Source organism: Pedobacter sp. A2324 (assembly GCF_059693705.1).
Genome location: NZ_JCASSK010000006.1, coordinates 173,014 through 288,356, shown reverse-complemented (window position 1 = coordinate 288,356; position 115,343 = coordinate 173,014). Strand labels below are relative to the sequence as shown.

Genomic DNA, 115,343 nt, shown 5'->3' with positions numbered 1-115,343 from the left:
GAAGAATATACACCCAGCCTTGAGGAGATTAAAGCTCCAAAAGAACCATACGTTAGGTCCTTACTTGAGCTTAACAATATTGAAAAGCTGAAAAAGTATTATGGCGGGCATCAATACAAATTGGGGCATTATTTCAGGCACATATTCCAAACTGTAAAATATATTGATGAGAAGGATGTTCTTAGCTATGAAGAAAAGTATGATTATATCAAAACACTTAGAGCGCAGCTTTCTACGATAGAGCAGTATCTGTTCTTCCTCAATTCAGTATCGTTTATGGGGAGGGCCTGGGAATTTGATAGGATAATTGATGGTGCAGATAACGACAAGAATAGTGTAGATAAATGGCTTGTATCTAAATACAATATGATAAAAAACATCCCTGATTTGTATCCATTTGAAGATGTTTTATTAATAAACAATTATTATCCCGAGATAGATTTTGAGTTTGAAAAACCTTCAAAAGCAAGAGAAAAGGTATCAAAACAATATTGGGAAAAATAGATAACGCTGTGGAACTATAAAACGCTCAGAAAATTATTATAGGTTAATGTCTCAAAATGAATAGATTAATAATAGTTGGAAACGGTTTCGACTTGGCACATGGCTTAAATACCAGTTATAAGGATTTCATCATTTGGTACTTAGCGGAATGCCTCGGTCAAGCAGGTTACCTTCCTAAAACGTATGAAGATGAGCTATTAAAAATTGAATTTTCTCATTATAATGATTTTATTAGCGCAATACATACGCACAAGCCAGGTAATTTATATCTTAAGGTTACTGAAGAAGATTTGTCGCACTTTATTGTTAATTGTTTTGAGCATGGCACAATAAAAGATGTCATGAACATCGGCGAGCGGTATGGCTATGAGCTTATCACCTCAAATAGTTTTAATATTCACGATTCAGATGACTACCGTCCGGAACCATTTAAATTTCGAGTTTTGTCTGATTTACTCAGACGCTTAATTATCAATTGCCACGATTGCAACTGGGTGGATATTGAAAATGAATATTTTGATCAACTTAAAGCTTGTAAAAGCAGTGATGGCGCGTTTGATAATGAGCAAATAAAGAGGTTGAACAGAGAATTTGGTTACTTAAAGCAAAAATTAGCTGAATATCTGACGTTACAAGAAGAGCTGGCAGATATAAAATTAATTCCTGAATTGTTAAAGGCAATAGCCAGTAAGTTTGAAATTTCTGATTTTGAACCATTGATGGGATATGATAATGCAAGGGCAAGCTTAGGTTATGATAAAACAATTGTCCCGGAGATTAAACATCATTTATATTTCCTGAACTTTAACTACACCAATGTTTTAAAGAGTTATGGTGATAAATTGAAAGAGCAGTTGAGACATTTTTCTAGCTGCCAGATAAATTACATTCATGGGGAGTTAAATCAGGCGAATAACCCAATCATTTTTGGTTTTGGTGATGAGTATGATAAAAAATATCTGGAATTTGAGGAGCAAAGAAACAACGAACTGTTTGATCATATTAAATCATATCAGTATTTACGTACACCTAACTACCGTAATCTACTGAATTTCATAAATAGCAGCGAATACCAAATTTTTGTAATGGGTCATTCCTGTGGTTTATCAGATCGAACCATGTTTAAAGAAATATTTGAACATGAAAATTGTAAATCAGTCAGGCTGTTTCATTACAATGGCGATTTCCATGATAAAGCTGTTAACGTAAGTAAACATTTTAGCAATAAGGGGCATATGAGGAAGCTAATTGTTGATTATAAAAAGGAAGATGCTTTTCCGCAAGCTAAGGATTAGCTGTAGTACAAAGTATTTGGTTTAAAAGAAAGTGGTGAAGTTGGATATGTGAAACCTTAACCAAAAAGCTGTTTGAGGGCACGAACCAGTAGAAAAATATTTAACGTTTCAGAAGGGATCTTTCATTAGACCAACTAAATCGGGTCATTTGGCATAAAATCTTTTGGGCTACAACCTAAATCCATCGCAATGATATTTAGTTGATCTAAAGAATACATGCTTTTTGATTTCGGGCTCTCTATTTGCCCTATGTAACCGTCGGTAACATCCAAAATCATAGCAATATAAGATTGAGGCTTTTTAAGCTCATTCCTTTTGCGCTTAACGTTTTCCACGACTGCTAATTCAAATTTTGATTTTACTCCCATTACTTATCGCAAGGGATTACTTTTTTCTCTATTTTATTCTTAGTTATAGCTAAGTATTTGTATATTCGAGTATTGTAATTAGGTATTAATAAGAGTCTTGCAACCACAAAATCTGACGCCGTTGAAGCAAGACAGCAGATTAATGCCCACAGTTTGTTTGGATGTGCTATATTAGTGCATTGAAGTAGCTGTGGGTGCTGCTGTGAAACCATTTCAACGTAAGGCGTCAGAACCTTTAGTGGTGATGGTATGCAGCCCCACAGGTACTACTATCCAAGCAAGACTCGTATATCCCATACGAGCATGAACCAAAAGGCAGCACAGGTAAAGTATTTTCAATTGCCCCATCCCTGGGCGATACCTGCTTTTGTGTTCGATTTTTTTTTAAATCATTTCCATTATGTTATTCATCCCGTTGAGTGTCCGTTTGATTATTTGTATGCGTTGAAGCCGAAGAATCCGGTTTAAATATTATGGGGCTTCGTACTGCTCCGGTTTTTTCATTCCCGTTAAGTTTAATAATGGTGGGAGTGGGCGAAGCCTTATTTTATACGAGTGGATAATGGTATGATAACTAATTAAAAAAAAATAAACTAAACTTTTATGATTAAAAAAATAACGATAACCATCGTAGTGGCTTTGCTTTGTCTAAACTTTAGCCTTTGTGCACAAGAGGTAGTGCCGTTGAAAATTGGAGACAAGGTACCGGAGCGGTTTTGGACGGAGAAGATGCTGGTGCGGAACGGGAGTGTAACCAGCGAGCAAACTTTGGCGGCTTATAGGGGAAAAGCGATTATACTGGATTTTTGGGGAGTGAGTTGCGTACCGTGTATAAAGGCTTTTCCGAAATTGGGTGTGTGGCAGAAAAGGTTTGAAGGCGAGCTGCAGATTCTAGGAGTATCGCAAGAAAGCAAAGCCAGGATTGATCAGTTTTTTACCCGTCAAGAGCCATTAGCTTTTCCGACGGTGGTTGCGGGAAGTTATTTGAATTTATTATTCAAACATGAACTTATTCCCCATGAGGTATGGATTAACCAACGCGGTGTGGTTGTTGGGTTTAGCAGTGCTGAGAAGATGAGTGATGATAGCATTGCTAAATTCATCACTACGGGCAAGCTTGATGCTGAAATGAAGATTGATCAGGATTTGAGTAAGCCGTTGTTTGCCTCTGAAGCTTTGCCCACTAACCGACTGCTAAACTATTCGCTTTTATTGAAGGGGCATCTGGAAGGTACGGGTGCATCTAACATGGAAATTGACATACCCGGAAGCTATGGAATAACCTGGTCGAACCAACCCTTAAAGTCCATAATGGAAAGAATCGCCCGGAGGTGTATTAAAGATTATAGTGGTAAACGCATTTTGATTAGTGGTGCTGATTCATTGGATTTGTTTTATGGTAAGCTAACAGGAGAATCGAGGACAGCCTGGTTTTACAGTCATGAATATACCATGAGCATCACCATGAGTAAGCGGGACACAGCGCTTTTATCTAAGAAGATGCTGCAGTTGGTGAATGATCAATGTGGGTACCTGGTTAAAATTGAAAAGCGTTTGATGCCTTGTTTGGTTTTGGGAAAGCTAAAAGGTGAAAGCGGAAAGACTAAAGCGGAAAGCGGAAAGGTGAAAGCTGAGAGTCGCATGGTGAATACCCTGGCAGAGGTTGGTGAAAAGAAGCTAAGGAATGCAAAATTACTTTATTTAACAGCCTACCTGAATGATGAAAATAATGGCTTACCGGTGATTGTTGATGAAACGGGATGGAAGGAAGGTATCAACTTCGACCTGACCAGTGTAAAACTGGAGGATTTGCAAAGGCAGTTGGGGGATATAGGGTTTTCGCTGGTACCTGCAAAGCGGGAATTGGAAGTGATGACGGTTGTGAAACAGGAGGGTGAATAATATGCGGCAATTATTATTTATGATTGTGCTTTGCCTATTCGGGTTGAAAGGCATGGCGCAGGGCTTGTTGAGTGGTAAAGTGGTTGCCACTGATGGAAAGCCATTGGCTGGTGTTTTGGTGCGGATTAAGCCTAGTCAACAGGCTTTGCAAACTGATGAGCAGGGCGCATTTAGCTTACAGGTTAAGGTGAAAACGGTTGACTTGTGGGTGAGTATGCTTGGTTACAAAACACAAGAGTTAAGGGTAGTATTACCAATGAAGCAAGCTTTGCTCATCACTTTACAGGAAGCAAGTTTGCAGCTGCATGATGTGCAGGTATCGACAGGTTATCAGCAATTGCCAAAGGAGCGGGCTACGGGGTCGTTTAGCCGGATTGATGCGAAGCTGTTTAATGAGCAGCAAAGTACCGATATTTTAAGCAGGCTGGAAGCTGTGGGCAATTCGATTTCGGTTGACCGGCGCACCAGTGGCCGAACTGGTGGTATTGCCATTAGAGGCATTAGTACTATACAAGGTATTGGCGGTCCGCTGATTGTAGTGGATAACTTTCCGTATGAGGGAGACCTGGATAACCTGAACCCAAATGAGGTGGAAAGTATTTCGTTTTTAAAGGATGCGGCGGCCAGTTCAATATGGGGTGCAAAGGCAGGGAATGGTGTGATTGTGATTACGACCAAAAAGGGAAAGCTTAACAGCCCATTGCAAGTGAGCCTGAATGTAGCCTATACGCTGGGAGAGAAGCCCGATCTGTTTTATCAGGATTTGATGAGCTCGGGAGACTATATCGATTTTGAACGTAGTGTATTTGCAAAGGGTTATTATGATACGCAGATTAATTCAACCTCGCATCCGGCGCTTTCGCCGGTGGTGGAGCTGTTGCTAAAGCAAAGGAACGGGCAGGCCAGTGCTGCGAGCGTAGATGCGCAACTCAATAGCTGGAAAGGAATTGATGTGCGAAACGAGTTAATATCGCGCGTTTATGAGCCTTTACTGAATCAGCAATATGCTTTGAGCCTGCAAGGCGGTAGCAGTGCTTATAGCTGGTTGTTTTCGGGAGGCTATGACCGGAACAAAGATAACCTGGCTGCCCGCTTTGACCGTTATAACCTACGGTATCAAAATAGCTGGACACCTATTAAAGGCTTGCAGCTGAGTTCGGATGTTTATTATACTTATTCGAATAGCGAGTCGGGCAAAACTGCTTATAACAGTTATAGCGTGTTAAACAGTACGGGACTTTATCCTTATGCCCAGCTGGCCGATTCAGATGGAAATGCTTTAGCTATTGCGAAAACGTATAGTTTAAGTTATCTGGCAACGGCAGGCAGTGGCAAGCTTCTGGACTGGAAGTATTATCCTTTAACGGATTATCTGCATGATAGTAATACCGACTTAACACAGGATGTTACGGCAAATATTGGTCTGCGGTATGAATTGTTTAAGGGATTTACTGCGGATTTTAAATATCGATTTGAAAGACAGTGGATTAACGGTGTTGCCCTTCAGGATGCTGACAGCTATGCAGCGAGAAATATGGTAAACTGGTTTACACAGTTGCCGACGGGAAGTGATGCTGTGTATAAAGTGCCTAAAGGCGGGATACGAACAGAGAATAACGCACAGTTAAACAGTGAGGATATGCGCGGTCAGCTGAATTATAACCAAAGCTGGAAAGATCACAGTTTGGCAGTTATTGCCGGAGCAGAGCGGCGCAATATTTCAGGAAGCAGCCAAACTTACCGGAAGTATGGTTTTGTGGATGATACCTGGCGGGTTGGCATTGTAGATTATGGCACCGCTTACCCGACTATTGTTACCGGTAGTAGTCAGTTTATCCCAAACGTGGACGGCATATCGGGAACGACAAACCGTTTTGTTTCGCTTTACAGTAATGCTGCCTATACTTTTAAGGCGCGTTATCTGGTTTCAATGAGTGTACGGAGTGATGCTTCGAACCTATATGGTGTGAATACCAACGAGAAATGGAACCCCTTGTGGAGCAGCGGGCTGGGCTGGATTGCCTCATCGGAACCTTTTTACCATGTGGATGTTTTGCCTTACCTGAAGGTGCGGATGACTTACGGGGTAAGCGGGAATACCGATCAGGGTAAATCGGCTTATACCCAGATTTCGTATTCGGATATTAATACCTATACTAATACGCAGACTGCTGTGATCTCACGGTTTGCTAACCCGGAATTAAAATGGGAGAAAGTAAAAATGTTTAATGTCGGGCTCGATTTCAGGGTGAAGGGGGAGCGCCTGACCGGAAGTGTTGATTATTTTGAGAAACGTGCGGTTGATTTGTTTGGCACTTCTCTATTGGATTATACAGGTGGCGCTGGAAGCAGCATTGTGAAAAATTTGGCCAGTATGAAAGGTAAAGGGGTAGATGTGGAACTGAACAGCTTAAACCTGAATGGTGCCTTTAGATGGACTACGCAATTGAATATGAGCTTTTATCGAGATGAGGTAACGGACTATTATTTAACGACGTATACCGGAAGTACGTTTGTAGGCACGAGTACGACTGTTGGTATTACTGGTTTAGTTGGTAAGCCGGTATATAGTATTTACTCTTACCGATGGGCTGGACTTGACCCGGCTACAGGTGATCCGCGCGGCTATGTAAAAGGTGTGGTGAGTAAAGAATATGCTTTGCTGACGGGTAGCGGCACTGCACTGGAAGATTTGGTTTACCACGGGCCTGCTTTACCTACATTTTATGGATCAATGGGGAATACATTTAGTTACAAAGGGTTAAGCTTGACCTTGCGTTTGCTCTACAAGTTCGGTTATTACTTCAGGAAAAATACCGTAAGTGACCTGGCTTTGTATAGTGGCAAAGTGGTGGGTGCTGATTATTCCAATCGCTGGCAAAAGGTGGGTGATGAAATCAATACCGACGTTCCTTCTACTGCTTATCCTTATAGTTCGACAAGGGATGGCTTTTATGCGGGATCGGAAATTAATGTAGAGAAAGGCGATCATATCCGGCTGCAGTATATCGCTTTGGGATACGATTTGGAAAAGAAAAAAATGAAGTGGCTTCCGGTTAAGGATGTGCACTGCTTTTTAAATGTAGGCAACGTTGGCATCTTATGGAAGGCCACTAAAGAAAGGGTTGACCCCGACCAGGCCATGACAGCTATTAAGCAAGGTAGAACATTGTCGCTGGGATTAAGGACAACTTTTTAAAGGATCATCAACATGAAAAAGATATATATTGGATATAGCCTGATTGGTTTGCTTGTTTTGGTATTGAGCAATGGCTGTGAGAAATTTTTGGATGAGAAAACTGTTAAATCGTACACGGTACCTAATACTCTGACGGATTTGCAGGCGCTTTTGGATAATCAATCTTACATGGTGGAACGGGATGCCTCTGCCGGAGAAGTGAGCAGCGGAGATTATTATTTGAATGATGCGGTATGGACAGCACTGAGTGCCGAGAATTATCGGCGTATGTATTTGTGGGAGAAGAGTTATATTTTTCCATCATCATTTAATGACTGGAGTGACTTATACCGTGCTATAAACATCACCAATGAAGTGCTGACTGATTTACCTAAAATCGAAAAGGAAGGTCAGGAAAACACCTGGAACAACATTGCGGGGCAGGCATACTTTAACCGTGGCCGTTTATTTTATCAAGTAGTTAGTTTATGGGCTAAGGCTTACGATGAACAAACCGCAACAGCTGATTTAGGCATACCCTTACGTTTGAACAATAATTTTAATGAGTCATCAACACGGGCGAGTTTAGCAGAGAGTTATAGCCAGTTAATCAATGATTTGAAACTGGCGGCGACCAATTTACCTTCTGCTACTTCAACAGCTTTCCGACCATCCAAAGCGAGTGCTTATGGAATGCTGGCCAGGGTTTATCTGAGTATGAGAGATTATAGTCAGGCTGAATTATATGCTGATTCCTGTTTGCAGCTACGCTCTACATTATTGAATTATAACAGCATAACCAGCAGTGCGACTTATCCATTTTCGCGACTGAATACTGAAGTTGTTTCAGAGAGTTATGCTCCGGTAGCTACGCCAGTTAGTCCTACAAGAGCCAAAATTTTGGAAGATATTTATGCCCTGTATAATGCCAATGATTTAAGGAAAGTAGCCTTTTTTAAAACCAACACGGATAAAAGTTACGCTTTTAAAGGTGGGTACGAAGGAACATCGGGATTGTTTACGGGTATTGCCGTAGATGAAATGTACCTGATACGGGCTGAGTGCTACGCCAGGCATGGTAAAATAACGGAGTGTTTGAAAGATATGAATACCCTGCTTATTACGCGATTTAAAACGGGGACCTATGTTGCTTTGAGCGCAACAACTGCAGAGACCGCCCTCGAATTAGTGCTTACAGAGCGTAGAAAGGAATTATTGATGAGGTGTTTACGCTGGACGGATTTGAAACGGCTGAACAAAGAAGGGCGGGCAATTACACTGACTCGGGTTTTAAAAGGTACAACTTATACTATGCTTCCCAATGATTTACGGTATGCTTTGGCTATACCTGAAGATATAATACAACTTTCGGGGATGGTGCAAAATCCATAAAATGAAATAGGCTGCACCAATTTTTGGGCAGCCTATTTCGGTTTCAGCCTTACCTTATTCACTACGAACTTGCTTTGCGTCATTTAATACAGCCATTACGTTTGCGTGTGCATCCAAATAATTTTGTAATGGAGTATTTGTTGTAGGAATTAAATAATCATTAGCTTCGAAGCTAATGCGACAAGGTACCTCTTTTTCGTTATCACAGCTTTCTGGTGCTACGGTGCCGTAAGAGGCCTCCAACTTGGCGTTCGATAATGATTCGCCTGGATTGAAGTACCAGTTTTGAATGGACAGTTTGTTGTTTTCTGCCCTGGTTAACACTTTCGTGTTAACGGTAAACGCACTTGCTGCAAATGCGATTACGATGGCTGTTAAGCCGAAGATGTAATTTCTCATCTTTCTTACAATTTAAATTAAAGTTTGCTATTGAAGGGTAGATTAACTTACCTGCTTCATAGCCTCATTTCTCTACTCAACCAAAACCTGGTTTTGTTGAGCCTGTTAGTGTTTTATTTCTGTTGTACCTCCTTTCTTTTTTCTTTTAAATAAATGTATATGCCCACTATCGGAAGTATCAAGAAAATCAGATTAAATACCAGATGCATACCTAGCGGCATGTTTTCTATAATACCACCACAACTGCAAGGCATGTGACCCAGGATGCCAGCTATTCCGAAACCCACATATAGTGTGAAAGCTAACATGGTGAGTGCGGCTAGCCATAAGCCGTATTTTGTAAATGGCTTGAACAGTAGCAATACAATTACGATTTCGATCGGAGGTAAAGCGTAAACGAGTATGCGTGCAAGCTGATCAGGAATTGGCTGGATCAACATGGCTGCACGAAAGCGGCTAAAGTCCATCCATTTCGATATGGCGGCATAGGCAAACATGGCTTGTAGCATGGTGGTTATGGTCAATATGTAAGGTAATTTTTTCATTGGTTTTGTTAGTACTAAGGTAGGATGGGTAGGGGCGTTTGGGTGAATCCAAAAGGCAGTTGTTTTAAGGGAATGTGGTGGTTGGGACTGCCTTTTTATTGGTTTAAAACAAGGTAGGGATACCTTCGGCATTATTTTTTTACCATATAAGGAATGTGAGGGCATTTAAGATTAAAAGCTAAAAAGGGGGGATGCCTTCGGTATTTTTACCGGATGGCGCGGATGTGGTTGAGGGTGTTGAGTGACATGCCCAGGAAGGAGGCGATGTATTTGAGATGGATAATGTTTAGCAGATATGGGTGTGTGGCAAGGAGATGGTTATATCGTTCTTCGGCACTTAACTGACTTAGGTTTTGGATGTGATTGGAAAGGTTAACGATTACTTGCTGCAATATACTGGAGGCGAGGGGTGTGTATTCGGTAAACAACCGGTGTAATTCGTTTAGGTGTACCAAAGGCAAGCTCAATAAGGTGGATGATTCGTTTAATACAACTTTAGTAGTTGTGGGGTGATCACGATCCATTATATCGAATGGGATAATAATTTCATTTGGATGCCAGAACCAAAATGTTTTTTCTACAATTTCTTCGCCATCACTTATGGTACATACGCGTGCGGATCCGGATAATATGTAGAAGAGACCGGTGTGATATTGGCCTATTTTGATGAGTTCGTGATTTTTTGGATAGTGGTGTATTCGTATAGAGGCGCGCAGGAACTCAACCATTTCATTAGGAATGGTTTTGAATTGATAAAGGTAACGAAAGAATGGCTGGAGTTTATCCATATTTTACAATTATTTTGTACCTCGTGATGATGTATTCGCTCATCTGGGATGTGATTTTCAGCCGAATGGACACCCGAACTTCGAACAACAACAGGGGGATTATTTTTGGTAGCCTATTTCGATAATTAATTCTCCTTCGGCTTCATAAGTATCATCGTCACTAACCAGTTCGCGCACTTTGCTTACCGGGATGACAAACTTGCTGTCGTAAGATTTTACCTCAACCACTTCTGGCTTGATGAGTGAAATCTTTAAACGGCCCCGGATTGCAATTGCGGTTTGGGAAGAAAGCTCAGCAAGGAGCTGTGGCTTTAGGGATTTTAGATGCGCCAGTTGTTGCTGGTTCAGGATAAAATTGGAATTCATCCAGTCTGGGAAATTGCCGTGGATTGAAATGTATTCTTCTTCGAGTTCCTGATCGGACTTTTTATAAACTTGGGACTGAAATGCCCCAAAACCATGGTTGTTTAGTGGAAATTTTTCCATAGTAAATGTGATTAAAATTTTAGTAATATCTTATAGTTACAAACATAAAAAATGAAAAAGACCCTTTCCAAATGTTTAAAAGGATATAGGGATAAGTGATATATAAAATTCGGATAACTGATTAGCTGTTTTGAGAATTGGTTTTCCATTTGGCTGGTTTATTGTTTTTGCTCCTAATATGGTTAGTTTTTGGAATGCGTTATATGAAAGGATTTCCGGCTGGATTTTCATCAGTACAGGATCTTACTACCCTTCGCGTGTGGTACGCCTGTTTTTAAGTTTTCTCACCGGATCTTGTATTACTGTTCTTGGGGAAAGTATACATGAAATCAGCCTTCATCCACGGAGGTTTCTTATTGCTGAAGCTGGGAGTTTTTGTATTGCCGCATGTTTGAGTGAGTTGATTCATTACACAACTTATTCTGTGAACGAAAAATTATCATGGAGACAGAATTTTAAGGCGAGATTGCTGTGGCAAGGTGTTATATATCCGTTGGTACATACTGTTGCTGCGATACTCCTTGCTGAAATATACTTTTTGCTACTGGAAACCTCTACACGGGCACAGGGGTATTTCGTTTATGATTTCCCCATGGTCATCTGTTTCCTGCTGATCGTTAACCTGTATTATGTAATTGCAGATTTTGCAGCGATTAAGATGCCAAGGAGAAAAAAGCTACCCAACCATAAGCCGCCACCGCTGCCATTGACCGGCCCCACGGTACCAGCGATGTTCTTCAGCGAGGGGAAAGCTAATTATGTGATTTTGTTTAATGGTAAATATGACGGCTGGAGCAAAAGTTTAAGGGAAACCATTGAGGAGTTGCCACCGGAGTTTTATTTTCAAATTAATAAGGGGCATATTGTTCACCGGGAATTAATTAGTCATTATGAAGAGCACACCTCACTTAGGTTGATCGTATATTTTCATGAGCCGATGGCCAAAAATCCGGGGATTGTTGTACAACGCAATGTAAAGGATTTTAAGAATTGGTATGAGGGTGAGGAGTAGGGGGTGAACCACTTGACACTTTTAAGTTCCATTATAAATGGTATCATTAATCAATCAGCGGCCTGTTATCCTCTTTCATATAAAAATCGATCATTAACGAATCGCCTCTGTTCAGCATAATTTTCTTAGTGTTTACATCGTAGTAACCAACCCATATTGCCTTGAGCTTTTGGCTTCCTACTGTTGATTTTAAAGTATAGTTTCCGTCATTATCTGTATTTACTTTCATTGAATCTATTAATGACATGATCCGTACGGCTGGCATTTTCTTCTTTGTTTTTTTATCGTATACTGCACCTGTTATGATTATTGCAGGGTGATCGGTTTTGTATCGTTGGATGGTATAGTTTTTATTTACAGTACAAGATGAGATAAGTAGGGTAGCAGAAAGTAAGAGGGTTGCAAGGTATTTCATGATACTACAAATTGCCCTCTAAATATTCTTCCAACTGATTTAATCCAATAGTAAAGCCTTCTTTGAAACCCATCTCTAAGATTTGCTTTACTTCGGCTTCGTTTTCGTGGACGATGTTGATGTCGATAAGCGTACGGTTGTTTTCTGGTGTGAAGGATACTGTCCACCGGGAGCCGGGGAACTGATTGCTAGGCGTGCCGTGTTCATCGCAGAAGGTATCGCTTGCTGTGAATGCTTTTTCGGGATCGATTTGCTGAAAAGTGGATTTGCTAAAATGCTTTTCATTTTCGGGGCTTACCATAGCATAAAACCAGGTTCCGCCTTCGCTAAAGTCGAGCGATTTCGTTTCGGCACGGTAAGGTTTTGGTCCCCACCATTGATCGAGGATTTCGGCGGTGGTCCAGGCTTTCCATAAGGTATCTACAGGTGCTTCGAATACACGCTTAACGTTTACGGTATTTTTATCAATGGTGAATGTGGTGGGTTGGCTCATAGTGGTGGTTCAATGGGTAAAGTAATGTTTATTCTTTTGACAGGTATATGAATTGTTTTCCTACTGCTGCGACCTGATTGTTGCCGTAACGAAGCGAAGCTTTATCTGTAATTTCAGCGGAAATTTGCATCTGATTCGCGGTTTCAGTCTCGATTCGCCAGGTGGTATTGCCAGTGATGCCGGCATTATCGATGATGAGCTGGCGACCTTTGCTGGATTGTTTTACGCGGTATGTTGAGGTAGAAGTCTGGCTGTTGGCAATATTCGAGAACTGGATTTCGGTGTCGGTAAAGTTCCAAAACGATTTAATGGCATCGGCCACCGAATGTCTGACTACTGCACCAGAGCTGTTGTAGAGGATGATGTCGTAGCCACCCGTAGACCATTTACCGCTAAGGGTTGCTGTTGTCGAATCGTCGGATTTCTTTTTGCAGGCAAAGGTTGCCAGGAGCAGGAGGATTAAGAAGGATTTTTTCATCATGATTAGGTTAGATGGTTAAAGTTAAGAAAAAAATTGCTTGCACAAAAGGCATGGTAAGGGACTTAAACAATGAGATGTTTGCGCTATGTTTGTTCACCATTTAAGGTATGGAAGGTCAAATAAGATGTTGAGTGTAATGCGCAAGGGAGAGGATTGAGGCACCCGAAAGGAGCGGCTAACTGGGGGGTGAGATGGATGCTTTTGATGACATCCATCTCCTGGTTTTAGATTATAACTTTAGCAGGCCGTATTTAAAGCCGAATGCTACCATGGAAGCCATGTTGCGGGTTTTAGTTTTGTTGAGCATGTGCTTTTTATAGGTCTGGACATTTCTCGAAGTGATTTCTAGCTTTTCTGCAATCTCTTCGCTTGTAAGTCCTTCTGCTATTAATTCAAGTATGTAATTCTCTTTTTCGTTTAATCCCATTATAGTTGGGATGAAGGGATCATTATTTTCCATTGCCTATTAGAACCTCGTTTTTTTGATATTGTTTTATGATTAATAACTAGAATAAATACTACAAAACATGAAATTAGTGATTTAGACGATTCTTAAACATATCTAAGCCATAAATATTGTGCCATTAGTACGAAAGGGCTATCGTTAGACGGTTTTAGATAGGGTACATTTGGATGTCAAATTAGGAGCGCTAATTTAACAACGGGATGATGTATTCTGGATGGAATAGATCTAAAGACAGGCCTGAATGCTGATAACATTCAGGCAGAAAAAAGCTTCCAGCAATGGGAGCTTTTTTCGTTTACCGGTATTTGTAATCTTTGCTTTACGTATTTCAGGCTGAGCTTTACATTTTTGGAGCAAGATTAGGTTTGAGCGGTATTTTCACACTGATCATCGTTCCTTTATATTGTTCCATGATCATGGTTCCTTTTAATCTTTCGGCCCGAAGCCTAATGTTTTCAAGTCCCATGCCTTTCCCTTTGCTATTTCCGATATCGAACCCGGTACCGTCATCGCGGAAGCTGATGATCATATGTTCGTTATCAAAATTGAATAAAAGTTTAATGCTGGTAGCCTTCGCATGCTTCAGTGCATTATGCGCTATCTCCTTGATTAAAAGGTAACACTCTCGTTTGCTTTGATTGCTGATATGCAGATCGGGGATGTTCTGATCTATTTCGGAATGGAAACGAATTTCTGTATGCTTAAATAGTTGACGTGTCTGATCTTCAATGAAATAGACGAGGTTGTCCAGCTCATCATTCTCCGTATTGGTGCTCCAGACGATTTCATTGATCTTTTGGGAAATCTCATCGATCATCACTTTGATGTGTTGAATCTCCCTGACATCTGGACGTGTTTTACTGGCATGTTCAGTATATAATTTGATTGCCGTTAGACCCGAACCGATCTCATCATGGATCTCGCTGCTGATTCTTGTGCGCTCCTGACTGATAATTTTTCCCTGCTTGATGAACATTTTTTCGTAGAACTTGCCACTTTTATAATACTTGAAAATGAAAAAAAAGAAGACAAAACCGAGAATTAAAATCAGCCCTGTCACAGTCAAATTAAGATTGTGTAAAATCGTGATCTTGGTCTGAAGTATCATAGAGGTAAGTTTGCGTTAGATAAAATATTAGACACTATAAGATAAATGAGTAGTATTAATAATACGATTGAATAATGTAAATATATACTTTAAGTATAGATTCTTTATGCTTTTTTGTAATGCTTTATAGTATTTCAAATAGGTTGTATATATGTGTATACCATTGATATAAAAGGACATAACTAAACCTTGTTGTTTATTAAATGTTGTGTACGTTTGTATCGATCCATTTAAAACCTGGATTGTCGTCATCCTTCTTAGGCTAATTTTAGGCCACCGATATAATTGGGTTTCAGGTAGTTTAGGTTCTACTTGACTGCACATGTTATAAGGGATAGTATCAAAGTTGTGTTGATGTACGAATGTAATAAAATTTAAACATTAACCTCAATTATTTATGATTTCAGTTTCCATTATCGAAGATCACGACTATTACCGAAACAGCCTTGTGAGCGCCATACAGGAAAGCAAAAACTTCCGTATTAAAGGTGTACATGCATCTGCCGAAGAGGCCATTGAGTTTTTACCGAAAGATCTACCGGATATTGTTATTGTTGACATTAAACTTAAAAATAAGTCAGGTATCGATGTAATCCTGGAAAGCAGGCTAAATCAATGGAATACCCAGTTTTTGATGTGTACAGGTTTTCAAAATGATGAAAAGATTTTTAGTGCACTACAGGCTGGTGCGTCGGGCTACATCATCAAAGGTTCATCGACTGAAGAAATTCATGACGCACTGTTAGACTTGCACCAAGGTGGGTCGCCGATGAGTCCGTTTATTGCACGTAAAGTAATCGGCCTTTTACATCAAAAACCACAGAAAGACCGCAGTAAGGACCTGGGTTTAAGCGATCGGGAACTTGAAGTATTATCGCTGCTCAGTAAAGGACTCTTGTATAAAGAGATTTCAGACTTACTGCTGATCAGTCCGAATACGGTTAAAAATCACTGCAAGAATATCTACAAGCGTTTGCATGTTCAGAATAAAATTGAAGCGCTGAATAAATTTAAGCAATACCATTACAACTAAACCACTCACATTTCCGGATATCAAGTTTGGCAGTATCCTGAACTGATTACGGAATTTTCACGTCTATTGTTTTACCTATATAACGAAACTCATCTCATGATTAAGCTAGCACACAGCACACCAGTATTTAAGTTAGAAAAAGTAAAAGTTGGAGACGAGGTGATTGATGATTATCAATCGCATGGAAAAGTGGTTAAAGTAATTAAAAAAGCAAAAGATGGCATTGTTGAATTCAGTTTTCACCTGGATACGAAGCAAACCATTTTCATCATGAGTAAAGCCGTGTAATCTGCACTGCTTTTTTATGTTTTTGCAGAATTACAATGGAAGAACTACTAGAAAGCAAGTAATTATACTGGATTTCGATTTATTCTTCTGATATATAGTTAATTAGGCGAGGAATTGGGTAGCTTTGCACCAAATCCTCCCGTTATGCTTAAAATGTCTTCATCAATCATCGTATTTTCATGCGTAGCACTTACGCTATTTTCAAACGGATGTAAGCGAACTATCGCTACCGATTCTGAAACTTTTTCTCCGGACAAAACACTGTCTCTGACCGAGACATCAGGCTCAGGTGTTGCCTTTAAGGAATATCTTGGTATTAATGCCTTTGAATGGGACCTGGCCTCGGAATCGGCACATGAGCAGATTGACCCTTCGCGACTTGAAACCATTAAGTCTTTTAGCGGAATGCGACATTACCTCGACTGGGAACGCATAGAGCCAGTTGAAGGTGCATTTTCTTATAGCCCCGCACACAATGGTGGCTGGGATTACGACCTCATTTATCAAACCATGAAAAACGCGGGTAAGTATGTGCTGGTAGATTTAAAAACCTGCCCCTCGTGGTTGCTAAATTCTTACCCGGCAAACTTGAGGGATGCAGAAAATGTACCCGCCCCATATGGTCTGGATCGTTCTAAACCCTTGAGCTATATTAAACAAGCCCGTGCTGCTTTTCAGCTTGCGGCGAGATACGGCACCAACAAAAACGTAGATACCACATTGTTGCTGATCGATCCAAGCATCCGCTGGACAGGCGACCCCAGGAATACAAAAAAGATTGGTTTGGGTACCGTAAATTATATAGAGTGTGATAATGAAAGGGACAAGTGGTGGAAAGGTGAGGGCACAAAACAGACTGCAGAAGAATATGCTGCCAACCTATCGGCATTTTATGATGGTGATCAGGGACGTCTGGGTAAAGGTGTTGGCGTAAAGAATGCCGACCCGAATATGATTGTGGTAATGGGCGGACTGGCTGATCCAAATCCTGAATACGTAGAAAAATTGATTAGCTGGTGCGCTGCAAACAGGGGGAGGAAAGCGAACGGACAGATAGACCTTTGTTTTGATGTGATCAATTATCATCTGTATGCTAATGATGCAACTACAGTTTATGCCACTGCAACCAGAGGCGTAGCGCCCGAACTTTCAAACCTTAGAACTGTAGCAGATAAATTTTCTTCCTTATCAAAAAGCAAAGCAGCCAACATTCCGGTTTGGGTAACAGAAACCGGCTACGATGTTGGTGAGCATACGCCGCAACGGGCGATAGCCATTGGCAACAAAAGCTCGCAGGTAACCCAGGCCGACTGGAACCTTCGTACCGCCCTTTTATACGCCAGAAGTGGTATTTCTAAGTGTATTTTCTATATGCTGGAGAATGTGGATGTAAACAGCTGGACGCAATATACTTCATCAGGGTTTGTTAATCCCGACCGCAGTAAAAGACCTTCGGCCGACTACTTTCTCCAAGCCAATAAACTTTTAGGTGAATATTTTTATCAGAGCAGCCTCAGCAATGATCCCAACGTTGATGTGTACGCTCTTAACGGGAAAAAGATGTATGTCCTTTCTATACCTGACCAAACAGCGAGAACGGCCACGTACGAACTCAATTTAGGCAGTGCTACACAGGCTGTTATTTACACCCCGGCAACCGGACAAGCTGAAATGAGCAGCAGGGTGGTGGATACACAAAACGGCAAGATACAAATCACCGTTACGGAAACCCCCGTTTTTGTAGCTGCAAAATAGTTTGTTTATGATCCAAAACGATGCTCAATTGGGTCGTAAAGTCGATATTATCACCGGTTTAGTCGTTTTTTGTTGGTAGTTAAGGGCTATTGAAAATCGCTGTTTTTTACAATAGTTTTGTTGAAATATCGAACCTTTTCCTGTAAGTGATTATGGAGGCAGGTAAGAAATAGTTTCAATGAAAATATGACCAAAAAAAGCGATGATTAAACTGAGAGGCAAGTTACTCTCGGATGGGATTTTTCAAGACTGGGAGGATAATAAAGGCAATTTCAAATCGAGAATGATTATGATATTGTTCAGGTTATCTTCTTTGATTTACCGGCATAAAGTCTTGAGATATCTGTTTTTCTGGTACCTGCTGATTTATAAATTCTTAATTGGATGGGTAATGAATGTAGGTATAAACTCGAGTGCCAAGATTGGCAAGGGCCTGAAAATTCAATATGGCTTTGGTACGGTTATCGGCAGCAGAACGGTAATCGGCACCAATTGCAACCTGCGTCAGCTCACCAATATCAGTTGTAAAATTACAGAACATGGTACTCCCAGTGCTTCGCCCGTGATTGGCGATAATGTGGATATTGGTGTAAATGTAGTGATTATAGGGGATATCAGGATTGGCAACAATGTGATTATTGGTGCGGGATCGGTGATTACAAAAGATGTGGATGATAATTCGGTGATGGTTGGCAACCCAGCTGTGGTATTAAAAAAAAAGTATAGTTTTCCAGTTTAGCCCTATCGGGCTATTGTTGGCTGAGGCTTCAAATTAGACCTTTACAGAGATTTAGAAAAGTGGTATATGATGTGGAATATGCATCTGTTTGTCTACAACTTTTAAGTATAAATTTATGAAAAGACTCCTACTCAACAGCATCAAAAAGAAAGCCAGCAAGAAGCACATTTTAATTGTGGATGGTGGTTTAAACTTAGGTAAACTGCTGAATTTTATTTTATCGTCGGAATACCGGTTAACGATAAAAACCAATGGTATTGACGCGTTGAGCTGGCTGGAGGAAGGGAACGATCCGGACCTCGTTATCTCAAGTTTAAGAATGCCTTATTTTGACGGGAGCTTGTTTATCCAGATTTTAAAAATGAGTGGCTTATACCGCAATACGCCGGTGATGTTATTATCGGGAGAGGAAAACCTGGAGGAGAAAGTGAAAGAAATGACTTTTAAGGTTGACAGCTATATGGAAAAACCTTTTAACCCGACGCTATTGAAGAACCAGATCAATAGTTTAATTGCCTAATGTTAAACACTTTCAGCGACCTGCAGCTTACCAATGTAAAAGCGGTCTATTCAGGAAACATCCTATCCAGTGTAATGCCGGTATATATTGGTGAACACTTTAAACATTTACAATTTATCGCAGATTTTGATGTATACATCGCTCATCAAACCTTTTTAAGTCTGCCTGATGTGATGATGATTGAAGTGGATGATGAGGGAAAGTGCTTTGAAAAAGTAATGCTTATCAGAAATCACCCGGTACTAAAGCGTTTAATTATCATCCTGATCGGAACTGAAGATAATGCCGCCTACAGGCGCAGATCATTGGAGCTCAAAGTAAACGATTACTATATTTATCCTTTTCCTACTGCAGATTTTGTATCGAGAATTGGCTTCCTGGTGAAATTCAGGTCTGTTAAACCGAACATCCTTCAACTGGAAGCGGAAATGAAAGATACGTACCGGATGCCTGTGAGCAAAAGGGTATTTGACATTGTGGCTTCTTCGATAGCGTTACTGATCCTTTCGCCTTTGTTTGTGGCGGTTGCCATACTGATTAAGCTGGAATCGAAAGGTTCGGTGGTTTACAAAAGCAAAAGGGTGGGCGCAGGCTACCGGATTTTTGATTTCTACAAATTCAGATCGATGCGGAGTGATGCTGATCAGATGGTGCAACAACTTGCCGACCTGAATCAATATGCCAACGAAGGCAATAAAAACGGAAAGTCGGCTTTTGTTAAATTTTCTAACGACCCCCGGATTACCCGGGTAGGCAAGATTTTACGGAAAACCAGCATAGACGAGCTTCCACAGCTGATTAATGTGCTGACTGGCGACATGTCGCTGGTAGGAAACCGGCCATTGCCGCTTTATGAGGCAGAACAGCTGACCACCAATAAATGGTCTACACGCTTTAATGGCCCGGCCGGACTTACCGGATTGTGGCAGATTAGCCGCAGAGGTAAAAAAGACATGTCGGAAAGTGAACGTAAGGAGCTTGATAATTACTACGCAAACCACTATTCTATTTTCCTGGACTTTAAAATAATTCTAAAAACCATACCGGCACTGATTCAAAAAGAAGATGTGTAATACAAGACCGATTAATTTTTTAAAAATGAGATACCTATTTAAGATTACCACTTTTTTGATGTTGCTTTCGTTTACAGGCGCTTATGCACAAGAATCGATGCTGACTGAGGTTAATGCTTCAGATATAGAAACCTATATCGCCCTGGCGAAACAGAACTATAGCAAACGTAAAGTGCAGCAGGCACTTACTGAGAGTGCCAAAGCGGGAGTACCTATGGCACAGGTATCGTACCTCGACATCTTTAACGTGTCATACATTTACCGTCCGGAAGGGAAATCGGCTGTAGACCTGGTGAATCCATATAATGTTAATGGTTTACAGGCTGGTATCAATATCAATATCGGGACACTGCTACAGAAACCTTTTATGGTGAAGAAAGCTAAAGCAGAATACAAGGTTGCACAGTTGCAGGAACTTGACTTTGACTATCAGCTGACTACCGAAGTAAAAAGACGCTATTATGATTACCTGGAACAGAAAACCCAGCTGAAGGTGGTTACCCAGCGTGCGGTTGACAGCAAAGGTGTTGCGGAAAGCCTGAGAAGTAAGTTTGAACGGAGCAGCGTTACACTCGATATTTATAACCAATCGAGAATTGAACAGGCAGAGGTGCTTACACTTAAGATACAAACCGAAACCAACTACCTCAAAGCAAAAGCAATGCTGGAAGAGATTATAGGGCAAAAGATACAGGAAGGTAAATAGAGATACACATGGATTTTAAATCATTTTTACAACATGCCAATCGCAATAAATGGCTGATCATCGGGATTCCCGTAGCAGTTATTGTGATTACTTTCTTTTTGGTAAATCGTTTACCAAAACAATATGAATCTGAAGCGCAGGTATCGACTGGTTTACTGGATCCTTCTAAAAAAGTGATCAGCAATGAAACCGTGGACTGGTTTACTACCAATCAGCAGTTTTCGAACCTGGTGGAGAAATTCACCATGAAGAAGATGATGGATATCCTGACCTACAAGCTCATTATTCATGATCTGGAAAATCAGAAGACGAGCTTTAAACCCTATCCGGAGCTGGTAGAAAACTGGAGCCAAACCGAAAGGCAACAGGTATTGGATTTTTTTAAAGCCAGGCTAGCTTCCAAAGCAGTGCTGACACTTGATGACGATAAAGGGAAATATCCGTTTTATACCATAGCGGAAACAATGGGCTACTCGGAAGAGGACCTGAATAAACACCTGGATGTTTCTCATTCTGGGAATAGTGATTTGATTACGGTTAAATATTTATCTGAAAGTCCGGTATTAAGCGCTTATGTGGTGAATACCTTGTCTTCGGAGTTTATCAGTAACTATAGTACGGATGTTACCCTTAACCAGAATTCTTCTGCCCGAATTCTGGATTCTTTGTTACAGGGCAAGAAAACACAAATGGACCTGAAAAACGAACAGCTTTCGAAGTTCAGGAAAACCAAAGGCGTTTTAAACCTGACAGAGCAATCGGCTACGGTTTATAATCAGATTTCGCTCTATGAATCGCAACGTGCGGAAGCCATGCGGGTAATTCAATCGAACGGTGGTGCTATTGCCACCATCGAAAGCAAACTGAGGGGCAGTGATAAATACATCAATGGCAGCAGCCGTGCCGACAACCGGGAAATTATTGACCTGAAAAGACGTTTGCAACTGGCAAATAATGCTTTTATTGATGGCGGATTTAAACCTTCAGACCAACGCAGGATAGATTCGCTTAACCGGATTTTAAGTTCGAGAAGTGCTGTAAACGCAGACGAGAATGTGATTAACACGGCTTCTTCGAAACAAGACCTGGTACAACAAAAGCTGGCACTGGAAATTGCCTTGCAACAGGCTCGAAGCAGTATCCGCTCCATTGATTCGGAACTTTCGGTGCTGCGCTCGCGTTACAGCGGGATGGTACCTTTTGATGCCGATATTCAAAATTATGAAAGAGATGCTGAACTTGCGACTAAAGACTATATGGCTGCATTGGATCGATTCAATCTGGCTAAAACAGACCAGAAGCTGGGTTTGAACCTCAAGATTGAACAGGTTGGTTTACCCGGCAATCCGAAACCTTCTAAAAAGGTTCTATATGTTGCCGGTTCAGGAATTGGTTCGCTTTCGCTTTGCCTTGGCTTTATCTTTTTGCTGGTGGTTGCCAACACATCCATTACCAATGCTAAGCAACTTGAAGCCGCTACACAATCTGTTGCGATAGGAAGCTTGAACAGCATCGGCAATAAGGAAGTGAATCCCCGCGATATCTGGAACGACAAAAGTGACAATGATAAGTTCACAGTTTACAAAGAACAAATTCGTTCGCTGAGGTTTGAAATATTTAATCAAATGGAGCTAGACCAGAGTAAGATTCTGGGAATAACGAGTTTAAAGGCTAAAGCTGGTAAAACATTTATCGCTTACAGTCTGGCTTACGCCTTTGCCTTAACGGGAAAGAAAGTGCTGCTGATTGCAGACGAGCAATCGAAACAGCTGAGCGATGAAACCGGTTTAGTGACCAGTCAGAGTTTTCATTCGTTTCTGGTAAAAAAGGAGTTCCACACCGAAGATTTGATCACGGTTATGAATAAAAGCAGTGAAAGAAATTCACTACTGGAGATTCAGAATGTGGTGAGCCTGAGAAATGGATTTGATGTTTTAAAGAAAGAGTTTGATTATATCATTATTGATATCAACAGCCTGGCTGATGTAAATATTTCGAAAGAGTGGCTTTTATTTACCGAAAAGAACATCGCTGTTTTTGAGCATAACACCAGTATCAGTGATCAGGAGCAAGGCCTGGTAAGATACATTAAAGAACAGCCAGGCTTTTTAGGATGGATTTTGAATAAAGTTGTTTAACCGCATCTACAAAGATTTACAAACGCGCCGATGCAACGATTTTTGTTTTATTTTTTAATAGCCTATTGCTTTCTCTTCTTCATTATATCAAGAGAAATCGGTGGTTTGCCGGTGGGGCTTTTTATTGACTGTGTGCTGGTGGTAATTTTCATCTGCACATTAATTACCAGCAAAAAAGAAAACTGGGAGAGGCTGCACACAGGTATTTTTTATGCGTTGCTCATCTGGCTTGGGGTAAGCTTACTTGAGGGTTTTAATCCGGGAACAAGTTTAGCCGGTTGGATCAATGAAATCAGGAGCACGGCAGTTTATCCCTTTATGATTGTGATGCTGGGTTTACTCACTTTTAAGTCGGAGAGGGAACTGGATATCTTCATTATTCTGATCATCGGACTTTCTACGCTGGCCACCATCAACGGTTTTAAGCAGCTTCATTTTGGATTATCGAAAGGGGAACAGGTATTTCTTGAGGAAAACGCCAGTACCCACCTGTTATGGGGCAGGTTAAGGGTATTCTCGTTTTATAGTGATGCCGGACAATTTGGTGCCTCACAGGCACATATTGGCTTAATGGCGCTGATGTTTGCCCTAGCGCCTATTAAACCTTGGAAACGGATATTGCTGGGTTTATGTGGCTTTATCAATATATATGGTATGCTGATCTCCGGAACAAGGGGAGCTTTGTTTGCCATTGTGATTGGCTGTTTAGTAGCAATTATCCTAAGTAAAAACTTTAAAGCGCTTTTTGTGGGTGGTATGCTGGTTTTAGGTTTACTGGCCATTTTGAAATTTACACACCTGGGCGATAGCAATTACCAGATTTACCGGTTGAGGTCGGCATTAAACCCTGAAGATGCTTCGCTGAATGTGCGTTTCATCAACCAGCAAAATATCAAAGCTTACATGGCCGATTTACCATTTGGTGCAGGGCCGGGGGTTACAGGCTATTACGGGAAACTTTATAATGCGGATAAATACCTGTCTACCGTGCCACCCGACAGTTATTTTGTGAAGGTGTGGATGATGTACGGGGTGGTGGGTTTAACCATCTGGTTCAGTGTAATGATGTATATTATCGGGAGTTGTTGCGGGATGGTTTGGAACATTGAAAATAAGATTTTAAAAACCAAGCTGATTGCCCTTACTGCGGGTGCGGCAGGTATATTATTTTGCAGTTACGGAAATGAGGTAATTAACCTGATGCCCACTTCAATAGTGGTTTACCTGTCGTGGGTATTTGTTCATCAACATAAACTAATGGAAAAGGCTGTTGCCCGACCCATTTTAATTTAATACCATGCCATTTGAGATATTTATAATTCCCGGGATTTTGTTTTTTGGTCTTGCGTTTTACAAGGCTTACACTGCTCACAAAATAAAAGAAGATAAACCATGATCATACATTACCTATGGCTGATTTTCCAATTCCTTATCGGATATAATCTGGTATTGCCCATTTTACTTTATGTAGTTTACCTCCTGGTGCCTGCTGCAAAAGAATCCCGGAGAGTTTCGAAAGACTATGATTACGGGATCATTGTGACGGCTTATCAACAGGTTGATTTATTGCCTGCAGTGGTACAATCCCTGTTATCTTTAAATTATCAGCACTATACCATATATGTGGTGGCAGATAATTGCGATGTATCGGGACTTTCATTTGATGATGACCGGGTAGTGGTATTGCGCCCTGAACAGGTGCTGGCGAGTAACACCCGATCTCATCTATACGCGATAGCCCATTTTATTCGTGAGCACGAGCTGATTACGATCATTGATAGCGATAACCTGACTGACCCGGAATACCTAAACGAAATGAATGTTTTGTTTGAACGTGGTTATGAAGCGGTACAGGGGGTGCGCAAAGCAAAATCTTATGATACAGCTATCGCAGCGATGGATGCCGCACGAGACTACTACTATCATTTTTTCGACGGGGAATTATTGTTCAAACTGGGCTCATCTGCCACACTTGCGGGTTCGGGCATGGCTTTTAAAACTTCGTTATATCTGGACTGTTTTAAAAATTATGATTTAGAAGGCGCAGGTTTTGATAAGGTACTTCAAGCCAAAATAGTGGGAATGAATAAGAGGATAGCATTTGCACCCCAGGCTATAGTATATGATGAAAAGACCGCTAATTCTACGCAGTTGGTTCATCAACGTTCAAGATGGATTAATACCTGGTTTAAATATTTCGGACTTGGACTATCAGTACTGATTAAAGGGTTTAAAACGTTGAGCTGGAACCAGATATTGTTTGGTACTATATTGGTGAGACCACCATTATTTATTTTTATTTTGCTCTCCGTAATTTGCTTCGCTGCAAATATATTGATGGGCAGTAATATGGCCATTACCTGGTTTGGAGCTTTATTGTTGTTTGTAACTGGTTTTTATATTGGCTTACGCCATGGTAAAGCTGATCAGAAAATATTCCGTTCCTTGTTAAATATTCCCGCATTTATGTATCTGCAGGTGTGTTCGCTTCTAAAAATCAGAAATGCGAATAAACGATCAGTAGCTACCGTACACGTCATTCCCTCATTAAAAGGTGAGGCTAAAAGCTAAGGTTTGAAAAATCGAAATATTATTATCGTAGGGCAACAAGCCTGGGATACCGAGATTGGTAGCAATTGCAAAAATATTGCAGTGGAGTTTTCAAAACACAACCGTGTTCTTTATATCAATCCGCCACTTGACCGGATTACTAAAATCAGGCGTTCGAATAACGCCGGGGTAAAAATGCGTTTAGATGTGATTGCCGGCAAACAGAAGGGGCTACAGCAGATTAACAATAACCTGTATACGCTTTATCCGGATTGCTTAATTGAATCAATTAACTGGCTGCCCTTCGACACTTTATTTAACGTTTTTAACCGCCTGAATAACCAGCGGTTTTATCGGGCCATTAAGCCTACGATAGACGCACTTGGTTTCGAAGATGTGATTCTGTTTAATGACAGTGATATTTTCAGGAGTTTTTATCTTATTGATTTTCTGAAGCCAGCTTTCTCTGTGTATTATTCGAGGGATAATATGATTGCGACCACCTATTACGAGAGGCATGGCACTAGCTTGGAACCCAAGCTAATTGCTAAAAGCAATATCTGCGTAGCGAATTCGGAATTTCTTAAAGATTATTGCGCTACCTATAATCCTAATGCTTTTTATGTTGGGCAGGGATGCGACTTTGAACTTTTTGATGAATATCTGAACAGTAAAAAGGATAAAATAAAGGGAGATTTTGTTGGACCCGTAATTGGTTATGTTGGTGTACTTACCTCTGCACGCCTGGATATCAGTTTAATTGGTGCAATTGCCAAAGCCAAACCTGAGTGGAACATCGTGCTGGTTGGACCTGAAGATGAAGATTTCCTAAACAGCGAATTACATCAGCTGCAGAATGTACACTTTACCGGTCCAAAGCCTGTAACTGATTTACCGGTATATATTGACAGCTTCGATGTATGCTTTAATCCGCAGGTGGTAAATGATTTGACAATAGGTAATTATCCTCGAAAGATTGATGAATACCTGGTATTGGGCAAGCCGACAATTGCAACGGCCACAAAGTCGATGCAGGCATTTAAGCATTATGTTAGCCTGGCCGGTTCGTTAAAAGAATATATTGATGGCATACACCAGTTGTTATCAAACAACAATGCTGAACTTATAGCAAGAAGAAAAGCTTTTGCCAGATCACATAGCTGGGAACGCTCGGTAAAGGAGATTTACGAATCAATAGGCGTTTAAGAGGCAAGGAAGAAAGAGGGAATGAAGGAAAAAAACGCCGGATTTAGTCCGGCGTTTATGGCATTTGCTTCAGGGGCTTTTGAGTTACAATATCGAAATTATATTTAATTTGTCTGTACACATAGCGGATCATGTTGATCAGGAGCCCGTTACGTTGTTTCCAGTTTTCCCTCTGCATGGTACTTGGCTCTTCAGCTGAGTTTTTCTGTGAGAGGAGGTTAGCAAAATCTTTATAGAATAAACCTTTTCCTTTGTGCTGCAGGAAGGATATGCACATGCTGTACTCTGTTGCGTCGCCTTTGATGCCTTCGGGATAGCGGCCGAATTTGGTGAAGAAAGCCGAGCGACGTAAATGAGGGTGATCGGTATAAAAATAGATTTTCCTGTAATCTGCGGCTAAAGCCGGCACATACATTTCATCAAAATTTTCATTGTACGACTTTAAATAGGCATATGGGTAATAGGCATAGAACTTAACGATGTCGAGTTCAGTTCTGTTTTCCATGATGACCAACGCTTCAGCAAAAGCGGTGGGAAACAGATCAGCTGGCTCGAAGTCTTCCTGAATATAAAGCGTAAATGGCTTATTAACGGCATCCTGGCCTTTATTGAGGTTGTTGCCCAGACCGCGGTTCGTAGGTGCTGTTACCAGCAGAAATCCATATTCTTTCTGAAGTTCAAGAAGGTTTTTTGCGTGTTCGGCCTTGCTTCCGTCATCGGAAACCACTATCTGGCCGAATACACAGTTCAATTGCCGGAATCTTTGCAACAGGTTCTGTAAAGAATGACTTCTGTTGTAATGGGTAATGAGTAATGAAACCTGAGGAAAAAATACCATATCGCTTTGTTAATATCTAATTATTCGCCCGGAACATTTTTAGTGTCATGTGGCTTCATTGCTGTTAAAAAAGAGAGCGACTTGGCAGATTCGATCTTTAACCTGTTCCATAGGGCTTTTGAATAACTGCCATCGCGCTGTAATGTGCGGGGAGCAGTCCATGCCCTTGCTTTATCTCCTTTAACCTGTTTCACCCGGCCGTATTTCATCAGGTCGAAAGCCATTTTACCATCATCCCCTCTAAAACGGGTCATGATGTGACCAATTTCGAGTCCGTATGCTTTTACATAGCCCATGCTAATGCCATAGGCATTAAGGTAAGGACGTTTCAGGTGACGGAGTTCCGAGATTACATCTTTCATTCTTTCGAGCATATAAAGTTTCCAGCGGGGATATCCTTTTTCAGGGATGAACGAGTAGCGACCGTATACACAGGAAACATTATCCTGTGAGAGTGATTCGAGCATATCATCCACCCAGCAGGCGGGGTAAACGCAGTCGGCATCGGCCAGGAGGATGTATTTCCCTCTGGATTGTTCAAGCCCCATTTGCCGTGCAGGCCCCCAGCCTTGAATGGGCTGAAAGTAGTTGCGGATGTTAAGCTTATCTAACGTGGTTTGCGTACCATCGGTAGAATTGTTGTTGATGACAATAATTTCGATGCTATACCTGGATTTTAGATCAGCCAGGCTGGCGACATTCTTTAGTATATTGATTTCCTCGTTCCATGCGCCGATGACGATGCTCACATCGGGCTCGCCTTTGGTCAGCGTATCAAGCTTTGCATTAATATCGTTGAATATCTGATCGGGTACCTCTGCTACTTTAGTGTAGTCAAATTTGTATTGCTGAACCCAGGATGGTATGCTGAACATGGTTGTCATGATTTTTAGCTTTTAATGAGATAATTTTTTATCGGGTTTAAATCCGTTGAAGACAAATCTTTTAATTTCCAGGAAACTATTGGTATAGCTTTCCACAATTGAAAAGCGCTTATAGCCTCTGCTAATGTGGTAATAGGAAATGATGGTTCCCACAAGAATCGGAATAAATGTACCTGCTACCAATCCATATATGTTTCCAAAGAAATAAATCCCTCCGAAATCGGTGGCTACATTGATGATCACCATAATGATGACCTTATATAAATTGATCTGAGGCTTGTGAATGGCATCAAGAGTTACACTCATGAATCTGTCGGCCGGGTAAAGCAGTGCAATTGTTGCACTGATCCTGAATATATTCACCGCTATGGATCCGGCTTCGGTACCATTGTACTTGCCACCACCAATAATGGCTAAAGCGTAGCCTGCGAAGATGTAGGTGCCAATTAGGAAAGGAATGAGACCAATGGTGATGATACCAATGTATTTACCCATTGTTGAAATAAGTTTTTCCTTATTGCCCTGATTGAAGGCGCTTGACAGTGCAGGCATGGCTGTTGCTACAAAGCTGCGCAGGGGTATTTCGACTACCTCCATTAGCCTACGGCCCAGGTTGTATACGGCAAGGGCCGAAGGACCCAGCATGAAGTTAATCACGAAGGTATCGGTAACGCCGAAAAGGCTGGAACTTATTGAAGTGCCTACCGTGTATTTACCAAAATTGAAAATTTCCTTTGTACTTTCTTTTGTGCGATGCGAGAAGAACCGGATGCCCGACCAGCCCAGCAGCATGCAGAAAATGCTTGTGATGGCGCTGGCTGCAATATTAATGTACATTAAGTTGACGAGGTTATTTTGCCTGGTAAAAATGAGAAAGCCTACGCACAAAATGAGAAAGCTTACCTGGAATACGCGGATATACAACAAGCGGCCGAACTTTAAATCGCCCTGTGCAATGCACATCGTCACGATCATCGGTAATGATGCCATTAGATTAAAGGCATAGAATTTTGCAAAAAAGACCAGGCTTTCGTCCTTGATCAGATAAACAATAAACAGAAGCGGAATGCTGAGCAATAAAAGGATAACGGTGGTGGCCGTAGCAATGTACCAGGTTGAACCAATTACTTCGCGGCCCCGCTCGGGTGAGGCACCGGCATAAAACTTAACAAATGCGGTAGATAAGAAACCCTGGCGAAAGGTATCAAGAAAGGAAAGCATAGACTGAAAAAAGAACCAGATGCCTATTTCTTTAATGGACAAAGAACGATAAAGAATAGCGGTTAACAGAAAGGTTAATACCGACATGCCTCCCGTACCCATCAATGACAGAAAATGTATGTTCTTAAGCTTGGATAAAATCTTCATCTAACGGGGATTATTCGTTCTTTTACGTTTAGGTTGGGGGAATGTGAATAGATTACTGTGCCGGCTGCTTGACTTTACTGAAACTCTCGAGAAAGATCCGTTCTATCCACCTGTCCATTGTGAATTCCTTCTTTCGTGGCAGGGGTGAGTTATCTTCAATGAAATTTTTATCCAGACTGATATTTTCAATGTCTATAATAGCAATCTGCCTGGGATCAAATATGCTATCCTGGGCTACCCATTTGTTGGTGGTAATAACCTTTTTACCGGCACCCAGTGCATCTAGTACCCGCATGGCCATGCCAGACTGTTTTGCGTTGCTTACATCAATAATTGTTTTCGCATTTGCCAGGTTGGCTATGTAATCTTCCCGGGACATCTTGGTAAGTTTGATCAGTTTCCAGTCGATTTTAACGCCCTTTAGTCTTTCGATGATATAATATCTGATCGGCATATAAAAATGCGATTTCAGAGAATAGTTGTTGGCCTTTGCATAAGCAATGAACTTTTGAAGTCCTGCATATCTTTCAGGAAGATAAGAGCCGAAATAAAACAGATCATACTTTTGTACATTACTTTCGTTTTGCTGCCCAAGCGCCTTAATTTCGTCGGTATAAAACGTTGGAGAATAGGCTAGTTGAGGGTAATCACTTACATCTTTATAATCGAAAGATAACGTCACATCAAATTCGGGCAATATGTTGTAATGTGTGCTCGTATTAATGAATGGACTGTTTGCATTTGAATCCCACTGATAATTGATCAGTTTGAGAGATGGGTTTAATTCTTTTAACTTTTTTACAAACCACACGGGCATCTTAAAACCACGTATGACAAGGAAATAATCATATTCCTTTTCCATGATTTGACGGAGAACCCGTTTATAGTGCAGTTCCTGATAGGCCTCCAGATTAGAAGGACTCAGGCGATTGATAATGCCATACAGGATACTGGTATCTCTTTCGGGAAAATAATCTACCCGGGCACCATAGCTTGATTCGAGCTTATCGATAAGCTGTTGATGATAGTAGTAAAATTTTACCCCGATATACAGGATGTTCTTATTACGTAATTCTGGTCGGGCTGTCACTTCTGTATGATTTAGCATTGCACTTTGAGATAAAATGATCAGGATGTAAGCTCTGCCTGCGCAATGTGATGCGTGTTGTACTTTGAGAAATCTTTATGTTCGGTTTTCTGCAGGGCGTCTTCAGGTAATTGTTTAAAGTACTTGTAGGTAATTCGTAGGCCTTCTGCACGACCAACCAGGGGTTCCCAGTTTAACAAATCGCGGGCTTTGGTGATATCAGGGCGACGTTGTTTAGGGTCATCCTGAGGGAGTTCCTTGTAGATGATTTTCTGCGTAGTGCCGGTCAATTTTATGATCTCCTCACAGAACTGCTTAATGGTGATTTCATCAGGATTGCCGATATTTACCGGCTGGCTGTAATCGCTTTGTAGAAGTCTGTAGATGCCCTCGATCAGATCGTCGACATAGCAGAAGGAGCGTGTCTGGCTGCCATCACCGAAAACGGTTAAATCTTCGCCGCGTAGCGCCTGACCGATAAACGCAGGCAGTACACGACCATCGTTTAGTCTCATTCTTGGTCCGTAGGTATTGAAGATCCTCACGATGCGGGTTTCTACGCCGTGGAAGGTATGATATGCCATGGTGATGGCTTCCTGAAAACGTTTGGCTTCATCGTAAACACCTCTCGGACCAACCGGATTTACATTGCCCCAGTATTCTTCGGGCTGAGGGTTTACGTTGGGATCGCCATATACTTCAGAAGTAGAAGCAATCAGCATGCGCGCATTTTTTGCTCTGGCCAGGCCAAGTAGGTTGTGTGTACCCAGAGACCCCACTTTGAGCGTTTGTATCGGGATTTTAAGGTAATCTATCGGACTTGCAGGCGATGCGAAATGCAGAATATAATCCAGCTTTCCGGGAATGTGTACAAATTTGGAAACATCGTGGTGGTGAAACTCAAAGTTCGGCAAAGCAAACAGGTGTTCGATGTTTTCAATATTTCCGGTAATGAGGTTATCCATGCCTATAACATGGTAACCTTCTTTTATGAAGCGGTCGCAAAGGTGTGAGCCTAAGAAACCTGCTGCACCGGTAATCAGGATGCGTTTTGCTGATGTATTTCCGGATTGGTTGTGCTGTACTGGTATGTTATTGTTGATCATTATTCGTGGCCTCCGACGTAAATTGTTTCTTCAGTATCAGACTGGTTAACCAGTTGACGACCAATACTGTTATAATAATAGCCTAAGCCATTCATTTTCTCCAGGTCGAATAGGTTCCGTCCATCAAAAATGACTTTTTCTTTCATCAGGGTTTCGATCATTTCAAAATCTGGATTGCGGAAAAGTGACCATTCTGTAGCGATAAGTAAAGCATCAGCTGCATGTAGCGCTTCGTACTGGTCTTTGGCATAGCCTATTTTATCGCCGAAAAGTTGTTTTACGTTTTCAGACCCTTCAGGATCGAAAACGGTTACGGTAGCACCTTTTTTAAGTAGTGATTTGATGATATAAAGTGCCGGAGCTTCTCTGATATCGTCGGTTTCAGGTTTAAATGACAATCCCCAGATGGCGAAATGCTTTCCATTGAGATCAAAATCATAGTATTGAAGGACTTTATTTACCAGAACAAGCTTTTGTTTTTCGTTTACCTGCATCACGGATTTCAGGATTTCGAAATTGTACTGATGTTCATCTGCGGCTTTTACCAGTGCCTGAACATCTTTTGGGAAGCAAGATCCACCGTAACCAATACCCGGGAAGAGAAAACGTTTTCCGATTCTTTCATCGGAGCCTATGCCTTTCCTGACTGCATCAACATCTGCACCTGCGAGTTCGCATAGGTTTGCAATTTCGTTCATGAAGGTAATTTTTGTAGCCAGGAAAGCGTTGGCGGCATATTTGGTTAGTTCTGATGATTTTTCGTCCATAAAGATGATTGGATTTCCCTGACGTACGTAAGGGGCATATAACTCTGTCATGAGTTTTTTTGCTCTTTCACTACCAGTACCGAGTACAACACGATCGGGTTTCATGAAATCTTCTACCGCAACTCCCTCTCTTAAAAATTCAGGATTGGAAACCACATCTACCTCAATGGTGGTATGTTGTTCAAATATTGCTTTTACTTTAGCAGCTGTACCCACTGGAACAGTTGACTTATTTACAATCACTTTGTAATCGGTAATCAGCGAGGCAACATCTTTGGCCGCGCCAAGTATGTAAGATAAATCTGCTGCACCGTCGCCACCTGGAGGGGTTGGTAAAGCCATGAAAATAATTTGCGCATCCTTAATTGCTGAAGCAAGGTTGGTGGTGAACGTTAATCTGTTCTGGCTGATGTTGCGGTTAAAAAGCAATTCAAGCCCTGGCTCATAAATTGGCAGAAGGCCATTTTGCATTTTTTCTACTTTGGCGACGTTGATGTCGACACAAATCACGTCGTTTCCGGTTTCTGCCAGGCATGTGCCTGTTACCAGGCCAACGTAGCCTGTACCAATTACTGCTATTTTCATGAATTTCGAGGGTTTTGGTTTCTATGTTTTATTGATACGAAGGTAAAGCTGGGAGCTATGCATCACAATAGCCCTTTAATACCAAATGCCATGACATTCTTAAGGCTATATCCAGTTGCTAGTCAGGTATCTTATTGTTTAAATCTGGTAATTCCAGAATATGGTTTTGGCTATATGGCTGTTTGCCAGGGTAAAAATGTAATCAGCCCCGAGTGCGAAGGTTTGTAACTGGAAGTCGCTGCCTGCGTTTCTATACAGTGGTGAAAGGCAGTTAAGTGCTGGCAGGTCATCAATCAAACCTTCACCCGTTGCTTTCAATATGGCTTCTTTGCGGGTCCAGAGCGCATAAAACATTGCTGTTTTATCGTTTGCAGAATTGATCAAGTATTGTTCATCCTGATCGAAACAATTGGGAATGAGCTCCACATAATCAAAACGTGGGCTGATGTACTCCACATCAATTCCTACGGCACATTTGCTGAGGGTGATCAGGATACGATTGGCGCTGTGACTGATGTTGAATGCTATCCCTTTTGTAACGGGTTTTTTATTTTTTATTTCGCCGAAATATACTGACGAAGGTTGCTGCCCGGTTGTGGTTGATATGAGTTTTCGTAGCACAAATCTGGTTGACAGGTAACGTTGCGCATCGTCATAATTCAAAAACCTTGATGCTTTTTCTATTTCGGTAGCGGGCAACACTGCATTCAACTGACCAGCGATGGTTTCGAAGCATTCGGTAACGTTAATTTGGAACACATGATTCAGGTTTTGCTCAAGTACCGATGAACGGAGGTAATCATGCCAGGGCGTACTGGAGATGACGAACTTTTCCTTAGTGTGCATGGGTGTGCTGATTAAGTTGGTTTTGTAGAATCCTGGCAAAAGCGCTCCTGTGCATTTCGGAAATAAATGTTTTATGATCTCCGGGAATTTCGCATACCTCAACACCAAGGGAGGCAAAACGGTCCCAACCCAGATGCACCAGATCATCCAGAAAATACAACCTTTCCGAAACCCTGAAGAGGGTTACTTTTAATGCCGCAGGCGTGAGCAAATATTTTTCAAGTGCCAGATCATAAACCGTATAGATTTCTTTTTCCCGCTGGCTGAGCATTCCAAACTCGAGATCCATTTCGTTCTCTTTTTTAAGCAGGCGTTGTTTGGTGATGTTCAGCTGATATTTAATGGTTTTTACCGGGGTTTTCTGGAATGACCTGGTGATGAAGGGTATTTTTTTGAATTGCCGCTTCATGAAATATGACAGATTTTTATGGTCACCAGGGCGTGATGCATTTCCACCTGTATCTGTATCCACTACACCCAGCATATTCATATTTCTTCCGGCGGCTTTTAATTGTTTTGCCATTTCGAATGCGATGAATCCACCCATAGAATAACCAACGATATTGTATGGCCCCTGTGGGTTGTGAAGGAGGAGTTCTTCTATATACCGCGCAGCGATTTCTTCGATACTATCGGGGATGGCTTCAAACTGGTCAAGCCCGATGGCCTGAACGCCAAACACAGGCTGATCGATATCAAGGGATTGCATGACACCTTTGAATAAAAGTACATTTAGTCCGCTTCCGTGTATAAGGTAAACAGGTGGTTTGTTTCCTTCCGTACGAATGGGAATAATGGTTTGCGAACGGTGTTCACCCCAGTCAGGTTTCAAATGCAACGCCAGCTGCTCAATAGTAGAATGACTAAGCAGTGCGGTTAATGGCAGGCGGACGCCCGTAACTTTCTCCAGCTTCACCATCATTCTTACGGCCATCAGCGAATTTCCTCCCAGTTCGAAGAAGTCGTCGTTAAGGCTGATATTTTGAGTGCCCAGACATTCAGACCATATATCAGTTAACATTTGTTCGTTGGTATTAAGGCGCTTAGATTCATCTTTTGAAATTGATACTTTATTTACCTCCGGTGCTGGCAGGCGACTCCTGTCGACTTTACCGCTTTGGGTTAAAGGCATTGCAGTCATGGCCACAACGTATTTTGGAATCATATAAGCTGGTAAAGTTTTCGCCAGCTCGTTCAACAACATTTGAGTGTAATCTTTGGTTAATGGCAATTGACTCCGGATATTCAAGGACTGGCCAATCACGGCGGGATTGCTGACTGCTGTTTCTTTTGGGATGATGTATGCTACCAGACAGCTGTCATCCCCATAATCGTTTCTTTGCACTACCACAGCCTGATTAATGTCGGTTTGACTGAGCAATAACGATTCAATTTCGCCCGGTTCGATGCGATGTCCGCGGATTTTTAGTTGATGGTCGATACGGCCAAAACATTGTACTTCGCCATTGGGAAGTATTTTCCCGAGGTCGCCGGTTTTATATAAAATGGTATTGGAATTTTTGCCCGCAAGTGTAAATCTCTGGCTAGTGAGGGCATTGTTATTGAGGTAACCGAGACCGACACCTTCACCACCAATGCATATTTCTCCGGTTTGTCCGATTTGTACCGGGTACCCCGCGGTACTGGTAATATACACCTGGGTATTGTGTATGGGTTTTCCTATTGTAATCACTTCGTCCTCTCTGAGGATTTCTTTTCCTATAGAATAGATGGTTGTTTCTGTTGGTCCATACATGTTCCACAACCGTGCACCTGTAGCCATGATTCTTCTGGCCAGGAGCAAGTCAAGTTGTTCGCCGCCGACAATGATCCGCAGTTGATTGCGCTGAAGTCCTGAATCCAATATCATCGAGAGTGTCGAAGGTGTTCCCTGGATAATGGTGATGCTTTCGCGGACAATAAGTTCATTGATCAGGCGACCATCTTTAGCAGCTTCGGTGTTCGCAATGGTTACACTTGCACCAGAAACAAGCGGAAGAAACAGTTCAAGCACTGCAATATCGAAAGAGATGGTTGTAATGGCCAGCAGCTTGTCTTCAGGCTTCATGCCGGGAATCTGCATGGTTCCTGACAAGAGGTTAGAGAGGTTGTTGTGACTGATTTTTACGCCTTTAGGGCGACCAGTTGAGCCCGAGGTGTACAGCAGGTATGCGGTATCGGTTAAGCTGATTGCTGGTTGCTGCCATCGCGGAGCTTTCAGATCAAGGAATTGAAATAATTGATTGAGGTTAACGCGATTGACCGAGGTACCGATATTGTCGGCCGCATCGGTTATCATTAGCTTGACATCTGCATCAGCCAGCATATATTTTATGCGATCGGCCGGTAATGTTGGATCGATCGGAAGATAAGCTGCCCCGGTTTTAATGATGCCAATAATGGCTGTAAGCATCTGAACGGAGCGGTGCATGGCAACCGCAACTATCTGTCCTTTTTTAACCCCCGTACCAGAAAGGTAGTTCGCCAGCGCGTTGGTCTGCTTGTCGAGAGACAGGTAAGAGATCTGATTTATTTCATCGGCTACAGCAATCTTATCGGGGAAGGTAGAAACACTTTCGCTAAGGAGGTCAATACATGTTTTGGTAATGGCAGTTATTTCACCGGCAAGGATGGCCTTTGTATGCTCAGTGCTGATGGCCTCGATGATGCGGATAGATGGATTTTCAATGAATCCGTTGATCAGTAGCGTAAAATCATCCATCATTTTGTTGATGCTTTCGGATGTAAACAGTTGACTGTTATAGTTCCATTCGAGCGTGAGGCCTTCGGCGGTATCGGTGGCATTAACGAAGAGCTCGAAAGTTTCACTTTGGCGTACGTTCGAAACGACCTGGTGCTTTAACTCAAAGAAATCTACATCACTATCCATACCCATGTCGATATTGAAAACAATGGGTATTAAAGGAATGCGCGACTGATTTCTTTTAGTTTTTAAACTGCCGAGCAATTGACTAAAACTGTACTGCTGGTGTTCGTAAACATCCATCAGCTGTTCGCGTTTTGCTTTGAGATAATCGGTTAAGGAGACATCCGGGTCGATACGGCTTTTGATCGGTAAAATATTAACGCAATGACCTACCAGGTTATAAAATTCAGTTACGGCTTGTTCTGCAGAGGGTAGTCCGATGACCATTTCTGTCTGCTGCGTTTTTTTGTGGATGAGAATTTCGAACAGGGAGAGCATAGTAGTTACCAGACTGCAACCTATTTTCGCACCACATTTTCTCAGGGTTTCAATTACATCCTGATGGAGCAGCTGGTCGATGCGTTGTGATTGATAAGTCCGTAATGCGCCACGCGGAAAATCGGCAGGCAGGTTTACTTCAGGGATATGGTGTTGAAACTGTTTCAGCCAGAATTGCTCTGTTTCCTGAAAGGTTTGGCTACGCAGATATTCTTCCTGTACAAGGGCGAATTGACTCACCTGGAATGCTTCGGGTAGCAGGGGATAATTGCCCCTGCAAAGTGCACTGTACACCTTACTTAACTCTTCGAGGATAATGCCCATTGACCAGCCATCGCAAATAATATGATGGAAGATTAAGGTGACTATATGATTATCGGCAGAAGTTTGATGTATAAAAGCCCTGAATAGGGGGGCTTCCTGCAAATTGAAAGGCATAGACATCTGTCGCATTATAAAATCAGCTGTCCTGGCTTTAGCGGTTTCCTGATCGAGGTGCAGCAAATTCTCTTCCGTAATTGCATAGGGAAGATCTTCATAAATGATCAGCTTCTCCCCATCGCCACTGATGACACTGCGCAAGGCTTCATGCCGTTTAATGAGTTGCGCAAATGCTTGTTTGAAGTAGCCCGCGTTAAAATTGCCAGTCAAGATTACCGATAGCGATTCGTTGTAGGCCAGGTTAGCCGGTTGTTGTCCAAAAAGGCAGGAGAGGTAAATTTCCTGCTGTGCTTTATTAATTGACACGATTTTGCTGATGGCGAGCTGATCATCAAAAGGGTTGAAATCAATGGCAATAAAATCGCTTTTAGCGTAAAGAGTTTCCATTTATGAGCGTTTAAGTTTAAATCTGAATCTGTAAGTAACCATTTTGCACCTGCGGATTTTCGATAAACCAGGCCGGATTACCCGACTGATCTTTGCCGAGACGCGCACCTGGAACCGGAGGAACCATACCGTCGATGACTACAGCACTGCTTTGATATGTTTGATTCAGGTGTTGCTGCTGATTAGGGAAGAAGCCCGCCCTGATCATTTCCTCTGCCGATGCCGTGAAAGCCGTTATAATTTTATTAATATCCTGATAAGTGGTGGCTTCAGTTAAGAAGCATGGAAAACCATCCAGGATGTGAATTCCTTTTTCTCTCATAATGACAAACAGAAGCTCACTAAAGGGAATGGTTTGATCGAAAGTTAGTTTCCAGAGCGAGCCATAATTGACTACTGTTATTGGAAGCTGCCGCGCTGAAATTTCCCTCTTGAGGGCTTTGGCAATGAAGTTGCCTTTGTCGTTTAGTTTTTCCTGTAAGCCGGGGCCCTGCGTTTTCATGTACAGCAGCGATGCTTTTGCTGCAGCTAATGCAAGGGGGTGGCGCACGAAAGTCCCGGCAAAATATGTGATACCAATTTCGGGAATTGAATCGTCGCCATAGTTCCACATGCCGCCATCAAGCGCGTCCATATATTTTTTGTCGCCGGCAATTATGCCGATCGGAATGCCTGCGCCTACCACTTTACCATAGGCTGCAAGGTCTGCTTTGATGCCAAGCTGCGCCTGAGCACCACCAGGATGCATTCTGAATCCGGTAATCACCTCATCAAAAATCAGGGCAATGCCCTGGTTGCGGGTAACTTTTCTCAATTCCTGTAAAAACGAAATCGGCACAAAATCTGGTCTGCGGCTCTGTATAGGTTCAACAAGTATCCCCGCAATATCATTGGCCCTTTCTTTGATGATCCTGAGGCTTTCATCCGTCCCATAATCGAGCACCAGAATGTTTTCTACAGCTTCAGACATGATGCCAGCTGCTGCGGGAAAGGATTTAAGTTTCTTCGTACCTCTCACCAATACTTCATCAAATATACCGTGGTATGAGCCTGTGAAGGCTACAATGATTGGGCGGGAAGTGACAGTTCTGGCCAACCGGATACAGCCTAATACGGCTTCAGATCCCGTGCTGCATAGTCCGGTTCTGTCGAAGCCGGTAAATTCGCATACCAGACGGCTGACTTCAGCAGCCAGCTCATGCTGTGGGCCTACTTCAAAGCCTTTTTCAATCTGATCATGAAGGGCTTCTTTGATGCACTCAGGCTGATAGCCCAGCATATTTGATCCAAATCCATTCAGCGCATCGATATATTCATTGCCATCCAGGTCCCATAATCTGCTGCCAGACGATTGTTTAACCACAATCGGGTAAACTAACTCTTTCACTGCTGGTTTGAAGCCGTTGACCACACGAGGGTCGGCCATGTATGGACGGCTTTCGGCGGTATAAGCTTTACTTTTAGCTGTTTTTAAGTTGTAGCGTTGAATCAGGCTGGTGAGGAATTTCTGTTGTTTTAAATCTACTGATGTATGATTTAGATCAATCTTTGGCGTTGCACCAAAAGGTTTACGCAGGTTGGTCTCTTCTTCGCTGCTTAGCACAGTTGCAGCTGTGTGCAAAGGCACTGCGGGCGTTTCCTTTAGGGGAATTGATGGCTGCGGTAGTAATGACACATCAGCCTGATTCAGGAGTTGAATTTGTTTAGCGATAATTTCTAGCTGTGCAGACAAGAGGGAAAGTACATTTCCATTTTGACCTTGGGCGGTTTGTATAGATGCTACTGGCGGAGCTGAAGGCATTGCAGCCAATTCCTGAACAATTTCTTCAGGAATGCGTTGCGCAATGTATTCCGTTAGCGTATTTATAGATGAACATTCATCGTTTAGTTGCCTGAAACTGATCGGTATGGCAAACTCCCGTTTAAGGGAAGTGGCCAGTTGGGTAAGCAAAAGTGAGTCGAAGCCAATTTCCAGGAAGTTTTTGTTTAAGTCGACCTGATCGAAGCCAATGCCTGAAGAATTTTCGAGTACGGTTTTAACTCTGGAAATGAGTGTGTTTTTTCTTGTCTGAAGGGTATCCATGTTATGATACGCGTTTTGAGCGGTATGTTCTGTCACTTTATTCGTTGATGCTGGTTCCAGCCAGTATTTTTTCTTGTTAAAAGTATAAGCAGGCAGTTCAATTAACTTTCGCTGCTGGCTGCTGTAGTATTGATGCCAGTTAATGTCAAATCCATTGCTCCATAATTTTCCCAGCGCTGTGGTGACCTGTCTGGTGCCGGACTCTTTAGCTTTAATACCTGATATCACAGTATAAGGCCTGGATTGGCTCATCGCTATCTGTCTGGCAAAAACGCTCAACGTTTCCCCGGGACCGATTTCCAGAAACAAAGGATTGCAGGATGATATAATGGCTTCAACGGCGGTTGAAAACTTTACTGTTTTGCGTAGGTGCGAAGCCCAGTAGCCGGAATCGGTTGCTTCAGATTCGGTGAGCATTTTACCCGTTACCGTAGACATCACCGGTATTTTGGGTTTGGAAAGACTGATGGTGTCTACCAGACTGCGAAAATCGGCGATAACCGGATCCATCATTGAAGAATGAAAGGCGTGGCTCGCCGAAAGACGTTTGCCGGGAATGCCTAATTTATCGATTTTATTCTTAAAGTCTTCCAGCTCTGCTGATGGTCCAGCCACAACAAAAAGGTTCCGGGTGTTTTCTGCAGCGATGGAAAGTTGATCTGTTAATAGTGTAGATAAATCAGTGTCTTTTAGCCTGACTGAAAGCATTCCCCCACTGGGAATTGTGCTCATCATTTTACCCCGAAGGGCTACTAATTTTAAACCATCGCTTAGGGAGAAAACTCCTGAAAGGTGTGCTGCAACATATTCGCCTACACTGTGTCCGCATAATAAACCGGGCTGAAGTCCCCAACTCATCCACAGGCGGGCGAGGGCATACCCGGTCGCAAAAATGGCTGGCTGGGCATTTTCAGTTTGATTGATGGTATCGGAGAGGCTATTTTCATCAAAAATGATGTCTCTGATGTTTGCTTCCATAAATTCTTTCAAGATTTCAGCACATTCATCAATGGCTTCTCTGTATACCGGTTCCTGCTTATAGAGGTCGTGCCCCATGTTATTGTATTGTGCGCCCTGTCCGGGAAAGAGGAACACGAGATCTGCGCCTGCTGCTGATGATACTGCCGGTGGGTGAGTTTCTGTGTAGGGCCTGCTGAGTTGTTCCGAAAGCCGGTTTTCGGTACTGACTACCTGAAAACCGCGGTAAGGAAAACTCCCTCTCGACGTGTTCAGGGCGTAGGCAAGATCTTCCGCCAATAAGCCTGGCTGGCCTGCAGTAAAGTGTTGCAATGCTGCATGATAGGCGGTTAAGCTTTCTGAGGCTTTTGCGGACCAGGCGATCATTTCGTATTCGCGACTTGAGGTTGTGGGTATTTCGGTATTCTGGTAGCCTTCAAGAATGATGTGGACATTTGTACCGCCCACACCAAAAGAGCTGACGCCAGCAAGCTTTATTTCATGTTTCCAGTCCTGAAGTTTGGTGTTTACGAAGAACGGGCTGTTTTTAAAGTCTATATTTTGGTTAGGTGTTTGGAACCCGATAGAAGGCAATAATTTTTTATGGTGCAGGGAGAGGCAGGTTTTAATGAAGCTGGCTACACCGGCAGCTTCGGTGAGGTGGCCGAAGTTGCTTTTTACCGACCCGATTGCACAATATTGTTTATCATCATGATTGCCGAATGCCTGTACCAGCCCTTCGAACTCTATCGGATCGCCGATTGGTGTTCCTGTTCCATGCGTTTCGATATAACTGATGTTACGGGTTTCTACATCTGCGTCGGCAATGGCCGTGAGAATTGCATCGGCCTGTCCGTCAGTACTCGGGGCAGTGAAGCTGGCCTTCTGATTTCCGTCGTTACTAACGCCAACGCCTTTGATTATGGCATAGATCTGATCTCCGTCGGCTTCAGCATCCTCCAGCCGTTTTAATAATACAACGCCGGCTCCATCACTGAACACCGTTCCGGTTGAGTCATTATCAAAAGGGCGGCAATGGCCGTCTTTGCTCAGAATGCTGCCGTCCTGATACAGGTGGCCACTGTTGATGGAAGCATTGATGCTTGCCCCGCCGGCTATGGCTACGTCGCATTGCATGGCCCGAAGGCTATTTACCGCTTCTAAAATTGCCAGGAGCGAGGTGGAGCAGGCTGAGTTTACATTAATTGCAGGGCCTTTAAGATTAAGGTGATAGGCTGTTCGCGATGCGATATAATCTTTATCGTTTACAGTAGTAACCTGCAGTTTACCCATCACTTCGATTTTCTCAGGGTGGGCTAAAACGTTGTTTTCATAGTAAAAATTAGGTCCGCAACCAGCGAATACACCGGTTTTATATTGATCGGTTTTTTGCAAATGACCAGTTTTCTCCAGTAGCTCGAATGCAATCTCGAGGAATATCCTTTGCTGAGGATCCATGAGTTCAGCAAGCTTTTTATTGATGCCAAAGAAATCGGGATCGAACATCATGGTATTGTTAATGATTCCCCGGGCCTTTACATAAAGCTCGTCGTTTTTGATATTGTCGGGTATGTTTACATCCAGCTCATCACCGGTAAAGAATGTGGTGGTTTCTTTTCCCTTGCAAAGCAGGTCCCATAACTCGCCGACAGTATCTGCACCAGGAAAGCGACCTGCCAGGCCAACCACCGCTATATTTCTTCCGGCTTGTGCCTGATGGCGTTTTGTATTGCTGTTTTTTTCGGCAGATTTATCCAGGTATTTCGCTATTCCCGCTATTGTAGGATATTGATACAGTTTTGCAATAGGCAGCACAATATTTTGTTCCTGCATGGCCAGCATCAGTTTTTGCGACAGGAGTGAATTTCCTCCGAGATCAAAAAAGTTGTCGTTTAGTCCCACTCGTTTTACATCGAGCATCTGTTTCCAGATGGCGGCTATTTTAGTTTCGAGTTTTGTTTTAGGTTGTGCATAAGGGGTTTGCAGTAAGTCGGCGTAGTCGGGGACTTCCAATGCATTCCTATCGATTTTTCCGTTTACTGTTAATGGCATCTGATTAAGCTGAACCCATATTTTTGGGATCATGAATTCGGGAAGGTCTGCAGATAGAGCATCTTCAGCAGCTTCTTTAGAAAATGAATTCGCAGCCACAACAAAGGCTACTAATTGCTTGTCGCCTTGGTCGTTACTTTTGACCACCACAACAGACTGGCTGATGTTGGGGAGTGTGTTCAATGCGGTTTCGATTTCGCCCAGTTCCACCCGGTATCCCCTTATCTTAACCTGGCTATCTATCCGCCCTAAGAATTCTATGTTTCCATCTGCAAGAAGCCGGCCGAGATCACCGGTTTTATACAATCGTTGCGGGCCGGATATATCTATCATGGCAAAGCGTTCGTCTGTAAGTTCAGGATTGTTGAGGTAGCCCTTAGCGAGATGTTTTCCGCTCAAATAAATTTCGCCAGCAACGCCATTTGCTACTTGTCTTTTTGTTTCGTCGAGAATATATACCCCTGTTCCGTTTACTGGTTTTCCAATGGGTAAACCTGAAGACAACGACAACTGGTGTGGACTACATTTGAAGAGGGTTGCGGTTACTGTTGCTTCAGTGGGCCCGTAGGCGTTGTAAAATGCCCCCTTTGCCTGCCATTTGAGGAAAAGACTCTTTGGGCAGGTGTCTCCACCTACAACGATCCGTTTGAGGTTGTTGAAGTGATCGGGATTCAGGTTGTCGAGAAACCCAGGAGTGACATCGAGATGGTTTACTTTTTTATCCTGAACATATTGTGTGAACCGTTTAACGTCTATTAAATATTCTTCAGGTATTAATATTAAAGATGCACCTGTAGTTAAGGCCAGAAAGATTTGTTCAACTGATGCATCGAAGGCAAAGCTGGAAAAAAGCAGTATCCGGTCATCATTCCCAATTCCATAGTATTCACTTTGGCTGTTGATGAAGTGACCGACGGCCTGATTACCGATCATTACACCTTTTGGTTTGCCGGTGGAACCAGAGGTATATATGATGTAACAGATATCACAGTGTGCTCCCTGGATTTGAATTTTTTCACAGGATTGTGTTGAAAGTTGCGGATCGTCGGCTTTGATAGTGGTACCAGCAAAATTCAGTTCGTTTGCTCCTTCGGTAATTAAAAAATCAGCCTGCAGATCATTCAATATATAATTGATTCTCTGCGAAGGGGAAGAAGGATCGATAGGGATGTAAGTTGCCCCGCATTTCATTGTGGCCAAAATGGCTATGATCATTTCAAATGACCGGTTTAGAAGTATTGGGATATGGTTATTTGGTTTTACTCCTGTGTTAACCAATAAGTTTGCAAGTTGATTTGATTGGTTGTCGAGTTCCTGATAGGTTAACGATTCATTATTAAGTTCGAGAGCAATGCTATGTGGGCTTACACTACAGTGCTCGAAAAAACGGGATATGAGGGTATTATTAAGCATACAAAACCGGGGTTAACTGGATCGTTAATTTTGCGCGTAAATGATTAAGTAACTGTAAAGCAGTACTGTAGCTTTAAGCCGGTTATCTTTTTTGCGTGTACTAAAATACCGGTTATATGCGGTGCTGAAAATAGTGCGAAAGGGCTATCGGCAGGGGGCATGCCTCCGGCATGTTAATTTAGCCACGGGAAGGCGGAGCCAGGGAATGGGTTTATTAGGCGCTGCCGACGGTATCTTTTACCATATGCGGATGTAAGTAAATAGAAGGCAGGGCGGAGAATGTTTAGAAGCGTTTTTATTTTGCCACGGGGGCGGGGGAGAAACTGGAAACGCTGAAGGGCTATTGGGGGTTGATGCCTTCAGCGTTTGTTTTTTATTTTCTGAGTGATCTTTCCCAGGCTGCGCTTTGGTTCTTTTTGATGTATCGGCCGATTCCGGCGATCACAGCGTAATTCATCACACAGAAATAGTAGGGGACAAAAAACGATTTGATTTTAATGTTCCTTCTTTCAAAGATTAAACCGATGAAGGCCGCGCTGTAAAAGAATATTTGGGCGATGAGCAATACTGTATAAACATTATTATTTGTGGTGGCAACCAGTGCAATATTAAGTATGAAGGCAAGAATAATGAGGAATGGTGTAACCGTCCAGCGGAGTACCCGGTGTGACAGGTATTGAAAAGTTAGTATGGGATGGTTGAATGGATTTGCAGATTTTTTAAGTCTGAATATCGATTGAATACCGCCTGCAGCAATCCGAATTTTACGCTTTAATTCTTCTTTGGTGTTGGCTGATGCAGTTTCGGAGGCATAGGCATTCGGCTCATAGGCGATGATGTAGCCTTGTTCGGCAATTCTCATCGCAATCATATGGTCATCAATAATGGTATCGGTTTCGACAGGCTGATACAAGGCTGTTCGGATGCTAAACAGTTCGCCTGCGGCACCTACGTTAGAGTACAGTTCGTAATCCCATGTTTTCAACTTCGACTCATATTTCCAGTAAAACCCTTCTCCGGCAGAACTGGCATCGGCTTGGGCGTCTACCAGGATTCGTTTTTCACCTGCAACGGCGCCTACTTTTTTATTCTGATAGTGTTTCACCAGTTCTTTTATGGCCTGCTCATTTAACAAAGTATTGGCGTCGGAAAATACAATGATCTCTCCCGTAACTGCCGGGATGGCCCTTTTAATTGCCGCCATTTTGCCGTTCCTTTCATCAATGTGCATGGAAACAATTTGCTTGAATGGCTGGATATATTCCTGAGTCCTGTCGGTAGAACCGTCGGATATAAAAATGATCTGGAAGCGGTCAGCGGGATAATCGAGGGCAAGGGTATTATTGATTTTCTGTTCAATCATATCCTCCTCATTCCATGCAGCAACCAGCAAAGTAACTGTTGGAAGTGTATTTAATACATGCCGGACAGGTTTGGTGAATACCCGTTTTAGCCTGATTAAAATATAAAGCAACAGGCCATAACCCAGGAAAGTGTAGAATACGATGGCAAGGGAAAGCCAGAATAGCGTGATCATATAATGGAGATATTATTTGTAAACGATTGGTTTTGATGAGTGTGTTATGCCACTCTATTGAAGCCCAGGTTGAGACTGTCTTTCGCCTGAGTGATATTCCAGGTTAGGGCCCTGCGTAGGTAAGGGATTAAATCTGTTCTTTTTTTAAGTATGTAAATGATCATTTGTTTGGGGATGGCGATGCCGGTAAAATAAAAGGCAAAAGCAATTTGATTAAACAGGTTAGCATTTCTTCTGATGAAAAGGATCCGGTTACGGGTAACAAAATACGTTTTCAAAGCACTTTCTCGACCCACGCTGATGGATTCTTTATGGAAGATATGTGTTTTGCCGGTAAACCATATTTTTTTCCCTGCTTTCTTAAACATCTCACACCAGTCGAGCTCTTCGTAATAGAGGAAATACATCTCGGGCATCAGTCCGATGGCCATAATATCGGCTTTGCGGCACATCATCGCAGCACCATGGCAAAAGGCGGTCTCATTGCTCATCCCCATATACTGACCGGTGTTCTTTTCCATCAAGCCTTCGGTTTTATTACGGCAGGTGGTGTAATTCATGGGGGTATAACCCGCATACTGAATGGTATCCGGTTGATCGAAATATAAAATGAGAGGGGTTACAATTCCGATTTCGGGATTGTCCTCCATTTCTTTGATGAGCACATCCGTCATTCCTTTTACAACTTCTGTGTCATTATTTACCATTAAAATATATTCCCCTGAAGCGACCTTGATACCCAGGTTGTTACCACCGGCGAAGCCCAGGTTAGCTTCGGAGCGGATATAGATTGTTTGCGGTAAAAATGCTTTGAAGCTGGCACCTGAATCAATTAAACTTCCATTATCAACAATAATGACCTCCAGATTTTCAAGGTTTAGATTAAGCTTAATGGACGCTAAAAGAGCCAGGGTGGCTTCGGGTTGATTGTAGTTTACGGTAACGATAGATGTTATTGCCATTGTCACAAAACTAGCCAAACCGTATTTTTCCTGCTATAGCCTTTTAGGGTGATGGGCAGGTGCATATGGATCAGTAGCGTTCCAGCCACTGATTGCGAGGATGTATTAGTATTAGTGGTACTCGAACATGAGTTTGCCGCCTTCAGTATAAATGTAGGTGGTTTGGTTGGCCAGGTTATTTTGAACGGGATATTTCCTCCCCATTTCATTTAATGAATTGACCAGGCTTTTGGTTACGTGATGTAGCCTGTTTTTTAATGCGGTACGACGGTTTGCCAGATCATTTATTTCAACTTCGTTGATCGAGGCGTCAATATCGTGATCGATGACATGGATCTTATTGAGAATGTCGAGGTAATTATCGAATTGCTCCTGTATGGTAAAACTGCTCATTATAGTTGGATAAACGAAGAATAAGGTGATTTAGTTTTAGAAATGTTTCTTATTGGTTTAATGGTTTGTTAATTGCTTTGCTATATAGGTATTCTGTTGGATAGTTCGACATTATTTCTTCGTAAAGATGAAAATTCGGAGATGATTATTCACTGTAGTTTGAGCTATTAAAACGGTTTAGTTAGATTAGCGTTAAATATGATAGATTCTGGCATGAAATCAACAAAGCTATTTTTTTTAACCCTTGCAGCAGTATCAGGTTCAGCGCTTGTTTTCCTGAGTGCATTTGATCAGCAATCAAAAAAGCAGAAGACAGAAGCTAAAGCCAGCCGACCTAATATTGTGATCATCCTTGCTGATGACATGGGATTTTCGGATGCCGGCTGTTATGGCGGTGAAATTAATACACCAAACCTGGATTATCTCGCCAACAACGGACTGCGTTACCGGGAATTTTATAATACATCGAGGTGTTGTCCTACAAGGGCATCATTGCTTACTGGTTTGTATAATCAACAGGCTGGAATAGGTAAGATGACGGAGGCAGAAGATGAGCCTGGCTATTTAGGAAGGTTAGCGGATAACTCCGTTACCCTTGCCGAGGTGTTAAAAACAGCGGGGTATCATACAGCTATGTCGGGAAAATGGCATGTGAGTAATACGATTGTGCAGAAAAATCTCAAGGATCAGCTAAGCTGGCTAAATCATCAAAAGGACTATGGCGATTTTTCACCCATTAACCAATACCCGACCAGCAGGGGCTTCGACAGATTTTTCGGTACCATTTGGGGAGTGGTAGACTTTTTTGATCCTTTTAGTCTGGTAAGTGGCACAAAGCCTGTTAAAACGGTACCCAAAGATTATTATCAAACAGACGCTATTAATGATACCGCTGTTGCCTATATCAACTCCTGGAAAAAAACAGATAGACCATTCTTTTTGTACGTAGCGCAAAATGCGCCCCACTGGCCTTTGCAGGCTAAACCCGAGGATATTGCGAAATATAAAGATACTTATAAAGCCGGATGGGATTTGATTCGTGAAGCCCGTTATAAAAAGATGGTTAAGCTGGGGCTTATTGATTCGAACACCACCAAATTACCCAAACCCTTAGGGCGTACAGTTACCTGGGCTGATAATCCCGATCGGGTATGGGATGCAGAAGCGATGGCGGTGCATGCTGCTATGATCGACAGAATGGATCAGGGAATCGGAAGAATCATTGATGCACTTCGTAAAACAGGCAAACTTGATAACACGATTATTATTTTCCTTTCTGATAACGGCGCAAGTCCGGAAAACGCTGCTGCTTACGGACCAGGCTTTGACCGTCCCAGTGAAAGCCGTGGGGGTTCTCCCATTATTTACGCTACGCAGAAACAGGCTATGCCAGGGCCTCAAACGACCTATAGCTCTATAGGAAAAATATGGGCCAGTGTAGCGAACACACCATATCAATACGCTAAAGCTGAATCATTTGAAGGTGGAATACATACACCGATGATTGCTTTCTGGCCAAAAGGAATAAAAGGGAACAAAGGAAGCTTTAGTGATCAGCGGGGCCATGTGATGGATTTTATGAAAACTTTTGTGGAATTAGCCGGCGCGAAATATCCATCGAGCTATAAGGGTAATAAAATCATTCCTACCACCGGAGTGAGCTTGGTTCCCTCCTTTGAAGGTAAAGAAAATGCAGGACACGAAGTATTGTTCAATGAGCATTTTGGTGCGCGATATGCCAGATCAGGGAACTGGAAACTGGTTTCACTCAGCAATGACAGTACCTGGCATTTATTTGATTTGTCGAAAGACAAGTCGGAGGTAAACGACTTGGCAAAACAACTGCCTGAAAAAGTAAAGGAACTGGAGGTTTTGTGGAAAAACTGGGCGAATAACAACCAGGTATTTCCCAAACCTGCAAAATCAAAATAAGGCTATTTAAGGAAACAATAAAAAAAAGGGAATGATTGATATCGTTCCCTTTTGGCATTTTATTTATATTGTGCAGCAAACATCTTATACATTCCATGAAAATAAATCTGTTATCAGGAACATTGGGTTTATTGGCACTCGCATGGTGCAATATAGCGCTTGCAGCAACGGTAGATACTGTAGTTACCCGTAGCAAAGCCATGAAAAAAGATATTAAAGCTGTGGTGATTAAACCTGCAGGCTACAATACGGACCGAAAATTCCCTACGCTTTATCTGCTGCATGGCGCAGGAGGCAAATATTCTGAGTGGGTAAGCAAAACTCCGGATAAGGAAACTGTAAAACGGCTTGCTGATCTTTACAATATGGTTGTGGTTTGCCCGGATGGAGGGGTAACCAGCTGGTATTTCGATGCCCCTGAAGACCCGACCTACAAATATGAAACCTATGTAGCCGGTGAACTGGTTGGATATATTGATAGTCATTATGCCACTATAAAAGACAGGAGCGGTAGGGCGATTACAGGTTTGAGCATGGGCGGCCATGGTGGTTTATATCTGGGTTTCAGGCACCAGGATGTTTTTGGAGCCTGCGGGAGCATGAGTGGTGGTGTAGATATCAGGCCCTTTCCGGAGAACTGGGAAATCGCGAAACGTTTAGGTAAATACAGCGAGCATCCGGAGCGATGGGAAGCAAATACGGTGATCAACCTGACACATTTAATTACACCAAATAAATTGGCGGTTATTATTGACTGCGGTTACAGTGATTTCTTTTATAAGGTTAATGTAGATCTGCACAACAAGCTGGTTGATAGAAATGTAGCACATGATTTTATCGTAAGGCCGGGAGGTCATACCTGGGAATACTGGGGCAATGCTATTGCTTATCAAATGTTATTCTTTAACAATTACTTTGCGAAACGATAGTAATATAATGATGTGGAAGTTATCGTGTTTTGTCATGACAATCTTTTAATGTTGCCTAAGGGTCATTTGTGGCAATGAAATGTGGTATCCAGGATATCAAAAGATATTTTTGCGGAGTAGGTTTTAATACCTGCGCATACTATGGAAAACACTACATTAAAAAACATACCTTATTCTGTTCTTGATCTTGCTACTGTTTTAGAGGGATATACTGCTGCTGATACTTTTAAAACGAGCCTGGAGCTGGCTCAGCAGTCTGAATCCCTTGGTTATACACGTTACTGGTTCGCAGAGCATCACAACATGGCTGGAGTTGCCAGCTCAGCAACGCCTATCCTCATTGGTTATGTTGCCGGTGGTACCAGTCGAATCCGGGTAGGATCGGGTGGGATTATGTTACCCAACCATTCGCCCTTAATCGTTGCCGAGCAATTTGGAACGCTCGCATCCTTATATCCCAATCGTATAGATTTAGGATTAGGCAGGGCACCTGGCACGGATCAGGTTACTGCCATGGCCATAAGGGGTGAAAATTTTAATGCTGTGCACAGCTTTCCCCGGGATATCGACAAACTTCAACAGTTATTTTCTGCTGGCAATTCGCGCTCAAATGTGCGGGCAATCCCCGGTGAAGGGTTGGAGATTCCGATATGGGTGTTAGGATCAAGTACTGACAGCGCCTTGCTTGCCGCAGAAAAAGGCTTGCCTTACGCCTTTGCGAGTCATTTTGCGCCTACCTATTTTGAGCAGGCTATAGCCCTTTACAAAAGCCGTTTTAAACCTTCCATCTATTTACAGGAACCCTATGTTATTGCCTGTGTAAATGTAGTAGCGGCCGATACAGATGCGGAAGCAGAACGGTTATCGAGTTCGGTTAAGCGCATGTTTTTAGGTGTGATTACCGGAAGACGTGAGCTATTAAAGCCTGCAATAGATCACCTGGATAGCCAGTGGGATCAAATGGAAAAAGAAGCCGTGATGCAGATGCTACATTATTCGTTCATTGGCAGCGCAAAAACTATCAAGCAGCAACTGAGCGATTTTATTGATCAGCATGGTGTGAATGAGGTGATGAGTACTTCGCATATATACGAGCACGAGGCTAAGCTTCATTCAAATAAGTTGTTTGCCGGGGTTTTCAGTTAAGCTATTGATGGTTTCATAACCGATGGTTTTAATGACTCGGGGACCAGTTCCATTGTAATCCTGAAAGACACACAGGTCGCAAGAATCTAAATAATTGTACGTTCATAATTTATCGTTGATTTGATCTGTATTTTTCAGCAATTAATGCGATATTGAAGAATGAAAAAATATCTGATCATTCTCATATTTGGGTTAACGGGATCTATCATGAATAAAACCATGGCACAGCAGACACCCGCAGTTTTAAACCACATTGCCGTATATGTTGGCGATTTGAAGAAATCAACTGATTTCTATGAAAGCTTGTTTAATCTTAAAATTATACCAGAACCCTTCAAAGATGGAAAACACACCTGGTTTTCATTGGGTAATGGTTCGGCACTGCATTTGATTGAAGGGGCTAAATCGGGCCAGGTTTATGATCGAAATGATCACTTGTGTTTCAGTATCAGCTCCATAGAAGACTTTATAAAGAAGCTTCAAACGCAAAAGATTTCATATGGAGACTGGGGAGGCAAAACAGGTGCAATCAACGTGCGTGTTGATGGGGTAAAACAAATCTACTTTCAGGATCCTGACGGGCATTGGCTGGAGGTTAACAATGCAAGGTAAATTTTTAGGTACAGGCCTGCTTCCATAGGATTAAAGTTTATATTTAGGTTTTTATCCCATATTGTATGAAAAATCTGATTGTGCGACTTGCCATTCCTGCATTACTATTATTACTGATTGGTGGTGGTGCCGGGGCGCAGGAAAATAAATTAGAGACTGCTTTTGATTCCGTGATGCAAAAGTTTAGCGCTGTTGGCGCATCGGTTGCGGTAATAAAGGATGGTAAGGTTATTTACAACCATTCGTTTGGTTTGAAAGACCTTGATCGTAAAATACCTTTGGAAAACAGTGATATTTTTCGAATTGCATCAATATCCAAATCATTTTCTGCCACTTCCATCATGCAGCTTGTGGAAGCTGGTAAGTTATCCCTGGATGATGACTTCGGAGATTTAGTAGGCGTCAAAATCAGAAACCCAAAATACCCCGACGTGAAGATTACACTGAAGATGGCACTTTCCCATACCTCAAGTCTGAATGATTCGCAAGGTTACCTTAACCTGGATCTGATCAACCCTGCCAAAAATGCTGACTGGGCTAAATGTTATAATGAATATGAGCCCGGCACGAAGTTTAACTACTGTAACCTAAACTTCAATCTGATTGGAACTATTATAGAAAAGAAATCTGGTGAACGTTTTGATGCTTACGTTAGAAGTCATATTCTTAAACCGTTAGATTTATATGGTGGTTACTGCATAGATTCACTCGATTCGGCGCGTTTCGTAAAGCTTTATGAATACAAGCCAGTTGCTAAAAGCTTCACAGAAGCAACTTCAGCTTATGCACCCAGGCGTACTGAGATTGGTAATTATGTAATGGGTTACTCAACTCCAATTTTTTCTCCGACAGGAGGAATGAAGATTTCGGCGGGCGATCTTGCGCGATATATGGTCATGCATATGAATTATGGAAAGACCGGGGGCGTTCGATTGATCTCCCGGAAGAGTGCACGTTTAATGCAAACCCCTCTATCTGCAGATGAGGATTATGGCCTGGCCCTGAGGGGCACCAAAACACTTATTCCCAACATTTCATTAATCGGGCATACCGGGTCAGCGTATGGATTGTATAGCACAATGTTCTTCGAACCTAAGCGAAAGTTTGGATTTGTAGTTATCACCAATGGAATAAATGCCACCTACACAGGAGATTTTCCTGATTTCAGTCGCGCAGCGATTAATCTGCTCTATAACTATTTTGTAAAATAGTATTGATTGCATGCAAAAGAGATGTGTAAGGATTTTAGGTAGTCGGGTGGGAGCGATGGAAGAAACGTTTTAGCGAAGGGGGAATAGAAAATATAGAAAGCTCTTTGAAAGAGCTTTTTATGCGTTTAGGAAATGCTGGTATGCAGTACCTGATTTAATTTTTTCCATTGCTAAATATTCTTTTAGTTGCAAAAATTCCATGCTTTGGATAGCCCTGATTGCAGACTTCAGTTTTTCAGTGCTTACACCTAATCTTGTTGCCCAATAATCGCGGTCTTTTTCATCTGCAATTTCAATGAATTCTTTTCTGGCATTAAGGGATTGAAGTGGATATTCCATGGGATTCATATTTAGTTATTAGTGTTAAACATTAGTAAGGCTTAATTGTTTTGCTGATTATTATCTTTTTTTTTTATTTCATCCAAAAAAATGGCAATAAACATTAAAAAGACTGGCATTCAGTCGTTCTGCAGGTATTTATAGCCGTTGTTAACGTAGATAACGCCACAAACACAATACAGTTGTAAATATAATCAATTGTAAATCAGTTCATTTGACTAAAGTCAATAGCTTTGTAACACTTTCCTTACACAGTATTTTCATATTTAATTTTCAGATTGTATTATTGCTGTGTAATACTTTTTTTACATGCTAAATCATTTCCTAACCAAACCATTCGATGGATTGTCGCGTCGTAATTTTTACAAGGACAATCGCTTCGTACTTTTATTATGGGTCCTTGTCACCTTAATCTTTGTTATAGATTCATGGGCAACAAACCGTTTAAACAATTACCTCATTTTTGAAAATACCTTCAGAAATTTGCTTCATGAGCGGTCATTGTACGCTTTTTATCCCCAATATCACGGTGATGTTAATCACTATGGCCCGATCTTTAGTGTACTGATTTCACCTTTTGCCTTGATGCCAAACTGGCTCGGGCTATTGTTCTGGAATCTTTTTAATTGCTTTCTCTTGTTTAAGGCTATACAAACCTTACCCTTGAGTGAAAACAAAAAGGTCATCATAGGCTATATTGCTATACCTTGTCTGGTAGCTTCGATGTTGAATCAGCAATTTAATGCTGGAGCAGGGGCAATTATGATATTGAGTTATACCCAGTTTGAAAAACGAAACGGATTCTGGTCGGCCATGTGCATTGCCTTTGGTACATTTGTTAAACTATACGGCGTTGTTGGGATAGTTGTATTCTTTTTTATTAAAAAGAAACCTGCATTTATCGGCTATCTTATACTGTGGTCTGCAGTGTTTTTTGTGCTTCCGATGATTTTTGCTTCTCCGGATTTCGTGGCGCATTCCTATATTGACTGGAAAAATGAACTGGTAAATAAGAATATTGCAAATATTGCAGGCGCCGCTACTGATATTTCTATTATGGGTTTTTTCAGGCGCTTGCTACATTATCCCGGCTTATCAAATATCATGTTTCTGGCAGTAGGAGCATTATTATTTATGTTTCCGTTTACTTTTGTCAGCCGTTTTTCCAAGCGTAAGTTTCAGCTGTTGATTTTATCATCAGTGCTATTATTTCCTGTACTTTTCAGCACAGGGTCTGAAGACTGTACTTACATTATCTCTATTACAGGGGTTGGTATCTGGTATGTGCTTGAAAAGAATAAAGGACTAAAGCATGTACTCTTACCCATATTGCTTGTTGTAACCTGTAACATCCCACTATTGTGTTTTCCGCAGTTTGCAAAAGCAAATCCACTTTCACTATCCATGTTGAGTTTTCCATATTTTCTGGTTTGGCTAAGGGTGCTGTTTAGTGCCGTAAAAAGTCAGCATGAATTTGCTGAGGAAATGGATGCCGGTATTTTGCCCAGGTTGGCCGAATAGTTTAAATCATTTATTTTTTTGAAGGTTTTAATGTCTGTGTCGATAGCAGATGTTAAAACCTTTTTTGTTCAGGTCCTGTTTTACCCGTATTGTGATTAATATCAGGGACTAAAAACAGAACAGATGAGTCTTGAAAAATATAAAACCAAAAGGGATTTCTCCAAAACATCGGAGCCTGAAGCGGGAAAAAGTAAAGATAAAAACAAGTTACTTTTTGTAATTCAGAAACATGATGCCAGCAGACTACATTACGACTTCAGGCTGGAAATGGACGGGGTTTTAAAGAGTTGGGCTGTTCCAAAAGGCCCTTCTACCGATCCTAAGAATAAGCGTTTGGCGATGATGGTTGAAGATCATCCGTTTGATTACCGAAACTTTGAAGGATTAATCCCTAAAGGGGAGTATGGCGGCGGGACTGTAATTGTTTGGGATGAAGGAACCTATGAGCCCATTGAGGCAATCAAAGGTAAAAAGGCGCAGGAGAAACACCTCTTGAAACAGCTGGCAGAGGGATCAGTAAAAATTAAGCTTCATGGTAAGAAACTGGAGGGCGAGTTTGCCCTGGTTAAAACGCATGGGATGGGGGAAAATGGGTGGCTGTTAATTAAACATAAAGACGATTACGCCTCGGTTAAGGACATCACTAAGAAGGGTGAATCTGTACTTTCGGGAAAGACAATAGAAACCATGGCGAAGTCATCAGAGAAGGTATGGAAAGACGGCAAAGAACAGGAAATCAAAGAAAAGCCAGCAGAGCCCCGAAAAAGTGCTGCAACGAAGAAGCCGGCAAGCATAAATAAAGATGATCTTAATACAAAGAAGATACTAAAGGATGCCCCTAAATCATCCATACCTACCGGGATAAAACCTATGCTAGCCACATTGGTTGATGCGCCATTTGATGATGATGAATGGCAATATGAAGTAAAATGGGACGGTTACAGGGCATTGTCTTTTATAGAAAAAGGAAAAGTTTCACTACTATCCCGCAATAACAAATCGTTTGATGATAAATTTTACCCGATTCATGATTTACTCGCCAAATGGAAAATTAATGCAGTTATCGACGGCGAGATTCTGGTGTTGAAGAAAAATGGCGTATCGGACTTTGGTGCGCTGCAGAACTGGCGAAGTGAAGCAGATGGTGAACTGGTGTATTATGTTTTCGATTTGCTTTGGTACGAAGGTAAGAACCTAATGGGTTTAACATTGATAGAGCGGCAGGCAATATTGAAGGATATACTGCCCTTAGACAGTGACCAGATCAGACTGGGCCAGGTTTTCAAGGCCAGCGGAGTAGAGTTTTTTGCTGCAGCAGAAAAAATGGGTTTGGAAGGAATTATTGCTAAAAAAACAAGCAGTACTTATGTTGCAGACCGCAGATCGAAGGACTGGCTTAAAATCAAAGTGAGTAAGCGTCAGGAGGTGATTATTGCGGGGTATACTACCAATGCAGATAGTTCTAAAACCTTTAGTTCTCTATTATTAGGCGTATATGATCAAAAGAATCTGAGTTATGTAGGCAAGGTAGGAACTGGCTTTTCAGATGCCGATCAAAAGGAAATGATGAAACTGTTTAAGCCGCTGGAAACTGAAAAGTTGCCTTTCAGTGAATTGCCTGATGTAAATAAACCATCTCGTTTTAGACCTAACCCTCCAAAGGCAAAAGCAACATGGCTGAAGCCTCAGCTGGTATGCGAAGTCGCGTTTACTGAAGTTACCGAAGATGGCGTATTCAGGCATCCATCTTTTAAAGGTATGCGTACCGATAAAGCGGCAAAAGATGTAGTTAGAGAGAAAGAAGTTCCTGTAGACCAGATCATGAATGAGGTAGATGCAAAACACGATTCGGCGATAAAACCACCAAAGGAAAAAGGGGGAAAAACACTTTTAAACCCAAAGGATGAAACGCAGGTTAGAAAAGTGAAGGGACATGAGCTAAAGTTTACGCACCTGAGTAAAATTTACTGGCCAGGGGACAAGGTGACGAAACGGGATATGTTTAACTATTACTACCAGGTGTCGGATTATATCTTACCTTATCTAAAGGACAGGCCACAGTCTTTGAACCGTTTTCCGAGCGGAATTCACGGAAAAAGTTTTTACCAAAAAGACGTTAAAGGTAAAGCTCCGGACTGGGCTAAAACCTTTCCCTATGAAAACGGTGAGGGTGAAAAGAAAGAGTATCTGGTTGTTACGGATGAAGCTTCATTACTTTGGATGGCCAGTTTAGGTTGTATTGAAATGAATCCCTGGTTCAGCAGAATTCAAAGTTCTGATCATCCTGATTATTGTGTAATTGATCTGGACCCGGATAAGCATACCTTTGACCAGGTAATTACGGCAGCTCTGGAAACGAAAAAGATTCTGGATGCCATTGAAGTTCCGGGCTTTTGTAAAACTTCGGGCTCAACCGGAATGCATATTTATATTCCACTTGATGCGAAGTATACCTACGAACAAAGCCAGATGTTTGCGAAGATTATTGTAAATCTGGTACACCAGCAAATTCCATCTTTTACTTCATTAGAACGGATGATTTCTGCACGTAAAGGTAAAATGTATCTTGATTTTCTTCAAAACAGACCTGGAGCAACCATTGCGGGTCCATATTCCCTTAGACCAAAAGAAGGGGCTACGGTTTCTATGCCGTTACATTGGGATGAAGTGAAACCCGGATTAAAAATGAAAGATTTTAATATCTTCAATACGCTCGAACGTTTGAAAGCTGAGGGTGATTTATTTAAAGGAGTTCTAGGAAAAGGAATAGATTTAAAAAAAGCCATCAATAAAGCAAAAACAGTATTCGGTTAGGGAGGTTCGAATGTTTGCTTTCATTATCTTTGGCAAAAAAATATATTATGATAGCTCACCACGTATTATTCTGGCTTAAAGCCGATATCACTGAAGAACAGAAAGCAGCTTTTCGTGCTAGCTTACAGACCCTGGAAAACATTGAAGTTGTTAAAACGTTCCATATCGGAACACCTGCGCCTATAGAACGCGCAGTTGTAGATACTACATATACCTTTAGTTTGATTCTAATTTTTGAAGATCTTGCTGCTCATGATGTGTATCAGGTACATCCATTACATAAAGCATTTCTGGATGAATTTAAACAGTACTTCGAAAAAGTAATTATTTACGATGCACATTAAAACTTAAGCCGGACTCATCATCCGGTTTTTTTATAAATGTTTAGATAGTTATTTGGAATTATTCTAAATAGTGTGATATTTGCTTTAATCTGTTTAATTGCAAAACCATCACTTATGTGCCAAACCACAGTCCTTAGCCAAAATGATAATATCACCATTGCCCAGTGCAACAATTGTAAAGTTCTGAATATCTGGCGTGCCGGTGTGCTTATGAATTTTTCTTTCGACCAGTTTGAGGTTTTTTATCAATCTACCAAAAAGCTAAGCTTTGACGATCATCTCGAAAACAGACCAGACGGGAAAGAGGTGGTGATTCTTTCTACACCATTTCCAGACATCAGTTTAGTGTTTACCAGATACGAATGGGAAGAGTTTTTTCATAAAGTAGATGAGGCGCTGTACATGAGGCGTATTTACGAAATGGTTCATTTCTAAATCAGAAATTTGACTTTTGTTAATACTTAGTTTTAAGTATTCTGCAGTTACCTGAAACCGAAAGATTTGAGAATGCGTAAATAGGTTTCTAAACGCATATCTCATGGAAAAACATGCTAAACTAATTAAAAGATCTTCGGCCAACCGGATGCTATTGGAAAATATTAAGGTTGGCGACTTTGTAGCGGATGAGTATGGCAGATCCGGCAAGGTCAACAATATTGAAAAGGTTGACTATCCAAGGGAATCACATTATTATTTCTACCTGGGGAAATCAGGAACCATTTTTATCATTGCGTAAGTTGTACTTACAAAAAAGCCCGAAATCATTGCTGATTCCGGGCTTTCGTTTTTGAGAGTGTACTTAGAACTTATACGATAATGTGGTTACGAACTGACGAGGGGGAATGGGGTTCACGCTATAGTTTTCGTGAACATAGTAATTCAATTCATTCGTAAGATTTGATATTTTTGCAAGCAGTGATAATCTTTTCCAGGTATAACCCGCACTAATATCCAAGGTTGTAAATGGAGTCAAAGGAATGAGGCCGGTGGTTGTTCCATTTTTGTTCTGGTTCCTACCACCAAAGCGGTCGCCTGTGTAAATTGCTGTAGCACCTAATTTTAAGCCTTTTACCACCCCATTTTGAATGGTATAGAAAACAGTTGCATTTGCTTTATTTTTCACTGTTCCAACTACTCTGTCGCCTTCAATAATACCAGTACCTGGTAATGTGCTTAAATAACGGTAATAGTTGTAACTGTAGCCGGCTAGGAAGTTTAAGCCTGCTGTAATTGTTCCGCTTAAGTCAAGCTCAACGCCGTCACTGGCTGTTTTCCCAGTAAATTCTTTTATAGTAGCATCCGCATTGGCAGTCCCATCTTGCTTGAATAATGCTGTTTGAGCGAAGTTGCTATTTAGGATTCTGTAAACAGTAACATTAGCTGTAAGTTTTCCTTCAAGAAAGTCATTTTTAATACCAGCTTCATATTGATCAATAATCGAAGGTCTCATTGGCGCGAGATAAATATCCGTCCCAGAGTTAGATGTAAAGTTATTCGCATAACTTGCATATACAGATGTGCTTTTCAATGGTTCATAAACTAAACCAAACTTTGGAGAAAATGCCTTATCAATTTTATCTACAGTAGTACTTGCTGTTGTTATGCCAGTAGCAGCGGCGGTTGTTTGCGTTGACGGTGTTTTTTGGAATGTCCATCGAACACCTGCGAGAATTTTAAATTTTTCAGTTATGCTTACCAAATCCTGAACAAATGCGCCCATTCTAAAAATTGGTGCAAAAGTATATGCAGCAGATACAGCATTGGGTTCTAAGCCAGATCCATAATACGTAGATGGGTCGAGGATGTTGAAATTGCCATAATTAAAGGCAGTTGCTCCGTTGTAAGTCCAATTAGCTGCAGACGTCGTTCTCGACTGATCAGCATCTGCACCTAGTAAAAGGGTATGGGATATACCAACAGTTGTGAATTTACCATTTAAGTTTACCTGTTCGTTATATGTAAATTCTTTGGATTTCGATCGAGTTACATTCCTGGCCGCTATTCCGTTTGCAGTAGTTGCGAAAGGCCGTTCTGCGCTGAAATAATTTCTATTGTAAGATTGAAACGAACCAACTACATTTAACTTCCAATTCTCATTAAACTTATGATTAAAATTTAGTTGCGTTGTTGCAGTATTGGTTTTGTTATATGCCCAAGGCGCGTTAAGGTAAGCTTTTCTGCTAATATCCGGGATAGCATTGGCTACTGTTCCAATCCCGAAATCTGGCGTGAAATCGCTTTTTAAGTAATCTCCTTGAAGCAAGAAGTCGGTATTATCACTTATTTTGTATAATAATGACGGATTGATATAAAATCTTTTAGTTTTTACATCATCTCTGTAGCTTTTGGCATTTTCGTAAGTTCCAATCACACGAAATGCCAGTTTCTTAGAAAGGGGTCCATAAAAATCTATTGTTGGCTTATACAGATCATAGCTGCCTACACGCATTGATACTTCACCACCATATTCGAATTTTGGTTTTTTAGTAATCATATTAATAATCGCTCCGCCGGTAACTCCACCATACAACAATGCGGAACTTCCCTTCAATACTTCAACAGACTCTAAAGTGCTTACCTCTGGTGTTCCACCTGAAGACGTACGCGCTCCATTCTTTAGTAGATTATTTCCTCCAAGACTGTAGCCACGTGCAACAAATGTTTCGCCACTTACGCCTCCACGATTTTCGGAATACGCCACTCCATTTACATTTGCCAGAACGTCACTTAACCGTAATGCTTGCTGGTCAGTGATTATCTGACTGTTCACGATCTGAACAGATTGGGGTAAATCTTTTGGTGCAATAGCAATCTTGCCCAAGGTAACAGGCTTCTTATTAGGTGTTCTGTACCCATTAACGGCAACTTCATCTAACTGAGACAACGATTCTGCAGTTGTGAAGCTAACCTGAGCTACCTGACCGGCAGTAATATTGACCTGCTTCTCCTGGACAGACAAACCGATAGCTGAGATTTTGATAGTATAATCACCCGGGTTTATATTTTTAATTGTAAAATTACCCTTTTCATCTGTTTGGGCAGTTTTGTTTGTATTTTTTAAACCTACACTTACAAAAGGAGCAGGGCTTCCATCACTTGTTTTGATTGATCCGGACACCGAACCATATTTGGATTGTGCTAGAGCGGAAGCGGTAAATAACATTGCGACAGCCAGCACAGAAAAAAAATTGGTAATTTTTTTGTACATAATTATTTAGATTAATTCTTAGTTGGCGCAAAGGAATGACATTAAAACCGTATTAGCAAAATTATTTTTATTAATTCTAAATAAGCTTAAATGTAATGGCAGTTATTACAGATACTTTAATCAATCTACTTCGTATATTGTTATAATCTATAACAGATGAAAGCTCATACAGAACACTTTTATTCGAATCTACACATTAGTAAATTGCCTTTGCATGAATTATTGCTTAGGAAGCAACTGTTTAATGATATCCCTGCAGATTGGCATGTGATTATTACTGATATTAAAAGCTCAACGGTAGCTGTTAATTCAGGTTTGCATGAAACGGTCAATTTAATTGCCACAGGTAGTATGGTCACAGTCTTAAACATTGCTTTCAAAGCGAATATTTCCATACCATTTTTCTTTGGCGGCGATGGTGCAACCTTTCTGGTACCCGATGTTATAGTTGATAAAGCATTGAAAGGTTTATCTCAATATAAGGCAAATACACTCAATAATTTTAATCTCGATCTTCGCGTAGGTGTAATCTCAGTTAAGGAGATTTACGACAAAGCACATCGCTTAAGTATCAGTAGATTCAGCGCCTCTGATAATTTTGTGATACCTGTAATTTTGGGCGATGGTTTAGAGTATGCGGAGAAACAGATTAAAGGAGAATATTATCTGCTTGCTGCAAAGGAATATGGAGCCGAAGACATTGATCTCACTGGCATGCAGTGCAGGTGGGACAAAATTGCACCTCCTGAGAATATGGAAGAAGTAGTGACTTTAATTGTTATTGCGAAACAGGGAAGGGACCAGGCGTCGGCATTTAGCAGAGTGATTAAACATATCGATCAGATTTATGGTACCCCGGAAAAAAGACAGCCCATTAGTATTCCTAAACTTATATTTAAAACCAGTTTCAATAACTTAGGTAGAGAAATGCGACACCGCATAGGCAAGCTTAAATGGTTAGAACTGATCAAAACCTGGTTTATAAATATTTACGGTTATATCTATTTTAGAACAGACAGCGGAAAGAAGTATTTGAAACAACTTGTTGAAATGTCGGATACGCTTGTAATGGATGGACGAATCAATACGGTAATCACAGGTTCAGAGGAACAACGTTTAAGGCTTCAGACTGCCTTAAATATCCTGGAGCAAAAGAACGAAATTTTATACGGTTTGTACGTGAGCAAAGAATCAGTAATGTCATGTTATGTAAGGGACCTTGAGGATGATCATATTCATTTTGTTGATGGCAGTGATGGCGGCTACACACGTGCAGCGGCCTTACTGAAGCAAAAAATAAGGGAAGGTAGGGTAATCTGAGTTAAAGGTGCTATTTCAGGTAAATGTCGCCCGACCCTGCCTTTTCAGGAAGATTTACCGACTGAGGCTGAATGATAACGAACTTGATAATGTCATATTCGAGTTTGATTTTATCCCTTATCCTGTCAATGGCCGTGGTGATTTCTTCAGTGCGGAGGTCGGCTCGGAATGTAAGTATGAGTACCAGAAGCACCTCCCGCGGGGACTGATAGGTAGAGAGCAAACTTTTGAGTTCAATCACATCCTGATCAGCCTGTACAAGCTCTTTTAGTCTCTGCTGGGTTTCGGGTGTTAAACCTTCTCCCATTAAAAGGCTTCTGCTCTCTCTTGCCAGGATGAAAGATACGAAAATTAAAAGTGTACCGACTAAAACCGAAGCCAACCCATCCAAAACCGGCATATTGAGGTTGTGGCTTAATACCATGAAAACAAATACAATGACGAGGCCTAAAACAGCAGCCCCATCTTCAAATAACACCAGAAAACCTGAAGGATCTTTACTTTTGATAATGGCTTTCCACCAGGGCAGGCCTTTTCGGGTTTTATCAAATTCCCTGATGGCGATGATTAGCGACACGCCTTCGAAAACAAATGAAAGGCCAAGCACCAGATAATTCCATATTGGATTAACCAGGTTTTCCGGGTGGCGCATATGCGTGATCCCCTGTGAGATAGAAACTACCCCGCCTAAACCGAAAATCATAATGGAAACGATAAATGACCAGAAATACAATTCTTTACCATAGCCAAATGGGCGGTATTTATCGGGCGCTTTAACACTTCGTTTTAAACCATACAACAGCAAAATCTGGTTGCTGGTGTCAACCGTGGAGTGAATACCTTCCGCAATCATGGATGAACTATTGGTAAAAGCTCCCGCAATAAATTTAGTAACTGCAATCAGGAGATTTGCCGCTAAAGCGCTATAGATGGATTTGTTGGCTCTTGCCATATTAAGAATTAAAGATTTTACTTCTTAAACGAAATTGTACTGATTTGGTTTTGGATGTATTAAACCAAATAAACAATTCGTGGCAGCAAACGAAGTATACTACTGAATTCAAATGAAAAGTGAATTCAGTAGTACGGGAAGAATTCAAAAAGATTTATTTCAATATTTCATTGATTAATCTGATCTCTTCATCGCTAAAAATGATATTATCTAATGCCTTGATAGAATCGGTGATTTGATCTGGCTTACTGGCGCCAATAAGTACGGTGGTGATCCGGTCGTCTTTTAAGATCCATGAAAGGGCCATGTGAGCCAATTTTTGTCCCCGTGACTGTGCCACGTCATTTAACTTCGCAATCGTCGCAATTTTTTCGGGGGTGATATTACTCTCTTTTAAGAAAACTCCACTTGTAGCCACGCGCGAATCAGATGGAATGCCATGAAGATATTTATCTGTGAGAAGTCCCTGCGCAAGAGGAGAAAAAGGAATACAGCCAACGCCATTCTCTCTTAACACGTCGAGCAACCCATCTTCCACCCATCTTTCAAACATCGAATACTTCGGCTGATGGATTAGGCAGGGTGTTCCGTTTGCTTCCAATATTTTTATTGCTTTTTCGGCTTCGGGGGCTCTGTAATTAGAAATGCCTACATAAAGTGCCTTGCCCTGTTGTACAAGCAGACTTAATGCACCCATCGTTTCTTCAAGAGGTGTTTCAGGATCGGGACGATGATGATAAAAGATGTCTACATAATCCAGCTTCATCCGTTTTAAACTTTGGTCGAGACTCGACACGAGGTATTTTTTAGATCCCCAGTCTCCATAAGGGCCATCCCACATGGTGTATCCGGCTTTGCTTGAAATGATCATTTCGTCTCTGTAACCACTAAAATCATCCTTCAGTATCCTCCCGAATACTTCTTCTGCCGAGCCTGGGGGAGGCCCGTAGTTGTTAGCAAGATCGAAATGCGTAATGCCGTTATTAAATGCAGTATAAATTAAGTTTTTGCTGTTTTCGTATACATTTACATGTCCGAAGTTGTGCCATAAGCCTAAGGACACTGCCGGAAGCTTTAATCCGCTGTTTCCACAACGACGATAAATCATCTTTTCGTAGCGGTTATCTGAGATATTCTTGTTCATTATTGATGTTGATTCGAAGGCAAATTAGAAAGTTTATGTTAAAACTGCAATTTAAAATAACTAACCATTTTGCAGATCGCTTATATACTACAGAAATCATCTTGAAATGATATGTTGCGACCTGTGCCAGTCAGCTTGGTAAAACGTTTTATTTGTAAACTTGACACTTATTCCTATATTTAAAAATTAAATAATACCCTACACCAAATATCAGTACATATGAAATTTAAATCTCTAGCCAGTTTAGGCGCTATTGCAGCGATCGGATTTACATCCTGCCAGTCTGAAACCAAAAAAAGCACAACAACAGACAGTTCCAATACGAAGAAAACAGCAGTGGTGAAATTAATTGCCGATTCCTTTAAAAAAGAAATTGATGGTAAGCAAGTTGCACTTTATACTTTGAAGAATAAGCATGATGCTGAAGCAACATTTACAAACTACGGTGGCCGTTTGGTAAGTTTGATTGTACCAGGAAAAGACGGTAAACCTGTAGACGTGGTTGTCGGCTTTAAAAGTGTTGGTGATTATGAAAAAGCAACAGAACCTTATTTTGGCGCTACCATTGGCAGGTTTGGAAACAGGATTGCCAAAGGTAAGTTTACTTTAGAAGGAAAAACCTACTCTTTATTTACCAATAACGGCCAGAATACCTTACACGGAGGTAAAAAAGGTTATCAGTACGTTGTTTGGGATGCGAGTCAGCCGAATACAAATACATTGGTGTTGCATTATCTTTCAAAGAATGGCGACGAAAACTTTCCTGGCAACCTTGATGTAAAGGTGACCTACACGTTGACCGATGATAACGAATTAAAAATGGACTACGAAGCCAAAACCGACAAAACTACAGTGGTGAATTTAACCAATCATGCTTTTTTTAATCTAAATGGAGATGGAAGCGGAACCATTTTAAATCATGAAGCTCAGATTTTTGCTGATGAATACACGCCGGTTGATTCTACATTAATCCCTACTGGAAAAATTGAAAAAGTGGCCGGAACGCCATTTGATTTTACTAAGCCCCTCACTATTGGTGAGCGGATTGAAGATCAAAATGAGCAGCTAAAATTTGGCAAGGGCTATGATCATAATTATGTATTAAATAAAACGAAAGGAATGGGCATGTTTCATGCAGCTAAAATCAAAGGTGATGTATCCGGTATTGTAATGGATATTTATACACAGGAGCCTGGCTTACAATTTTACAGCGGTAATTTTATGCAAAGTAAAAATACATTTAAAACAGGAGCGAAGGATGATTTCAGGACAGCTATTGCAGTTGAAACGCAGCATTTCCCTGATTCGCCAAATCAACCCGGTTTTCCTACTACAGTATTAAAACCAGGTCAGGTATATAAAACGAGCTCTATATATAAATTTTCAAAATAGTACAGGCTGGTAAAATGGAAAAGGCTTCTGGGAAAATCAGAAGCCTTTATTTTTAAAACAATTCATTTAAAACCGGATCATGATAATCGGCAATGAATGCAATAATATTATCATAAGCAGCAAATTCCTCTTCGGTATGCATCGTTGTCAGTGCCACACATCTCATTCCAGCATTTTGAGCAGCTTCAACACCTTTTGGCGCGTCTTCAAATACAATGCAATCTACCGGATCAATACCCAATAAATGTGCACCCTTCGTAAAGGTTTCAGGTGCCGGTTTACTATTTACTACATCTTCGGCGCTTACAACGGCTTTAAAGTAAGCCCTGATATCAAGATTATCGAGCACAAAATTTATATTGAACGGAATGGCTGCTGAACCTATAGCCATTAAAATACCATTGTTCTTTGCTTTGTCAAGAAAGTCTCCCAAGCCGGCAATAAGTTCCAGATGTTTGAGATATGCGGCCTGGTACCTTCTTTCTTTTTCGATAGAAATCTGATCGATCTGATCCTGGGTAAAATGACCAACGCCGAATACCCGCTCCAGTAAATCCTGATTCTTACCATACATTTGTTTTTTAACCTCTTCAAAACTAATGTTGGCACCTAGATCTTTAGTCAGTATTTCGTGCCAGGCGTGGTTATGAAAAACCATATCGTTTACCATTGTACCATTGAGGTCGAAAAGAAATGCTTTAGCTTTTGTCGTTGTCATAACGGTAAAATTATCAGATTTTTTTGATCTAAACATAGGGTAATTGTCATTGTTAGATCTAATTTGTTACGAAAGTTCGCCATTGTCAATCTAGTCGTCATAAAGGTTAAACATTTGCAAATACGAAAAGCGAGTAATACATTGCGGGATATATTCCCGAAACCAAACATCCGCTATGCCAGGCACAGATCAAAAAGATAAGGCAATGATCACGTTTCTGAACGGATTAGTTCCTTTGACAACAGAAATTATTCAGTTGGCCCAACGAGAGACTTTCAGGGTTGCTGTAGGTAAAAACACCATCATAAATGATTTGCATGATCAGCAGGAAGATTGTGTGTTTTTTATGATCGAGGGCCTGGTAAGGGGCTTCATTAATGATAATCAAAAGGACATTACCGTTTGCTTTGTGGAAGAAAACAATATGTTTGGTAATATCCGAAATCCAGCAGCGTCGGTAACTGCATATCCTGAGCAATTTCAAACCATAGAAGATTCAGACATCTTAATTATACCTTATCGGTTTATTGATGAACTATACCATGCATTCCCCGAAACCAATGTACTTGCCAGAAAGCTTTTAGCCATCCATTTTCATATCAGTCAGGAAAGGTCGGTTATATCGCGGATTCCATCGGCAGAATCAAGGTACAAACAGTTTGTTGGAAATCATCCTTCGTTTTCTTTACGGGTTCCATTGAAATACCTTGCATCTTACCTCGGCATGAGGGTAGAAACGCTAAGCAGAATCAGAAAGAAAAATAAAATACAGCGTGCAGAATAATCTTACCCTTTCCGTTTGAAATATAAATAACACAGCGGAAATAAACAGATCAGCCCTAAAAGAAATCCACCGAGGGTATCGGTAAACCAATGTGCGCCGAGATATATCCTGGAAGCCGCAACCGTGAGCATTAAAAATGCTGAAATTAGCGATACAATCATCCTGGTGGTTTTAGGAATATCTTTCAAATGACTCATTAAGATAATCAGGAAGCCAAAAAACAGGACATAAGACAGCGTATGGCCACTGGGATAGCTTTGAAAACGGTTCACTTCAACCAGCCTTACATAGAAGGAGGTTGGACGAGGCCGGTTGATCACATTTTTGACGCCTAAAATAATCAGGCCTGACAATAAAACTGTTGCAATAAACAAAGCCTCTCTTTTGTATTTCTGCCAATAAAATATCAATGCTACAAGTACTATCGAAAGAAGGGAATAGGGTAGTTCGCCAAAAAAACTTATGGCAAGCATTAGTTTATCTAACCAGGTAGACTGGAACTCCTGAATAAATAAAGATACTTTAACGTCGAAATCCCAAATGATATGGTGAGCGACAAAAATACTTAGCGATACGAATGCCACTACAAGGGCAATAAACACTATAAAGAACCAGTTTCTTTTTAAGAATGCAGACATAAACCCAAAACTATATAAATATGCTGAATCAGGATTATAAAAACGGTAAAAATAATCAGGATTAAAAGTTCATCACGGAATTGGACCTGTTCATCAAGGATAAAGTACTTTCTGTATAAACATTTGGTTTATTTGATGGGCATTCTTCATATTTGCTTCAGATAATAAGGATATCTGTGCTTGGAAAGTCGGCGGATGCTAATCTGCCGACTGAAAGGCAACTCACCAGGATAAATCTCTCTAAAAATATACCCACGATTAACGCTCCAACCCAAGTCATCCTCCTTGAAAAAATCAGGAGGGGCTTCGGTTGATTTTAACCTGTCTTATTTTACCACAATCTGCTTTGGGTCTGTAATTACGATCTGAGGTTTGCCTTTAAATTCAGAAACCAGGCCCGTTACACAAATATTATTGCCAATATACATGCTGCTGGGCTCTGATGTAAACTTTCCCAAATCTTCTTTATTAATGACCACTGTGATCAATTCTTTAGGAAAAGCACCGCCAAGATTGATCAGAGTCAGTTTATCCAGGGCTTTTGTAGTGTAAACTGAATCGCAAATGGTTACGGTTTTGCCAACATACTGGGCAGCATCTTTTGCTAAAACCATCGTCTGGCTTTTAGCGATATAACCAGCAGATAAAAACAATAAAAACAGGAATAACTTTTTCATGGCGTTGGGATGTGCTCAAAGTTAGGAAATTAAAACGGAGATTTTTATGATCCATTAAAATTTGCAGGCGTCGCCGTATTATCCGTAATTTGGCATTCGATTATTAATGCCAGCCACCATTTAAATGAAGACTAAGTTATTTGCCCTTGCTTTTGCCATAGTTTATGTATTACAGGTTTATGCTGAAACTACCGGAGATTTGTTTATCCGCAATTTCACCAAGCCGCTGATTGCGATTACCTTAATGGTGTGGTTGTGTAGTGCTACAAAGCTGAAGGGCAGATTCCACAAGCGGATTTTAATAGGATTACTATTTGCCCTTACCGGCGACATTTTTCTGATGCTTCAGGCAAATCATAAGGGATATTTCACTTATGGATTAGTTGCCTTCTTGATATGTCACATCTCCTATATCAGGGCTTTTACGCTTGACCACAAATCTAATCCATCAGTAAAAATACCTTTCTTTTTATGGTCGGCAGGCGCACTGATTATATTTTGTATTGGTTTATTCTTTTACTTGCAACCCTTTTTGGGCGCTATGCAGTTTGCCGTACTGGTATATGCCATCGTTATTACGGTGATGGCTATTATGGCGTTAAACCGTTATGGTAAAGTGAATATGTTCAGTTATAAGCTTGTTTTATATGGTGCCTTTTTCTTCCTGCTATCAGACACTGTTCTGGCTGTAAACAGATACGCGCAACCGATACCACAAAGCGGTATCCTGATCATGGGAAGTTATATGATTGCGCAATACCTGATTGTTTATGGTACAGTGGTGAGGGAACTGGTGGTTAAACGTACTGCCATATAGATTACTACTCATTTTACTTTTTCTCTTTATCCAGTACTGTAAATACCTGCTCTAAGCGTTCGCCGTTTTCATCGACTAATATCAAAGTATGTTTTCCTGGTGCGGGGCTTACCGCAAGTTGATGGTAGTTAGTGGTGGTAGCGACATATTCATTGTCTATATGCCAGTAAATCTTAACATGCTGGTTCCTATGAGCTGCATTTAGCACCACCTTTCCGCGCTGGCCATTTAGTTCAAGGGGGATATAAATTACCGCTCCATTCTTCGGGTAAATCAGCTCCATCACGTTGTTCGCCCCACTCAAATCACAACCGGGCTTGTAGGATGGTAAAGTTTTGTAGTCGCTATTCTTAATCCGATAATAGTATTCCATAGCCGGAGGTAAAACAAACCAGCTTTTGTGCTGCATATCGGTCACATTTTCACAGTAATCGGTCACACGGTAAGTTGCCGTTCTGTCCAGGTGTATTAACTTGTGGTAGGGACAAACAACAGTTTTTTCGCCCGCAGGAGGTATCAGTTCATCCGCCGGATCCGGGCAGTAGTCGCCTGCTTTAAAACCGCTTTGTTTACATACTTTAATCTTTTTGAGCTTAGTTACGGGCGCATCAAACCATTTCCCCTTGGGTAGCAACCTGAAAATATCAAATAGTACAGGAGCTGCTGCTTCTATTCCCACTAATCCAGGCCTCCCTTCTCCATCGGCATTGCCAACCCAAACACATACTACGTGATCTGGTGTGAGTCCTACCGCCCACGCATCCCTGAAGCCAAAACTTGTTCCGGTTTTCCACGCCACACGCTGTGAAGAGGAAAACTGTTCCCACAATCCTTCATCACCGGGCCGCATCACTTCTTCCATGGCATTGAATGTTGCCCAAATCGAGCCGTGGTCCAAATTGGAATTACGCTGATCGTCTTTTAAACCTTCATCTTCCTTCAAAACATAACTGGCCTGATTGTAATCTGCCGGATTATAAAAACCTTTATAGGTATTAAAATGATTTAAGGTCCTCACCATCCCCATATATGTATTTGCCAGGTCCCACATCGTCACTTCACTGCCACCAAGGATAAGAGAAAGGCCATAATGATCAGCTGGCTGATTTAAGGTGCTGATGCCCAGCTTTTTTAATTTATCGTAGAAACGCTCATACTTATATTGTTGCAGCATTTTTACAGCCGGGATATTCAGGGAGCGACTAAGCGCTTTATCTGCTGCGATGGCCCCGTCGTAACCCAGATCATAATTCTGTGGCGAATAGCCTGCAATCTGTGTTGGTATATCGGGCACCAGGCTATGGGGCAGGATGAATCCGTCGTTAAGCATACTCGCGTATAATAATGGCTTTAAGGTACTGCCCGGACTTCTGGGCGCTTTGATCATATCAACATGGCTTTGCAGATCTGCATTTTCAGGCTGATAGATATTGCCCACGTAACTTACTACTCTGCCTGTTCGGGCATCCAGCACCAAAGCCGCGATATTGTTAATGTCGTTGGCACGGTAACGGTTATGATATCGCTTTAAGATGCTGTTAATTTTAAGTTGAAGATCTTCCGCAAGCGTAGATTTAATCCTTGTAGAAGTGATATTAAACGCACTCCGTTCTGCTTTGAAGCGGTTAAGCAAGTGGGGTGCATTTTGTGGTAAAGGAAGTGGTTTACCCGGAACAGGCTCGAGCTTTGCTAAATTTGCTGTCGATTGATCAATGTACTTCAGCCTTGCAAGCTTATCGAGCAGGTCGTTTCGCTTTTTGATTAATTTCCCTGCATTTTTACCGGGGTGCACCAAAGACGGACTATTGGGCAGCACAGCCAGTGTTGCCATCTCACCCCATGAAAGTGTGGCAGCGTCCCTTCCAAAATAACGCCAGCTTGCTGCTTCCAAACCTACTACGTTGCTACCAAATGGTGCGTTTGCAGCATATAAACCCATGATCTCATCTTTCGAATCCTTGACCTCTAAACGGAACGCCAGTATAATCTCAAAAAGCTTTTGCCACATGGTGCGGTCTTCCCTCCTGGACAAGCGAATTACTTGCATGGTTAGTGTACTACCGCCGCTTATAATGCTTTTTGCCCTGATGTTCTGTCTGATAGCCCTTGACATGGCCATTAAGTCGACTCCAAAATGACTGTAAAATCTTTTATCTTCAAAAGCAATGATGCAGGCTTTAAACTTCGCAGGCACGGAATCGGCTGCGGGAAAACGCCATTGTCCATCCTTCGCAATAGACGCGCTCAGCAGTGCTCCGTTACTGGCCTCAACAACGTAGGAAGTAGGAGACTTGAACAGTTTTGGAGGTAATATTAAAAGGAAAATGAGTAGCAGAGTAAGGCAACTGATGTCTGAAATTAAAAGAGCACTTGATTTTTTGTTCATATTAGCATATCAACTCATTGAAAAAGCTTTTGCCTCGCATTGACGGCTATGGTGTCCGTTATTGCGAGGCAAAAACAATTTAAGTTATCAGGTATAGTGCGGAATCTATTTCACTACCTGTACCCACTTACCAGCCTGTGTAGCAGAAATATCATTATTATACATGGCTTCACATTGTACAGCAGACAGGTAATATTTGCCCACGTAAGATGCATTAAGCAGTACCTTATACACCAGGCTTTCGTTTTCACGAATATTGAAATAAGTAAATACACGGTCATCGCGAATATCCTGATAGGTATACGGAGAAGCGGCTAAAATACTCTGGTTGTCATTTACGCGTGTATTGATAATTTCCCAGCCTGAGGGGAAGATCTGTGTTAAGGCCATCTGTTCGTAATAACCCATGCGACCGGGATTTTTAACCGTCACCTCTGCATAAAAGTCTGTACCCTGCTTAATGGCTACCGGATCGATAACTGTTCCGTTTAAGCGTTTGTATACCACATTCATATCCAATACGTCTGCCCGGTTTGGTAAGAAGTTGTTTTGACCTGCAACTGGTTGCCCTTCCAATACCAGACGCACAAATAGAACATTATTTCCGGTATTAGTGACTGCAGCCGTGCTGCCTTTAAAAGTAACGGCTGTGCTGTTAAGGTACTGTGCTGAGTTAATTGTTGCTGATTTGCCATCCAGCACGTACTGATATTGCAATTTATTCGACGATTGATTTGAACCGCAGAACTTAGCAATAGCCAGTAAACTGTAAGCGGTGGTTTGGGTACTGTACCAGGTGTTTTCTCCGAGTTTTGATGCTAAGGGAAGCAGCAGTTCAGCTGCTTTGGCTTTTTGCCCCATCAGGGTAAGTGTCTCCAGAATCATGGCCTGATCACGAACGTCCGATCCGTAGGTTCCGCCAAGCTGTTTATAAGGTTGAACAGTAATATCCAAACCATTTATAATGCTTTGTGCCACACTATTCTGACCAGCCAGTTTGTATGCAGCTGCCAAACGCCATTTCGCAGCAACCGACAGGTATTCAAATGCCTTCAAACGGTTCATTGCCGCCATTTCCGGTTTTTTGGCGAGGGCAAGCATATATAAACGGTAGGCCTGTGACAAGTCGCCACCGTAGAAATTATTACTGTTAGGCGCCCAGTTTGCAGCTTTTCCTTTCTGATAACGTAGCAGATCTTCAAGTAAACCTACAGGAAGGGTGTATCCTGCGTTTTGTGCTTCAACAAGAAAATGACCTGCATAATTGGTTCCCCATTCATCAGAGCTGCCTTCACCCGGCCAGTAAGATAAGCCCCCATCTGTACTCTGAAATCCTTTAAGTCTGTTAATACCAGCTTTTATATTCGCCTCAGTTTTGGCTTTCTGTTGCTCATTAAGCGGACTCAGACGTTCAAGGTAAAGTTGCGGAAATATGCCCGATGTGGTTTGTTCGATGCATCCATGTGGATATTGAATCAGATAACTTAACCGCTTACCTAGATTGATCGCAGGAATAGAGGATACTTCCAGCGTACCTGCATTTGTGCCTACCATACCAATCGGCTGATAATTAACTGTCCATTTTGTATGTGGCTGAACAGTGGCTGAAACGACATTAGTGATGTAAGGATTGGGATTTCTGATATCCATTTCAACATCGTAAACTGTCTTTTCAGCACCGCTTTGTGCAAGTACTTTTACTTTTGCTATACCTACATTATTGGGTGCTTTGACTTCGAAATAAGCCATCTGTTCACCGGTTTTTTTATAGTATAGCTGCTGTTTATTGGTTCCCTGAACGATCAGGTTGCTGGCTTGAAGCTGAACAGACACATTTTTAAGATTAGCCTCTGTGGCAAACACCGTAACCGGAAGGGTGAAACTTTCACCCGGGCCTATTACCCGTGGCAGGGTAGCCAGCACCATGAGAGGTTTTTTAACCTGTACTGATTTCTCTGCGAAGCCATAGGCCGCATCCTGTGCGGCAACTACCATAGCCCTTACTGCACCGATGTATTGCGGCAGCTTAAATTTATGGGTTTTGCTTTCGCCTTTACCCAGACTAAATGGACCGAGGTATTTTACAACCGCCTGGAAACGATTGGCTTTAGCAGGATTTAGATTTTTGTTGATGCTGCCATCACCACCTATACTCAGAATCCTGTCTAAATTTCCACCCCATGCACCCAATACGTAATCGAATAAGTCCCATGTTTTTACACCAAGTCCTTCACGTGCATAAAAGGCACCATGCGGATCAGGGGTTTTGAAGCGGGTTAAGTCCAGCAGCCCTTCATCAACCAACGCAATGGTGTAGGTCATCGCCTTTCCATTCTGTTCTCCAACGGTAATGGTATTTTCGGTTTCCGGCTTAATTTTATCCAGCATTTTTATAGTTGGCTTCAGGATCGTCTGCGGATCTTCAACAGCCAGCGGAATCGCCCCATACATCCTGATTGGCAAATCATTTATGGTTTGTGCGTGTGGTTGCAGTAAGGTAATATTGGCGAAAACATTTGGTGCCATTTCCTTTTCTGCTTTAAATTTGAACTGGGTTTGTCCTGCATCAGTATCAATCCAGAATGTTTTGATTACATGGCTTCCATTCTCAATGGAGATTAAAGCCCTTCCGTTTTTAGCCGTTGGAATCGTTAACGTGATGTCTTCGCCCACAGTAAACTTTTCTTTATTGGCCGTAAACGATAGCATGGATGCTTCGGTAGGGTTGGAGCCCTGCTCACGTTGCGCCCATCCCGGCCAGTCTACGTATACTGATTTGCCTGTAACATGCCCGCCATTTAAATCGCGTACCAACACCAGATAACGTCCCCATTCCGGCTCGTCTATTCTTAAATTGTAGTTTCCTTTACCGTTAACCAGGGTAACCTGTTTGCTTTCTACCAGTTTGTTGTACTGATTCTGGGTGAAGTTGGCATAAGTATACTGGTTATCCTGTTCCCACCACCAGCGCCACTGTGTTTTATAAAGCTCTACCTGAACAGCTTTCGTTCCGGTAAGTAATCTGCCATCCGTATTTACATTTACAATCTCTATCTTATGGTCCTTTCCAGTAACCAGCATACCGCTCAAGCGGTCGCCTTTGGGCGGACGGATCCCCAGATAGCTTTTGTAAACGTGATATGGAATACTGAAATTATCGATACTGAAGTTACCTCCCGGTTCGAATACTTTAGTGGTAAAGTTGGCCCTTAAAACGCCGGGCGCGGTATTATTTTCATTTAAATTTGTATTGATCTGCGCCGTACCTAAAGCATTAAGGGTGCCTTCGAAAATGGTCTTTACCTGTGATTCAAAGCTAACGGTAGGATTATCGAAACTGAAACCTTCAAAACCCTTAAACTTTGTTTCTGTTGTATTCAGATTTACATCTACCTTTGCTTTTAAGTTCTGCGCTACAGCACCAAAAAGCCATTTAGCCGTAAGGGTAGCTGCGGATGTTCCTGAACTCAGGTAGGTCCTGTTGCCTACATTGAAGTCGATCTTCAGCCTGTTTGGCATCACCGTTTCAATTTTAAGGGTTTTCGTAAAGGTTGCACCCCCGGCTTTGACTTTTGCAAGCCAGTTACCTGTGGGTACCGTGCTTTCGGTTGCGGTTTTAAATGAATAAAATCCATTTAAAGGCCGGCCGTTTATTAAACGCTTATATAGCTGCCCCTTGGGATTATAGAACTCCATGGTTACGGGATAATTGGCCGGTAACTTCTTCAGTTTATCCTCTAAAATAAAAGACACATATAAGCTGTCGCCCGGGCGCCATACGCCCCGCTCACCATATATAAAACCTTTAAGGCCACGCTGAACAACATCACCACCTACATCAAACCTGCTCAGGGGAAGTGAGCTTCCATCATCCAGTTTTAAGTACCCCCGTTCTGATCCGTTTTTCGCAATTAACAGGAATGGCTGACGTTTCAAGTCAAAACTCGCGAAGCCATCTCCGTCTGTTTTAGTAGTGAAAATAATCTGCTTTTGATAATCCATCAGTTCCAGACTTACCCCACTTAACGGTTTTGCTGTAAGCAAGTCGGTGGCCACAATCAGCATACTGTTGTCGTTGCCGCGCTTGGCGATTAAACCAATGTTTGATGCAATCAGGTTCCTGCTTGCCCAGCGTTCATTGGTATAAAAAGAGGGGGTGCAGGGGTTATCCTTATCTGCCCAGCGATAGTTATTCGGGTAATAGGCATTATAGCGTTGCCAGAAGTCATCGTCTTCGTCAATTTTTTCGCCATAACCTTCATATTCTTCCTCTCCATCATATCCCTCGTCATCGCTCTCGGCCTTTTCTTCACCAGCCTTACAGCTGAAGGCATTATACTCCCTGCGGAAAGCAATCGTTACGCGATACATTGCTCCGGGCTCTGTGCGCAGCATTTTATCAAGGTCGAGCGTAAACCTGTTTTTCTTATGCAGGTTCAGGGATTTATCTTCATCCAATCGAACAGTTTTCTGCAATATGGGTTTAGCAACGCGGCGCAGTTCATTGCCATCTTTGTAGCTGTTGGTTTGAAAGAACTGTGGAATGTTGTTTTCATAAATTTTAATCACCGTCACATCAACTGCCTTTAAATTGGTCGCTTCGAAAGTAAGAACCAGCTTACCTGAATTAGGTAGAATTGTACCTGCTCCGGAAACTGTAACGGATGGCAACTTATCTTCGAAAACAAGGTTTGCCGTTTTACTACCTTCCAAAACCTTTCCGTTTATATTCTGGATACCGTTATTTACATTCAGGGTATAGTCGCCTTTTAATTCTTCGGCTGCATAAACTTTAATCTGACTGGCATCTATGGTATACCGCAAATCACTGAGGTTTCCCAGGGAAATCATTCCGGTGAGATCTTGTCCAACGCCAATTGGTTCAGAAAACTGAACCAAACCATAATCTTCTTCGCCCTGGATAGCTTTGATATCCAGCACCTCGAATTTATTTAATGCCGGGATTCGGATTTCTTCTTTTCCCTTTTGTTCAGCATCAATGGCATCACCGTCCCAGGTGAGCTCAAGTGTTTGGTCTTCAGCTTTCTTTTTAATACTGTCTATAGTAAACCTGGAGATGTTTTTCGCCGGATCGTGTTGCCATTTCACTTTTAATTTCTGATCGAAATCCAGTTCAATAATTTTCTCAATTTTGGTTGTTTCTTCAGCATCAGCGGTAGCCACTTCACCTGTAAATTTCATGTAATCAAGGGAAGTGTTATTTTGTGAAACCAGCCCGTTCTGGCTAAGCATTACTCCAGGCGTAATGACTTTAAATTCAAAGTCGAAATCTTCCAGGCCTTTTTCGGTGGCAGAAACTTCAGAAAGCTTAAATGTCGCTTCATATTCTTTTCCGGGCTTTAGATTTTCCTCCGGCCGAAACTCGATGGTTTGCGGGTCAATCCAATAGGCTTTCCCGGAAATGGATGGTGAAAAGTCGAACAGATCCCTTGAATCAGCTTTACTCAGGTCTTGCATGCCACTGGCTGCATTGGCGAGGTGAACGCGGATAAAGCTCTTTTTTGAGATTGTTCCGGATGTGTAGGCTTCAATGTATTTCGCATAGGCCTGGTTGTCTTCGTTTGATTTCTTTTTTCTGTTAAAAAAGAAAAACAATAATGCTGCAATAGATAGCCCCAGCAGACCGATAAAAATGATTTTTTTCTTTCGCGAGGATTGGTAGGTAGATGGTTGTTCCATTCTTAAATTAATTTAGATGTAACGTAAAATGCTGTTTACGAGTTTACTGTACATGTAACAGTACAGGAGCGCTTCCGAAACCAACATAACGATTTTTTATAGGTAGCGAAAAATAACTAAAATAAATGTGAATAAAAATGATGTTGAAAATTAAGCACCGAAACTTTGCGCTTTGAGCGTAATTGAATATGTTTACTTCATCAACCTAATTTTGACCAGTTATGATAAAGAAACTCGTGCTGTTTTGTGGTTTAATCTTCGGCGCCAATGCGGCCTTTGCCCAAAAAGAAAGCGTGGAAAATGCCGTGAACTTACTTACAAAACTGATGATCAGTCCTGATAGTTCAGCATTGGATAAACTCGTGTTGAAGAATTTAAGCTATGGACATTCCAGCGGCAAAGTCCAGACCAAAGAAGAGTTTTTACATTCGCTGCTATCAGGAGAATCAGACTTTGTAGATATCAGCCTGACTGATCAAAGGGTTGTCGTTCAAAACAATACCGCACTGGTAAGACATACGCTTACGGCCAAAACAAATGATAAAAACGTACCAGGAAATGTAAAGCTATATATTTTACTGATCTGGAGTAAAGAGAAAGCAGGGTGGAAGTTATTGGGCAGACAGGCGGTGAAGGTGCCTTAGGCCATTCATTTATTTAATCATTACTCCAGGCCGGTTTACCAGGGGTATTTTGATCATGTTGGCATCAATAATACTTTCAGGAAGAAAGATGAATTTCTTGTCATAGATTGTTGAACCGATATAGTAACTCAGCCAGTATTCGTTGGTAAGGCCAAAAACTTCGGGGTCAATGGCTTCAACACCTTTAAAGTCATTTGCTGCCATGTCGCCTATGAAATGACGAAGGACAGAAGTCTTCACTTGCTTTCCGTCTTTCTCACCATACCCTTTTGAGCTGATTAACACATTTGTAATCGGCTCGTTTTTCAGGTTAACGAGATAAACAGTCCAGCTTTTCACTTCCGGCGTTTCGCCCATGAGCACCACAGCCATTGCAATATCTTCAACTGTATTTTGTGGTAAATCTGCTTTCAACTGATAATTATTGAGTGAATGGATGACTAATTTACTGACTGACTATTTTTTCTTCGTAACTGCTTTTTTGGCTGGAGCCTTTTTAGCCGGAGCTTTTTTAGCTGCCGCTTTCTTTTTCGTTTCGAAAGCGTTTGGTACCTGCTCTACAATCATCTTTTTAACTACTTCCAGATCGATATCAACCAGTTCCTCAGCTGTGTATTTTTGTTTTGTAGCCTCATTGTTTCTTAATTTCAGCATGAGTTTGCCAAAACGGATAAATGGTCCCCAGCGGCCGTTTTCAATTGAGATCTTTTCAGCATCCCATGTTTTAATATAACGGTTTGCTTCTTTTTCGACTTTCTTGCCAATTAAGGTGTCAATGTCTGCCTGTGTTAAGTTGTCAAAGTCGTATCCTTTCGCAGGTATGTTGATGAACAAATCATTCCACTTAATAAAAGGACCAAAGCGACCTTTACCTTTTGTAACCTCTAAGCCTTCATAATAGGCAATGGGCGCATCTGCATCCATTTTCTGCTGAATGATCTGTACCGCTCTTTCGTAGTTAACTGAAAGTGGTTCTTCGTTTTTTGGAAGGGAGATAAATGCTTCACCCCATTTCACATATGGGCCAAAGCGGCCAACACCCACCAATACTTCTTTTCCTTCGAAATCAGGTAGCGAAAATGGAAGTTTAAACAGCTCTAAAGCATCTTCAAGCGTTATGGTAGCGACCGACTGGCTACGCATTAAGCTTGCATAACGTGGCTTTTCTTCTTCATCTAGCTCGCCAATTTGAACCAACGGACCAAATTTACCTACCTTGGTGTATACATTTTTGCCGCTTGCAGGGTCTAAACCAAGCAAACGTTCGCCTGTAGCGCGCTCAGCATTTTCCAGAGTGGTTTCCACTTCAGAATGAAAAGGGTTGTAAAAAGAATGCAGCATTTTGGTCCATTCCTGTAAACCTTGTGCTATTTCGTCAAATTCCTTCTCTACTTTTGCGGTAAAGTTGAAATCAACGATTCCTTTAAAGTGTTCAACAAGAAAATCATTAACCACCTCACCGATATCGGTAGGGAAGAGTTTGGACTTTTCCGCGCCGGTAATTTCGGACCTGGTTTCTTTTTTTAACTGTCCGTCTGCCAGTATAATCGAAGAAAATTTTCTCTGCTTACCATCCCGATCCTCCTTCACCACATAACCGCGGTTTTGAACAGTGGAAATGGTTGGTGCATATGTTGATGGTCTGCCTATACCCAGTTCTTCTAATTTCTTAACCAAACTGGCTTCTGTATATCTTGCAGGCGGACGTGAAAAACGTTCTGTTGCCTGCATTTCCTTTAAAAATAATTCTTGTCCTCTAGCCAAAGGAGGGAGGATAGAACCCCCTTCTTTTTCTTCACCCTCTTCTTCATCAGTAGACTCGAGATAAACTTTTAAAAAGCCATCAAATTTTAACACTTCACCTTCGGCTACAAGGTGTTCCTTTCTGGTAGAAGCCGTAATATGTGCCGTTGTTTTTTCAAACAGGGCTTCGCTCATTTGCGATGCAATGGAACGTTTCCATATTAAATCATACAAACGCTTTTCGGAAATATCGCCATCCACTGAGTGCCGGTCAAAATAGGTTGGACGAATAGCTTCGTGAGCCTCCTGGGCACCTGCTGATTTGGTTTTGTAAACCCTGTGCTGATGGTATTTCTCTCCGTAAGCTGATTTAATTTCGGCAGCTGCCGCATTGATGGCGGTTTCGGATAAGTTCACCGAATCCGTTCTCATATAGGTTATTTTACCGGCTTCGTATAACCTTTGCGCAACCTGCATGGTTCTCGCTACTGAGAAGCCCAACTTTCTGGAAGCCTCCTGTTGCAATGTTGATGTGGTAAAGGGCGCTGCCGGATTGCGCTTTGCTGGTTTAGTTTCTAAACTGGTAATATCAAACTTCGCTGATGCGCAATCCTGAAGAAACTGCTCTGCCTCCGCCTCGTTTTCAAAACGCTGGGGAAGTTCTGCCTTTACAATTTCCTTTCCTTTACCGGTAGCAAACTGCGCAGTAATTTTGAAAGCTGCAGCCGCATTGAATTGTTGAACCTCTCTCTCTCTGTCCACAATCAATCGAACCGCTACCGATTGTACACGACCGGCTGAAAGGGATGGTTTTACTTTCTTCCATAAAACAGGAGAAAGTTCAAAGCCTACCAGGCGATCGAGAACCCGGCGTGCCTGCTGGGCATTAACCAGGTTGTAATCGATTGTTCTGGGACTATCAATGGCTTTTAAAATTGCGGGTTTGGTAATCTCATGAAAAACGATCCGTTTGGTTTTCTCCACTTTAAGGCCTAAAGTTTCAAACAGGTGCCATGAAATAGCCTCTCCCTCACGGTCTTCATCGGATGCGAGCCATACCATTTCGGCATCCTTAGCAAGTTTCTTTAATTCGGCTACCAGTGCTTTCTTATCAGCAGGAACCTCGTATTTCTGCGCAAAATCATTCTCAATATCGATTGCCATATCGCCTTTGGCTAAATCCCGAATGTGGCCATAGCTCGACTTCACCAGGAAATCTTTGCCTAAGTAGCCTTCTATAGTTTTAGCTTTTGCGGGTGACTCTACGATTAATAAGTTTTTGGCCATGAAATACGTTTTTGTGCAAATAAAGCTATAATAAAGCGATAAATCCAAACCTAAGCACGATTTTGTTCAATTATTTATAGCTACATTACCTTTCTAAATCCTATTTCTGCTTATCTTCGTATATAAAATAAAACAAAGAAATGATCAACACTATCCTTATCCTATTAAACTTTTTGGTACCAAACCCGCCGAAAAATGTTTACGATTTCAGCTTCAAGACTATTGATGGCAAAGAAATTAAATTATCGAAATTTAAAGGTAAAAAAATTCTGATTGTCAACACCGCTTCTAAATGTGGATTTACCCCTCAATATGAAGACCTGGAGAAACTACAGAAACAATACGGCAAGAAAGTCGTTTTAATCGGATTTCCTGCCGGGAACTTTGGTGGACAAGAATTTTCAACCAATGCAGAGATTAAAGAATTTTGTACGGGAAAATACAACGTTTCTTTCATGCTGGCAGAAAAAAGCAGTGTTAAAGGTGACGACATCAGTCCGTTATTCAAATACCTGACAACTCAAACCAATACCGAGGAACAAGGTGATATCAAATGGAACTTTGAAAAATTCCTGATCAACGAAAAAGGGGAATTGGTTCACCGTTTCCGTTCAAAAACAAAACCAACCGACGAGGCAATTATTAAAAACCTGTAATTGTTATGAGACATAAGATGTGAGGTATACAAACGCCTCACTTCTTCTATCTTAAATCCCATGCCTAATATCCTAATTGTGCTTCTCCAATACTGTTTTCCAACCACAGTGCTTAACATTCTCCCAATAACAGTTTAATAAAAATATGAAATTAAGGAAGATGGTTTTAGTCTGTTCTATAATAAAAAAGAATGGGGCTTAATTTTAAACCCCGAATAAACCAAACAAACTATTTATGAAGTAAATATAAAACCGTCATTCGATAAAATTGTTTGCAAAAGAAAAGGGATTAATAAAAATTAATCCCTTTCTAATTGTTAATCTAAATCGTTCCCGTTGATTTTGCTTAACAATTCAAAAATGAGAAATTCCCATATCAATCACAATAGTGATTTAGGGCTATTTTTAAAACAGGTTTAACTGATTTGCCTGGTGACTGTAAGGGTTAAACTCATAAGTTTTAAAGCCTGAAGTTTCCTGACCTACATAATATAGTTCTGTCTCTTCGTAACGCGAAGCAACTTTTATCAGCGTATTGCCTGCTACCTTTTTGAAAAGTTCTTCTACCAATAACGGGTCATTATTATCTTTTGATAAATGACTTAACAAAAGATGGCTCATAAACTCAGGCTTATGATTTTGAAAAAGCTCTAGTGCCTGCGTGTTGCTCAGGTGGCCATGACCACTGGTGATTCTCCTTTTTAGAAAATAGGGATAATTGCCGTTGGCAAGCATCTGAGTGCAATAATTTGACTCAAGAAATGCGGCATGACAAGTTCTGAACTGATTAATGAGCCTGTCGCAAACGGCACCGATGTCGGTAAATACCCCTACACGAATACCATTATACTCAACAGTGAAACTATACGGATCTGCGGCATCATGAAATTTGGAAAACGCCAGTACCTTGAGGTTTCCAATATCAAAACTTTGGGTATGGCCAATAGGGTAGGTGACACCCTCGTTCAATAATAGTTTGCTGCTTTTTAAGGTTGGGGTACTGATGTATACCGGAAGATTGTACTTTTTGGCAAAAACACTCAGGCCTTTGATGTGATCGCTATGCTCATGTGAAATGAAAACTGCTTTCACTTTATGGATTGACAAACCCAGCCTCATCATCCTTTTTTCCACTTCCTTGCAAGTCAAACCCACATCAATCAGCACCGCTTCATCCTGATTGCCCACATAATAGCAATTGCCATTACTACCCGAATTTATTGAAGTAAAATATAGTCCCATGCCGTGCCGCAAGTTACGTCTAATTCACGTAAAGAGAAAGTAAAACTACACCCTTGTCCCATTATGCTCTACCAAACGGGAAAGTAATGGAAGGAATGCCTGTATCAGATTAATCTCCTCTGAAGAGAATATTTTTTCCATGGTTTGCACCAGCCATTCCTCTTTAATCTTTCTACTGGCAATAATATGCTTTTCTCCAAGTTTTGTCAGGGCAATAAAAACCTTTCGCTTATCTTCCTCACTGGGGAAACGTTCAACACATTTAGCTTCGTACAAGCGATTAATAATCTGAGATATTGCCTGCTTTGAAACACGTTCCAGATCCGCCAGCTCCGTAGACAGCATTTTTCCATGTTGCTCTAATAGCGACATCGTGAGCAATTCCGCATTACTAAACTCGGAACTTACATTCTGTTTTCTTAACTGGCGCGTAAGCCGGGTAACGGTGCTCCTTAATTTTGCAGCAATTTCTTGTGTTTGAGTTGGCATAATAATGGTAAATAAACTTTACAAATATAATCCTTATTTATTAAATACTGAATAGCAGAAAGGATCAGTATATTACTTAAATGATCTTAATATGATAAAAATCGCGTATTCAGTTTATAGAATTACAGGAATAATTGGTACTTTTGTAAAGTTACTTTACTATATTAATCATGAGTATTTTTCGTTCACTAAGGCATTACAATTATAGATTATTTTTTACAGGGCAAGCCATCTCACTCGTAGGTACATGGATGCAACGTGTAGCCATCAGCTGGCTGGTATACAGGCTAACAGGCTCCGCTTTTTTACTGGGCCTCATAACCTTCCTTAGTTTAATCCCATCCTTAATACTGGCACCTTACGCTGGTAGTTATGTAGACAGGCATAACAAATACAAAATCCTGGTCATTACACAGGTTATCCTGATGCTACAGGCTGGTGCACTTGCCGCCATGATCTGGTTTAAGGTTTATGATATGTTCTGGATCGCAGCCCTGTCACTTGTCCAGGGTTTGGTAAATGCATTTGATGTTACGGCCCGTCAATCACTAATGGTAAATTTAATTGATGACAAACAGGATTTGCCGAATGCGATTGCACTTAACTCCTCTATGTTCAATGCCGCCAGACTCATCGGACCCGCTCTTGCGGGTGTGATATTAAGTACACTCGGTGAAGACATTTGTTTTTTAATCAATTTTCTTAGTTTTATTGCTGTGCTGGGTTGTATGATAATGATGAAACTAAATCTCGCCGAACAAGCCAAATCAAAAGAAAATATTTGGATTGATCTGAAAAAGGGATATGATTATTTAAAAGCGTCACCTGACCTGGCTTCAATGATTTTGATGATGGCTGCATCGAGCTTACTCGTTATTCCATTTACGACTTTACTTCCCGTGTTTGCCAAAGATATTTTTAATGGTAATGCCACTACATTTGGGTGGTTTGAAAGTGCAGCTGGATTTGGTGCGTTCTTTGGAGCCATTTACATGGCTACATTAAAACCAGGTCAGAACCTGCAAAAAATCGTCATATTATCGGGTACTGTGCTGGCGGTAGCCGTGATCGCACTTGCTGTTTCCCCTTCGTTAATATTGGCATTGGTTTGTACGGGATTGGCAGCGCTGGGTTTAATGGCCCAAACATCTTCCATCAATACCTATTTGCAAACACATGCTGATGATTTGATGAGGGGGCGTACCCTGAGTTACTATATCATGGCATACCAGGGGGTTTTGCCGATTGGAAGTTTACTAATGGGCTATTTTGCACACCAGTTTGGTACGCAAACTGTTGTCGCCTTTGAAGGTTTTGCGGGCTTACTGATTGTATCTGCCTTTATATATCATGAAAAACACATTGCGAAAACCAATGCTATGGCATTTTAGATGTACAGCCGAACCCCATACGTTTTAATGCAATACGAGCCTGCAGTCAACCATTATTTTCCTGTAATCCTGCAAGTCGATTTCTTTATTCATGAGTTGTAAGAGCAGTTTTATAGCATTTTCACCTACCGATTCAGGATTTTCTTCTATGGAGGCCACCGGCGGATTATCCAGATAGGTAATAAATGCATTGTTTCCAAACCCAACACATTCTATTTTAGCAAATCCGGGGTAGTCTATTGATTTCAGGTATTTGATTGCATCGAACAGGATTGGCTCTTTGAAAGCAACCAAAGCTGTCGGTATATTATCTTCGCCAGAAAAGAGGTGTTTTATCGCAGTAATGGTATTCTCCTGATCAAAATCAGTATAAGCAACCAGGTCAGCGGAAAAGGGAATCTGATTATCCTTTAGTGCATTGATATAGCCATTAAAACGGTCGTGCGTAAAATTAATCATCTTAGGCCCGCCGAGGTAGGCTATTTTTCGGTGCCCCCGTTCAATCAGGAACTGCGTAGCCTGATAGCACCCTTGGAAAGTATTTCCGAGTACTTTATGGCAATTTAAATTGAAGCTTGGATTACGGGTATAGTATACTACCGGCACACCCATTTTTTCAAACTGATCAAGATGATCAAATTCCTGTGTATGTTTGGATATAGCCACTATCAATCCATCTACCCGGCTTCTTAAGAGCATATCTGCCGATAGAATTTCCTTTTGCAAATCATCGTGAGACTGACTGATAATCACATTATATCCGTTCGCTGTGGCAAATTGCTCCACGCCATCAATACTCCGGGTAAAAAAATGATCCGATAAATTTGGCAGAATGATCCCGATAATCCTTGAACGTTTTTCCTTCAAATTGATGGCTGATTTATTAGGAGTAAAGTTCAGTTCCCTGGCCATTTCCTGTACACGCTTCTTGGTGTACTCGTTAATTGTAGGGTAGTTGTTAAGCGCCTTCGAAACTGTAGATACCGACATCTTTAACTTCCCGGCAAGAAATTTAAGCGTAACAGGCGTATTTTGCATCATCATTTCCAATCTCCATGCATAGTTAAGAAAAAAACGCAATTATTTCAAACGTTTGAAACGTTGTTTCCATCTGCTGTGCATGCCGGGGTGCATTTTATACCGTTGTTATCGAATTCCCTTTTATAAATTCGCTATGCCTTTGGCGGAAAAACTCATCTAAAACCAAATTTTGCCCCTGATGGAAACATCGTCAGTTATTTAATTGTTAGTTTTGGAACAATCAATTAATTAACAAATTAAAAATAAGTTATGCTAAAATTAACCTATAGACTACTTTCAATCTGCTTATCGCTTTTTTCTTCAGTTAGTTACGCTCAGGTTACATCTATACAAAATATTCAGGCCCGGAAGGTCCAAAGTCTGAACGGAAAATGGAACTATATCATCGATCCTTACGAAAATGGCTATTATGACTACAGACATGAACCATTTGATAAATCCAAAAGTGGCACAGGCGGCTTCTTCGATGACCGTGTTCAAAAAGATAAATCAGAACTCATTGAATACGATTTCGATCGTTCACCTCAAATGAACGTCCCGGGAGACTGGAACTCACAACTGGAAAAACTGGAACTTTATGAAGGTAATATTTGGTTCAGAAGGAAATTTGACGCCAGGCCTGAAAAAGGCAAAAAATACTTTATCTATTTCGCAGCAGTGAACTACGAAGCACATGTATACGTAAACGGGAAGAAGGTAGGAATACACAAGGGCGGTTTTACTCCATTCCAGTTCGACGTAACCAGCACATTGAAAGTGGGCGAGAACTCTATTGTTGTTAAAGTTGACAATACCCGGAAGACCGATGAAATTCCGACCGTAAATACCGACTGGTGGAACTATGGCGGCATCACCCGCGACGTTTTCCTTGCGGAATTTCCGGAGCACTTTATTAGTGATTATAAATTACAACTCGTTAAAGGAAATAATAACTTATTGAGTTTCACACTTAAACTGAACGATGCCGCTCCAAATCAGGAAATTACACTATCTATCCCGGAATTAAAGCTCGAAAAAAAATACAAAACAGATGCTGAAGGTAAGATAGCCGATGATTTCACCTGGAACAATTTAAGTTTATGGTCGCCCGAAACGCCAAAGCTTTATGCGGTTAATATCAAAACTGATAAAGAAAACATTGATGATAAGATTGGCTTTAGAACCATACAAGTAGATGGCGACAGCATTCTTCTGAACGGCAAATCACTTTTTCTTCGTGGCATTTCAATTCATGATGAAAACCCACTTGTAGCCGGCCGTTTGCGTGGGGAAGGTGATATGCGCATGATGTTGCAATGGGCAAAAGACATGAACTGTAACTATGTCCGCCTGGCGCATTACCCGCATAATGAGGAAATGATTCGTTTAGCTGATGAAATGGGCCTGCTGGTTTGGGCAGAAGTACCGGTGTACTGGACCATCAGCTGGACTAACCCCGCAACTTATGCCAACGCCAAACAGCAGCTTACTGATTTAATCGTGCGTGATAAAAACCGAGCCAGTGTAATAGTGTGGTCGGTAGGTAACGAAACACCACTGAGTGATGCTCGGTTAAGTTTCATGACGAATCTGGTAGAAACTGCCCGCACGCTTGACGATACCCGCTTGGTTGCAGCTGCTTTGGAAGTACACCGCGATGGAAATGCAATGGTACTGAACGATCCGCTGGGCGAAAAAATCGACCTGGTTAGTTTTAATGAATATGCGGGCTGGTATTGGGGGGGTAATCCATCAGAAATTACCAAATACACGTTCAATATCAAATATAACAAACCAGTGGTGGTTACAGAGTTCGGTGGCGATGCCCTTGGCGGCTTTCACGCGGATGAAAATACCCGTTGGAGCGAAGAATATCAGGAAGCATTGTACAGGAACCAGATTACACTCTTATCTAAAATAGGTGCATTACGCGGCATGACGCCCTGGATTTTAACCGATTTCAGGTCTCCAAGACGGCAGCATCCCATTTACCAGAATTTCTGGAACCGCAAAGGACTAATTAGTGAAACCGGTAAGAAAAAGAAGGCCTATTACATACTAAAAGATTTTTACGGGCAGATGCAGACGAAATATAAATAGGGAAATTAAATCAACAGATGGTGTTATTCGCCTAATAAATAAACGGTTAAACCCAAATCAGGGTGCTACAGAAAAAATATACCTTAGAATGATGTTAAATGATGTAAGTAATGACATTTTTATTCGGAAATTCGGCGTTACAAATATATCGATGTCTTCACTGGCATTTAACATAAGTATACGATCATGATGAAAGAGAAACTGAGCATCCTGTTAATGCTGGCCACCGCCTTTACGGCTGGTGCCCAAACCAGGAAAGTAACAAAACCAGCTGTGAAAAGCACCGGAAGCTATTCAACAGTAAACAAAAAAGTAACCGTTTATGTAACTGCAGACAAGTCTGATTACCGGATGAGTAAAACAGAAACACTTAACTTTACGGAGCATAAACAACCGTTTGAAACCGAGCCTTGTATCTTTGTTGATCCAACGATCAAATATCAAACTTTCGTAGGTATTGGTGGCGCACTCACCGATGCTTCTGCTGAAACATTTGCTAAACTGTCCAAAGCAAATCAGCAGGAATTACTGACTGCCTATTACAGTACTGATAAAGGAATTGGTTACAGCCTGGCCAGAACTAATATCGCGAGTTGCGACTTTTCCAGCGGAACTTATGCTTATATTCAGGATAACGATAAGGAACTGAAAACTTTCAGTGTGGCACATGATGAAAAGTTTAAAATTCCATTGATTAAACAAGCTACAGCTGCCGCCGGCGGTAAATTAACTTTATATGTAAGTCCATGGTCGCCACCTGCATGGATGAAAGACAATAATAGCGTACTCGGAGGGGGGCACTTATTGCCTGCATACCGCCAGGCATGGGCCAACCATTATGTTAAATTCATTAAAACCTACGAGGCTATGGGCATTCCGGTTTGGGGTTTATCTGTTCAAAACGAGCCTATGGCCAAACAAATCTGGGAATCGTGCGTGTACACAGCCGAAGAAGAACGGGACTTTATTAAAAACTTCCTGGGCCCAACTCTACAAAAATCCGGACTTGCTGGCAAGAAACTTATCGCATGGGACCATAACCGGGATCAGATTTTCCAGCGTGCAAGTACCATCTTAAATGACAAAGAAGCGGCGAAATATGTTTGGGGTATTGGGTATCACTGGTATGAGACCTGGACTGGTAGTGGCATGCAGTTTGGAAATGTAAAACAAACACATGAGGCTTATCCGGATAAAGCCCTGATTTTTACTGAAGGATGTAAAGAACAGTATGATGTAAAAAAACTGGATGACTGGACTTTGGGCGAGCGTTATGGCTATTCTATGATCAACGATTTTAACGCCGGTACAGGCGCATGGACCGACTGGAATATCCTTCTGGACGAAAAAGGCGGTCCGAATCATGTAGGGAACTTTTGTTTTGCACCAGTGCATGCCGATACCAAAAAAGATAAAATCATTTATACAAATGCCTACTATTATATCGGACACTTCTCAAAGTTTATCCGTCCGGGAGCTAAAAGAGTAGGTACAGCATCAAGTCGTGATAAACTGATTTCCACAGCTTTCTTAAATACCGATGGTAAACTTGTAGTTGTGGTGATGAACCAATCAGACGAAAAATTAAAATACAATTTATGGATTAAAGGTGAGGCAGCCGAAGCGACGAGCTTACCTCACTCCATTGCCACATTAGTGGTAAACTAACCAGATAAAAACTATAAAAAATGGTAAATCAAGTCGAAAGTCTTTTTTCTTTAAAAAATAAAGTTGTAGTGGTTACAGGCGCAACCGGAGTTCTGGGAGAGGCTTTTATTAATGGGTTGTGTGCAGCTGAAGCCACAATTGTAGTCATTGGCAGAAACGAAGATGCAGCCAGGCAGCGTGTAAAAGATGTAACTGAAGCAGGCGGAAAAGCCATTTACATAATTGCAGATGTACTTAATGAGGAGAACCTGAACGATGCGCATACTGAAATCATGAAAGCCTATGGCCGCATCGATGCGCTGGTGAATGGTGCAGGTGGAAATATTCCTGAAGCAGTTGTTCAACCTGGCAGCGATGTTTTCAATTTAAATATTAATGCTTTGAAACAGGCTTTCGACTTGAATTTGTTTGGAACGATAGTGCCTACACAGATTTTCGGGAAGGAAATTGCCAAACATGGCGGTAGTATTGTAAACATCTCATCGGTTTCAGCTTCACAAGCGGTAACCCGTGTACTGGGTTATTCGCTTGCTAAAACAGCAATTGACAGTTATACCAAATGGATGGCGGTGGAGCTGGCCAACAGGTATGGTGATAAGGTCAGGATGAATGCCATTGTTCCTGGTTTTTTTATTACTAATCAAAACAGGGCGTTGCTCACCAACCCTGATGAATCATTGACAAGCAGGGGCCAGGCCATTATTACCAAAACGCCCTTTAAACGATTCGGTTCTCCCGATGAATTAATAGGGGCTTTGGTGTACCTTTTAAGTGATGCCTCGAAATTTGTAAGTGGCGAAAGCATTACAGTAGACGGTGGATTTTGTGCGTTTTCAGGTGTATAAAACCAAATTTAAATATATCACAAATTTTATGAAGTATAAAAAACTAGAGCAAACCTGGCGTTGGTATGGTCCGAATGATCCGGTTAGTTTACAGGATGTTAAACAGGCCGGTGCAACCGGGATCGTATCTGCACTACACCATATTCCCCATGGCGAAATCTGGCCACTGGAAGATATCCAGAAACGGAAAGCTATTATTGAAGCCGCAGGCCTCACCTGGTCGGTAGTGGAAAGTGTTCCGGTTCATGAAGCCATTAAAACACGCAGGGCCGATGCGGAGCACTACCTGGAAAACTACAGGACTTCGTTAAGAAACTTGTCTGCATGCGGGATTAAAACCGTTTGCTACAATTTTATGCCTGTGCTGGACTGGACACGTACGCAACTCGATCTGGAGATGACTGATGGCTCTAAAGCTTTATATTTCAATTGGATCGACCTGGCGATTTTTGACCTTTACATTTTAAAACGCGACCAGGCAGCTTCAGATTATTCGCCTTCTATTTTGCAACGGGCACAAGATAAATATGCTACACTGGATGAAAATGCACTAAATAATTTGCGGGTAAACGTACTGATGGGCATTCCGAATGAAAAAGAGATTGAACTGGAAACTTTAAGGGCCAGCATTAATGAATACGCTGCAATAGGTACCGCCGGATTGAAAGAAAACTTAAATTTTTTCCTTTCTTCCATAGCCGATGTATGTACCGAAGAAGGGATCAGGATGACTATCCACCCTGATGATCCACCTTATCCTATTTTAGGCTTACCCCGAATTGCGAGTACCCTTCAGGATTTCAAAGACATTATATCTGGTGTAGACCAGCCTTTTAACGGTGTATGTTTCTGCACAGGTTCACTAGGTGCAGGCATGAAAAACGATGCCCTTGAAATTTTTCAGGCGGTAAAGGAGCGGGTGTATTTTCTTCACCTGCGTAACGTGACCAAGGATGAAGATGGCAGTTTTTATGAAGCCGATCACCTTGGTGGCGACGTTAACATGTATGAAATTATGAAAGCCGTTTCGGAAGAGAATGCGCTACGTGCACAGCCTATTCCATTCCGACCAGATCACGGGCATCAAATGTTGGATGACCTGGCCAAACAAACCAATCCGGGTTATTCGGCAATTGGCCGTTTAAGAGGCCTGGCGGAGCTAAGAGGGTTGGAAATAGGGGTAACCGGAAATTACTAAAATCATTGTTTTTGAGTTGCAGAAGTATGATTTCATCATTTAGATAATAATAGTTAAAAATTAATTCATTAGTATTGAATTACTTATTCCCCTCTAGCGCAAAATGGGCGATATTTTTGAAATATATTTTCTCTTATTAAATAGAACTTCTATATTTGCAGCTCATTAAAAAAATGAGCCTCGGTAGCTCAGTTGGATAGAGCAACGGTTTTCTAAACCGTGGGTCAGGGGTTCGAATCCCTTCCGGGGTACAAAAAATCCTCTTTAATTAATTTTAAAGAGGATTTTTTTTTGAGATTATGTTTTCTGTAGGGTTGTAAGCAGGTTTACTGTTTATCAATACGATATAACCTTCCTCCATCAGTGACGGCATAAAGTGCATTATCTATACCTTGCGTAATGTCGCGGAAACGCTGTCCTTCACTGGCCAAGAGCCTTTCTTCACCCACTACCTTATTATTAGTGATCACCAGCCGGGCAATATGCGTTGCGCTCAGCGAACACATAAACAGATTGTTTTGCCATTCAGGTATACGGTTGCCACTATAAAAAGTCATACCACTTGGGGAAATTACCGGATCCCAGTAATAAACGGGTTGTTCCAGTCCATTCTGCTGCTGGATAGCTGATCCTATTGCCGCGCCGCTATATTCGATACCGTACGTAATAGTTGGCCAGCCGTAGTTTTTGCCGCCCTGTAGTCTGTTGAGTTCATCGCCACCACGTGGCCCATGTTCGCTTTGCCAGATATCTCCGGTAACAGGATGCAGCGCTAATCCCTGAGGATTCCGGTGTCCCATACTATAGAGTTCTGGTAGTGCACCTGAAGTGGTGAAAGTTGGGTTCCCAGCGGCAGCCTGACCGTTGGTATTGATTCGTATCACCTTGCCCAGGCCTGCAGTTACTGATTGTGCCAGTGGTCTTGTGGCCAGGTCTGATCGTTCACCCGCACTCACGATGAGGTTGCCGGTTTTGTCGAAAAGAATTCTGCCACCATAATGCAATGTGCCGTTATACGCCGGTCCTGCACGGTAAATTATTGTAGCATTCTCAATGGTCAGTTCATTTTGTGCCAACCGACCCTTCGCTACTGAAGTTTGTGTACCACCCGCCACATTTTCTGAAAATACCCAATAAACCATTCGATTGCTTGAAAACTGCGGATCGATACAGAGGCCGAGCAGTCCGCCCTGTCCGTTTGCATTTACAGCGGGAAGACCGGTTATCGGTGCACTCAACGTTCCGGTTGTGGTGGCGATGCGCATGGTGCCAGCTTTTTGAGTAATTAAAAATCTCCCGTCAGGTAGAGTTGTAATACCCCAGGGAGCAATAAGCGATGTTGATATTGCGATACCTTGTATCGCTGTGTTGGTACGTACCGCTGTCATTCTCGTTTGCCCTGCAAAAGCGGGAGCGTAGCTGGTATTGGGTGCATTGGTTTCAACGCCAGGACCAATAACGGGGTCAATTTGAGGGTCTGTTTCACCAATGCTTCCTTTGGAGCATGCGGCTGCCAGCAGAACGAAACTGGCGATGGTAATCAGGTTAAGCTTGTTTTTCATGGTAGTGATTTTTAGGTTTCTGATTAATCTAAGTTCAATTAAAGTTGCTACTTGTAATGAATATTCTTGTTATCATCGATATAAAAACCGTAATCTTTTTCGTGATAGAAAATATGGTAGGGGTTATCTTTTGTTGCACCAAGGGTTTGTAAAACAGGAAAGAATTCACTAAAAATTGGTGTCATTCCTTCAACGGTTTGCTGAAAAGCTGACTCTTTAAGATCAATCGTGGCTTTCAGCGCTTCAGTTGCTTGTTTACCCGCTGCACTTTTATCCTGATCTGCCTCTGCTAACGCTGGCTTCAGTTCCAGGTCTATCTCTGCACGTTCTGCAAGTGCTTTTTCTTTATTTTTTAAGTACTGAATTGCTAGTATTTCATTTTCCATATTTAATTAACCGGCAGCCATCAAAATAGTTTCCAATAAAAGAATTCTTCTTTCAATGGCACTGATCGCCGTGTTTGGTGGTTTTACAAAATAATCCATCATGGAAAAACAATAAGCAGATAATAATGAAACTTGCTACCAAGACTAACTTCGATCTGCTGTAACCTCTGCAATGTAATGCGCCAGAAAAGGAGCTGTTTTACTTTCTGTACAACGGCTAAGTCCTTCGGTTGTTCCTGCATATACAATTTTACCTCCTTCATCTCCGGCGCCAGGCCCGATATCAATTACCCAATCACTCTGGGCAATTACCTGCATATCATGCTCTACAATAATTACTGTATTTCCGGCATCCGCTAATTTATTGAGTTGTATCATCAATCTTTCAACATCAGCAGGGTGGAGGCCGGTTGTTGGCTCATCAAGTACGTATAGCGAAGACCCTTTCTGCATTTTTTGCAATTCGGTAGCGAGCTTGATTCGCTGTGCCTCTCCACCGGAAAGTTCAGTGGCAGATTGTCCCAGGCGCAGGTATCCCAATCCAACTTCCCGAAGAATATCGAGTGAACGGTAAATCTGTGGATCTTCATCAAAAAGGTTTCGCGCCTGGTCTACAGTTAGTTCCAGAATCTGGGCGATGGTTTTGTCTTTAAAAGTCACGTCGAGCGTAGCGTTGTTATAACGTGTTCCGTCACATACCGGACAAGGTGTATAAACACTTGGCAAAAATAGCAATTCAACCATTACGAAGCCTTCTCCCTGACATCTGGGACAACGGCCTTTAGCTACATTGAAAGAAAAACGACCTGCATCGTATTTTCGCTTTCTGGCCAGCGGTGTTTCAGCGAAGCGTTTTCGCACATGGTCAAAAAGACCTGTATATGTGGCCAGGTTTGAACGGGGGGTACGCCCTATAGGCTTTTGGTCTACAACAACCAAACGGGAAATGCTATTCAATCCCGATATGATTTTGCCTTGAACAGGAGCACTAACTTCTGCGTGATAACCATCGGCCGGGTTGACAGACAGTATTTCAACATCTTGTCCCAGTCCTTTGGCAACGAGTTCTACCAGAATATGGCTCACCAGACTGCTTTTGCCCGACCCTGAAATACCGGTTACGCAAGTCAATAAGCCGAGTGGAAACTCAACGCTGATATTTTTGAGGTTATGCCTGGTGGCTCCGCCAATGCTCAGCTTTCCTGTTGTCTGGCGGTTAGCTGAACGATTCTTTCCAGCTGCACAGAAGAGATATTTGGAGGTGAGTGAGTCTGCGATATTCTTTAGGCCGCCCGGCAAACCATTATATAAAATCTGGCCTCCGTGTGCACCTGCAGAAGGCCCCACATCAACAATCCAGTCTGCATGGCGGATGACTTCAATTTCATGTTCTACGACGAAAATGCTGTTCCCTGCTGCCTTTAGTTTGTCCAGGATGTTAAGCAGCGCCCGGGTATCTGCCGGATGTAATCCTGCGGAAGGTTCGTCAAGTACATAAACGACACCAAAAAGATTTGAATGAACCTGTGTGGCCAGGCGGAGCCGTTGAAGTTCTCCAGGTGAAAGGGTAGGAGTGGTCCTTTCTAATGTGAGATAGCCAAGTCCCAGCTCCAGCATCACGCTGATGCGCGAAAGGATGTCGGCGCAAATTCTTTGCTTAACCACTTGTTTTTCGCTTTTTCCATAATTGCGGGCATGTTTTCTAACAATAGCAGATAGTGACGAAAGGGAGAGACGTGACATTTCTGCGATATCTTTTTTATCAAACTTAACCGATAGCGCGGCGCGCTGCAGGCGTTTGCCTTCGCATACCGGACAGGGTGTGCTGATCATGAATTCACTGACCCTTTTTTTCATCAGTTCAGACTGACTTGACGAAAAGGTTTTGAGCACGTACGGTTTTGCACCTATAAAAGTACCCATATAATCTGGTGTCCTTTTCTCCCTGATTGCCTTTGCTGTCTCCTCCGGCGTATAACCCGGATATACCGGTACCGTTGGCGTTTCTTCTGTAAAGAGGATCCAGTCGCGGTCTTTTTGTGGCAAGTCTTTCCACGGAATATCCACATTGTAGCCCATTGAAACCAATATGTCGCGTTGGTTCTGTCCCTGCCAGGCTTTTGGCCAAGAGGCAATTGCATGTGCCCTGATACTAAGGGAAGCATCAGGTACCATTGTTTTCTCTGTCACTTCAAATACGCTTCCAAGTCCATGGCATTCGGGACATGCGCCCTCTGGTGTGTTGGGCGAAAAACCCTCTGCATAAATGATTTCCTGATCTTCAGGATAATCTCCTGCCCTGGAGTATAACATGCGGAGCAGGTTTGAAAGGGTGGTAACACTGCCAACAGAAGACCTGGTGCTGGCGCCTCCGCGCTGTTGCTGGAGGGCCACTGCGGGCGGGAGTCCATCTATCGAATCCACCTCGGGTACATTCATTTGATTGAAGAGGCGGCGTGCATAAGGAGAGACTGATTCCAGATACCGTCGTTGTGCTTCTGCATACAAGGTCCCAAAGGCCAGTGATGACTTACCTGATCCGGATACACCGGTAAATACTACCAGTTTGTCGCGTGGTATATCAAGCGAAACATCTTTCAGGTTGTGCTCCCGTGCGCCGCGGATCCTGATCATATTGTTATTATTTTTATCTGCCATCATGTATTCAATATTACAAAGATCCAAACCGTTATATTGTTTTAAAAACAGCAGAGATAATTTCTTCTTTGAAAATATAATTATGGTCAAACATTATATGAGCTTTGTTTGTATAGTAGCTACTATCAAGAATCATTAACACTTTATTTATTCTATGAAGCTACCTATACAAAGGCAAATTTTCTTTCTGGCCTTGTTTTCTCTAGCCGCAGGTGCGCAGGCTCAAATCAAAACAGATACAGTCCGGCGCCGAATGGACAGTACTTCCCGACCAGTAAATCCACCAGATACGGTCCCGAAGACGCAATCCATACCAAAAACTCCAGTAAAAACGCCTCCCAATCCTCTCTCTGTAAGATCAGCCGCTCCGGCCAGTACAGGTAACAACCTAACCAACACTTCCTCATCCAAATCATCAGATACGACGGCTATCGTAGTGAAAGGTACTGTACGCGATGAAAAAAATCTTCCTGTTCCAGGCGCTGTTGTACAGGTTGTAGGAAAACCTGTTAAAACAACTACTGATGAAAATGGAAAGTTTACCATCAATCTGCCAGCTAAAAACAGCAGCATTCAGGTATTGTTTATCGGATATATCACTAAAACAGTTACACCCGGAAGCCAGCGTGAGCTTTCAATAACCCTTGTTCCATCCAGCCAGAAGTTAGACGATGTAGTGATTACGGGTTATTCTACCCAGCAAAAGAAAGACCTTACGGGAGCAGTATCGCAAATCAGATCGTCGGATATCGACAATATGCCGGTTGGAGGTGTTGATCAGGTACTTCAGGGAAAAGCGGCCGGAGTTTCGGTGACACAAGGCACTGGCGCACCTGGTGAAGGTATTGCTGTGCGTATCAGAGGTATCGGAACAATCAACAATAACAATCCGCTGTACGTGATCGATGGCGTGCCAAGCACATCAGGCATTAACCAGATTTCACCAACGGATATCGAAAGTATCAGTATCCTAAAGGATGCTTCTTCGGCCTCAATCTACGGTGCCCGGGCATCTAATGGCGTAGTAGTGGTCACTACTAAAAAGGGAAAATCAGGAAAATCACATTTCAACCTTTCGCAATATACAGGTGTACAGGTACATGGCGATTTGATTAAAATGGCCAATACCGAACAGTACGTTGCAGCATTTAACACCGCTGCTATGGCAGACGGCAGAACGCAGATACCGGCTACTTTGATTGCCGGTCTTCCGGACGTAAACTGGCAAAAGGAGGTTCTTAAACCCGCATTGATCAACAATACTAACCTCTCTGTAGATGGCGGAAATGAAACAGGTAACTATCTGGTGGCCGCTAACTATTACAAGCAGGATGGTTTGATCAATAACAGTGCTTATGATCGGTTTAACCTGAGGACTGCCGTAAACAGTACGCTATCGAAAATATTTTCTACAGGCCTAAACCTTAACCTTTCTTATGCACGCACCCGGCAGGTAGGAGCCTCAGGCGATGGTTTCGGAAGCGGAAACCAGGGCGCCAGCGTCATGCGTTATGCGCTTTTCCGCACGCCGGCTACTCCGGTGTTTAAACCGAACGGAGATTATGTGGATCTTCCTGACAACCCGGCTTTTTTTGGTGATGGATTAAATCCTGTAGGATATGCAGATAACTTTGACAGAAACAATAATGCTTATAGCATGCTTGGTAACGTTTTTCTGGAAGCCAAAATTCTTGAAGGTTTGAAGTTCCGTACTACACTTGGCGGTACCCTGGTTATTACCGACTTTAAACAGTTTTTTAAAATATGGGGAGATCGCGCACAAAACTCACCTGGTAGTTTAGCCCGCTCAAATGCTAATCAACTGGATTATAACTGGACCAATACCCTAACCTACAACTTTAAACTGGGCGACAACCATACATTTAACTTGCTGGCCGGATCGGAAAGTATCAAAAGCCGCACCAACGGACTCTCTGCTTCAAGGTCAATTTTTCCAAATCAATCTGCAGACTTCCAATACCTGGATAATGGAATCGGGATACAGCAAAATGGTGAGAACGAATCCCGATGGGCATTATTCTCTCTGTTTGGACGAGCAGATTATCAATATGCTGAAAAGTATCTCGCTAGCTTCACTGTTCGCCGCGATGGGTCTTCACGCTTAAATCCAGCAAACCGGTATGGTAACTTCTACGCCGGATCAATTGGCTGGAGGTTAGATCAGGAATCTTTTTTAAAGAATTTTAAACCACTATCGATGCTGAAACTGCGGGCAAGCATCGGACAGACAGGAAATCAGGAAATCAGTAATTATGCCTATACCTCACTAAATTCTTTTGTAGGCTTCTATCCGTTTGGTGGCACACCTGTAATCGGAAATTCTCTCACATCGAGAGGAAACAGCAACATTACCTGGGAAACCAGCACACAAAGCAATTTTGGTCTGGATGTGGCATTTTTCGACAATGCGCTTCAGCTGAATGCCGACTATTTCATCCGGGATAATTCTGATATTCTTTTTGCCAATCCATTGCCACCAAGCGCTGGCGGAGGTGGCAGCCCATATGTGAATGCCGGAAAAGTCCGTAATCAGGGGATAGAACTACAGGTTTCATACCGTGGAAAAATTGCAGCGAACTGGAGTTTTGATGTATCAGGAAATGTCGCTACTTTAAATAACAAGGTACTTTCGTTAGCTGGTTCGCCAATTGTAGGGGGACGGATTGATAATGAATATTATGCCACATTGACAACTGTTGGACAGCCCATAGGCGCTTTTTACCTGCTTCCTATGGAGGGCATTTTTCAGAATGATCTGGATATTTTCACCCATGCCTACCAGGGCGCCGGAATTCAACCCGGAGACGTAAAATATAAAGATTCGAATGGCGACGGGCTTATAGATGAGAAAGACAGAGAATTTGCAGGCAGTCCGATTCCGAAATTAACCTATGGTTTTACGGGCAATCTGAAATTCAAACAATTTGATCTGAGTGTATTTTTTCAAGGCGCTTACGGCAATAAACTGTATAATCAGGTGGCTACCGATATTGAAGGCTTTTACCGCGCCTTTAATATCACTGAGCGCATTGCCACCGGAAGCTGGAACGGAGCGGGTAGTACCAATGAGTTTCCGCGCCTTACCTGGAGCTCGGCTTCTTCTACAAACAATAAAAGACCTTCAACCAGATTTCTGGAAGATGGCTCTTATTTGAGACTAAAAAATTTACAGATAGGTTATACCTTAAGCCCCAAAATATTATCGGCCTTAAAAATCGCATCAATGCGAGTTTATGCAAGCGGTCAAAACCTATTGACATTTACAAAATACACGGGTCTGGATCCTGAAATTTATACCAGCAGTAATGGCCAGGGAGATGGTGTACGCGCTGTAGGCATTGACTGGGGAACTTACCCTTCGGCAAGAATTTATACGCTTGGTCTTAATCTTAATTTCTAATCTGATGAAAAAACTATATATATTATCCCTTATCGCATTAACGTGTTCAACCCTCGGATGCAAGAAATTTCTGGATCAGCCGGCACTGGGCTATTACTCGGACTCGGACCTTTTTAGCAATGATGCAACTGCAAGAACTGCAGTTAATGCCGCCTATATTCCGCTAACATTTACCGACGCCGCTTCTAATCCGGTGTGGGTTTTGGGCGACGTGGCAACTGATGATGCCATCATTGGCGGAAATGCAGGAGAACAGGCCGACTATACTGCCATTGATCTTTATAATATTCTGCCGGGAAATGCCGCTGTACAATCTCTTTGGGCACGATATTACGATGGCATTAACCGTTGTAATGTCGTTACCGGTGGGCTCACTGCCGATAATACTAACGTATCGGAAGTGGTTAAAACACAAATTCTGGCGCAGGCAAAGTTTCTGCGTGGCTACTACTACTTCATGCTGACGAATTTTTACGGCAATATTCCCTTGCGATTGAAAGTAGCAACGCTTGAAGACGCAGCACTTGCCGCTACATCGCAGGCGCAGGTGTACACCCAGATTGAAAAAGACCTTACCGAGGCAGCTGCCGGGCTGCCTTCAAAATGGGAATCGGCTACTGATCAGGGAAGGGCAACTAAAGGAGCCGCACTGGCATTGCTGGCCAAGGTTTCCCTTTTTCAGAATAAATATCCTCAGGCTATTCAATTCAGCGAACAGGTAGAAGCACTGGGCTATACGCTTACAGACAATTTTGCAGATAACTTTAATTCTGGTGCAAAAACGAATAATGAAGCGATTTTCTCGGTATGGCATAGTCGTGGCGCACAACCATCACAAGGCAACTCATTAAATTACTGGTTTGCACCGAGGGCACTTAACGGTGCAGGAACCTTTTTCCCAACGCAAAGTCTGGTCGATAATTTTGAACCCAATGATCCCAGGCTCGATTTAACACTGGCCAGGGCGGGCAAACCTTATTACGATAATCCTTTTGATGCATCGTGGTCTACCACAGGTTACCTTTCAAAAAAACATATCCAGCCGATAAGTGAAGTACCGGTGACCACGAAAAATGATGGTAACCTGAATTACGAGGCTATCCGATTTGCAGATATATTACTCATCAAAGCCGAAGCCTTGAATGAGTCGGGCCAGTCTACGGCAGCATTAGTACCATTGAACCGTATCCGCGAACGGGCACGTAAAAACTTTTCTGGAACAGTACCCGCTGGTTTACTCGCTCCGGTAACAGTAGTAAACCAATCACAGTTAAGGGATATCATCCGCAGGGAACGACGTTCGGAGCTGGCGCTGGAATTTCACAGATTCTTTGATGTGATGCGTTATGGACAGGCCTTTGCTGAATCTGCACTCAAACCTGGTGCACCAAATTTCAACTATAGCACCAACAGGTTCTTTCCTATCCCCCAAACAGAACTAAATGCTAACGGAAAACTTTAATCACAATGAAAATGAACGCTAATATTCACAGATATACCAGGTATTGTTTGACCTTATGTTCGCTGCTCTTTCTCATTTCATCTTGTAAAGACGATGTGGAAGTACCTGATTATGCTTCTAATAAATCAGGGCTCACTCAACTGGCTGACTCGCTGTCACGGGTGTACAATAGTAGTGTTGAAGGACACGATATCGGTCAATACCCAAAGCAGGCCCGTGCCGAGCTGAAATCTGCACTCGATCTGGCTGTTAATGTAAACGCAGGAGCCTTTACTCAACAGGAAGTAAATAACGCATTAGCAAATTTAAGAAGAGTGGCCACCGCTTTCAGCGCAAGGAGAATTGAAGAAGTGGCAGCATCGAACCTTATTGCCAAATGGCTTTTTAGTGGTAATGCTCAGGATGCTACTGCAAATGGTCATCATGGAACGCTGATGACAGGAATTATAGGAAACGCGGCGAATCATAGTGACGGGGGGCGACTTCCTGTTGCTACCGCCGATCGTTTTGGACGTGAGGCGAATGCCTATGCGTTTGATAATGGCGCATATATTGAAATACCCTATACCGCTTCGTTAAACCCCGATCAGCTCACCATAAGTTTATGGGTCAATGTAAAAGAAGCCAATGCAGATAATTACATGGTTTCATTAAATAAATGGAACGGATTTAAATTTCAGCTGCAATCGGATAATTTTCTGTTTATGACATTGAAAACCACCTCGGCAACTTACGACCGGGATAGTAACCCCGGGAAGATGACCGTTGGCGCCTGGCACCATGCAGTGGTTACAGCAGGAAATGGCGCAATTACTTTCTATGTAGATGGTGTTCAAACCAGAACAGAAAGTGCTTCAGGTACAGCATTTCGACTAACGAGCCCGGTAAATATGGCAATTGGCCAGATCCTTCCGAAAAGCATACTCAACTTCACAGATACATCCAGTCCGTTCTATTATTCCAGTGCTGCTTATTTCCGGGGTTCAATGGACGACATCAGGTATTACAACAAAGCGCTCAGTGCGGATGAGGTACTTCGGATCTATAACAACGAAAAACCGGACTAATTTAAATCTGGTTCCGTCATCTAAAAGCTGTCTCCAATTCAGAGGCAGCTTTTTTTGTGTTATTTTTCCTGCCACTGCTAATACCTGCGTCACTGTTAAATCGGGCTTTGGTCGGACTTTGGTCGGGCTTGTGACAATTGTACCCGACTGAACTCCGATCAAACAGCGAGATAAGTTCGAATAAAATGTTAACTAATTGAAAACCATTGCTTATATTAGTATGATCATCCCATGATATTATTATTAATTTTTAAATTTATGTATTATGGCAGTATTGAATGACGGCATTAATGGAGGTTTCCGCGGAAAGGTTGGAACCGTAGTTGGCTACCCGCAAAACGGGAAATGGGTGATCAGGGCATTACCAAAGCCCAGCACAAAAAACAAAAAGGGTTCTGTTAAGCAGAACAAATGTAGAAAGAAGTTCAGGGATTTGCAGGAATTTATGTCTCCTGTACAGGAGTTTATCCGAACTGGTTTTAATCTTGAGGCGCGGAGTAGAAATCTATCTGCGCATAACGCAGCAAAGTCATACAATATGCAGCATGCATTCAATGCCGATGACCAGCTTGACTACAGCAGGATTGCCGTCACTTACGGGAAGCTCGAAATGCCGGAGGAAATTTCTGTAAAGGCTAATGAGCAGGGTATTGAGGTTCAGTGGGTAAATCTGCTTGCAGATTCACTGATCCGAAACCGCGATCAGGTGATGATCCTGGCATATTGTTTAGAGAGACGTAGAGCTGCTGTATTGTACAGCGGCGCGAAGCGCAAAGCGGGTTCAGAACAACTGGAAATTGCGACTGCATTAAAAGGAAAAAAATTCCACATATGGGTTGCGTTTATCGCCGATAACCGTGAATCTGTTTCGACCAGCAAATATATGGGAGAAATTTTATATTAGTCATTTCCATACCGCAGAGGCACCCGAAAGATTTAGCTGTCAGGGGTGCCTTTGCGGTTAATTATCTATACCATGGTGTTCTTCCATTTGCCTTTTTTGAACAGGATAAAGGCTGCAAGGGCTATACCTGCCTCAGCTGTGGGAATTGCAATAAAAACACCTGTAGGTCCAAATTCGAGATACTTCGCTAAGAAATAAGCCAGTGGAATCTGAAACAACCAGAAAGCAAATATATTAATCTGGGTTGGCGTCCAGGTATCACCTGCGCCATTGAACGCACTGCTAAATACCATAGCTGCACCATAGATTACAAAACCGATACTCAAAATCTTTAGCGCCTTTCCTGCAATCGCAATTACGGCCAAATCGGATGTAAAAAACGAAGCAAATAGATGCCCGCAGGTCAAAAATACCACACTTACGGTCGCCATGAAAACGATAATATATTTTAGTGTCTGATAAACCGATTGTTCAGCACGCTCTATATGGCCCGCACCCAGATTCTGGCCCACCAGCGTAGCAGCTGCATTACTCAGCCCCCAGGCGGGCAGCATAAAAAACATCATTAAACGCAGGGCTGTCTGGTATCCTGCCGAACCTTCATCGCCACCTGTCGTGGCTACCAGTTCTGCCAGAAAGACCCAACTGCAACTCGCTATGACAAACTGAAAGATAGCAGGTGCGGCAATTTTAACAATGGCTCTGATCTGGCTAAAATCAGGAATAAAATGGCTGACATGTATTTTAAGGGTATTTTTTCCATTGAATAGCTGATATGCCTGGTATATGACTCCAAGGCCACGTCCAATAGTAGTGGCGATTGCGGCGCCTGTTAATCCAAAGGCCGGAATGGGCCCTAAACCATTAATTAAAACAGGGCAGAGGATGATGTTGGCGATATTAGCGATCCACAAACTTCTCATGGCGATGGCCGCATTGCCTGCACCGCGAAATATTCCGTTGATCAGAAACAGTAATACAATGATGATGCTTCCGCCCATCATAATGCGTACGAAAGGGGCGCCATGCTGAGCGGTTTCGCTGGAGGCACCCATCAGGCGCAAAATATCACCAGCGTAAATTAAACCTAATATGCTGATGATGATATTGATCACCACGGCAATAACAATGGTTTGCATACCTGCCTTTGCAGCTGCATCAGGATTTTTCTCCCCAATTCTTCTGGCTACAACAGCAGTAGCTGCCATGCTTAAACCAATGGCGAGGGAATAAATAATGGTGAGTACTGATTCCGTTAGTCCAACCGTTTGTATGGCATAACTACTGTTTTCCAGGTGCCCGACAAAATATAAATCAACGAGCGCGAAAACAGATTCCATTGCCATTTCGAGCATCATTGGAATAGCGAGTAAAATGATCGCACGCTTGATGCTAATGGATGTCAGATCGACTTCATTACCCTTAACTGACTGTACGAGTAAACTAAAAAAAGAAGATAATTTGGCCGGTGTCTTTATTGACTGTGACATATTGTTAGCATTAAAGTATAATAATAACTAGATACTGTAGGCCTGAATCATTTCTGCAGAGACTCTGGTTCCACGACCGGTGTTCAAATCGATGAGCACATAATCAAAGATACCATCAGAAGACACTTTTCCGGTTTTTTTATTGATAATTTCAAACTGTACTGAACAACCTTTTTCATGCATGGTTAATATTCCTGTTCTAATCAGCATTAAATCGTTCATCAGCAGAGGACGCTTGAAACTAATATCTACGCGGCTTACCACCCAGCCCAAACCCTGGTTGGTGAAGTGTTCCCAAGGCATACCATAAAATTTTTCCATTTGCTCGTAACGGGCAGCAAGTACATAATCTAAGTATTTACTGTTGTGAACATGGTTAAACATGTCTATATCATCAGGCCGCACTCGCAGCTCGCTTTCGAAAATGCTAAATTGATTCTTTTCCAAGGTAAATGTTTTGCGCAAAAGTAAGGTATTCGTTCTATTTGTAATCGCTTAAAACAACTCATCCATTAAACAATTCACTCTAGTTTGTTAATACAGAAAAATACTTTATCTTTGCGCCACAATTAATTAATTTTTTATTGCTTTAATATTATTCAAGAAATGTATTTAAGTCCAGAAAAGAAAGCCGAAATCTTTAAACAACACGGCGAAGTAGAAACCAACACTGGTTCTGCTGAAGGTCAGGTAGCGTTATTTACATACCGTATTGCGCACTTAACAGAACACTTAAAGAAAAATCGTAAAGATTTCTCTACACAGTTGTCACTTCAAAAATTAGTAGGTAAACGCCGCGGCATTTTGGCTTACCTATACAAAAAAGATATTGAGCGCTATCGTGCTATCATCAAAACTTTACAGTTGAGAGATATCATTAAACAAAAATAAGCGAATTTTATCAGCAAGAGCCATTCTTTAGGGAATGGCTTTTTAATTTACCTTAAAATATTTTTGCCGGAATTTTATAGATAGGAATTTTTAATCTTATCTTCGTTAGCAAAAACAAAAACATATATAAACAACGGTGTGTAGAAAGAGGAAAACACATCATAATTCTATTTAAATGAATGTAATAAAAAAATCGTTCGATTTGGGCGATGGCAGAATTGTAGAAATTGAAACTGGTAAACTGGCGAAACAAGCCGATGGTTCGGTAGTAGTTAAAATGGGTGACACCATGTTATTGGCTACAGTTGTATCTACTGTAGGTGCAAAACCAGGTACCGACTTTTTACCTTTATCAGTTGATTATCAGGAAAAATATGCGGCTACAGGCCGTATTCCAGGAGGCTTTTTACGTCGTGAAGCAAGATTATCGGACTATGAGGTTTTAATCTCACGTTTGGTAGACAGGGCTCTACGTCCGATGTTTCCAAGCGATTATCACTCTGATACCCAGGTGATGATTTCATTAATTTCTGCTGATAAAAATATCATGCCTGATTGTTTAGCTGGTTTAGCTGCATCAGCTGCATTATCTGTTTCAGATATTCCTTTCAACGGTCCGATTTCTGAAGTTCGTGTTGCTAAAATCGATGGTAAGTTGGTAATCAACCCATACGCCAGCGATTTAGAGCGTGCAACTTTAGAATTTATGGTTGCTGGTTCAGCAAACGATATCGGCATGGTTGAAGGCGAGTGTGATGAAATTCAGGAAGATGAAATGGTTGAGGCATTGAAATTTGCACATGATGCAATTAAAGTTCAATGCGCCATTCAGGTTGAATTAACAGAAGCTACAGGCAAAACTGTAAAACGCGAATATAGCCACGAAGATCACGATGCTGATTTAAAAGCTAAAGTTTACGCTGATACTTACGATAAAGTGTATGCTGTAGCAAAGTCGGGCTCAAATAAAGATGAACGCAAAGTTGGTTTTACGGCCATCATCAATGAGTTTTTTGAGGCAATGCCTGAAGACACTGCTGATTTAACTAAAGCAATGGCTAAACATTATTATCATGATGTACAGTATGATGCCATCAGAAATCTGTTATTAGACGAAGGTATTCGTTTGGATGGACGTAAAACGACTGAAATTCGCCCAATCTGGAGTGAGGTAGGTTATTTGCCTGCGGCACATGGTTCAGCAGTGTTTACACGTGGTGAAACGCAATCATTAACATCAGTTACTTTGGGTAGCAAAGATGATGAACAAATGATTGATGGCGCTTTCTTCAACGGTTATCAAAAATTCTTATTGCACTATAACTTCCCGGGTTTCTCAACAGGTGAGGTTAGACCAAACAGAGGTGCTGGTCGCCGCGAAATTGGTCACGGTGCATTGGCACAACGTTCATTGAAAAAAGTATTGCCTCAGGGTGCTGAAAATCCATATACCATCCGTGTAGTATCTGATATTTTAGAATCTAATGGATCATCATCTATGGCAACTGTTTGTGCCGGTACATTAGCACTAATGGACGCTGGTATCAAAATCAAATCTCCGGTTTCGGGTATTGCAATGGGTTTAATCACTGATGAGAAAACGGGTAAATATGCAATCCTTTCTGATATCCTTGGTGATGAAGATCACTTAGGCGACATGGACTTTAAAGTGACAGGTACCGAAAATGGTATCGTTGCCTGTCAAATGGATCTGAAAATCAACGGTTTATCGTATGAAGTTTTAACCAAGGCATTACTACAAGCTAAGGAGGGTCGTTTACACATCTTAAACGAGATGAAGAAAACGATCAGCCAACCAAATGAGGATTATAAACCACATGCTCCACGTATTGTTTCTTTAGTTATTGATAAAGAATTTATTGGTGCAGTAATCGGCCCAGGCGGTAAAATCATTCAGGAAATGCAACGTGAAACCGGCGCTTCTATCTCTATTGAAGAGGTTGATGGTAAAGGAAATGTTGAGATCTTCGCTGATAATAAAGCGGCAATTGATTCGGCAGTTTCGAGAATTCGTGCCATTGTTGCGAAACCAGAAATTGGTGAAGTTTACCAGGGTAAAGTAAAATCAATTATGCCATTTGGTGCATTTGTTGAGATTATGCCAGGTAAAGATGGTTTGTTACACATTTCTGAAATTTCATGGCAACGTTTAGAAACGATGGATGGTGTATTGAAAGAAGGTGATAAAATCGAAGTTAAATTATTAGATATCGATAAGCAAGGTAAAATGAAACTTTCCCGTAAAGTTTTATTGCCAAGACCAGAAAAACCCGCTGCTCCGCAAGCATAAATAAAATTCAGGCGGCGGGATTCCGCAGTCGGGAGAAAAAAAAAAGCCCTTTCAGAATATAGCTGAAAGGGCTTTTTTTGTTTATGGTTATTTTGTTTAATCAGGATTTTGTAACTTGCCATATTACTAGATATACAATTAACTTGTTGTTGCGCGGCACCAAGCAATGACGAAAACCACCGAGTTGAATGAAAAAGATTATTGCCCCATCCATACTATCTGCTGATTTCGGCAATTTGCAGCGAGATATTGAAATGATCAACGAAAGTGAGGCCGACTGGTTTCATGTCGACGTAATGGATGGTGTGTTTGTGCCAAATATATCTTTTGGATTTCCGGTGATGGCAGCGGTGAAAAAACATGCGCTAAAACCGCTTGATGTTCATTTGATGATCATCGAGCCCGAAAAATACATTCAGGATTTTGCAAAAGCAGGTGCGGACAGGATTACGGTTCATTATGAAGCCTGCACCCATTTACATAGAACAATACAATTAATTAAGGCCGCTGGCTGTAAAGCCGGAGTAGCCTTAAATCCGCATACACCGGTTGCATTGCTAGGCGACATTATTGGCGACCTTGATTTAGTCCTGATCATGTCGGTAAACCCAGGCTTTGGCGGACAGGTATTTATACAAAACACATATAAGAAATTGCAGGATCTGAAGCAGCTTTCGGGGGGAATAAATGATGAGCTGGTTATTCAGGTTGACGGTGGTGTAGGATTGCAAAATATCACTGCACTGGTATCGGCGGGTGCTAATGCATTCGTTGCAGGAAATGCCATTTTTGCAACAGAAGATCCCGCGGAAACCATTTCTAAGATGAAAAGACAAGCGCTGAACCGGTTAAGTGTCTAACCTCGATATTGATTAACTGTTTGGGTCAGTAACTCCCGGCAGCCTTGATTTGCGGTACCATCCTTCCGATATTGAACAAAAAAATGCTCAGACTCCGGCTAACCCTTTTTCTTTTGATTGCCTTTTGCAGCATTTTGTTTGCCCAGCCTCTGGTACGGGTATCTGGCATTGTTTATAATGAGGAGAAACTACCCCTGTCACAAGTTACCGTAATTGTTTTAGGTCAGGCCCAATCTACAATAACTGATGAATTTGGCGTTTACACCATTTATTCCAATTCAAAAACATTCAGTATCAAATATTCTTTACTCGGTTATCAGCAGCAAACCCTGAAATTTACTGAGCATTCTGGAGCGAGAATTACCCGCCAGGTGATCTTAACAGCCAATATCAACGAGCTTGAACAAGTCAACATTACAGATAAGCAAAATCAGCTAAGCAATACCACCACAATCAATATTTCTGATGTTGCCGCGATGCCACTGGTATCTGGCAATTTCGAAACGATGCTGAAAACCTTACCCGGTGTATCGACCAATAATGAACTCAGCGCACAGTATAGTGTGCGCGGAGGTAATTTCGATGAAAACTTAATATATATCAATGATGTAGAGATCAACAGACCTGTGCTAATTAGAAACGGTCAACAGGAGGGATTGAGCTTCATCAACGCTGAACTGGTAAGTAAAGCAAAGTTTTCTGCCGGAGGCTTCGAAGCCAGATACGGGGATAAACTGTCGTCAGTGCTTGATATTAAATACGACCGACCTGATAGCAATCAACTGATTTTAAGCACTAGTCTCCTCAATACATCACTGACTGCTAAACGGGTGTCAAAAAAGAGTTTTTTACTTGCCGGCATCAGGTATAAGAATAACTCCAATGTACTAATCAAGCAAGATGAAAAGGGGAGTTACAACCCGAATTTCGGTGATGTTCAGCTGATGTATCAATATGAGTTTTCACCAAAATTTAACGTCAGTTTTCTAGGCAACATCAACATGGGGCAATTTAAACTTGTTCCAACAAGCCGGGAAACACAATTCGGAACATTAGCCAATACATTGAGGTTAAATGTTGATTACACTGGACAGGAAATTGATGATTACCAAACATTGGGTTCAGCTGTCACCGCAACCTATTCTCCCAAGCCTAATCTGGTAATGAAATTTATTAATAGCTACTTCAATACGGTCGAAAGGGAACGATTTGATATTGATGGTAGTTATATTTTTGACGAGATAGATCAGGATTTCAGGGGCGAAAACTTTGGTCTTGTGACTAAAAATAAAGGAATTGGCAGTTATTATAATTACGGCAGGAATAGTCTGAATACGCAAACCTTTGCATCTGAGGTGAAAGTTGATCAGAATTTCGATAATCATGTATTTTCATGGGGTTTAAAATTTGACCAGTCAAAATACAATGACAGGTTACAGGAATATAACTACACCGATTCGGCGGGGTTTATATTGCCGAACCAATTAAAAAATATAGTTTTGCAAAATGTCATCAATGTAGAAAATAACAGTGACATCAAAAATTACAGTGCTTATATTCAGGATAGTTACTCACTTTCAAATTACGCAGAACTTCAACTAGGGGCGAGGGCAACGTATAGCTCATTAAGCAGGCAGCTGTTCATCAGCCCCAGGTTATTAATTGCATACAGGCCTAATTCTAATAATAAGATCCTGCGTTTTACAGCTGGTGTTTACAAGCAGCCACCATCCTACAGAACCATTCGGGATTTTACCGGCGTGTTGAACATTACCCAGAAAGCACAAAGTTCATACAATACATCAGTAGGTTATGACTATGCTTTTGATGCCTTTGGTACCCGTTTAAAATTTACTTCAGAAGCTTATTTCAAATATTCTGACCGGCTGATTCCCTACAAAATTGATAACCTGCGAATCAAATATCTGGCCAATGAAGTTTCGAAAGGATTTGCTTACGGCGCCGATTTCAGTATTGGCGGAGAGTTTGTCAAAGATCTGGTGTCATATTTCAGAATGTCGGTGATGCATGCGAACGAGGATATAATCGGTGATAGCTACGTTGACAATGGAAAAATGATTTACCCAGGCTATTTAAAGCGGCCGACGGATCAACGGATCAATTTTTCCATATTTTTCCAGGACAGGCTTTTAAACAGTCCAACTTATAAAGTACACCTGAATGCACTGTACGGTTCACGCTTACCCATCGGGCCACCACAAACGGCACGATACCTGGACAGATTTTATATTCCTTCTTATAAAAGGGTAGATATTGGTTTTTCAAAGGATTTTCTGGATGATGCTGCCATGCATAAACCTAAATTCCTCGATAAAAATTTTAATTCAGTTATATTGTTTTTCGAGATTTTCAATATGCTGAATATCAACAACACTGTTTCATACTTATGGCTTAAAGATGTTGACAATGTACAATATGCCATACCAAATTATCTTACAGCCAGACAATTTAACCTAAAACTAATTATCAAATTAAAGCCGTAGACCAGCCTGTATAATTTGTATTAAAGCGGATGATGCTGCTGCACATATCTTTGAAAAAAAAAAACGTAGGTTTTTATTCTTTTTGTAGCCCGAAAAAGCATGTTAAAGGTTAAACGTTTTATTTGCAAAAACTGTAATAAATACATCAATATCTTACTGTTTTTTAACAAAATTTAATTTTTTATGATACGATTTTATAGTCAGAACTCCTTTAAAAATTTTACATTTACGGCCATAAAACATTATATAATAAGATGAAGCATAATTTTGGCGCAGGCCCTTGTATTTTACCTCAAGAAGTGTTTAAACAAGCTGCACAGGCAGTTTTAGATTTTAACGATGGATTATCAATTTTAGAAATTTCGCACAGAACAACAGAGTTTGAGGCAGTTGTTGCTGAAGCGGATAAATTGGTAAAGGAGTTACTAAATGTGCCATCGGGTTATTCCGTTTTATTTTTACAAGGCGGTGCAAGTTTACAGTTTGCAATGGTTCCAATGAACCTACTGGGTGATGGGCAAACAGCCAGTTATTTAGATTCTGGTGTTTGGGCAACTAAGGCCTTAAAAGAAGCCAAATTTATTGGTAACGTAAATGTTGTAGCTTCGTCTAAAGAGTCGAACTATACCTTCATCCCTAAAGATTTTGAAATCCCTGCAGACAGTGCCTACTTCCATTACACGTCGAACAATACGATTTATGGTACTGAGCTTTTTGAAGTTCCGGTAACCAATGTTCCTGTAGTAAGCGACATGTCATCGGATATTATGAGCCGCGTAATCGATGTATCAAAATTTGATTTAATCTATGCCGGTGCACAAAAAAACGTTGGCCCTGCTGGATTGACGATTGTCATTATTAAAGACGAGATTTTAGGAAAAACTGACCGTAAAATTCCTTCAATGTTGAACTATCAGTCTCATATTGACAATGATTCGATGTATAATACCCCACCCGTTTTTTCAATTTATACAGCACTTTTAAATTTACGCTGGTTAAAATCAAAAGGCGGCGTTGCCGAAATTGAAAAAGAAAATAAGGCTAAAGCAGAAGCATTATACAGAGAGATTGACCGCAATCCGTTGTTTAAAGGCACTTGTGCTGTGGAAGACCGTTCAAGAATGAATATTTGCTTTGTAATGGAAAACCCTGAATTGGAAAAACCATTTTTAAAATATGCTGAAGATCAGGGCATCATAGGAATCAAAGGTCACAGAAGTGTAGGTGGTTTTCGTGCATCGATGTATAATGCATTGCCAATTACCAGTGTTCATGCCCTAATTGACGCCATGCAGGCATTTGAAGAAAAACAAGCAAAAGCGAATTAATAAAAGTTTAACAGATAATTGATCCGGTAATTTCCGGTTTAGTCAATTTAGTCAGTGAATCATCAATATGATTAAGATATTAGCAAACGATGGAATAGATCCCATCGGTAAAGAATTACTGGAAAAAGCGGGTTTTCAGGTGGATACAGAAACTATTCCTCAGGATCAACTGAGCGAAGCTTTGAAAAACTATGATGCCATTACGGTTCGTAGTGCTACGAAAGTTAGAAAAGAGCTTATAGATGCCGTTCCGAACATTAAATTGATTGGCCGTGGGGGTGTTGGTATGGATAATATCGACGTAGAGTATGCACGTAGTCAAGGGGTTGCAGTGGTGAATACACCGGCAGCATCATCTTTGTCAGTTGCCGAGCTGGTATTTTCGCATTTATTTACAGGGATCAGATTTTTACAGGACGCTAACCGAAAAATGCCTGTTGAAGGTGCAACCCAATTCAATAACCTGAAAAAATCTTATGCCAAAGGAACTGAGTTAAGTGGTAAAACCATTGGTATTATTGGTTTCGGTCGTATTGGCCGTGCAACAGCCAAAGTAGCTTTAGGTTTGGGAATGAATGTTTTAGCTTACGATTTATATCCTTCTGAATCGGAAATTACTTTGGAATTCCAGGGAGGAAAATCGGTAAGTATTCCGGTAAAAACGGTTTCATTGGAAGAAGTAATTACAGGTAGTGATTTCTTCAGTTTACATACTCCTTTTGCCGATAAGCCAATTTTAGGCGCTGAAGAGTTTAGTAAAATGAAAAACGGAGTTGGAATTGTAAACTGCTCACGTGGCGGAACAATAGATGAACCCGCCTTAATCGAAGCTTTAAACTCTGGTAAAGTTTCCTTTGCCGGTTTAGATGTATTTGACAATGAACCAACGCCGCTTGCTGCCATTTTAACACATCCGAAGATTTCTTTAACACCACATATCGGTGCTTCCACTAACGAAGCTCAGGAGCGCATTGGTACAGAACTCGCAACTTTAATTATTGAGCACTTTAAGAAATAACCTACCGCGCCATTTGGTGGGAAAGATCTTGAATTTCAATTATTTAATTTTAAGGCCAACTGAGAAGTTGGCCTTTTTTCAATCGAGGGCATTCGTAGTTACCCAGTAACGATAGCCCAATATTGCTTTCTGGAATGTGGTTAATTTTGCCGGGTCTTTTTTATACAAACTTGGCAATATCCATTTATTAACCTTCGCCAAAGCTTTAAATAATTCCTTTTTCATTTTACTTTGTTACTTTAAACTTTCTGTTGAAGAAATAAAAACCACCAGCCATGACCAGTAGCAGAAATACGATGATATAATTTGCAGGACTGGTTCCAGCACTTTTAGCCTTGGTTCTGAGTGCTTCATTCTCATCTTGCAACTTTTTGATATTGCGCATGTAACTTTCGATCCTTTCCTGTGAATGATCGGCCACTTCAACCTTTTGCTGGTTCTGCAAATCTTTGTATTCCATCAGGACTTTTAGTTCCTTAAAGATATTATTATCAGTTAAAACCACCTGACGCAATATTTCATTGGAATTTTTAATATCTTTTTTAGTTTGCCAGCCAAATATTCCGCTGCGCTGATTTAAACTTTCATCGTATTGACCAAATTTGGCGCTGCGTTCGGCGAGCATTGTATTCACCTTTTTACGCTGTGCAGAAAAAGCTGAAGTATCCTGTTGAGCCGCCGCCTGAAACGCGAACAATAAACCAAGAAAAAAATAAACGTATTTATTCATGAAGTGTAAACGCGAAAAGGGCAGAAGTTGTTTTAGGAGTGAAACTCCACCCGCACGATATCTCCAAGATGCAGCCCGAGCAAGCCACTTGCCTTGCCTTTGTTGATGGCAATTTCCAGATGGTTACTAATGC

The 115,343-nt window shown here is 41.7% G+C and carries 92 protein-coding genes and 1 tRNA gene (2 of these 93 only partly in view); 49 read left to right on the top strand and 44 right to left on the bottom strand.

Features of this window, described 5'->3' with window-relative positions:
* Together AC570I_RS18415 and AC570I_RS18410 are read left to right on the top strand one after the other, a co-directional pair.
* Positions 1 to 504 carry the 3' end of a putative phage abortive infection protein gene (locus tag AC570I_RS18415; protein WP_497406636.1) on the top strand. The gene continues 765 nt to the left of window position 1, outside the view, so the window shows 504 of its 1,269 coding nt (coding positions 766-1,269); its start codon lies off the left edge, out of view; the stop codon is at positions 502 to 504.
* A 56-nt stretch (positions 505 to 560) separates the two neighbouring features.
* Complete coding sequence (locus AC570I_RS18410) at positions 561 to 1,799, top strand: AbiH family protein (protein WP_497406635.1); 1,239 nt, start codon at positions 561 to 563, stop codon at positions 1,797 to 1,799.
* Positions 1,800 to 1,933: 134 nt separating this feature from the next.
* Here the strand turns inward: AC570I_RS18410 and AC570I_RS18405 are convergent, their stop codons facing one another.
* On the bottom strand, positions 1,934 to 2,167 hold the full coding sequence (locus AC570I_RS18405) for a helix-turn-helix domain-containing protein (RefSeq protein WP_497406634.1): 234 nt from the start codon (positions 2,165 to 2,167) through the stop codon (positions 1,934 to 1,936).
* Positions 2,168 to 2,770: 603 nt separating this feature from the next.
* On the opposite strand from AC570I_RS18405, the gene AC570I_RS18400 reads away from it, so the two are divergent.
* The 3 genes from AC570I_RS18400 to AC570I_RS18390 are packed head-to-tail and all read left to right on the top strand — an operon-like array spanning position 2,771 to position 8,639.
* The gene (locus AC570I_RS18400) at positions 2,771 to 4,069 is read left to right on the top strand and encodes a redoxin domain-containing protein (RefSeq protein WP_497406633.1); all 1,299 of its coding nucleotides are present in this window, start codon (positions 2,771 to 2,773) and stop codon (positions 4,067 to 4,069) included.
* Between the two features lie 19 nt (positions 4,070 to 4,088).
* Positions 4,089 to 7,268 carry a SusC/RagA family TonB-linked outer membrane protein gene (locus AC570I_RS18395; RefSeq protein ID WP_497406632.1) on the top strand — a complete coding sequence of 1,060 codons (3,180 nt, stop codon included), beginning with the start codon at positions 4,089 to 4,091 and terminating at the stop codon, positions 7,266 to 7,268.
* 12 nt (positions 7,269 to 7,280) lie between these two features.
* Positions 7,281 to 8,639 carry a RagB/SusD family nutrient uptake outer membrane protein gene (locus tag AC570I_RS18390; protein WP_497406631.1) on the top strand — a complete coding sequence of 453 codons (1,359 nt, stop codon included), beginning with the start codon at positions 7,281 to 7,283 and terminating at the stop codon, positions 8,637 to 8,639.
* A 54-nt stretch (positions 8,640 to 8,693) separates the two neighbouring features.
* On the opposite strand, the gene AC570I_RS18385 is transcribed toward AC570I_RS18390, so the two are convergent.
* The 4 genes from AC570I_RS18385 to AC570I_RS18370 form a co-directional block, all read right to left on the bottom strand.
* Entirely contained in the window at positions 8,694 to 9,038 is a 345-nt protein-coding gene (locus AC570I_RS18385) for a hypothetical protein (RefSeq protein ID WP_497406630.1), read from the bottom strand.
* Positions 9,039 to 9,151: 113 nt separating this feature from the next.
* Entirely contained in the window at positions 9,152 to 9,583 is a 432-nt protein-coding gene (locus AC570I_RS18380) for a MauE/DoxX family redox-associated membrane protein (RefSeq protein ID WP_497406629.1), read from the bottom strand.
* Positions 9,584 to 9,789: 206 nt separating this feature from the next.
* Positions 9,790 to 10,371 carry a Crp/Fnr family transcriptional regulator gene (locus tag AC570I_RS18375; RefSeq protein WP_497406628.1) on the bottom strand — a complete coding sequence of 194 codons (582 nt, stop codon included), beginning with the start codon at positions 10,369 to 10,371 and terminating at the stop codon, positions 9,790 to 9,792.
* Between the two features lie 99 nt (positions 10,372 to 10,470).
* Complete coding sequence (locus tag AC570I_RS18370; RefSeq protein ID WP_497406627.1) at positions 10,471 to 10,857, bottom strand: hypothetical protein; 387 nt, start codon at positions 10,855 to 10,857, stop codon at positions 10,471 to 10,473.
* Positions 10,858 to 11,035: 178 nt separating this feature from the next.
* On the opposite strand from AC570I_RS18370, the gene AC570I_RS18365 reads away from it, so the two are divergent.
* Positions 11,036 to 11,869 carry a hypothetical protein gene (locus tag AC570I_RS18365; protein WP_497406626.1) on the top strand — a complete coding sequence of 278 codons (834 nt, stop codon included), beginning with the start codon at positions 11,036 to 11,038 and terminating at the stop codon, positions 11,867 to 11,869.
* Positions 11,870 to 11,915: 46 nt separating this feature from the next.
* On the opposite strand, the gene AC570I_RS18360 is transcribed toward AC570I_RS18365, so the two are convergent.
* The 5 genes from AC570I_RS18360 to AC570I_RS18340 all read right to left on the bottom strand — a co-directional run bounded on the left by AC570I_RS18360 (position 11,916) and on the right by AC570I_RS18340 (position 14,700).
* Positions 11,916 to 12,284, bottom strand: coding sequence for a carboxypeptidase-like regulatory domain-containing protein (locus AC570I_RS18360; protein ID WP_497406625.1), 369 nt, complete (start codon positions 12,282 to 12,284; stop codon positions 11,916 to 11,918).
* Between the two features lie 4 nt (positions 12,285 to 12,288).
* The gene (locus tag AC570I_RS18355; protein WP_497406624.1) at positions 12,289 to 12,777 is read right to left on the bottom strand and encodes an SRPBCC family protein; all 489 of its coding nucleotides are present in this window, start codon (positions 12,775 to 12,777) and stop codon (positions 12,289 to 12,291) included.
* A gap of 28 nt (positions 12,778 to 12,805) precedes the next feature.
* Positions 12,806 to 13,258: a hypothetical protein gene (locus AC570I_RS18350; protein ID WP_497406623.1), complete on the bottom strand. Its 453-nt coding sequence runs from the start codon at positions 13,256 to 13,258 to the stop codon at positions 12,806 to 12,808.
* A 229-nt stretch (positions 13,259 to 13,487) separates the two neighbouring features.
* The gene (locus tag AC570I_RS18345) at positions 13,488 to 13,685 is read right to left on the bottom strand and encodes a helix-turn-helix transcriptional regulator (protein ID WP_047798065.1); all 198 of its coding nucleotides are present in this window, start codon (positions 13,683 to 13,685) and stop codon (positions 13,488 to 13,490) included.
* A 379-nt stretch (positions 13,686 to 14,064) separates the two neighbouring features.
* Positions 14,065 to 14,700, bottom strand: a complete 636-nt coding sequence (locus tag AC570I_RS18340; RefSeq protein WP_497406622.1) for a sensor histidine kinase — start codon at positions 14,698 to 14,700, stop codon at positions 14,065 to 14,067.
* A gap of 529 nt (positions 14,701 to 15,229) precedes the next feature.
* On the opposite strand from AC570I_RS18340, the gene AC570I_RS18335 reads away from it, so the two are divergent.
* From AC570I_RS18335 to AC570I_RS18285, 11 genes are all read left to right on the top strand, one after another.
* A complete protein-coding gene (locus AC570I_RS18335) occupies positions 15,230 to 15,865 on the top strand; it encodes a response regulator transcription factor (RefSeq protein ID WP_047797929.1) in 636 nt (211 codons plus the stop codon).
* A gap of 96 nt (positions 15,866 to 15,961) precedes the next feature.
* Positions 15,962 to 16,153, top strand: coding sequence for a hypothetical protein (locus tag AC570I_RS18330; protein WP_047797928.1), 192 nt, complete (start codon positions 15,962 to 15,964; stop codon positions 16,151 to 16,153).
* A gap of 153 nt (positions 16,154 to 16,306) precedes the next feature.
* Positions 16,307 to 17,908, top strand: a complete 1,602-nt coding sequence (locus AC570I_RS18325) for a hypothetical protein (RefSeq protein ID WP_497406621.1) — start codon at positions 16,307 to 16,309, stop codon at positions 17,906 to 17,908.
* A 202-nt stretch (positions 17,909 to 18,110) separates the two neighbouring features.
* Positions 18,111 to 18,647 carry a serine O-acetyltransferase gene (locus AC570I_RS18320; RefSeq protein WP_497406620.1) on the top strand — a complete coding sequence of 179 codons (537 nt, stop codon included), beginning with the start codon at positions 18,111 to 18,113 and terminating at the stop codon, positions 18,645 to 18,647.
* A gap of 115 nt (positions 18,648 to 18,762) precedes the next feature.
* Positions 18,763 to 19,167 (top strand): response regulator, encoded by a 405-nt coding sequence (locus AC570I_RS18315; RefSeq protein ID WP_497406619.1) that lies wholly within the window; start codon positions 18,763 to 18,765, stop codon positions 19,165 to 19,167.
* Positions 19,167 to 20,240 (top strand): sugar transferase, encoded by a 1,074-nt coding sequence (locus AC570I_RS18310; protein WP_497406618.1) that lies wholly within the window; start codon positions 19,167 to 19,169, stop codon positions 20,238 to 20,240. The genes AC570I_RS18315 and AC570I_RS18310 overlap by 1 nt, the downstream gene beginning before the upstream one ends.
* Positions 20,241 to 20,265: 25 nt before the next feature.
* Positions 20,266 to 20,946, top strand: coding sequence for a TolC family protein (locus AC570I_RS18305; RefSeq protein WP_497406617.1), 681 nt, complete (start codon positions 20,266 to 20,268; stop codon positions 20,944 to 20,946).
* Positions 20,947 to 20,954: 8 nt separating this feature from the next.
* Complete coding sequence (locus tag AC570I_RS18300; RefSeq protein ID WP_497406616.1) at positions 20,955 to 23,084, top strand: exopolysaccharide transport family protein; 2,130 nt, start codon at positions 20,955 to 20,957, stop codon at positions 23,082 to 23,084.
* A 30-nt stretch (positions 23,085 to 23,114) separates the two neighbouring features.
* Complete coding sequence (locus tag AC570I_RS18295) at positions 23,115 to 24,377, top strand: O-antigen ligase family protein (protein ID WP_497406615.1); 1,263 nt, start codon at positions 23,115 to 23,117, stop codon at positions 24,375 to 24,377.
* Between the two features lie 99 nt (positions 24,378 to 24,476).
* Positions 24,477 to 25,655: a glycosyltransferase gene (locus tag AC570I_RS18290; RefSeq protein ID WP_497406614.1), complete on the top strand. Its 1,179-nt coding sequence runs from the start codon at positions 24,477 to 24,479 to the stop codon at positions 25,653 to 25,655.
* Positions 25,656 to 25,658: 3 nt separating this feature from the next.
* Positions 25,659 to 26,840, top strand: coding sequence for a glycosyltransferase (locus AC570I_RS18285; protein WP_497406613.1), 1,182 nt, complete (start codon positions 25,659 to 25,661; stop codon positions 26,838 to 26,840).
* A gap of 55 nt (positions 26,841 to 26,895) precedes the next feature.
* On the opposite strand, the gene AC570I_RS18280 is transcribed toward AC570I_RS18285, so the two are convergent.
* The 12 genes from AC570I_RS18280 to AC570I_RS18225 form a co-directional block, all read right to left on the bottom strand.
* On the bottom strand, positions 26,896 to 27,678 hold the full coding sequence (locus AC570I_RS18280) for a glycosyltransferase (protein ID WP_497406612.1): 783 nt from the start codon (positions 27,676 to 27,678) through the stop codon (positions 26,896 to 26,898).
* A 20-nt stretch (positions 27,679 to 27,698) separates the two neighbouring features.
* Entirely contained in the window at positions 27,699 to 28,553 is an 855-nt protein-coding gene (locus AC570I_RS18275; protein WP_497406611.1) for a glycosyltransferase family 2 protein, read from the bottom strand.
* 21 nt (positions 28,554 to 28,574) lie between these two features.
* Entirely contained in the window at positions 28,575 to 29,930 is a 1,356-nt protein-coding gene (locus tag AC570I_RS18270; RefSeq protein ID WP_497406610.1) for a lipopolysaccharide biosynthesis protein, read from the bottom strand.
* Between the two features lie 52 nt (positions 29,931 to 29,982).
* The gene (locus AC570I_RS18265) at positions 29,983 to 31,038 is read right to left on the bottom strand and encodes a WaaS/CpsH family glycosyltransferase (protein ID WP_497406609.1); all 1,056 of its coding nucleotides are present in this window, start codon (positions 31,036 to 31,038) and stop codon (positions 29,983 to 29,985) included.
* 20 nt (positions 31,039 to 31,058) lie between these two features.
* On the bottom strand, positions 31,059 to 32,123 hold the full coding sequence (locus tag AC570I_RS18260; protein ID WP_497406608.1) for a UDP-glucuronic acid decarboxylase family protein: 1,065 nt from the start codon (positions 32,121 to 32,123) through the stop codon (positions 31,059 to 31,061).
* Positions 32,123 to 33,475, bottom strand: coding sequence for a UDP-glucose dehydrogenase family protein (locus tag AC570I_RS18255; protein ID WP_047797916.1), 1,353 nt, complete (start codon positions 33,473 to 33,475; stop codon positions 32,123 to 32,125). Before AC570I_RS18255 ends, AC570I_RS18260 begins: the two co-directional genes overlap by 1 nt.
* Positions 33,476 to 33,613: 138 nt before the next feature.
* Entirely contained in the window at positions 33,614 to 34,321 is a 708-nt protein-coding gene (locus tag AC570I_RS18250) for a 4'-phosphopantetheinyl transferase family protein (protein WP_497406607.1), read from the bottom strand.
* Positions 34,311 to 38,354, bottom strand: a complete 4,044-nt coding sequence (locus AC570I_RS18245) for a non-ribosomal peptide synthetase (RefSeq protein ID WP_497406606.1) — start codon at positions 38,352 to 38,354, stop codon at positions 34,311 to 34,313. The genes AC570I_RS18250 and AC570I_RS18245 overlap by 11 nt, the downstream gene beginning before the upstream one ends.
* Positions 38,355 to 38,370: 16 nt before the next feature.
* Positions 38,371 to 44,859 (bottom strand): amino acid adenylation domain-containing protein, encoded by a 6,489-nt coding sequence (locus tag AC570I_RS18240; protein ID WP_497406605.1) that lies wholly within the window; start codon positions 44,857 to 44,859, stop codon positions 38,371 to 38,373.
* Between the two features lie 373 nt (positions 44,860 to 45,232).
* Positions 45,233 to 46,396, bottom strand: coding sequence for a glycosyltransferase family 2 protein (locus tag AC570I_RS18235; RefSeq protein ID WP_497406604.1), 1,164 nt, complete (start codon positions 46,394 to 46,396; stop codon positions 45,233 to 45,235).
* A 44-nt stretch (positions 46,397 to 46,440) separates the two neighbouring features.
* Entirely contained in the window at positions 46,441 to 47,358 is a 918-nt protein-coding gene (locus AC570I_RS18230; RefSeq protein ID WP_497406603.1) for a glycosyltransferase family 2 protein, read from the bottom strand.
* Between the two features lie 111 nt (positions 47,359 to 47,469).
* Entirely contained in the window at positions 47,470 to 47,751 is a 282-nt protein-coding gene (locus AC570I_RS18225; protein ID WP_497406602.1) for a hypothetical protein, read from the bottom strand.
* A gap of 213 nt (positions 47,752 to 47,964) precedes the next feature.
* Here AC570I_RS18225 and AC570I_RS18220 point away from each other — a divergent pair, with 213 nt between their 5' ends.
* The 5 genes from AC570I_RS18220 (at position 47,965) to AC570I_RS18200 (ending at position 53,581) form a co-directional block, all read left to right on the top strand.
* Positions 47,965 to 49,683: an arylsulfatase gene (locus AC570I_RS18220; protein ID WP_497406601.1), complete on the top strand. Its 1,719-nt coding sequence runs from the start codon at positions 47,965 to 47,967 to the stop codon at positions 49,681 to 49,683.
* A 95-nt stretch (positions 49,684 to 49,778) separates the two neighbouring features.
* Positions 49,779 to 50,612, top strand: coding sequence for an alpha/beta hydrolase (locus AC570I_RS18215; protein ID WP_497406600.1), 834 nt, complete (start codon positions 49,779 to 49,781; stop codon positions 50,610 to 50,612).
* Positions 50,613 to 50,753: 141 nt separating this feature from the next.
* A complete protein-coding gene (locus tag AC570I_RS18210) occupies positions 50,754 to 51,758 on the top strand; it encodes an LLM class flavin-dependent oxidoreductase (protein WP_497406599.1) in 1,005 nt (334 codons plus the stop codon).
* A gap of 159 nt (positions 51,759 to 51,917) precedes the next feature.
* Positions 51,918 to 52,370, top strand: coding sequence for a VOC family protein (locus AC570I_RS18205; RefSeq protein ID WP_047797908.1), 453 nt, complete (start codon positions 51,918 to 51,920; stop codon positions 52,368 to 52,370).
* A gap of 65 nt (positions 52,371 to 52,435) precedes the next feature.
* Entirely contained in the window at positions 52,436 to 53,581 is a 1,146-nt protein-coding gene (locus AC570I_RS18200) for a serine hydrolase domain-containing protein (protein ID WP_497406598.1), read from the top strand.
* A 117-nt stretch (positions 53,582 to 53,698) separates the two neighbouring features.
* Here AC570I_RS18200 and AC570I_RS18195 read toward each other — a convergent pair whose 3' ends face one another.
* Entirely contained in the window at positions 53,699 to 53,920 is a 222-nt protein-coding gene (locus AC570I_RS18195) for a DUF3606 domain-containing protein (protein ID WP_197082324.1), read from the bottom strand.
* Positions 53,921 to 54,229: 309 nt separating this feature from the next.
* Between AC570I_RS18195 and AC570I_RS18190 the strand changes: the two genes are divergently transcribed.
* The 5 genes from AC570I_RS18190 to AC570I_RS18170 all read left to right on the top strand — a co-directional run bounded on the left by AC570I_RS18190 (position 54,230) and on the right by AC570I_RS18170 (position 59,335).
* Positions 54,230 to 55,441 carry a glycosyltransferase family 87 protein gene (locus tag AC570I_RS18190; protein WP_497406597.1) on the top strand — a complete coding sequence of 404 codons (1,212 nt, stop codon included), beginning with the start codon at positions 54,230 to 54,232 and terminating at the stop codon, positions 55,439 to 55,441.
* Positions 55,442 to 55,564: 123 nt separating this feature from the next.
* Positions 55,565 to 58,255, top strand: coding sequence for a DNA ligase D (gene ligD / locus AC570I_RS18185; protein WP_497406596.1), 2,691 nt, complete (start codon positions 55,565 to 55,567; stop codon positions 58,253 to 58,255).
* A 47-nt stretch (positions 58,256 to 58,302) separates the two neighbouring features.
* Positions 58,303 to 58,599, top strand: coding sequence for a Dabb family protein (locus AC570I_RS18180; RefSeq protein ID WP_497406595.1), 297 nt, complete (start codon positions 58,303 to 58,305; stop codon positions 58,597 to 58,599).
* Between the two features lie 114 nt (positions 58,600 to 58,713).
* Positions 58,714 to 59,034, top strand: a complete 321-nt coding sequence (locus AC570I_RS18175) for a hypothetical protein (protein ID WP_497406594.1) — start codon at positions 58,714 to 58,716, stop codon at positions 59,032 to 59,034.
* Positions 59,035 to 59,137: 103 nt separating this feature from the next.
* The gene (locus AC570I_RS18170; RefSeq protein ID WP_047797902.1) at positions 59,138 to 59,335 is read left to right on the top strand and encodes a hypothetical protein; all 198 of its coding nucleotides are present in this window, start codon (positions 59,138 to 59,140) and stop codon (positions 59,333 to 59,335) included.
* Positions 59,336 to 59,398: 63 nt separating this feature from the next.
* Here the strand turns inward: AC570I_RS18170 and AC570I_RS18165 are convergent, their stop codons facing one another.
* A complete protein-coding gene (locus tag AC570I_RS18165; protein ID WP_497406593.1) occupies positions 59,399 to 61,807 on the bottom strand; it encodes a TonB-dependent siderophore receptor in 2,409 nt (802 codons plus the stop codon).
* A 156-nt stretch (positions 61,808 to 61,963) separates the two neighbouring features.
* Between AC570I_RS18165 and AC570I_RS18160 the strand changes: the two genes are divergently transcribed.
* Positions 61,964 to 63,127 (top strand): DUF3095 family protein, encoded by a 1,164-nt coding sequence (locus tag AC570I_RS18160; RefSeq protein WP_497406592.1) that lies wholly within the window; start codon positions 61,964 to 61,966, stop codon positions 63,125 to 63,127.
* 10 nt (positions 63,128 to 63,137) lie between these two features.
* Here the strand turns inward: AC570I_RS18160 and AC570I_RS18155 are convergent, their stop codons facing one another.
* Together AC570I_RS18155 and mgrA are read right to left on the bottom strand one after the other, a co-directional pair.
* Positions 63,138 to 64,079: a cation diffusion facilitator family transporter gene (locus AC570I_RS18155; RefSeq protein WP_497406591.1), complete on the bottom strand. Its 942-nt coding sequence runs from the start codon at positions 64,077 to 64,079 to the stop codon at positions 63,138 to 63,140.
* A gap of 154 nt (positions 64,080 to 64,233) precedes the next feature.
* Positions 64,234 to 65,223 (bottom strand): L-glyceraldehyde 3-phosphate reductase, encoded by a 990-nt coding sequence (mgrA, locus tag AC570I_RS18150; protein WP_497406590.1) that lies wholly within the window; start codon positions 65,221 to 65,223, stop codon positions 64,234 to 64,236.
* A 219-nt stretch (positions 65,224 to 65,442) separates the two neighbouring features.
* Here mgrA and AC570I_RS18145 point away from each other — a divergent pair, with 219 nt between their 5' ends.
* The gene (locus AC570I_RS18145) at positions 65,443 to 66,615 is read left to right on the top strand and encodes an aldose epimerase family protein (RefSeq protein ID WP_497406589.1); all 1,173 of its coding nucleotides are present in this window, start codon (positions 65,443 to 65,445) and stop codon (positions 66,613 to 66,615) included.
* Positions 66,616 to 66,667: 52 nt separating this feature from the next.
* Here AC570I_RS18145 and AC570I_RS18140 read toward each other — a convergent pair whose 3' ends face one another.
* Positions 66,668 to 67,333 (bottom strand): HAD family hydrolase, encoded by a 666-nt coding sequence (locus AC570I_RS18140; protein ID WP_497406588.1) that lies wholly within the window; start codon positions 67,331 to 67,333, stop codon positions 66,668 to 66,670.
* 175 nt (positions 67,334 to 67,508) lie between these two features.
* Between AC570I_RS18140 and AC570I_RS18135 the strand changes: the two genes are divergently transcribed.
* Positions 67,509 to 68,117 (top strand): Crp/Fnr family transcriptional regulator, encoded by a 609-nt coding sequence (locus AC570I_RS18135; RefSeq protein WP_497406587.1) that lies wholly within the window; start codon positions 67,509 to 67,511, stop codon positions 68,115 to 68,117.
* Positions 68,118 to 68,119: 2 nt separating this feature from the next.
* Here AC570I_RS18135 and AC570I_RS18130 read toward each other — a convergent pair whose 3' ends face one another.
* Both AC570I_RS18130 and AC570I_RS18125 read right to left on the bottom strand, forming a co-directional pair.
* A complete protein-coding gene (locus tag AC570I_RS18130; RefSeq protein WP_497406586.1) occupies positions 68,120 to 68,755 on the bottom strand; it encodes a phosphatase PAP2 family protein in 636 nt (211 codons plus the stop codon).
* Between the two features lie 326 nt (positions 68,756 to 69,081).
* Positions 69,082 to 69,432 carry a hypothetical protein gene (locus AC570I_RS18125; protein WP_497406585.1) on the bottom strand — a complete coding sequence of 117 codons (351 nt, stop codon included), beginning with the start codon at positions 69,430 to 69,432 and terminating at the stop codon, positions 69,082 to 69,084.
* Positions 69,433 to 69,556: 124 nt separating this feature from the next.
* On the opposite strand from AC570I_RS18125, the gene AC570I_RS18120 reads away from it, so the two are divergent.
* Positions 69,557 to 70,249 (top strand): lysoplasmalogenase, encoded by a 693-nt coding sequence (locus AC570I_RS18120; RefSeq protein WP_497406584.1) that lies wholly within the window; start codon positions 69,557 to 69,559, stop codon positions 70,247 to 70,249.
* 13 nt (positions 70,250 to 70,262) lie between these two features.
* Here AC570I_RS18120 and pbpC read toward each other — a convergent pair whose 3' ends face one another.
* Entirely contained in the window at positions 70,263 to 72,635 is a 2,373-nt protein-coding gene (pbpC, locus tag AC570I_RS18115; RefSeq protein WP_497406583.1) for a penicillin-binding protein 1C, read from the bottom strand.
* A 105-nt stretch (positions 72,636 to 72,740) separates the two neighbouring features.
* Positions 72,741 to 78,335 (bottom strand): alpha-2-macroglobulin family protein, encoded by a 5,595-nt coding sequence (locus AC570I_RS18110; RefSeq protein ID WP_497406582.1) that lies wholly within the window; start codon positions 78,333 to 78,335, stop codon positions 72,741 to 72,743.
* 221 nt (positions 78,336 to 78,556) lie between these two features.
* Between AC570I_RS18110 and AC570I_RS18105 the strand changes: the two genes are divergently transcribed.
* Complete coding sequence (locus AC570I_RS18105) at positions 78,557 to 78,979, top strand: nuclear transport factor 2 family protein (RefSeq protein ID WP_497406581.1); 423 nt, start codon at positions 78,557 to 78,559, stop codon at positions 78,977 to 78,979.
* A gap of 9 nt (positions 78,980 to 78,988) precedes the next feature.
* On the opposite strand, the gene AC570I_RS18100 is transcribed toward AC570I_RS18105, so the two are convergent.
* A complete protein-coding gene (locus tag AC570I_RS18100; RefSeq protein ID WP_047797888.1) occupies positions 78,989 to 79,393 on the bottom strand; it encodes a hypothetical protein in 405 nt (134 codons plus the stop codon).
* A 42-nt stretch (positions 79,394 to 79,435) separates the two neighbouring features.
* Positions 79,436 to 82,009 (bottom strand): type I DNA topoisomerase, encoded by a 2,574-nt coding sequence (topA, locus tag AC570I_RS18095; protein ID WP_497406580.1) that lies wholly within the window; start codon positions 82,007 to 82,009, stop codon positions 79,436 to 79,438.
* Positions 82,010 to 82,149: 140 nt separating this feature from the next.
* Here topA and AC570I_RS18090 point away from each other — a divergent pair, with 140 nt between their 5' ends.
* Positions 82,150 to 82,665: a glutathione peroxidase gene (locus AC570I_RS18090; protein WP_047797886.1), complete on the top strand. Its 516-nt coding sequence runs from the start codon at positions 82,150 to 82,152 to the stop codon at positions 82,663 to 82,665.
* A gap of 405 nt (positions 82,666 to 83,070) precedes the next feature.
* Here the strand turns inward: AC570I_RS18090 and AC570I_RS18085 are convergent, their stop codons facing one another.
* Both AC570I_RS18085 and AC570I_RS18080 read right to left on the bottom strand, forming a co-directional pair.
* A complete protein-coding gene (locus tag AC570I_RS18085; RefSeq protein WP_497406579.1) occupies positions 83,071 to 83,907 on the bottom strand; it encodes an MBL fold metallo-hydrolase in 837 nt (278 codons plus the stop codon).
* A gap of 45 nt (positions 83,908 to 83,952) precedes the next feature.
* Positions 83,953 to 84,396, bottom strand: coding sequence for a MarR family winged helix-turn-helix transcriptional regulator (locus tag AC570I_RS18080; RefSeq protein ID WP_047797883.1), 444 nt, complete (start codon positions 84,394 to 84,396; stop codon positions 83,953 to 83,955).
* 170 nt (positions 84,397 to 84,566) lie between these two features.
* Here AC570I_RS18080 and AC570I_RS18075 point away from each other — a divergent pair, with 170 nt between their 5' ends.
* Positions 84,567 to 85,787: an MFS transporter gene (locus AC570I_RS18075; protein ID WP_497406578.1), complete on the top strand. Its 1,221-nt coding sequence runs from the start codon at positions 84,567 to 84,569 to the stop codon at positions 85,785 to 85,787.
* 24 nt (positions 85,788 to 85,811) lie between these two features.
* Here AC570I_RS18075 and AC570I_RS18070 read toward each other — a convergent pair whose 3' ends face one another.
* Positions 85,812 to 86,867 carry a LacI family DNA-binding transcriptional regulator gene (locus tag AC570I_RS18070; RefSeq protein WP_497406577.1) on the bottom strand — a complete coding sequence of 352 codons (1,056 nt, stop codon included), beginning with the start codon at positions 86,865 to 86,867 and terminating at the stop codon, positions 85,812 to 85,814.
* A gap of 210 nt (positions 86,868 to 87,077) precedes the next feature.
* Here AC570I_RS18070 and AC570I_RS18065 point away from each other — a divergent pair, with 210 nt between their 5' ends.
* From AC570I_RS18065 to AC570I_RS18045, 5 genes are all read left to right on the top strand, one after another.
* Complete coding sequence (locus AC570I_RS18065) at positions 87,078 to 88,907, top strand: glycoside hydrolase family 2 protein (protein WP_497406576.1); 1,830 nt, start codon at positions 87,078 to 87,080, stop codon at positions 88,905 to 88,907.
* A gap of 186 nt (positions 88,908 to 89,093) precedes the next feature.
* The gene (locus AC570I_RS18060; protein WP_497406575.1) at positions 89,094 to 90,575 is read left to right on the top strand and encodes a glycoside hydrolase family 30 protein; all 1,482 of its coding nucleotides are present in this window, start codon (positions 89,094 to 89,096) and stop codon (positions 90,573 to 90,575) included.
* Between the two features lie 20 nt (positions 90,576 to 90,595).
* Positions 90,596 to 91,420, top strand: coding sequence for an SDR family oxidoreductase (locus AC570I_RS18055; protein WP_497406574.1), 825 nt, complete (start codon positions 90,596 to 90,598; stop codon positions 91,418 to 91,420).
* 28 nt (positions 91,421 to 91,448) lie between these two features.
* Complete coding sequence (uxuA, locus tag AC570I_RS18050; RefSeq protein ID WP_497406573.1) at positions 91,449 to 92,618, top strand: mannonate dehydratase; 1,170 nt, start codon at positions 91,449 to 91,451, stop codon at positions 92,616 to 92,618.
* A 177-nt stretch (positions 92,619 to 92,795) separates the two neighbouring features.
* Positions 92,796 to 92,869 (top strand) — tRNA-Arg (locus tag AC570I_RS18045).
* A 75-nt stretch (positions 92,870 to 92,944) separates the two neighbouring features.
* Here AC570I_RS18045 and AC570I_RS18040 read toward each other — a convergent pair.
* From AC570I_RS18040 to uvrA, 3 genes are all read right to left on the bottom strand, one after another.
* Positions 92,945 to 94,180, bottom strand: coding sequence for a PQQ-dependent sugar dehydrogenase (locus tag AC570I_RS18040; RefSeq protein ID WP_497406572.1), 1,236 nt, complete (start codon positions 94,178 to 94,180; stop codon positions 92,945 to 92,947).
* 47 nt (positions 94,181 to 94,227) lie between these two features.
* Positions 94,228 to 94,566, bottom strand: a complete 339-nt coding sequence (locus AC570I_RS18035) for a hypothetical protein (protein ID WP_497406571.1) — start codon at positions 94,564 to 94,566, stop codon at positions 94,228 to 94,230.
* Positions 94,567 to 94,710: 144 nt separating this feature from the next.
* Positions 94,711 to 97,227: an excinuclease ABC subunit UvrA gene (uvrA, locus tag AC570I_RS18030; protein WP_497406570.1), complete on the bottom strand. Its 2,517-nt coding sequence runs from the start codon at positions 97,225 to 97,227 to the stop codon at positions 94,711 to 94,713.
* A 151-nt stretch (positions 97,228 to 97,378) separates the two neighbouring features.
* Between uvrA and AC570I_RS18025 the strand changes: the two genes are divergently transcribed.
* The 4 genes from AC570I_RS18025 to AC570I_RS18010 all read left to right on the top strand — a co-directional run bounded on the left by AC570I_RS18025 (position 97,379) and on the right by AC570I_RS18010 (position 104,078).
* Positions 97,379 to 100,645: a SusC/RagA family TonB-linked outer membrane protein gene (locus AC570I_RS18025; RefSeq protein ID WP_497406569.1), complete on the top strand. Its 3,267-nt coding sequence runs from the start codon at positions 97,379 to 97,381 to the stop codon at positions 100,643 to 100,645.
* A gap of 4 nt (positions 100,646 to 100,649) precedes the next feature.
* A complete protein-coding gene (locus AC570I_RS18020) occupies positions 100,650 to 102,107 on the top strand; it encodes a RagB/SusD family nutrient uptake outer membrane protein (protein WP_497406568.1) in 1,458 nt (485 codons plus the stop codon).
* Between the two features lie 11 nt (positions 102,108 to 102,118).
* Positions 102,119 to 103,174, top strand: a complete 1,056-nt coding sequence (locus AC570I_RS18015; RefSeq protein WP_497406567.1) for a LamG domain-containing protein — start codon at positions 102,119 to 102,121, stop codon at positions 103,172 to 103,174.
* A gap of 265 nt (positions 103,175 to 103,439) precedes the next feature.
* Positions 103,440 to 104,078, top strand: coding sequence for a DUF6266 family protein (locus tag AC570I_RS18010; protein WP_497406566.1), 639 nt, complete (start codon positions 103,440 to 103,442; stop codon positions 104,076 to 104,078).
* Positions 104,079 to 104,143: 65 nt separating this feature from the next.
* On the opposite strand, the gene AC570I_RS18005 is transcribed toward AC570I_RS18010, so the two are convergent.
* Complete coding sequence (locus AC570I_RS18005; RefSeq protein ID WP_497406565.1) at positions 104,144 to 105,568, bottom strand: MATE family efflux transporter; 1,425 nt, start codon at positions 105,566 to 105,568, stop codon at positions 104,144 to 104,146.
* A gap of 27 nt (positions 105,569 to 105,595) precedes the next feature.
* Entirely contained in the window at positions 105,596 to 106,015 is a 420-nt protein-coding gene (locus AC570I_RS18000) for an acyl-CoA thioesterase (RefSeq protein WP_047797869.1), read from the bottom strand.
* A gap of 159 nt (positions 106,016 to 106,174) precedes the next feature.
* Here AC570I_RS18000 and rpsO point away from each other — a divergent pair, with 159 nt between their 5' ends.
* From rpsO to AC570I_RS17970, 6 genes are all read left to right on the top strand, one after another.
* On the top strand, positions 106,175 to 106,459 hold the full coding sequence (gene rpsO, locus AC570I_RS17995; protein WP_047797868.1) for a 30S ribosomal protein S15: 285 nt from the start codon (positions 106,175 to 106,177) through the stop codon (positions 106,457 to 106,459).
* Positions 106,460 to 106,634: 175 nt separating this feature from the next.
* A complete protein-coding gene (gene pnp / locus AC570I_RS17990; RefSeq protein ID WP_047797867.1) occupies positions 106,635 to 108,770 on the top strand; it encodes a polyribonucleotide nucleotidyltransferase in 2,136 nt (711 codons plus the stop codon).
* A gap of 188 nt (positions 108,771 to 108,958) precedes the next feature.
* Positions 108,959 to 109,630 (top strand): ribulose-phosphate 3-epimerase, encoded by a 672-nt coding sequence (gene rpe / locus AC570I_RS17985; RefSeq protein WP_497406564.1) that lies wholly within the window; start codon positions 108,959 to 108,961, stop codon positions 109,628 to 109,630.
* 83 nt (positions 109,631 to 109,713) lie between these two features.
* On the top strand, positions 109,714 to 112,134 hold the full coding sequence (locus tag AC570I_RS17980) for a TonB-dependent receptor (protein WP_497406563.1): 2,421 nt from the start codon (positions 109,714 to 109,716) through the stop codon (positions 112,132 to 112,134).
* Between the two features lie 254 nt (positions 112,135 to 112,388).
* Positions 112,389 to 113,462 (top strand): 3-phosphoserine/phosphohydroxythreonine transaminase, encoded by a 1,074-nt coding sequence (gene serC / locus AC570I_RS17975; RefSeq protein WP_047797864.1) that lies wholly within the window; start codon positions 112,389 to 112,391, stop codon positions 113,460 to 113,462.
* A gap of 67 nt (positions 113,463 to 113,529) precedes the next feature.
* Positions 113,530 to 114,480, top strand: coding sequence for a D-2-hydroxyacid dehydrogenase (locus tag AC570I_RS17970; protein WP_197082323.1), 951 nt, complete (start codon positions 113,530 to 113,532; stop codon positions 114,478 to 114,480).
* Positions 114,481 to 114,558: 78 nt separating this feature from the next.
* Here the strand turns inward: AC570I_RS17970 and AC570I_RS17965 are convergent, their stop codons facing one another.
* The 3 genes in view from AC570I_RS17965 to AC570I_RS17955 are tightly spaced (at most 32 nt apart) and all read right to left on the bottom strand, a layout consistent with a single transcriptional unit that may run on beyond the window.
* On the bottom strand, positions 114,559 to 114,705 hold the full coding sequence (locus AC570I_RS17965) for a hypothetical protein (RefSeq protein ID WP_197082321.1): 147 nt from the start codon (positions 114,703 to 114,705) through the stop codon (positions 114,559 to 114,561).
* 1 nt (position 114,706) lies between these two features.
* On the bottom strand, positions 114,707 to 115,210 hold the full coding sequence (locus tag AC570I_RS17960; protein ID WP_497406562.1) for a hypothetical protein: 504 nt from the start codon (positions 115,208 to 115,210) through the stop codon (positions 114,707 to 114,709).
* 32 nt (positions 115,211 to 115,242) lie between these two features.
* Positions 115,243 to 115,343 carry the final stretch of an SAM hydrolase/SAM-dependent halogenase family protein gene (locus AC570I_RS17955; RefSeq protein ID WP_047797862.1) on the bottom strand. 679 nt of this gene lie beyond the right edge of the window, so 101 of the gene's 780 nt are visible here — the last part of the coding sequence; the start codon falls outside the window, past its right edge; it ends in the stop codon at positions 115,243 to 115,245.

Excerpts from the sequence above, each read along its gene's own strand:
- AC570I_RS18410 (WP_497406635.1), top strand. The coding sequence starts at position 561 with ATGAATAGATTAATAATAGTTGGAAACGGTTTCGACTTGGCACATGGC.
- AC570I_RS18405 (WP_497406634.1), bottom strand. The coding sequence starts at position 2,167 with ATGGGAGTAAAATCAAAATTTGAATTAGCAGTCGTGGAAAACGTTAAG.
- AC570I_RS18400 (WP_497406633.1), top strand. The coding sequence starts at position 2,771 with ATGATTAAAAAAATAACGATAACCATCGTAGTGGCTTTGCTTTGTCTA.
- AC570I_RS18395 (WP_497406632.1), top strand. The coding sequence starts at position 4,089 with ATGATTGTGCTTTGCCTATTCGGGTTGAAAGGCATGGCGCAGGGCTTG.
- AC570I_RS18390 (WP_497406631.1), top strand. The coding sequence starts at position 7,281 with ATGAAAAAGATATATATTGGATATAGCCTGATTGGTTTGCTTGTTTTG.
- AC570I_RS18385 (WP_497406630.1), bottom strand. The coding sequence starts at position 9,038 with ATGAGAAATTACATCTTCGGCTTAACAGCCATCGTAATCGCATTTGCA.
- AC570I_RS18380 (WP_497406629.1), bottom strand. The coding sequence starts at position 9,583 with ATGAAAAAATTACCTTACATATTGACCATAACCACCATGCTACAAGCC.
- AC570I_RS18375 (WP_497406628.1), bottom strand. The coding sequence starts at position 10,371 with ATGGATAAACTCCAGCCATTCTTTCGTTACCTTTATCAATTCAAAACC.
- AC570I_RS18370 (WP_497406627.1), bottom strand. The coding sequence starts at position 10,857 with ATGGAAAAATTTCCACTAAACAACCATGGTTTTGGGGCATTTCAGTCC.
- AC570I_RS18365 (WP_497406626.1), top strand. The coding sequence starts at position 11,036 with ATGGTTAGTTTTTGGAATGCGTTATATGAAAGGATTTCCGGCTGGATT.
- AC570I_RS18360 (WP_497406625.1), bottom strand. The coding sequence starts at position 12,284 with ATGAAATACCTTGCAACCCTCTTACTTTCTGCTACCCTACTTATCTCA.
- AC570I_RS18355 (WP_497406624.1), bottom strand. The coding sequence starts at position 12,777 with ATGAGCCAACCCACCACATTCACCATTGATAAAAATACCGTAAACGTT.
- AC570I_RS18350 (WP_497406623.1), bottom strand. The coding sequence starts at position 13,258 with ATGATGAAAAAATCCTTCTTAATCCTCCTGCTCCTGGCAACCTTTGCC.
- AC570I_RS18345 (WP_047798065.1), bottom strand. The coding sequence starts at position 13,685 with ATGGGATTAAACGAAAAAGAGAATTACATACTTGAATTAATAGCAGAA.
- AC570I_RS18340 (WP_497406622.1), bottom strand. The coding sequence starts at position 14,700 with ATGTTCATCAAGCAGGGAAAAATTATCAGTCAGGAGCGCACAAGAATC.
- AC570I_RS18335 (WP_047797929.1), top strand. The coding sequence starts at position 15,230 with ATGATTTCAGTTTCCATTATCGAAGATCACGACTATTACCGAAACAGC.
- AC570I_RS18330 (WP_047797928.1), top strand. The coding sequence starts at position 15,962 with ATGATTAAGCTAGCACACAGCACACCAGTATTTAAGTTAGAAAAAGTA.
- AC570I_RS18325 (WP_497406621.1), top strand. The coding sequence starts at position 16,307 with ATGTCTTCATCAATCATCGTATTTTCATGCGTAGCACTTACGCTATTT.
- AC570I_RS18320 (WP_497406620.1), top strand. The coding sequence starts at position 18,111 with ATGATTAAACTGAGAGGCAAGTTACTCTCGGATGGGATTTTTCAAGAC.
- AC570I_RS18315 (WP_497406619.1), top strand. The coding sequence starts at position 18,763 with ATGAAAAGACTCCTACTCAACAGCATCAAAAAGAAAGCCAGCAAGAAG.
- AC570I_RS18310 (WP_497406618.1), top strand. The coding sequence starts at position 19,167 with ATGTTAAACACTTTCAGCGACCTGCAGCTTACCAATGTAAAAGCGGTC.
- AC570I_RS18305 (WP_497406617.1), top strand. The coding sequence starts at position 20,266 with ATGAGATACCTATTTAAGATTACCACTTTTTTGATGTTGCTTTCGTTT.
- AC570I_RS18300 (WP_497406616.1), top strand. The coding sequence starts at position 20,955 with ATGGATTTTAAATCATTTTTACAACATGCCAATCGCAATAAATGGCTG.
- AC570I_RS18295 (WP_497406615.1), top strand. The coding sequence starts at position 23,115 with ATGCAACGATTTTTGTTTTATTTTTTAATAGCCTATTGCTTTCTCTTC.
- AC570I_RS18290 (WP_497406614.1), top strand. The coding sequence starts at position 24,477 with ATGATCATACATTACCTATGGCTGATTTTCCAATTCCTTATCGGATAT.
- AC570I_RS18280 (WP_497406612.1), bottom strand. The coding sequence starts at position 27,678 with ATGGTATTTTTTCCTCAGGTTTCATTACTCATTACCCATTACAACAGA.
- AC570I_RS18275 (WP_497406611.1), bottom strand. The coding sequence starts at position 28,553 with ATGTTCAGCATACCATCCTGGGTTCAGCAATACAAATTTGACTACACT.
- AC570I_RS18270 (WP_497406610.1), bottom strand. The coding sequence starts at position 29,930 with ATGAAGATTTTATCCAAGCTTAAGAACATACATTTTCTGTCATTGATG.
- AC570I_RS18265 (WP_497406609.1), bottom strand. The coding sequence starts at position 31,038 with ATGCTAAATCATACAGAAGTGACAGCCCGACCAGAATTACGTAATAAG.
- AC570I_RS18260 (WP_497406608.1), bottom strand. The coding sequence starts at position 32,123 with ATGATCAACAATAACATACCAGTACAGCACAACCAATCCGGAAATACA.
- AC570I_RS18255 (WP_047797916.1), bottom strand. The coding sequence starts at position 33,475 with ATGAAAATAGCAGTAATTGGTACAGGCTACGTTGGCCTGGTAACAGGC.
- AC570I_RS18250 (WP_497406607.1), bottom strand. The coding sequence starts at position 34,321 with ATGCACACTAAGGAAAAGTTCGTCATCTCCAGTACGCCCTGGCATGAT.
- AC570I_RS18245 (WP_497406606.1), bottom strand. The coding sequence starts at position 38,354 with ATGGAAACTCTTTACGCTAAAAGCGATTTTATTGCCATTGATTTCAAC.
- AC570I_RS18240 (WP_497406605.1), bottom strand. The coding sequence starts at position 44,859 with ATGCTTAATAATACCCTCATATCCCGTTTTTTCGAGCACTGTAGTGTA.
- AC570I_RS18235 (WP_497406604.1), bottom strand. The coding sequence starts at position 46,396 with ATGATCACGCTATTCTGGCTTTCCCTTGCCATCGTATTCTACACTTTC.
- AC570I_RS18230 (WP_497406603.1), bottom strand. The coding sequence starts at position 47,358 with ATGGCAATAACATCTATCGTTACCGTAAACTACAATCAACCCGAAGCC.
- AC570I_RS18225 (WP_497406602.1), bottom strand. The coding sequence starts at position 47,751 with ATGAGCAGTTTTACCATACAGGAGCAATTCGATAATTACCTCGACATT.
- AC570I_RS18220 (WP_497406601.1), top strand. The coding sequence starts at position 47,965 with ATGAAATCAACAAAGCTATTTTTTTTAACCCTTGCAGCAGTATCAGGT.
- AC570I_RS18215 (WP_497406600.1), top strand. The coding sequence starts at position 49,779 with ATGAAAATAAATCTGTTATCAGGAACATTGGGTTTATTGGCACTCGCA.
- AC570I_RS18210 (WP_497406599.1), top strand. The coding sequence starts at position 50,754 with ATGGAAAACACTACATTAAAAAACATACCTTATTCTGTTCTTGATCTT.
- AC570I_RS18205 (WP_047797908.1), top strand. The coding sequence starts at position 51,918 with ATGAAAAAATATCTGATCATTCTCATATTTGGGTTAACGGGATCTATC.
- AC570I_RS18200 (WP_497406598.1), top strand. The coding sequence starts at position 52,436 with ATGAAAAATCTGATTGTGCGACTTGCCATTCCTGCATTACTATTATTA.
- AC570I_RS18195 (WP_197082324.1), bottom strand. The coding sequence starts at position 53,920 with ATGGAATATCCACTTCAATCCCTTAATGCCAGAAAAGAATTCATTGAA.
- AC570I_RS18190 (WP_497406597.1), top strand. The coding sequence starts at position 54,230 with ATGCTAAATCATTTCCTAACCAAACCATTCGATGGATTGTCGCGTCGT.
- ligD (WP_497406596.1), top strand. The coding sequence starts at position 55,565 with ATGAGTCTTGAAAAATATAAAACCAAAAGGGATTTCTCCAAAACATCG.
- AC570I_RS18180 (WP_497406595.1), top strand. The coding sequence starts at position 58,303 with ATGATAGCTCACCACGTATTATTCTGGCTTAAAGCCGATATCACTGAA.
- AC570I_RS18175 (WP_497406594.1), top strand. The coding sequence starts at position 58,714 with ATGTGCCAAACCACAGTCCTTAGCCAAAATGATAATATCACCATTGCC.
- AC570I_RS18170 (WP_047797902.1), top strand. The coding sequence starts at position 59,138 with ATGGAAAAACATGCTAAACTAATTAAAAGATCTTCGGCCAACCGGATG.
- AC570I_RS18165 (WP_497406593.1), bottom strand. The coding sequence starts at position 61,807 with ATGTACAAAAAAATTACCAATTTTTTTTCTGTGCTGGCTGTCGCAATG.
- AC570I_RS18160 (WP_497406592.1), top strand. The coding sequence starts at position 61,964 with ATGAAAGCTCATACAGAACACTTTTATTCGAATCTACACATTAGTAAA.
- AC570I_RS18155 (WP_497406591.1), bottom strand. The coding sequence starts at position 64,079 with ATGGCAAGAGCCAACAAATCCATCTATAGCGCTTTAGCGGCAAATCTC.
- mgrA (WP_497406590.1), bottom strand. The coding sequence starts at position 65,223 with ATGAACAAGAATATCTCAGATAACCGCTACGAAAAGATGATTTATCGT.
- AC570I_RS18145 (WP_497406589.1), top strand. The coding sequence starts at position 65,443 with ATGAAATTTAAATCTCTAGCCAGTTTAGGCGCTATTGCAGCGATCGGA.
- AC570I_RS18140 (WP_497406588.1), bottom strand. The coding sequence starts at position 67,333 with ATGACAACGACAAAAGCTAAAGCATTTCTTTTCGACCTCAATGGTACA.
- AC570I_RS18135 (WP_497406587.1), top strand. The coding sequence starts at position 67,509 with ATGCCAGGCACAGATCAAAAAGATAAGGCAATGATCACGTTTCTGAAC.
- AC570I_RS18130 (WP_497406586.1), bottom strand. The coding sequence starts at position 68,755 with ATGTCTGCATTCTTAAAAAGAAACTGGTTCTTTATAGTGTTTATTGCC.
- AC570I_RS18125 (WP_497406585.1), bottom strand. The coding sequence starts at position 69,432 with ATGAAAAAGTTATTCCTGTTTTTATTGTTTTTATCTGCTGGTTATATC.
- AC570I_RS18120 (WP_497406584.1), top strand. The coding sequence starts at position 69,557 with ATGAAGACTAAGTTATTTGCCCTTGCTTTTGCCATAGTTTATGTATTA.
- pbpC (WP_497406583.1), bottom strand. The coding sequence starts at position 72,635 with ATGAACAAAAAATCAAGTGCTCTTTTAATTTCAGACATCAGTTGCCTT.
- AC570I_RS18110 (WP_497406582.1), bottom strand. The coding sequence starts at position 78,335 with ATGGAACAACCATCTACCTACCAATCCTCGCGAAAGAAAAAAATCATT.
- AC570I_RS18105 (WP_497406581.1), top strand. The coding sequence starts at position 78,557 with ATGATAAAGAAACTCGTGCTGTTTTGTGGTTTAATCTTCGGCGCCAAT.
- topA (WP_497406580.1), bottom strand. The coding sequence starts at position 82,009 with ATGGCCAAAAACTTATTAATCGTAGAGTCACCCGCAAAAGCTAAAACT.
- AC570I_RS18090 (WP_047797886.1), top strand. The coding sequence starts at position 82,150 with ATGATCAACACTATCCTTATCCTATTAAACTTTTTGGTACCAAACCCG.
- AC570I_RS18085 (WP_497406579.1), bottom strand. The coding sequence starts at position 83,907 with ATGGGACTATATTTTACTTCAATAAATTCGGGTAGTAATGGCAATTGC.
- AC570I_RS18080 (WP_047797883.1), bottom strand. The coding sequence starts at position 84,396 with ATGCCAACTCAAACACAAGAAATTGCTGCAAAATTAAGGAGCACCGTT.
- AC570I_RS18075 (WP_497406578.1), top strand. The coding sequence starts at position 84,567 with ATGAGTATTTTTCGTTCACTAAGGCATTACAATTATAGATTATTTTTT.
- AC570I_RS18065 (WP_497406576.1), top strand. The coding sequence starts at position 87,078 with ATGCTAAAATTAACCTATAGACTACTTTCAATCTGCTTATCGCTTTTT.
- AC570I_RS18060 (WP_497406575.1), top strand. The coding sequence starts at position 89,094 with ATGATGAAAGAGAAACTGAGCATCCTGTTAATGCTGGCCACCGCCTTT.
- AC570I_RS18055 (WP_497406574.1), top strand. The coding sequence starts at position 90,596 with ATGGTAAATCAAGTCGAAAGTCTTTTTTCTTTAAAAAATAAAGTTGTA.
- uxuA (WP_497406573.1), top strand. The coding sequence starts at position 91,449 with ATGAAGTATAAAAAACTAGAGCAAACCTGGCGTTGGTATGGTCCGAAT.
- AC570I_RS18040 (WP_497406572.1), bottom strand. The coding sequence starts at position 94,180 with ATGAAAAACAAGCTTAACCTGATTACCATCGCCAGTTTCGTTCTGCTG.
- AC570I_RS18035 (WP_497406571.1), bottom strand. The coding sequence starts at position 94,566 with ATGGAAAATGAAATACTAGCAATTCAGTACTTAAAAAATAAAGAAAAA.
- uvrA (WP_497406570.1), bottom strand. The coding sequence starts at position 97,227 with ATGATGGCAGATAAAAATAATAACAATATGATCAGGATCCGCGGCGCA.
- AC570I_RS18025 (WP_497406569.1), top strand. The coding sequence starts at position 97,379 with ATGAAGCTACCTATACAAAGGCAAATTTTCTTTCTGGCCTTGTTTTCT.
- AC570I_RS18020 (WP_497406568.1), top strand. The coding sequence starts at position 100,650 with ATGAAAAAACTATATATATTATCCCTTATCGCATTAACGTGTTCAACC.
- AC570I_RS18015 (WP_497406567.1), top strand. The coding sequence starts at position 102,119 with ATGAACGCTAATATTCACAGATATACCAGGTATTGTTTGACCTTATGT.
- AC570I_RS18010 (WP_497406566.1), top strand. The coding sequence starts at position 103,440 with ATGGCAGTATTGAATGACGGCATTAATGGAGGTTTCCGCGGAAAGGTT.
- AC570I_RS18005 (WP_497406565.1), bottom strand. The coding sequence starts at position 105,568 with ATGTCACAGTCAATAAAGACACCGGCCAAATTATCTTCTTTTTTTAGT.
- rpsO (WP_047797868.1), top strand. The coding sequence starts at position 106,175 with ATGTATTTAAGTCCAGAAAAGAAAGCCGAAATCTTTAAACAACACGGC.
- pnp (WP_047797867.1), top strand. The coding sequence starts at position 106,635 with ATGAATGTAATAAAAAAATCGTTCGATTTGGGCGATGGCAGAATTGTA.
- rpe (WP_497406564.1), top strand. The coding sequence starts at position 108,959 with ATGAAAAAGATTATTGCCCCATCCATACTATCTGCTGATTTCGGCAAT.
- AC570I_RS17980 (WP_497406563.1), top strand. The coding sequence starts at position 109,714 with ATGCTCAGACTCCGGCTAACCCTTTTTCTTTTGATTGCCTTTTGCAGC.
- serC (WP_047797864.1), top strand. The coding sequence starts at position 112,389 with ATGAAGCATAATTTTGGCGCAGGCCCTTGTATTTTACCTCAAGAAGTG.
- AC570I_RS17970 (WP_197082323.1), top strand. The coding sequence starts at position 113,530 with ATGATTAAGATATTAGCAAACGATGGAATAGATCCCATCGGTAAAGAA.
- AC570I_RS17965 (WP_197082321.1), bottom strand. The coding sequence starts at position 114,705 with ATGAAAAAGGAATTATTTAAAGCTTTGGCGAAGGTTAATAAATGGATA.
- AC570I_RS17960 (WP_497406562.1), bottom strand. The coding sequence starts at position 115,210 with ATGAATAAATACGTTTATTTTTTTCTTGGTTTATTGTTCGCGTTTCAG.